The organism is Micromonospora sp. WMMD964 (assembly GCF_029581455.1).
Taxonomy (GTDB): Bacteria; Actinomycetota; Actinomycetes; order Mycobacteriales; family Micromonosporaceae; genus Micromonospora.
The window spans coordinates 3,997,619-4,111,732 of the sequence record NZ_CP120860.1 but is presented as its reverse complement, the minus strand read 5'-3'; the positions used below and the strand labels follow the sequence as shown (position 1 = coordinate 4,111,732).

Genomic DNA, 114,114 nt, shown 5'->3' with positions numbered 1-114,114 from the left:
GTCGCGCTCACTCTGGCTGGACAGCATCAGCCCGAACAGCGTCCGGCTGTGCCGCCCGACGACCAGCACCGGCCGGTCCTTGCCCTGCCGGGGGTCGTCCTCGTACGGCACCCACGTCCAGACGATCTCGCCCGGGTCGGCCTGACCGTCGCGCTCCGGGGCGTAGGTCAGCTCCCGGCGCTGCAACGCGCTCACCTGACGGCGGCGGGCCACCTGGGCGGGGGCGGGCCCGCTGCGTCGGGGCGACGGGATCACCGCGCCGACCCGGGAGATGCGAGCCGCGACATTCCTCAACAGACCAGCCACGGCGGGCAGCCTACCCCCCGCCCGAGTGGGCGATGCGACAGACTGGCGCGATGAACGAGGTGCCCCACGACCTGCCGATCCTGGAACGACGCGCGGTGCGGGTGGTGGTCACCGACAGCATCGACCGGGTGCTGCTGTTCCACACCCGCGACCCCGATCATCCCCGGCTGGGCACCTGGTGGGAGCTGCCGGGCGGCGGCATGGACCCCGGGGAGACCTATCGCGACACCGCGGTGCGGGAGCTACGCGAGGAGACCGGGATCGTGGTCGCCGTCGACCAGGTCGGCCCGCCGACCTGGCGTCGGCGGGCGAGCTTCCTGCACCGGCAGGTGCGGCACGTGCAGGACGAGGTGGTCGTCGTCGTACGGCTGGCCGGTCCCGGTCCCGACGTGGACGAGGCGTACCGGCTCGACTACGAGCTGGAGGACTACTTCGACTTCCGCTGGTGGCCGCTGGACGAGGTGGCGGCCAGCACGCAACGGTTCTACCCCGGGCAACTGCCCCGGCTGATCACCTCCTTCCTCGCCGGTGCGGAGATCGACGAGCCGTTCGAGCTGTGGTCGTGAGCCGGGCCGCAGGGCACAGTGGGGGCATGACGACCGATCTGCACGGGCCGCTGTCCGCGTACGCCGCACGGCTGCACGCCTCGGCCGGCGACCGGCACCACGTCGCCTCCCCGCTCGGCGCGTGGCTGCTGCTCGCGGTCTGCGCCACGACGGCAGCCGACGGCGACCCGGCCGCCGAGGACCTGGCCCGTGCCCTGGGCACCGACCTGGCCGAGGCCGCCGAGGCCGCCCGCGCGCTGCTGGACGCGCCGCACCCGCTGGTCAGGTCCGCCACCGCGCTCTGGCAGAGGTCGGCGCGGGGCCACGTCGGGTCGACCGGGTGGCGGGCCGCGCTGCCCAGGAGCACCGAAGTCGGCGTACTGCCCGACCAGGCCGGGCTGGACGCCTGGGCACGCGAGCACACCGACGGTCTGATCGATACGTTTCCGTTGAAGGTCACCCCGGACGTGGTCTTCGCCCTCGCCAGCGCCCTGGCCACCCGGGTGTCCTGGGCGACCCCGTTCGACGTCGCCGACGCCCGCACGCTCGGCGGCCCGTGGGCGCGTCGGCTACGGCAGGCGCTGCGCAGCCCGAGCCACGGCCACCGGTGCGCCATCGTGTCGACCACGCGGGTCGGTGACGTCATCGTGCACGCCGCCCCGGCCCAGGCGACCGACGGCGCGGGGCTGGTGGTCCTCTCGGTGGCGGCCGCGGCGGACGTGCCGCCGGCCGAGGTGCTGGCCGTCGCGTACGACCTCGGTGCCGGCGCGGCTGACGGCGCGCGACCGGCCGGCGCCCGCTCGCTGTTCGACCTGCCGCTCGGCGACACTCCGCTCTGGACGGTGAGCGAGGAACGGGTGCGGACCCGGGCCCGCGACGGCCGCGAGGAGCGGCACCACGCCGTGCTGCCCTGCTGGTCGGCCCGCAGCGACCACGACCTGGCCGCCCCGACGCTCGGCTTCCCGGCCGCGACCGCGACGGTGGCGAAGGCGCTGGCCACACCCGTGTTCGGTTTCGAGGCGCGGCAGTCGGCGGTGGCCCGCTTCGACCGGTACGGCTTCGAGGCGGCGGCGGTGACCGGTGTGTTCGGCCTGGTCAGCCTGCCACCCGAGGGCGTCGCCCGCACCGCCGAGCTGCGCTTCGGTCACCCGTACGCGGTGGTGGCCGTCGCCACCGACACCCCGGCCGGCGGTGGCACCGGGCCGTGGCACGGGCTGCCGGTCTTCTCCGCCTGGATCAGCGAGCCGGACGACCTGGTCGAGGCCGACGCCGTCCAGCGGTGATCAGAGCCGCGGCCCGAGGAACAGGCCGCCACTCGCGTCGATGACCTGGCCGGTGATCCAACGCGCGGCGTCGGAGGCGAGGAACGCGACCACCTCGGCGACGTCGTCGGGTTCCCCCAACCGGTTGAGGGCGGTCGTCGCGGCGATGAGGTCGACCAGGCCCGGCGCCTCGAAGGCCGGTCCGTTGGTGGCCGTGCGGGTGGCACCGGGGGCGACCGCGTTGACGGTGATCCCCCGGACCCCGACCTGGTTGGCCAGGGTCATGCTCATCGTCTCGATCGCGCCCTTGGTCATGGCGAAGGAGGTCTGCGTGGCGTTGGCCATCCGGGTCGCCACCGACGAGATCGTGATGATGCGGCCACCGTCGCGCAGCAGTGACAGGGCGCGCTGGCTGATGAAGTACGGCGCGCGCACGTTCACCGCGAAGAGGTGGTCGAACTGCGCCCGCGTCGTGACGCCGAGCGGCCCGGCCGGCGCGGTGGCCGCGTTGTTGACGAGGATGTCGAGTGGACGCCCGGCCAGGGCGGTCTCCACTCCCGCGAAGAGGGTCTCGACGTCGTCGTCCACGCCCAGCTCCGCGCGTACGGCGAGCGCGGTTCCACCGGCGCGCTGAATCTCGTCGACCGTCGTCGTCGCGCCCTCCTCGTCGGTGCCGAAGTGGACGATGACCATCGCGCCGTTCGCCGCCAGGCGGATCGCGATCGCCCGCCCGATACCGCGCGACGCCCCGGTGACCAGAGCCGTCGTGCCGATCAGTTCACCCATGCCGACCACCTCACGCATCAGTTAGTCGCTACCAATCTGGTAGTGACTACCACTGAGGTAGTGTCTATCACATGCCCGACCAGCAGTCGACCCTGCGCGCTCAGCGCCGAGCCGAGACGCAACGCGCGATCCAGGCGCACGCCGTGCGGCTGTTCACCGAGCGCGGGTACGACGCCACCACCGTCAACGACGTCGCCGAGGCCGCGGGCGTCTCCCCCATGACCGTCTATCGGCACTTCCCCACCAAGGAAGACCTGGTCCTGATCGACCAGCACGGCCGACTCGTCGCCGACCGGATCGCCGCGTCACCCGCCACCCAGCCCCTGGTCCGCCGCATCGGCGGAGCGCTGATCGAATCGACCACGGCCCTGACCGGCGGCCGCGGTGGGAGCGACCTGTCGGTGAACGGGCGGTTCCTGCTCGCCCGACTCCGGCTCATGATCTCGACGCCGGCCCTGCGGGCCAAGCACCTGGACAACACCTACGCGCTCCAGCAGGCCATCGTCACCGCGCTCGGGGACGACGCCACCGACCCCGACGCCGCGTTCCACGCCCACGCGGCGGCGAGCGCCTGCCTGGCCGCCATGCACACGGCACTGGTGCGGTGGGCCGAGGACGACGGACGAAGCGAGCTGCCCGCCCTGGTCGCGAAAGCCCTCACCGCCGCCTTCGGCGACGACGCCCGGCCGGACCCTCGTTGACGCGCAGTGCTCACCCGCTCCTGTGGACGGAGGCTTCGCCGTCCTGCACCGCCGTACGTACCTCGTCGTTCGCCGACGTCGCGTCGGAGCCGATCGCACGGAGCAGGTCACTGGCGGCGGTACGCAGTTGGGTCACCACCGCGTCGCCGAACTCGTCGACGCCCTGGCCGCGGGCACGACCCGCCTGGTAGACGGCGTCGCGCACCGCCTGGCGGGTCCGCTCCGTCGGCCGCCCGGCGCGGTGCTCCCGGCGCAGCAACTCGACCGCGTCGGCGAGCCGCCCGACGCTGGTGGACAGGGCGGGGGGAATCCGCTCGCGGTACTGCAGAGCCATCGCCGACCGACGGGCGACGCCCCGGCTGTGTTCGATGACGCGTTCCACCTGCCGGCTCGCCCGCGCGAACCGTTCCACGTCCTGCCGCCGCAGCCACCGGGCGGGGGCGAGGCTGACCACCTCCTCGGCGCCGCTGAGCGCCTGGTGCATCCGATCCAGGGCGGGACCCATGTCGCGCAGGAGGTCCAGGGCGCGGACCGCCCGCTGCTGATCCCCGGTGGTCAGTGCACCGGCCACCTCCCGCAGTTGGCCGGCGAGCCGCTGGTAGATCGGCGCGGCGTCCCGGTCGAGGATCCGCATCGGGTTCAACGGCACCAGCAACGCGACAACCACGAGGCCCACCGCGCCGCCGACCAGCGCCTCGACGATCCGCGGCCATTCCAGGTCGTTCTGGGCCGGGGTGAGGGTCGCGAGCAGCACCGCCGTACCGCCGGCCTGGCCGACGGCCGCCCCGCTGCGCCCGAAGAGCACGAGCGTCGCGAGCACGGCACATCCGACGACGAATCCGGTCTGCCAGAACCCGGTGCCCAGGACGCTCAACAGGAGGTCGGTGGTGGCGATGCCGAGGCCGACGCCGAGCAGCAGTTCGATCGTGCGGTGCGCGCGTTGGCCGAGCGCGGCGACGATCGTGCCCACCGCGGCGGAGGGCGCGAAGACCGGCGCCGGGTTGTCCAGCAGGTCGTGCCCGATCGCCCAGGCCAGTGCCGCGGCGAGCCCGGCCTGCACCGAGATGACCAGGGCGGCCTCCAACTGGCTGAGCCGTACTCGGCCCGCCCGGCCACCGCGACTGCGGATCTGCGCGACAGCCGCCTTGACGCGTTCCACCGAGCACTCGTACCACGCCCCGGCTCCCGATCAGTCCGGGTTCACGTTGATCGCCGGCAGGGCCCACGCGAGTGGATCACACGGGACCTGGCCGGGGGCCACCGTCGTCGCGCGGCAGTCGCGCCACCATCTCGCGGAACTCCCGTACGGTCATCGCCTCCCGCAGGGTCGCGAAGACCGCTCCGGTTCCGGCCCGGGCGGCGGCCGGGTCCACCCCGGCACGCTGCTCCACCCGACGGAGGAACTCCGCCGGGCCGGCGTCCGACGACGGTGCGGCCCCGGCGCCGCCGTCGACCGGGGCCGGGCCGGTCAGATATCCGCCGACGTTGTTCGGGAGGTGGCCCACGAGGTCGTCGGGCGCGCCGCCGGTCACCCGTTCGGCCATCGTCTGGAGGACGGCGCGGGCGAGCGCGGCGGCCTGCTCGGTCGGCAGGCCGGACCGCCGGGACACCGCGTCGATGAAGTACGGAAAGCCGTCGCCGTCGGTCACGTCCGGGCGGTTACCCCCGGCCGGCGTCGACAAACTGCGCCCTCAGCGCAGCAGGTCCTCGGCCAGCAGGTGGTCGAAGATGATGTGGTCGACGGCGGAGGTGCGGTGCCGGTCGGCGTACCCGAGCCAGGCCATCTCGGCGATCTCGCTGGCCGGCTGCAACCGCCCCCGATATCCGGCCCGGTAGCAGGTCATCCGTACGGTGACGCCGGCCGCGTGGCCGTGCGCCGCAGCGGTGAAGACGCCCAGGTGTACGGCGGAGGGGACGTCGATCTCGACGCTCAACTCCTCACCGATCTCCCGACGCAGGGTCTCCAGGTCGGTCTCGCCCGGCTCGCGCTTGCCGCCCGGCAAGTACCACGCCTCCTTGCCCATCGAACGGGTGCTCAGCACCCGTCCGTCCTCGATGAGGATCCAGGCCACCTTGTCGATCTCGCCCACGATGTTCCTTCCGGCCGGCGGACCGGGCACGCTACCACCGGCAGCGGGAGCGGATTCATTCCGCCAGGAGGTCGAGCAGTAGCGCGGCGGTCCAGCTGAACGCCGGTGAACCCAACCCGACGCCGGTGTCCGGATGGAAGTACTCGTGGCAGCCCGCCCCGGCGACCAGACCGATCATCGAGTGGCCCAGCCCGGCGGCCAGCTCCGGATGCCCGTGCGTGAGCAGCCCGCGCCGGACCAGCCAACCGATGTTCAGCCAGCTCGGCCCCCGCCAGTAGCGCAGCGGCTCGAAGTCGGGCGCGGTGCGGTCGTAGGTGGGCAACGGCCGCTCCATGTGCCGGGCCACCCCGAAGCGCGCCGACCGGGCCTCGACCACCAGCGCGTCGACCTGTCGGGTCGGCAGGTCCGGCAGGACCAGCGGGGTCAGCCCGAGCACGCTGCGCGCGCTGATCAGCCGGTCGGTGCGCAGGTCGCGGGGCTGGAACGTACCGGTGAGCGGGTCGTAGAGCCGGCGTACCAATGCTTCGGTGATCCGGGCCGCGCGGGCGCGGTGCGGCCCGGGGTCGTGGCCGAGGAGCGCGGCGATGTCGGCGAGCGCGTGCTCGGCGGACCCGAAGGCCGCGTTGAACAGCGGACACTCGACCAGGAACGGGTGGTCGTCGGCGAGATCCCGGTCGGCGTAGCCGTGCTCGCGGTAGGCGGCCACGATCGCCAGGTAGCGCGCGTAGTCCAGGTCCGTGGGGCGGTGCGCGGCGTCGGCGTGCGCGGTGTCGTGCCGACGGTACGCGCGCATCACCGCCGCCTCGGCGTCGACCGCTGCCATCGGCGCGTCCCAGGCGGGGCTGTTGTCCAGCCCGGACTCCCACGGGTGCACGACGCAGACCAGCCCGTCACCGGCGACGTCACGCCGGTCGGCCAGGTAGCGCTGCTGGGCGACCAGGGCGGGATAGAGCCGCCCCAGCGCGGCCGGCGCGTCGGGTGCGGGGGCCCGCTGGTACGCCAGCAACGCGGCGAGCGCGTGCACCGGCGGCTGGACCAGGCCGGACGTGTCCACGGCGGGGGTGCCCTGGGCGTCGGCGCTGCGCCACATCTCCGGCCCCGGGAAGTACGCGCCGACCCGCAGCGCCGGGTTGAACACGATGTGCGGCACCCGTCCGTCGGCCCACTGGGCCCGGAACAGGCTCGCCAACTCCTGCCAGGCCCGTTCGGGGCGGACCTGGGCGAGCCCGATCGCGATGAACGCGGAGTCCCAGCTCCACTGGTGTGGGTAGAGCGTGCGCGACGGCACGGTGTGGTCGTGTTCCCAGTTGGCGTCGAGCGTGTCGACCGCCAGCCGACGCAGCGCGGCCGGCTCGGCCGGGCCGCCGGTGCGGGTGCGGGCGGCGTGTGTCGCCCCGGCGTCGGCGGTCACGCGGCGGCCCGCCGGGGCAGCGGGTGTCGCAGCACCGTCGCGGCCTCCTGCAGGGCCCGGACCGGGTCGCCGCGCAGCCGGCACTCCAGGGCGAGCCAACCCCGGTAGTCCAGTTCCAGCAGGGTACGCACCAGCGCCGGCCAGTCCAGGTGCCCCGCGCCCGGCTGGTAGCGGTTGGAGTCGCTGACCTGCACGTGCCCGAGGTAGGGCGCGGCGGCGCGAAGCGCGCGGTGCACGTCGTCCTCCTCGATGTTCATGTGGAAGGTGTCGGCGACCACCCGGACGGAGGGCAGTGCGAGTGCGGCGCACAGCGCCACCGCCTCGTCGAGGCGGTTGACCATGTGGTCCTCGTACCGGTTGAGGGGTTCCAGGAAGAGGGTGACCCCCTCGGCCTGGGCGTGCTCGCCCAGCTCGCCGAGGGCGTCGAGGAGGACCTGCCGGTCGTCGGCGGGCGGGCGGGGCGGCTCGAACGGTGGCAGCCGTCGGGAGAACATCCCCCAGGATGCCGGGGTCATCACCCCGACGCCGCCCAGCTCGGCGATCACCGAGAGCTGGGAACGTAGGTTGCGGACGGCGTCGGCGGACCGGTCACTGTCGAAGTCACCGATGAAGTGGTCCATCTCGACGCAGACGGTGGGCATCACCACCCCGGCGGCGCGGGCCCGACGCAGCTCCGGCAGCCGGCGGGCGAACGCGAGGTCGCCGCGTCCGCGTAGTTCGATGCCCTGGTAGCCGAGGGCGGTCGCGAGGGCGTACTTCTGGATCAGGTCGGTGCCTGGCAGGAGTTGTTCCTGGCAGGCCAGCGCGATGGTGGTCATCTAGAACCTCAGCACCACTTGGAGGACGTCACCGGCGCCGCGGTCGAGCAGCGCGAGGGCGTCGGCGACGGCGCTGGCGTCGACGATGTGGCTGACCAGCGGCAACGGATCGACGCTGCGGTCGGCCACCAGGTCCATGAAGGTCTGCGCGACCCGGTCGCCGGTCCACCGCCCGGCCATGCTCGGCGCGGGGGTGGGCCCGGAGACCTGGGCGGCGACCAACTGGATGCGGTTGTGGTGGAACTCCTCGCCGAGGCCGAGCGTGTCGGCCGGGCCCTGGTAGAAGCCGGCGGCGACGACCCGGCCGGCGTGTGCGGTGGAGCGGATCGCCTCGTGCAACGCCGGGTACGCGCCGGACAGCTCCAGGCACACGTCCGCGCCCCGGCTGTCGGTGGCCCGGCGCAGCGCGGCGGCGGCGGACTCGCCCCCGGCGTCCACAGTGTGGCGGGCGCCGTATCGGACGGCGTGGTCCAGCCGGGCGGGCACCGGGTCGACGGCCACCACCCGGGCGCCGGAGAGCACCGCGAGTCGGGTGGCGAGCAGCCCGATGACGCCCTGCCCGAAGACACCCACCCAGTCGCCGAGGTGCAGGTCGCCGGCGAGCACGGCGGTCAGGGCGATGGCGCCGGGTCGGGCGAAGACCGCGGCGAGTGGGTCCAGCCCGGCGGGGAGCGGACGGACCGCCTCGGCGGCGAGCACGGCCTCGGCCCGGTGCCCCCAGATGCCCCAGACCAGTTGCCCCGGGTGCCGGTCGGTGACCTCCGCCGCCACCTCGACGATCTCGCCGACCTCCTCGTAGCCGAAGCCGATCAGCGGGTAGGGCACCGGTGTCTGTCGGGGGACGAACATCCGGGCGGTGTCGTCCCAGTCCTTGCTGAGCCGGGGGTTGCTGCCCCGGTAGAGGGTCAGCTCGGTGCCGGCGGAGATGCCCGAGTAGCAGGTGCGGACGCGAACCTGGCCGGGGCCGAGCGGATCCGGGGAGCAGGGCTCGAGGCTGATCCGTCGAGGCCCGGCGAGAGAGACAACCCAATTGACCATGAGTCACATCCCGGTAGCACTGGGCTCCAGGATAGCAAAAAATCGCCATATGTCTTGCCATTGATCAATCGAAGGCGTTGAATCCGTCATGTACCCTTCGAGAGGAGTGCCACCGATGTCAGCACCTCCGAGGCGGATACTCGCCACCACCCTGATCCTGGCACTGACCACGTCCACCCTGCTGGCCTGTGGCGACGACGAGTCCGGCAGCAACAGCAAGAAGATCACCGTCTGGAGCCTGGAGGACGTCGCCGACCGGGTGACCGCCACCAAGGCGATCATCGCCGACTTCACCGCGAAGACCGGGATCCAGGTCGACCTCGTGACCGTCAACGAGGACCAGTTCCCCTCCCTGATCGCCGCCAACGCCGCCGCCGGCGACCTGCCCGACGTGGTCGGTTCGGTCTCCCTCGCCGGCATCCGTACGCTCGCCGGCAACGAACTGCTGCACGCCTCAGCGAACGCGGAGGTCGTCGACGGGCTGGGCCGGCAGACCTTCTCACCGCGCGCCCTGGAGCTCACCTCCGACGACGGCAGACAGCTCTCCGTGCCCAGTGACGGGTGGGGTCAACTGCTCGTCTACCGCAAGGACCTGTTCGCCGCCGCCAACCTGCCCGCCCCCGACACGTACGAGCGGATCACCGCCGCCGCGGCGGCGCTGAACACCGGCGGCGTCGCCGGGATCACCGCGGCGACCGCCCCCAGCGACGTGTTCACCCAGCAGACCTTCGAGCACCTGGCGCTGGCCAACGGCTGCCAGCTCACCGACGACTCGGGCGAGATCACCCTGGATTCACCCCAGTGCGTCGAGGCGTTCCGCTTCTACGGCGACCTGATCCGCACCAGTTCGGTGAAGGGCGCGCAGGACGTGGACACCACCCGGGCCACCTACTTCGCCGGCAAGGCGGCCATGGTGATCTGGTCGCCGTTCATCCTCGACGAGTTGGCCGGGTTGCGTAACGACGCCAAGCCGACCTGCCCGCAGTGCCAGGCCGACCCGGGTTTCCTCGCGAAGAACAGCGGGTTCGTCACCGCGATCAAGGGCCCGAACGGCACCGAGCCGGCCCAGTACGGCGAGATCAGCTCCTGGGCCGTGCTGGACGGCGCGGTGACCGACCCGGCGAAGTCCTTCGTGGAGTACATGCTCGGCGACGGATACCCGCGCTGGTTCGGCATGTCCCCCGAGGGCCGCTTCCCGGTCCGCAAGGGCACCCCGGCCGAGCCGGAGGCGTTCCTGACCGCCTGGAACACCAGCCAGGCCGGGGTGGACGCGAAGAAGCCCCTCGCCGACGTGTACGGCGACGAGGTGTTGGCCACGCTGCGCCGCAGCCCGGACACCTTCGGGCGGTGGGGGCTCACCCAGGGGCAGGGCAAGCTGGTCGGCGCCATGCTCGGCGAGCTGCCGGTGCCCAAGGTGCTGGGCGACCTCGTCTCCGGCAAGTCCGACGCGGCGGCGGCCGCGAACCGCGCCGAGAAGGACGTGGACGCGATCAAGGCGGGCGTCAATTGACCACCACCGCGCCCGGCCCCGGCCGCTCCCCCACCCGGGAACGGCCGGGGCGGGCCCGCCGCCGACCGTTGACCCTGCGCCGCCGCGAATCCCGGGCCGGGCTCGGGCTGGTCGCGCCGACAGTGCTCGTCACGATCGCCGTGATCGGCATCCCGATCGTGTGGACCGTGGTGCTCGCCTTCCAACGGGTCCGGCTCGCCACGCTGCGCAAGACCGGCCTGTTCGGCGAGTTCACCATGGACAACATCGACCGGGTTCTGCACACCCCCGGCTTCGCCGACACGCTCTGGACCACGGTGGTCTACAGCATCGGCGGCACCGTCGGGTCGATTGCGCTCGGCCTGGTCGCGGCGCTCGTGGTCCGTCGGCCGTTCCGGGGCCGCACCCTGGTCCGGGCGTCCATGCTGCTGCCGTACGTGGCCCCGGTGGTCGCGGTGACCTTCGTCTGGCAGGTGATGCTCGACCCACAGCTCGGCATCGTCAATGCCTGGGGCCAAAGGCTGCTCGGCTGGGACGCTCCGGTGCCGTTCCTGTCCCAGGAGTCGACGGCGTTGACCACGGTGATCGTGTTCGAGGCGTGGCGGTACTTCCCGTTCGCCTTCCTGTTCCTGTTGGCCCGACTCCAGGCGGTGCCCGGTGAGTTGGAGGAGGCCGCCCGCGTCGACGGGGCCACCCCCAGCCAACGGTTCCGGCACATCCTGCTGCCTCAACTGCTGCCGGTGATCGCCCTGCTCGGCGTGCTGCGCTTCATCATGACGTTCAACAAGTTCGACGACGTCTACCTGCTCACCGGCGGAGCAGCGGGCACCGAGGTGGTCAGCGTGCGGGTGTACGAGTTCCTCACCGCCCGTACCGACATCGGCGCGGCGGCCGCGCAGGCGGTCGTGCTGGCCGTGGTGCTCGTCGTGTTCGTGCTGATCTATCTGCGCTTCTTCGGACGGAGGGTGAGCTGATGGACCGGGACGTGGTCGAGACGATGAGCCTGCGCTGGCTGCGCCGTCTGGTGATCGCCGCGTTCCTGGTGGTCACCGTCTTCCCCTTCTACTACATGCTGGTGCTCTCGGTGCGCCCCATCGAGCGTCTACTGCTCGACCCGGGCGCGCTGGTGGTCGGCTTCGGTGAGCTGACCGTGGCCACGTACGCCGAGGTCCTCAAGGCCACCGACGACGGCGGCCAGGGATTCCTGACCTTCATCCGCAACAGCGGCCTCGTCGCGGTCGCGGCGACGGTGCTCACCCTGCTGGTAGCGATCCCCGGCGCGTACGCGGTGGCCCGGCTGCGGTTCTTCGGCCGGCGGCAGGTCGACTTCTTGTTCCTCGCGGTCTACCTGTTCCCGTCGATCGTCATCGCGATCCCCCTGTTCGTGGTCTTCACCTGGGGTGGGCTGCGCGGTTCGCTGTTCGGCCTGGTGCTGGTCTACATCTCGCAGACGTTGCCGGTGTCGGTCTACATGTTGAAGAACTACTTCGAGACGATCCCGGTCAGCCTGGAGGAGTCCGCCGCCATCGACGGCGCGGGTCGGCTGGGCATCATCCGGCGGGTCAGCCTGCCGCTCGCCCTGCCGTCGATCATGGCGGTCGCCCTCTACGACTTCATGATCGCCTGGAACGAGTTCCTCTTCGCCCTGCTGTTCCTGGTCGACAAGCCCGGCCGGTGGACGGTGTCGCTCGGGTTGTCGCAGCTCGCCGACGGGGTGGAGGTGCCCAAGACGGTGCTGATGGCCGGCTCGGTCGTCCTCACAGTGCCCATCGTGATCCTCTTCTTCGCCAGCGAGCGACTGCTCACCGAGGGGCTGACCAGCGGCGCGGAGAAGGGATGATCGTCTCCCTCGGGTCGAGCGTCACTCCCCCACCGGCCCGGTTACGGTGGCCGTATGGCCAACCCGACCCGCTGGGCGACCGACACCGGCCCCGAGCACTCGCAGTGGTATATCGACCGGTTCCGCAAGCTGGCCGCCGAGGGAGCGGACCTGGCCGGCGAGGCCCGCCTGGTGGACACCCTGGTCGCACCCGGCTCACGGATCCTCGACGCCGGCAGCGGCACCGGCCGGGTCGGTGCCGCGCTGGCACAGCGTGGGCACACCGTGGTCGGGGTGGACGCCGACCCCGCGCTGGTGGCGGCGGCCCGCGTCGACTATCCGGGCCCGACGTGGCTGGTCGCCGACCTCGCCGAACTGGACCTGCCCGCGCGGGGTGAGGCGGAGCCGTTCGACGCGGCGGTGCTGGCCGGCAACGTCCTCGCCTTCGTCGCCGTCGGCACCGAGCCGGAGGTGCTGCGTCGGGTCGCCGCCCACCTGCGGCCGGACGGGGTGCTGACCGTCGGCTTCGGCACCGAACGCGGCTACCCGCTCACCGCGTTCGACGCCGACGCGGTGGCCGCCGGGCTGCGGGTGGAGCATCGCTTCGCCACCTGGGACCTGCGCCCGTGGCGCGACGACGCCCCCTTCGCGGTCACCATCCTGCGCCGTCCGGCCGACTGAACACCGTCACCGCACGTTGCTTCCCGCTGATCAAGAGGTTTGCGTCAGGCTCGCGCCACACTTTGACGCAAACCTCTTGATCACCGCCGCCGTGGCGTGCCGCCGGCGGGCTTCGGGGGGTCAGTCTCCGGCGGCTACGGTGCGGGCGGCGGCCGGGTCGAGGGTCGCGCCGGCCGGCACCAGGCTGACCAGACCGGCCGGCAACCGCAACGGGCGTACACCCCCGTAGCCGAGCATCGGCAGCACCTCACGGTCGGACAGCACGTACCGTCGGCCCAGGTCGGTGACCACGGAGACCGCGCCGCCGGTCGCGCCGGGCGCCGCGGTGGCCTCGACCACCGCGCCGCGGCCCGGCTCGACCAGCACGTGGTCGGCCAGCACCGCGCCACCGGTCGGCGCGGTCCGTGGAGCAGCCGTCAGGTCCCGCAGCGGTACGCCCCAGCGCACCTCACCCACCCCGCCGTCGTCGGCGACGCGGGTGCAGAGCGCCCCGTCGCCGCCGGCCGCCAGTCGAGGTGGGGTCGGCGGTGGCGCGTTCTGGCCGGTCGGGGCGAGGTCGGGCACCGTGGGCAGCGTGGCGAACTGCCCCAACGTCAGCGGCACCGGAGCGCCCTGCCCGGTGCGGGCCAGCAGCAACCCGGCCTGCAACTCGGTGATGCCGGCCAACCCGGCGTCGAGGGCCACCGCGTACTGCCGGCCGCCGCCGGAGTTGCTCACCAGGTAGACCGTCCCGATGGCGGTGCCCGGAACCCGGGCGGCGGGTCGGCCCAGGCCGGGCAGGTCGAGCGGGGCCAGGTCGCTGCCGGCCGGCAGCGAGTTGAGCAGGGCGGGGGCCACCGGCACGGCCTGCGCCCGGGTGGTGGCGAGTGCCGCCAGGACCCGGCTGGGATCGCGGATCGGGTATCGCCGTTGGTGCCAGACCAGGTGCAGCCCGCCGTCGGGGTGACGCAGCAGCAGCGCCTCGTCGCCCAACTGTCGACCGCCGTCGGGCTCGGCGCCGATCAGCAGCGCGGAGCGGGGTGCCTCGCCGGTCGGGACGGTCGAGCAGACCGTCCACGCCGTGGCGACCAACCGCCCGGGGGCGGGCAGCGAGTCGGGCGCGTCGGCGATGCCCAGGGGCAGACCACGCGGCACGCCGTCGATCGTGCGGCGCGAGACGAGGACGGTCTTCGACCGGTCCGCGCCGACGATGAGCAGCGCGGAGGCGTAGTTGAGCACCGGGTGCAGCTTCTGCTCGCGGTAGACGAACCGGGCGCCGGACTCCTTCTCGACGATCACCGCGCCCGGGTCGCGCCAGCCCTTGCCGCCGCCGGCGAACAGGCCGTAGAGCGCGAAACCACCCAGCAGGATCGCCGCGACCAGGACGCTGGCCAGACCGGCGCCGGCCAGCCGTCGAAACGGTGACTGCGCGGGGTCGGTCTCCCGCATGACCAGGGCGGCGACCGCCCGTTGGACGCTGAACTGGTAGGAGTGCAGCTGGTCCTGCCGCGACGGCATGAGGTCCCTTCCGGTGGATCGGCCGGGCACAGGATATGCGCTGCGTCGATGTCTCGCGGACCCTGCGTGGCCGCGCGGTGCCGGGCAACCGGTACCATCCGTGGACGAATCCGGCGGCGAGAGGGCACCCGTGGGCGCGCGTTTCGAGGAGTTGGCCTGGCGGGAGACCCCGATCGGCGCGATCAGCCTGCGCCGACGCCGGGACCCGGCACTTCAGGTCGAGGTGTACGAGGTCAAGCTCGACGACGAATACCTGATGTCCAGCCTCTTCCCGGTCGCGGAGATCGAGCTGGCCCGCTTGGGTCTCGCCGAGGTGACCGGTGAGTCGGTCGACGTGGTGGTCGGCGGTCTCGGTCTGGGATACACCGCCTGCGCGGCGCTGGGTGATCCCCGGGTGCGGTCGCTGCTGGTGGTGGAGGCTATCGAGGACGTGATCGACTGGCACCGGCGAGGGCTGCTGCCGTTCGCGGCGGGGCTCGCCGAGGACCCGCGGACCCGGTTCGTCCAGGCCGACTTCTTCGCGGCCGTCGCCGGTGACGTCGGCTTCGACGCCGAGGTGCCCGGGCGGCGGTTCGACGCGGTGCTGCTCGACGTCGACCACTCCCCACGCAACGTCCTGCACCCCAGCCACGCCGCGTTCTACCCGCCGGCCGGCCTGCGCCGCCTGGCCGCCCTGCTGCGCCCGGAGGGGGTCTTCGCGCTCTGGTCGGACGACCCGCCGGACGCGGAGTTCACCGACGCGCTCACCGAGGTGTTCGCGAGCGTACGGGCGCACGTCGTGCCGTTCGCCAACCCGCTGACCGGTGGGGAGTCGGCCAACACCGTCTACGTGGCGCGCACCCGCCCCTGACCTCGGGCGAGCGGACGCCGGAACCCGAGTCGATCAATCGGCATGGTGTCGGCCGGACGGGGAACGTCGGGGCGGGCCGGCCGGAACGGGCGCGGCCGGTTACGGGAGGTCGAGATGCGTGCGCTGCTCTGGGTCATCGGCGTGGTTGCCGGTGTGCTGATCCTGCTCGGGTTGATCCTCGAGGCGGTCCGCTGGCTGATCATCATCGGTGTGATCGCACTGGTGATCGTGATCGTCTGGGGCGTCGTCAAGGGGCGGCAGGCGGTGCAGCACCAGGGCCGACGACGCTGACCGGTCAGAACCAGTCCGGGCGCATGTCGAGGGTGGTCCGGTCCCGGCTGTCCAGCAGGTCGAACTGCGGCCCGGTGCGGGGCAGCTCGACAGCGTAGAAGTAGCGGGCGGCCTGTCGCTTCCCGGCGTGGAACGCGTCACCGGCCCCCTCCGGCGGCAGGGCCAACACCTGCTCCAGCCACATCCACGCGATCACGACATGCCCGACGGCCTCCAGGTAGGCGCTGGCGTTGGCCAGCGCGAGCACCGGGTCACCGTCGGCCCACAGCCGACCGGTGACCGAGGTGACGCGGTCCACCGTCTCGGCCAGCCGGTCCGCCAGACCGGCCGCCTCGCCACCGGCCTTCCGCGCCTGCTCGATGGTGTCCTCGATCGTCGCGGTCAACAGAGCGAGACCGGCGCCGCCCTGCATGGTCATCTTGCGCCCCAGCAGATCCAGCGCCTGGATGCCGTGCGTGCCCTCGTGGATCGGGTTGAGCCGGTTGTCCCGGTAGTGCTGCTCCACGTCGTGATCGCGGGTGTAGCCGGCACCGCCGAGCACCTGGATGGCCAGGTCGTTGGCGGTCAGGCACCACTGCGACGGCCAGCTCTTGGTGATCGGGGTGAGCACGTCCAGCAGCAGGTGGGCACGCTCGCGGTCCGCCTCGGCGGGTGCGGTCCCCTGCTCGTCGAGCAACCGCGCGCAGTAGAGCACCAACGCCAGCGCCCCCTCGACGTAGCTCTTCTGCGCCAGCAGCATGCGGCGTACGTCGGGGTGGTCGATGATCGGCACCTGCGGCGTGGCCGGGTCCTTCGCACCGACCGGTCGGCCCTGCGGCCGCTCCCGGGCGTACGCCAGGCTCTTGAGATAGCCGGTGTAACCGAGCGCGGTGGCACCCGCCCCGACCCCGATCCGGGCCTCGTTCATCATGTGGAACATCTGCGCCAGACCCTGGTGCGGCGCCCCGACCAGCTGGCCGACCGCACCGGCCCGGCCGCCCGGGGTGTGCCCGCCGTCGCCGAAGCTGAGCAGGGTGTTCGTGGTGCCCCGGAAACCCATCTTGTGGTTGAGCCCGGCCAACACCACGTCGTTGCGTTCCCCGAGCGACCCGTCCGGACCGACCAGCACCTTGGGCACGATGAACAGCGAGATGCCCTTCACCCCGGGCGGCGCGCCGGGGATCCGCGCCAGGACCAGGTGCACGATGTTCTCCGCCAGCTCGTGATCGCCGCCGGAGATCCACATCTTGGTGCCGAAGAGCCGGTACGAGCCGTCGGCCTGCGGTTCGGCGCGGGTGGTGATGTCGGCCAGCGAGCTGCCGGCGTGCGGCTCGGACAGGCACATGGTGCCGAAGAACCGGCCGTCCAGCATCGGCCGGACATAGGTGTCCACCTGCTCGGCGCTTCCGTGGGCCAGCAACAGGTTGGCGTTGCCCAGGGTCAGGAACGGGTACGCCGAGGTGGCCACGTTGGCCGCCTGGAACCAGGCGAAGCAGGCCGCCGTCACCGCGTGCGGTAGTTGCAGGCCGCCGACCGAGGCGTCCAGGCCGGCGCTGAGCAGGCCCGTCTCGGCGAAACTGTCCAGCGCGGCGCGAACCTGCGGGATCAGCCGCACCCGCTGCCCGTCGAAGGTGGGCTCGGCCAGGTCGGCGGCCCGGTTGTGCGGGGCGAACTGTTCGGTGGCCACCCGTTCGGCGAGGTCCAGCGCGTCGTCGAACGTCTCCCGGGAGTGCTCCGCGTAGCGGGGGCGCTCGACGAGCTGGGACACCCGCAGCCAGTCGTACAGCAGGAAGTCGAGATCACGGCGGGAAAGCAGGGTGGACGGCACGGAACTCCTCAACGGGCGCGGGGTGGGACTGTCCAGGACGACGGCCCAGGGTCGCCAGGGCCCATCCTGACGGATCGTCGGAGCGCGCACCACCGGGGCGGGCGGCATCCGCTGAGCCGGCGGTTTCGCCCGGCATGCTCCGGGGATACCGCGGTGGGTGGCCGGGTCGGTCGGCTCCCGGCTGGAGCCGACGACGCCGCGGGGGCGGGTGAGGAGCGGGTCGATGTCCACGCTGCCCACTCGGCCGGACCCCCGGTTGACACCGGTCCTCAGTGAGAGCCGGGTGTGCACCGGGGTGACGTCCCTGCGAGGGCGGGTCTTCCTGAGCTACCCGTCGGCGGACGGGCCGGGCGCCCAGGTGGTGGAGGCACTCCCGGACGGCCGCCGCGCCCCGTACCCGGACGCGGCGTGGAACCAGGCGAACGCCTCACCGGACGGCGCGTTCGTGCACGTCAACGGCTTGCGCGCGGGCCCGGACGGCCGGCTGTGGATCATCGACTCGGGCTCGCCGCAACTCGGCGGGCAGCAGGTGCCGGGAGGCGCCCGGCTGATCGCCGTCGACGCGCACGACGACCGGGTGGAACGGGTCTACCACCTCGGCGAGGCGCTGCACCCCACCAGCTACGTCGACGACGTCCGCTTCAACGGGTCGCTCGCGTACCTCACCGACGCGGGGATGCCCGGCCTCGTCGTGCTCGACCTCGAATCGGGTCGGCTTCGACGCGTGCTCGACGGTCATCCGAGCACCGTCGGCGGTCCGTTGGTCGCCGACGGGCGGGTGCTGCGCGACCCGCACGGCACCGAGGTGCGTCTGCACGTCGACCAACTGGAGGTGTCGCCCGACGGACGCTGGCTCTACTACCAGCCGGCCTCCGGTGGGATGTCCCGCGTCGACACCAGGTGGATCGACGACCCGGCGGTGTCGGCCGACGAGGTGGCCCGGCGGGTCGAACGGTGGTGCGACACCCCCAGCACCGGCGGCACGGCGATCGACGCCACCGGCACCATCTACCTCAGCGACGTGGAGCGCAGGCGCATTCTCACCGTCGCGCCGGACGGCAGCGTGCGTACCCTCGTCGCCGACCCCCGGCTGGTCTGGGTGGACGCGATGTGGCTCGACGCCGAGGCCCGGCTCTGGATGCCGGCGGCCCAGTTGCACCTGACCGCCGGGTTCAACGGCGGGCGTGGTGCGGTCGACTACCCGGTGCACATCTACCGGATGTCGGTGCCGGCCGGGCCGTCCAGACTGGACCACTCCTGAGCTGACGGACGTCGATATGCTGCCTCGCATGCATCGAAGTCGCGTCTACGCCCTGCTGATCGACGCCCCCGCGGCGCAGGCCACCCGGGCTGCGGAGTTCTGGTCCGCCGCGCTCGGCGTCAGCACCCGATCCCATCCGACGGAGCCGCAGTTCGTCGGACTGCACGAGGCGCTACCGGGGCTGGTCACCGCGGTCCAGGCGGTCGACGACGAGCCCCGCTTCCACCTCGACATCGAGACCGACGACGTGCCGGCCGAGACCGCGCGGTTGGTCGGTCTGGGTGCCGTCGAGGTGTCGCAGTGGCTCGAGTGTCGGATCCTGCGGGCGCCCGGCGGTCACCTGCTCTGCGTGTTGCCGGTGGAGAGCCCGCCGGAGCTCTTCGCCGCCGAGGCCCGCACCTGGTCCTGACGCGGGGGCGTCTTCACCGACGGCCGTCGGGCGCAGGCGAGCAGCCGGTCGGACAGCAGGTCGGGCCAGCAGGGCTGTCGGAGGGTGCGGCTAGGGTCCCGCTCATGGCTGAATTCGTGTTGGTGGCGGGGGCGTGGCTGGGGGCGTCGGCATGGGGCGACGTGGTGTCACCGCTGCGGGCGGCCGGCCACGGCGCCCACGCGTTGACCCTCTCGGGGCTCGGTGACAAGCGGGGAGTGCCGGCTGGGCAGCAGACCCACGTGCAGGACATCGTCGACGAGATCGAGCGTCGCGACCTGCGCGACGTGGTGTTGGTCGGGCACAGCTACTCCGGCATCCCGGTGGGTCAGGCCGCCGAGCGCATCGGCGACCGGTTGACCAGGGTGGTCTTCGTGGACGCGGAGGTGCCGGTCGACGGCGGGTCGTTCGCGTCCGGTTGGTGGCAGGGCCGGGAGGCGTTCGAAGCGCAGCTCACCGAGAACGGGGGTTACTGGCCGCCGATCGGCGCGGCCGACCTCGACGGTCAGGACCTCACCGACGAGCAGGTCGCCCGGTTGATCGAGGGCTCCGTGCCGCACCCGGGGGCCACGCTGACCGAGCCGGCCGTGCTGACCCGCCCGCTGGGTGAGCTTCCGGCGACGTACGTCAAGTGCCTGCTCGACGGGCCCGAGCCCAACGACACAGTGGCCGAGCTGCTGGCCGGCGACCATTGGCGACTGGTCACCATGGCCACCGGCCACTGGCCGATGTTCTCCCAGCCCACCGAGCTGGCCCGGGTCCTGGCGGCGCAAGCAGACTGACCGCGCCGGTGACGTGCGTGTCGGCGCGGCGCATACAGGCCGCCGACGGCTCGGTGCCGCCGCCCATGGTGTCCAGCGCCGACGAGGTCACGCGGTCTGGTCGTCCAGGGTTCTGATGTGGCGTACCGGCGACGCGGCCAGCCAGAGCACGGCGAGCACGCCACCCAGCCCGGCGATGGCCAGGGTGGGTCGCAGCCCGATGGTGGTGCCGAGCGCGCCACCGACCAACGCGCCGATCGGTCGGATGCCGTAGTTGACGGCGCTGTACGCCCCGGCCCGGCGTCCTCGCGCGTCGTCGGGTGTCACGGCGGTGAGCAGGGCGTTCAGGTTGACGTCCATCAGCATCACTCCGATGCTGGAGACCAGCTCGATGGCCGCCAGCATGGCCACCTTCGTCCAGGTGGGGCCCGTCAGCAGTGCGGTCAGTGCCAGCGGTGCGGGAAAGAGCACCGCGCCGATCATGGCGGTACGCCCCAACCCGATGGAGCGGGAGATCCGTGGGGCGAGCCCCGCGCCGGCGAGGCCGCCGAGCGCGCCGAACCCGAGGGCGACGCCGATCGCGCCGGCCGACAGGTCGAGGTCCCGGCTGGCGTAGAGCACCAGCAGCGCGCCGGCGATGAAGGTGAAGAAGTTGACGGTAGTGGTGCACCCGAGGGCCGCCCGCAACACCGGGTGCCGCAGCACCAGCACGAGCCCTTCGCGGACCAGACCGAGAGTGGAGGTCCGGCGCGGCGGCACAGGTGACTCCGTCACCGGGATGCGGCGGAGCAGCAGCGCCGAGCCGAGGAACGACACCGCGTCGACGAGGATCGCGACCGGTGCGCTGAGCGCCTGGACCAGCCCACCGCCGACGGCGGGACCGGCGATGAAGGACAGCGATCGGCTCATGCTCAGCTTGCTGTTCGCGTCCACGTACGCCGATCGCGGCACCAGGGCGACGAAGAAGGCCTGACGCGCCATGGCGAACAGCACCGCTCCGAGGCCGGTGAGCAGTGCCACCAGGTAGAGCTGGGCGAGGGTGATCGCGTCGAACAGGTACGCCACGGGCAGGCTGAGCAGCACCGCCGCGCGGACCAGGTCCGCGATGATCAGGAGTCGCCGTTTGTGGGTGCGCTGGTCCACCCACGCGCCGAGGAACAGGCCGAGCAGGTTGGGCAGCCAGATCAGGGCGGTGAGGACGCTGACCTGCACGGGTGTCGCGGTGAGCAGGGAGACGGCGATCAGTGGCAGTGCCAGTTCGCTGACCCGGTCGCCGAACTGGGAGATCGTCTCGCCGGCCCAGAAGGTGCGGAACCGCCGGTCGCGGTGCAGGGCCGGCGGGGGTACGGCGCCGGTGGCGCTCGCGGTGCCGCTGGCGGTCATGATGTGCCCGCGCCGTCGTCGCCGGGCTCGGCCGAGGAGTCGTCGCCGGACTCGGGCAGGAGGTAGCGCAGCATCCGGACGATTCGCGCGCCGTCCGGGGCCGCCTCCTCCTTGCGCCGCACGTAGGGGGCGATCAACTCTTCGATCGACTCCTCCAGCTGCCGCAGCTCGTCGGCGGTGACCACGAAGCGGGTGTCGGCGACGCCGGCCAGCCCGCGCCACTCGGCGTCGAGCTGGGGTTCGTCGTGCAGCAACCACTGTTGGGGCACCTCGGCCCGCCGGGCGAACATCTCGCCGCGCAGTTGCCGGCCGGCGGCCTGCCCCTCGGCGTCGTCGGGCAGGGTGAAGCGGAAACCCCGCGCCGCCGCCTGCCACCAGCGTTCCCGTTTGCTGGTGGCACCGTCCCAGTCGGTGACGAGCCCGAACGTCGCGAGGTGCCGCAGGTGCCAGCTGACCACCGACGGCGTGGCGCCGACGTGCGGCGAGAGCCCGGTCGCGGTGGCCGGGCCCTCCCGCTGGAGGTGTTCGAGGATGGCCAGCCGGACGGGGTGCGCCAACGCCCGCAGCGCCTGCGGCTCGTTGATCTCGAAGTCCCCGTACGGATTCTTGAGAGACATGTTTCGAGAGTAGTCTCTCAGGTTTTTGTTCGGCAACCCCTCCCGCGTTCGGCAGTGAGGACGATCAGGCGATGCCCAACCGGGCCAACGGCTCGACCAGTTCCCGCTCCTCGTAGCTGAGGTGCGACAACAGGGCGTCGGTCAGCAGGTCCACCGCAGCCCGCAGGTCGGCGAGCCCGTCCGGAGACCCGACGTACGCGACCAGGGCCCGGTCGACACCCTCCAACACGTCGTGGATGACGTGATGCTCCTGCTCCAGCCGGTCCACGACCGGGCCGAGCCGCGGATCACGCGCCCGCAGCCGGGGGAAGAGGGACTGGTCCTCGATCGTGTGATGGGTCGTGACGATGCGGCAGTACGACTCGCAGTAGACGCCGAGCGTCCACCGGTTCTGCCGCATGGTCATCGTGTTGATGTGCGATCGGGCCGCACCGGCGTCGATCTCACCGGCCGCGACCTGGTCGATCAGGTCGTGGATCTGGGTCAGCTCGGCACGTAGCCCGTCGTGGATCTGCACCAGATGCGCACCGGTGGCCTGCTCCTGCGGCGTGTAGGTGCGATCCGGGTCGGGCATCGGCCCGGTCGGTCGGGTCGACTCGTCCCAGACCTGCTGGTCGCTGCGCCGCACGCCGTCGTCGGGCGTCGGCACCACGGCGAACGCGCCACCGGTCACCGTCGCGCGGCTCGGCCGTACCGCCGGGGCGGCGACCGACTCCGGCACCGCACGCCCCACGCGCTCCGCCACGATCCGTTCGCGCTCTCCCGCTCCCTGGGTGCCTTCGGCCACGGCACTGTCACGCTCGGCCGCACCCGGGTCGCGACCGGCGGTGGCACCGGCGCGTTCGGCGGCGACCGACTCGCGGACGGCGGGGGCGACCTCGGCCGCGAAGCGACGCAGGTCGTCGGGGTCGTCACCGGCGAGGATGAAGGTGCTCACGCCCTCGCCCAGGGCCAACTCGGTCAGCTCCCGCACCCACTGTTCGGCGGGTCCGTTCAGCGGCCCACTGCCGACGGCCGAGAACCGGCCGGCGATGTTGAGCAGCCGGCGTACGTCCCGGGGCGACCGGCCGGCCTCCTGCGCGGCGTCATCGATCATCGCGTTGCCCTTGGCGAGGTCGCCGGGCTGCAGGTAGCCCAACGTGGGCAGCCAACCGTCGGCCCGGCGACCGGTGAGCTGGAGCATCCGGGGCTTGTACGCGCCCAGCCAGATCGGTACGGCGTGCGCCGGTGCGGGACCGCGCTTCGCGCCCACCACCCGGTGGAACTCGCCGTCGACACGAACCCCGCCGCGCGTCTGGGTGTCCCACACCTGCCGGATGATCTCGATGGCCTCCTCCAGCGCGCGTACGCCCTGGCCGGGGGTCAGCCGTCGGCCACCCATCGCCTCGATGGCGTCCCAGAAGGCTCCCGCGCCGAGACCGAGGTTGATCCGGCCGTCGCTGAGCAGGTCCAGGCTGGCCACGCTGCGGGCGAGCACCGCCGGTGGGCGCAGCGGCAGGTTCGTCACGTTCGCCGCCAGGTGCACCCGGTCGGTGCGGGCCGCCACGTAGCTCAGCAACGTCCAGGTGTCGAGGAACGCCGGCTGGTACGGGTGGTCCTGGAAGGTGACCAGGTCCAGGCCGACCTGCTCGGTCAGGACGGCGAGGCCGACCGTGCGGTCCGGGTCGCCGGCGTCGGGGGTGACGAAGGATCCGAAGACCAGGTCGTGGCCGTAGTCGCTCATCTGCGAGCCTCCCGTTTCACACGACGCGTCGGGCGATGCGCCATGAGCTAAACCTTATGCCAGCCAGAACATCTTCTGCCAACAAGGTCTGTGGGACTGCGCTACTGTCGAGACATGACGGGTGCCACCCTCCGGCCGGATCGGCCCGATCCCCTCGACGACGACCTGGGCTGGATGCTCGGGATCGTCTTCCGTGGCTATGTCCGGGCGGCCGACCACGCGCTCACCGACTTCCCCGGCGGTCCCCGGGGCTACCAGGTGCTCACCGCCGCGATCAACGGTCCGGCTCGCAACCAGGGGGCGATCGCCGAGGAGCTCGGCCTCGACCGCACCGTGCTGACGTACCTCATCGACGACCTGGAACGGCCCGGCTTCGTGGCGCGTCGGGCGGACCCGGCGGACCGGCGCAACCGGTTGATCGACGTCACCGACGCCGGCCGCACGGCCTGGGAGGAGCGGCGCGCCGCGCTCCGGCGGGTCGAGTCGCATCTGCTGGGTGCGCTCGCGCCGGCCGACGCGGCGACGCTTCGGGCGCTGCTCCAACGGGTCGCCTGCTCGGCCCAGGCGGCGGATCCGCTGCGTGACCTGTGCGAGGTGGCGGCGCAGGTGCAGCCGACGACGGACCGACCCGACGCCGCGTCCGCCCGGGTGCGGAGGACCCCGACCCCCCGAGCCCGACGCCGCGCCTGACACCCGTCGCCGCGCCTGACGCCCGCCGGACACGGGTGGGCGCCGCTCGACAGTCGTCCGTCGAGCGGCCCCCGCGCCACCGCTACCGCGCTGGTCAGCGCACGTGCACGAACACCGGGTTGGAGTAGAACCACAGGTCGTCCCACGGGCTCTCCAGCCCGTCGGCGAGCGGCTCGGCCTCGTCGGTGCTGGTGCCGCGAACCCGCGCGTAGGTGTCGGCCTCGACGTTGCGCAGCGTGTGCCGGATGACGTAGCTGTCGCCGTGCCGACGCCAGTCCCGCGGGCCGAACCGGGCCGCGACCTTGGTGGTGGGGTTGGTGTCGGCGTCCAGGCTGGCGCTCGGACCGGTGATCTGGCCGACGATCAGGTCGACCCGGCGGACCTCCGGACGGTCTCCGTTCGCGTTCACGCCGCCCAGCGGGCGGAACGTGATCTCGATCTCCACGTCGGTACGGCTCCGACGGCTGACCGTGATGGTCTGACCCACCTCGGCGGTCTTGCCCTGGGACGTGGCGGTGACGTCGAGGCTGCGGATCAGGTCGCCGGTGGTGACCCAGATCCGGCCGTTGCGCAGACCGTCCATGATGTCGCCGTAGTCCTGGCGGGCGTGCACGTACGTCTTGCTGTACTCACCCGGCCAGAAGTCGGAGCCACCGCGGGTCCAGTGCACGTGCGAGTCCGAGGTCGCGGTGATCCACCACCGCCGACCCTCACCGAGCAGCGAATCCCACAGCCCACCGACCCGGGCGGTCATCTGGTCGAAGCCGCCGTAGGTCGGGTGGTTGCCGTACCCGCCGCGCTTGCCGCCGTTGAGCGGGCCGGCCTGGTGGCCGGGTGCGCCCTCGAAGCCGATGTAGACGTCCGGCGCGGCGTTGTTGCCGTTGCGGAACTCGCGCGGGGTGTCCTGGCCGTAGACGCCGAGGCCCGGCGCTGAACGGGACGCGTGGTGGGCGATCACCAGTGGCTTGTGCGGCATGCCCCGGGCGACCTTGAGGAACTCGACCATCTTCGCCTCGGTGTCCCGGGCCGGGTCGGTGGGGAACGCGTCGTACTTGGCGAACCGGCTCTCCAACTCGAAGAGCTGCTTGGCCTCGTCGTCGTGGCGCGGGATCATCAGCGTGTGGTGGTCCAGCGACGGCGCGTCGAACTCCATCCCCCAGAACTGGAGCACCTCGGGCACCAGTTTGCGCGACCGCAGCAGGTCCGGGTACGCCTGCTCGATGTTCACCTTCGAGTGGGTCGGCCCACCGTGGTCGGTGCACATCGCCCAGGTCAGACCGAAGTGCTTCGCCATGATGGCGTTGGTGACGATCGGGTAGACCGCGTCCGCGCCCTTGTGGAAGACGATCGGTGACTTCGTGGTGTCGAACTCGCCGCTGTACTCGGAGTGGATGTGGTGGTCGCCGGCGCGCCACGCCCGGTTCCTGGAGGTGCCCCGGTCGCTCTTGTCGTCGTCACCCGGCTTGCGGTCCTCGTCGGCCCACGCCGCGCCGGCGCCGACCAGGGGGCTGGCCGCGGCCAGCGTCGCGCCGACACCCGCGTACTTGACCAGCTTGCGCCGTGACAGCTGCGCCCGCTCGGTCTCTTCGGCTTGCTTGTCTCTCACGTGAGAGCCTCTCCTCGATCAAGCGAATGCTCTTTCGATCAAGGAGCCTTGAAGAGCGTGGTGAACAGCCCTCGTACGGCGGGCGTGTCCACGATGAACACCCTGCCCAGTATGGGTGGCACCGGTTAGATCCGGGCGCGGGGCAGCCAGCCCAGGAAGCGGAGCCGGACCCGGGGCAGCGGCAGCGTGGGCAGGTCCTGGGCGGCGGCGACGAGGCAGGAGCCGAGGTAGACCGCGAGGGCGGCGCGCGCTCCGCCGAACTCGGCGAGCAGTTGGCTCTGCTTCGTCGCGCAGGGCCACTCCCGACCACATCCGGTGCAGGTCCAGCTCGGCGGGTTGGGCAGGTGCTCGGGCAGTTTCGCCCGGCGGTACCGACCGACGACGCTGTTGTCCGCACGCACATCGCGTCGTCGCGGCGCGGGGCCCTCGTTGCGGTGGGTCGGACGGGCAGCGGGCAGGTAGCGCCCGACGGTGCCGAGCAGCACTCCGACGCGGATGAGCGCGTCCGGGCCGACGTGCTGGGCCAGCAACGCGGTCATCAGGTGGTGCCCCAGCAGGTCGAAGGCGTCGCGGTGCAGACGCAGTTCACGGCAGAGATCGACGAAGTCCGGAGTGGTCAGCGGCACCCGGTCGTCGAGCGCGCGGTGCAACACCTCGCGCAGGGCGCCGCCGAGTCGATGCACCGCGTCGCCCTCGCCCAACCCCAGGCTGTCCTCGTCCGCCACCCGGGCCAGCGCCTCCGCCACCGCCAATCGAACGATGCGTTCCGGTTCGGTACTGTCCAACGCTCATCCCTCCCGTGGGCCGGTCCATCGGGCGGTGGCCATTCGTCAGGCGACCGCCCGCGGTGATCGTGAATAACATTTCGTTGTCCGACGTACGGGTGGCTAGGACGGCAGGCGTAGAACGTGCCGACGCGTTAGTCGGAAAGCGAAGTCGACCCGCCGACAGACGGCAGCGATTCGCGGGACGGCGCAGCCGTGGTTGTCGTATGGTGACATTCCCATCGACAGATATTGCGCCTTGAATCGCCCCGAACATCAGGGCCGTTCCCGACGCCCCCGACCGGTCGCCGCCGTCCCGCTCGCGACGTTCCACTCCACCGCACCGCCGGCCACGACGTGCCGGGCCACCGCCGAACACCCCGGCACGTCCCGATCCGCCGCCGCACCGTTTCTCGCACCGGCGGAACCCGCACCGGACGGAGGCAGCAGCGGATGACGTCAACACCAGTGCAGACACACCAGTTCGACAGCCACGACCCGGTGGCCATCCACGAGTTCCTGTCCACCACGTACGACCCGAAACTGCGAATCCAGAGCAGGAACGGCTACCGGCTCAGGCACCACCGCGTCGACGCCGGCCCGTTCGCCATCGCGACCACCCGGCAGACCGGGCACCTCGACATCGACGCCAGCAGACTCCACGGTCTGGTCGTCGGGCGCAGCCGAACCGCCCGTGTCGATCGCGCCTGCGACGGCTCGCCCGACCGGTTCGGGCCGGGCGACGTCTTCCTCGTCACCAGGCCGGAGGAGCCGTGCCGCGTCCGGTGGCATCCCGGCGAGGTGGAGCTCTGCGTGCTGGACCTGTCGGTGCTGGCGCAGGTCGCCACCACCGCGCCGACCCGGCGGCCCGGTCCGATCCGGTTCACCGACCTGGGTCCCGCCGGCGCGGCCCTCGCCCGCCAGTGGCGCGACACGACCAGCTTCGTCAGTGACGTGGTGCTGAACAGCCCGACCGCCGGAACCCAACCGCTGGTGATCGGCAACGCCGCGCGGATGCTCGCCGCGGCGGCGCTCACCGTCTTTCCCAACACCGCTGTCACCGAACCGACCACCGGCGACCGCCACGACGCCAGCAGCCTCACTCTGCGGCGGGCCATCACGTTCCTCGAGGAGCACGCCGACCAGGACATCAGCGCCGCCGACATCGCCGCCGCGGCCCGGGTCTCGGTGCGGGCGGTGCAGCTCGCCTTCCGCCGCCACCTCGGCACCACCCCGACGGCGTACCTGCGTCGAATCCGCCTCGACCGCGCGCACCACGACCTGGTGCGGGCCGACCCGCACCGGGAGACCGTGTCGGCCATCGCCAGCCGGTGGGGGTTCGCCAGCCACAGCAGGTTCACGGCCCGCTACCACGCGAGCTACGGCGTACCGCCACGCGAGACGCTGCACGCCTGACGCCTGAGGCTTGTGAGCCCGCCAGGATCCGACGACAATCGTCGATGTGACGATCCCGCTGCGGGTGGCGGTACCGCTGGTGACGCTGGCTACCCTCGCCGCCTGCGGCACCTCGTCGAGCCCGACCGTCGACCCACCGGCGGCACCGTCCAGCGCTACCCCGTCCGCGGCCGTCGGCTCCCCCGCCGCCTACGACAAGGCGCTGCACGACGAGTTGGTCGCGATGCTGGAACGTGACCAGGCCGACCGCGGTGGCACGCCGCAGACCGAGTCCGACCAGGCCCGCACCGTACGGTTGAAGGACATCATCCGTACCCACGGCTGGCCGACGATCGCGTTGGTCGGCGAGGACGGCGCCGACGCGGCGTGGGCCATCGCCCAACACTCCGACCTGGACCCGGCCTTCCAACAGGAGGCGCTGGGCCTGCTGCGCGCGGCCGTGGCCATCGGCCAGGCGTCGCCGGGCAACCTGGCCTACCTCGAGGACCGGGTCGCGGTGGGCAAGGGCGAGCCCCAGCTGTACGGCACACAGGTCCGCTGCGGTCCGGACGGCCCCTCCCCGACGACTCCGATCACCGACGAACCGGGTGTCGAGCGGCGTCGCGCCGAGGCCGGTCTACCCACCCTGGCCGGCTACCTGGCCGAGATGACCACGATCTGCGCGCAGGACGGCTAGCCCCGGTCGCGCTCGTGGGTGTCGCGGGCCGACTCCACCTCGGGCACCGAGGCCTCCAACAGGTCGGCGAGGCCGCGTAGCTGTTCGGCGACCCGGGAGCCGAGGGGCGTCAGCGAGTATTCGACGCGGGGCGGGATCGCGGTGAGCACCTCGCGGGTGAGCATCCCGTCCCGTTCGAGGGTCTGCAGTGTCTGGGAGAGCATCCGCTCGCTGACCCCGTCGATCCGGCGACGGAGGGCGTTGAACCGGTAGCGGCCCTCGCCGAGCGCCAACAGCGCCAGCGAGGCCCACTTCGAGGTGACGTCCTCGAAGGCCGCCCGGGAGGTGCACCCTCGGGCGAAGACATCGCTGACGAATTCCTGGGTAGGCCCCGCCGGGTCCTGGGCGGGCGTGTCGCTCACCTCACCAGCCTACCCCATGGTTACTTAACTAAAGTGCTGTAGATTCGTAAGTGCCTGCAGATCTGACACCACCCATCGGAGGTCCCCATGCCCACCTACGCCGTGACCGGCGCGACCGGTCGACTGGGCCGCCTGGTGATCGGGCAGTTGCTCGACACCGGTGTGCCGGCCACCGAGATCGCCGCCGTCGTCCGCAGCCCGGAGAAGGCCGCCGACCTGGCCGCACGCGGGGTCGAGATCCGCCAGGCCGACTACGACGACCCGTCGACACTGCCCGGCGCCGTGGCCGGCGTACGCCGTCTGCTGCTCATCTCCGGCGACACTCCCGGTCAGCGCGTCCCGCAGCACACCGCGGTCATCGACGCCGCCAAGCTCGCCGGGGTCGAGCGGCTGGTCTACACCAGCATCCTGAAGGCGGACACCACCACGAACCCGCTCGCGCCGGAGCACAAGGCCACCGAGGAGGTCCTCGCCGCCTCCGGCCTGACCCACACCGTGCTGCGGAACGGCTGGTACACCGAGAACTACACCGACCAGCTCCCGCAGTACCTCGAATCCGGCACCATCCTCGGCGCCACCGGCGGCAGCAAGGTCTCCGCCGCCACCCGGGCCGACTACGCGGCGGCCGCGGTGGCGGCGCTGACCCGCGAGGAGGTCGGCAACGCCGTCTACGAGCTGGGCGGCGACCCGTTCACCTTCGACGAGCTGGCCGAGGCGGTCACCGAGGTGACCGGCACCACCGTCGTCCACCGGGATCTGTCCACCGCCGAGCTGGCCTCGGCCCTGGAGAACGTCGGGCTCGACGCGGGGACGGCCGGCTTCGTCGCCGCCCTCGACCACTCGATCGCCATCGGCGAGCTGGTGACCGACAGCGACGACCTCAGCCGGCTGATCGGGCGACCGAGCACCCCGCTGCGCGACGCCATCCGGGCCGCGCAGGGCTGACCCGGCCGTCATTCACGCTAATTCCGGGCGGGTGAGAGGCAGACGCCCGGCCGCCCGCCCGGGCCTACTCGCCCTGGTCCTGCTCCTCGATGAGCAGACCGGTCAGCAGGCCGCGCAGGGTTCGCTCGACGAGGTCCGCGCGGGGCGCCGGCCCGGAGGGCCGGCCGAACGCCGCGACCAGATGCGGGTACGCCGCGAGGTCGACCCCGGCGAGGTCGAACGCCCCTGCCGCGGCGTCGCGACGGGCGAAAAGACCCATCACGCCGGTCATCATCGCGATGGCCTCGAACTTCGCCGCGACGGGGCAGCGTACGGGCTCCAGGACGCGGATGCAGTTGTCGAACCAGGCCAGGCTCTCCGGGCCGACGCCGGACGGCCGGTGGATCACGTCGAGCAGCCACGGATGCGCGCCGAACAGGGCCAGCTGCCGACGCCCCAACAGCACCATCGTGTCCAACCATCCGCCGTCCGCCTGCGGGTACGGCCGTAACTCCCCCACCGCCCGGTCGGTCATCAGGTCCAGCAGGTCGTCCCGGGACGACAGGTACCGGTAGAGGGATCCGGCCCCCGTGCCGAGCGCGCCGGCCACGGCGCGCATCGACACCGCGGCCAGCCCTTCGGCGTCGGCCAGGGCGACGGCGGCCGCGACGATCGCGTCCCGGCTGTGCGCCGGAGCGGGACCACGGCTGCCCCGTTCGGGCCTGTTCCAGATCGACTGCCGGTCGGCGCCGGTACTCGCGGGTGCGTCGCTCACCGATCTACTGTAAACTGCAAACGTCGTTCGCAGTTGTTGTCGGCGTCGAAGGGGACCAATCATGGAACAGGTCAGAGCACGGGACGGCGCGGCGATCGTCCTGCACTCCACGGGGGCGGGGCCGGGAATCGTCCTGGTGCACGGCGGTGGCACGACGATCGACGTCTACCGGCGGCTGGCCCGGGCGCTCGCCGACCGGTTCACCGTGCACCTCTACAACCGACGGGGGCGGGCCGACGCGCCACCGAGGCCCGCGCCCTACACCGCGGACCAGGAGATCGGCGACCTCGCCGCCGTGCTGGAGCACACCGGCGCGGCCAACGTCATCGGCCACAGCAGTGGAGGTTTCCTGGCGCTCGAAGCCGCACTCCGACTACCGATCGACCGGCTCGCCCTCTACGACGCCGCGATCTCGATCGACGGCAGCTTCCCGTCGGCGTGGCTGCCGTCCGCGCGGGCGGCGGCGGAGGCCGGTGACACCGCTCGGGCTCTCGCCATCACGACCGCCGGGATCAACTCGCACATGGCGGCGGGGAAGCTCCCGCTCGGCGTCCGGATCGCGATCATCCGCGCCTTCCTGCGTACGCCGATCGGTCGGACCATGGGCGAGCTGCTGCCGACCACGTTGGAGGAGACGGCCCTGATCCTGGCGCACGACGGCCCGGCCACCCGCTGGGCCGGGGTGAAGGCCGAGGTGCTGCTGGCCTGCGGTGCCGACGGTCCGCCCTACTACGTGCAGCAGAACGCCGCGCTGGCCCGCGCGCTGCCGCGCGCCCGGACGCTGACGATCGCGCGCAGCGGCCACGACGCCATCAACCGGGCGCATCCGCGGATCGTCGACCCCCTCGCCGCGTTCTTCACAGCGCCGGTGACGCCGGAGCGGGCGGTTCACTGACGAGCGGCATGTGATCGCGCACCGTCATTGATCTTGGCTAGGCTGGTGGGCATGCCCGCCCACCAGCCGCACCGCCCCGACGACGGCCGGAGGTGGGCACCCACCGCCGCCCCGGCGCGCCCGATCGAGCCGGCCGGCTGGTGAGCGACGCACCGGTGCCCGCCCAGCGAGGTGAGCCTGCCACGTCCCCGCGCCACCGCTCCGGCTGGGCCGCCCGCTGCGCACGGCTCTCCCGGTCGCGCCCCTTCGAGATCGCCATCGTCGTGGTCATCCTCGCCAACGGGATCGTGCTCGGCCTGGAGACGTACGAGGATCTGAGCCCCGCGGGCACGGCACTGCACTGGCTGGAGTTGTTCTTCCGCGCCGTCTTCGTCGTCGAGATCGGTGTCCGGCTCGCGGCGTACGGCAGACGTCCGCAGGACTTCTTCCGGCACGGTTGGAACGTCTTCGACTTCGTGGTGATCGCGGCCATCTTCATACCGGGCCTGCACGGCGACCCGGCGCTGCTGCGGGTCGTGCGGGTCGCCCGCATGGTCCGACTGGTGCGGTTCTCACCGGGCCTGCGGACCATCGTGTCCGCGCTGTGGCGCAGCCTGCCGGGTGTCACCGGCTTCCTCGCCCTGGCGGTGGTGACGCTCTACGTGTACGGCATGGCCGGCTGGTTGATCTTCGGCAACAGGTATCCCGAGGAGTACGGCGACATCGGCCGGTCGCTGCTGACGCTGTTCGTACTGCTGTCGTTGGAGACCCTGCCGGACCTCATCGAGCAGGGCATGGCCATCTCACCGTGGACGCTGCTCTACTACGTCAGCTACGTCGTCATCACCGTCAACCTGCTGCTCAACATCCTCATCGCGGTCATCGTCAACTCGATGGAGGAGGCGCGCCGGTTGGAGATGACCGAACGGTTGGCCCCCGACTACGACGAGGACGGCGACGGCGTGCCGGACGAGGTGGACCGCATCGCGCTGACCCAACGGCTGGACGACCTGCGGGCGGTCATCGCCGAGTTGGAGCGGGAGTTGCGGATCGACCGGGAGGACGGGCACGGCCGACCGCACCGGGACGGCACCCGCACCGGACGGTGATCCGACACTCGCGCTCCGTACTCCACGTCGGATAGTCTCGGCGACGGTCCCACCGCTTCGGCCGAAGGGGCGCCAATGACGTCCACCGTCGACAGTCGTCAATCCACCGCGGATGTCACCGAAACGCTCGGCACCGTCATCGACGAGGTGATCCGGCCGCAGGCGGCGGCGATCGACCGGGAGGGCGTCTTCCCTCGGGAGGGCGTCGACGCCCTCGGCGCAGCGGGCCTGCTCGGTCTGGCCTCCTCTCCCGAGGTCGGCGGCGGCGGCCACGGCATGCGGACGGTCGCCGGGGTCGTCGAGCGGCTGGCCGCCGAGTGTGGCTCCACCGCGATGGTGGTGCTCATGCACTACGCGGCGACCGCCGTGATCGAGGCGCACGGCCCGCGCGACGTCCGCGCGGCCATCGCGACCGGCCGCCACCTCACCACGCTGGCCTTCTCCGAGTACGGGTCGCGCAGCCACTTCTGGTCGCCGACCGGCACCGCGACCCGCACCGACGACGGCAGCGTCCGCCTCGATGCACGTAAGAGCTGGGTCACATCGGCCGGCGAGGCCACCAGCTACGTCTGGTCGAGCCTCCCGCTCTCCGGCGACGCCGGTCCGATGACGCTGTGGCTCGTGCCGGCCGACAGCGCCGGCCTGACCGTGAGCGGCGGCTTCGACGGGCTCGGCCTGCGCGGCAACGGCTCCCGGCCGATGACCGCCGACGGGCTACTGGTCCCGTCGACGGCGATGATGGCGGCCGACGGCGCCGGGCTCGACACCGCCCTCGGCGCGGTCCTGCCCTGGTTCCTGGTGCTCAACGCCGCGTTCTGCCTCGGTCTCGCCGACAGCGCGGTCGCCGAGGCGGGTCGGCACCTCACCGCGACCACGCTCGCGCACACCGGCGCCGCCCTGCGCGACGCGCCGGTCACCCGCCGGGACTTCGCCCGACTGATGATCCGCACCGACGCGTTGCGCGCCTTCCTGGGCGACACCCTCACCGCCCTGGAGACCGGCCGCGCCGACGCGATGCTGCGGGTGCTGCAGGTCAAGGCGCTCGCCGGGGAGACTGTCGCCGAGGTGACCGACGGCGCGATGCAGCTCTGCGGCGGCAGCGCGTTCCGCAATGAGCTGGGCCTCGAACGTCGTTTCCGGGACTCGCGCGCCGCCCGGGTGATGGCGCCCACGACCGACGCGCTGCTCGACTTCGTCGGTCGGGTCGCCACCGGTCTGCCACTGCTCGACGAGGCGAATCGCTGATGCCGGCGCCCAGCGTCCTGATGGGTGCGGTCGCGTACGACCCCAAGGTGGTGACCATCTGGGAGGGCTTCCGCGCCTGGCTGCGCGGACGCGGCCTGGGCTTCGACTTCGTCCTCTACTCGCACTACGAGCGGCAGGTCGAGGATCTCGTCGCCGGGCGGATCGACGCGGCGTGGAACTCTCCCCTGGCCTGGCTGCGCGCCGAGCGACTGGCGCTCGCCAACGGCACGAGGGTGCGCGCGCTGACGATGCGCGACACCGACCAGGACCTCACCTCGGTCGTGGTGGTCCGGGCCGACTCACCCGTGCGCACGGTCGCCGACCTGGCCGGGCTGACGGTCGCGGTCGGAGCGGTGGACAGCCCCCAGGCGACGTTGATCCCGCTGAGCCACCTCGCGGCGGCCGGGGTCGCTGTCGACGTACGCCGCTTCGATGTCGGCGTCGGCCTGCACGGCGACCACGTCGGCGGTGAGCGCGACGCGGCCCGCGCCCTGGTCGGCGGGTCTGTCGACGCCGCCTGCATGATCGACGCGAACCACCTGGCATTCGTCCAGGAGGGCACCCTGCCGCCGGACGGCACCCGGATCGTCGCGCAGACCACACCGTACGACCACTGCAACATGACCGTCCGCGAGCCGGAGTCCCCCGGGGTCCGGCTCTTCGGCACGTTGCTGCTCGGCATGTCGTACGCCGATCCGCAGGTGCGTCCGCTGCTCGACCTGGAGGGGCTGACGGCCTGGAAGGACGGTCGGACCACGGGGTACGACTCCCTGGCCGCCGCTGTCGACGCCGCCGGCTTCTACTCCCCGGACGGGCGGGTGACGGCACCGGACTACCGGCCGTGAACGCGGCACCGGCCGCCGACGCCGAGGTCCACCTCGGCGAGTTGGGTTTCGGCCGGGGGGCGCACCTGCTGGTGCAGCGTGCCCTGGCCCGGTTGCCGCCCGGCGGTCGGCTGGCTGTCCTCGGGGGCGACCCGGCGGTGCCGGTGCACCTGCCCGCCTGGTGCCGTGGCCGGGGCCACCGGGTCGAGTCGCCCGGTCCGGGTGACCGGAGCGGCCTGGTCGCGGTGATCGTGCGAGGCACGGCGGACGACGACCGCTGGTTCGGCGCGGAGCGGGCCGGGCCGGCTCTACCGACGACGCTCAGCAGTCGTCCGCCGGCGCGGTGGGGGCTCGGTGTCCGGGGCGCGCTGCTCGAAGCAGGCGGCCCCGAGGCCCGCTTCGACCTGGACGACCGCGACCTGGTGTGGGCCGACGTCGCCCCGCACCTCTACGCGCAGGCGGCGGCGCGGCAGTGGGACCCGCAGACCGCGGTGCCCTGGGACGACCCGTTCGACCTGCCGTCCGACGTCGAGGCCGCCGTGGTGCAGGTGATGACCTACCTGGTCGAGAACGAGCAGGCCGCGCTCGTCGTGCCGGCCCGGTTCGTCGGGCGGATCCACCCGCATTTCCGCGAGGTGGTGCAGCTCCTCGCCGTGCAGATGGCCGACGAGGCCCGGCACATGGAGGTGTTCGGGCGGCGGGCGCTGCTGCGCGGCGCCGAGCTGGGTACGTCGTCGGCGGGCGGTCGGCAGTCGCTGTTCACCCTCGTCGCGGAGTCCGACTTCGCGTTGGCCTCGTTCCTGCTCTCCGTGCTCGGCGAGGGCAGCTTCGTCGACCTGCTCTCGTTCCTGCACCGGTTCGCACCGGATGAGGTGACCCGCCGGATCTGCTGGCTCGCCATGCAGGACGAGCGTCGACACGTGGTGTTCGGCATGGCCCACCTGGAGCATCAGGCACGGCTCGACCCGCTGCTGCGCGACCGGCTGCGGGCGGCCATCCACCGTCGCCACGACGCGCTCGCCGACACCGCCGGCCTCAACGCGGACGTCTTCGACGCGCTCGTGGTGCTCGCCGCGGGCGGTTGGCATCCCGACGACGTGTCCGCCGGCTTCGACCGCGTGCAGGCCCTGCAACGGGCGATGGACCAGGGCCGCCAGCGCCGACTGGTACGCCTGGGTTTCCGGCCCGACGAGGCTGCCGCGCTGTCGGCCCTGCACACCCGCAACTTCATGTAGGCGCGGCCCCCGCGCACGCCACGTCGTACCCGGGGGCCGAGGTCCCGCACGTCACTGGCCGAGCAGGGTCCGGATCTGCTGCGCGTAGCCGGCCACGGTGAACTCCGGGCCGACCGAGTCCACCAGGATCAGGTCGTTGATGGTGTGTGCGGTGCGCAGCGACAGGATCTCCTGGTACTCGGGCGAGTTGTACCAGGCCTTCGCGGTCTCCGCGTCCGGGAACTCGATCAGGACGACCGATCCGGGCCAGGCGCCCTCGATGACCTGCACCGCGGCGTCGACGGCGAGCCACCTGGCGCCGTACGCCTCGGTGGTGGCCTGGACCAGCTCCAGGTACCGCAGGGACTCCTCGGTGGGCACGCCGCCGGGGATACGCAGGTGGTTGATCAGGTATGTGCTCATGTCCGACTCCTCAGTGTGGGTGATGGGCCTGCCCGTCGTGGGCGTACGACCGGTCGTCTTATAACTGGTAAAAGCTGCGACTCAGGGGCCACACCCCTCGTCACGGCCGGCGATCGACAGGGATCAGATGAGAACCCGCGTCGTGGTGATCGTGAAGAACTCCCGCAGGGCATCCGGGTTGCCGGAAGCCTTCGCCCGCGCTGCCGCCCCCTCGTAGCCGGAGACCACGAAGCCGGCGAGGTCGCGGGCAGGTTCGTCGCCGTGCAGCTCGTCGGCGGCGCGCGCCTGCTCGATCGCCACGGTCAGCGCGGCGACCCACCGGCCGAAGCCGGCGTCCACGGCGGCGCGTAGGACGTCACTGTGCGCGGGGATCTCGCTGGCGAAGTTGCCGAGCAGGCATCCCCGGTCCCCCATGGTGTCGCCGAGGCCGGTGATGTAGCGGAGGTGATCGACGATCCGCTCGCGCGGCGTGCCGCCCTGCTTCTCGTCGAGCATCTCCAACCCCATCGCCGCGGAGTATCTCGCCACCGAGTCGAGGGCGAGATCCTCCTTGCTGGCGAAGTGGTTGTAGAAGGTGCCCTTGGGCGCTCCGGCGGCGGCGACGATGTCCTGAACGCTCGTGCCGTTGTAGCCGCGCAGGTGGAACAGGTCCAACGCGGCGTCGGACAGCCGTTGCCGCGTCCCGGCGGAGGCGGACGACTTCGGTCGTGGCATCTCGGGCTCCTTCCGATCGGCGGTTCCGGCTCGCTGACACCACGAACGATATGACCGGTCGTCTCGGAATGCAAACACTGTGACCACGGTCATTCGGCAGTACCGTGGAGCGACCATGGACCGGAACACCGACGCGATCCGCGAGGAACTGCAGCGGCTGCGCCAGCAGACCGAGGCGCAGGTCACCGCCCTCGACGGCGACCTGCGCAACCTCTTCGAAGCGTCCCGGGCGTCGAACGCCGACGACGAGCACGACCCCGAAGGCGCCACGATCGCCTTCGAACGCGCACAGCTCAGCGCGGTCCTGGACGCGGCCCGCCGACGCCTCGCCGAGTTGGACGTCGCACTGCACCGGGTCGACGACGGCAGCTACGGCGTGTGCGAACGGTGCCGTCGTCCCATTCCCGCCGAGCGGCTGGCCGCCCGCCCGTCGGCGCGTACCTGCGTCGCCTGCGCCGACCGACGCTGACGGGGAGTGGGACCGTCAGGTGATGACGGCGCTGCGCCGCTCCAGCAGGACCACGTCACGCCAGCGTCCGTAGTGACGACCAACCCGCTCGCGTACGCCGACCACCCGGAACCCGGCCCGCTGGTGGAGCGCCAGACTGGCGGCGTTCTCCGGGAAGATCCCGGACTGGATCGTCCAGATGCCGGCCGCCTCGGTGGAGCTGATCAGCGCATCCAGCAGCAGTCGACCGGCACCACGGCCCTGGGCGGCCGGGTCCACGTAGACGGAGTGTTCGACCACACCGGCGTACACCGCCCGGGTGGAGGTCGGCGAGGCGGCGACCCAGCCGAGGACCGCGCCGAGGCGGTCGACGGCCACGAACCGGTGCGCGGTCAGACGCGCGACGTCGAACGCCACCCAGGTCGGCGCGGTGACCTCGAAGCTGGCGTTGCCGGCGTCGAGGCCGGCCTGGTAGATCGCCAGGACCCGACCGGCGTCGCCGTCGGTCATCGGCCGGATCGTGACGTCGACCATCAGCGGGTTTCCCTCCCGGCGTAGACGGCGCGGTCGCCGAGCTCCTCCTCGATGCGGATGAGCTGGTTGTACTTGGCCGTACGATCCGAGCGCGACAGCGACCCGGTCTTGATCTGGCCGCAGCCTACGCCCACGGCCAGGTCGGCGATCGTGGTGTCCTCGGTCTCGCCGGAGCGGTGTGACATCACCACCCGGTACCCCGCCTTGTGGGCGGCGTCGACGGTCGCGAGAGCCTCGGTGAGCGTGCCGATCTGGTTGACCTTGACCAGGATGGCGTTGGCGTAACCGCCCTCGATCCCGTCGCGCAGCCGGTCGACGTCCGTGCAGAAGACGTCGTCGCCGACCAACTGCACCCGCTCCCCCGCCAGTGCCGTCAGCCGCTGCCAGCCGGCGATGTCGTCCTCGGCCATCGGGTCCTCGATCGAGGTGATCGGGTACCGGGTGGCCAGGTCCACCAGCAGGTCGATGTGCTCGTCCACGGTACGGCGACGTCCCTCGCCGACGTAGTCGTAGACGCCGTCGCGGTGGAACTCCGAGCTGGCCGGGTCGAGGCAGATCGCCACCTCGGTCCCGGGCTGGTAGCCGGCGTCCTCGACGGCGCGCACCACGAAGCGCAGCGCCTCGTCGGCGGTGGAGAAGTGCGGCGCGAACCCGCCCTCGTCGCCCACGTTGGTCTGGTGACCGGCAGCGGCCAGGGACGCCTTCAGGGTGTGGAAGACCTCCGAGCCGACCCGGACCGCCTCGGCGAAGGTCCGTGCCCCGACCGGGGCGATCATGAACTCCTGGAAGTCGAGCGGGTTGTCGGCGTGCGCGCCGCCGTTGATGATGTTCATCATCGGCACCGGCAGCAGGCGGGCGCCGACGCCGCCGACGTAGCGGTAGAGCGGCTGCCGGTGAGCCGCCGCCGCTGCCTTCGCCGTCGCCAGGGACACCGCGAGGATCGCGTTGGCGCCCAGTCGACTCTTGTCCTTCGAACCGTCGAGTTCGATCATCGTCTCGTCGACCAGCGCCTGATCCTCGGCGTCGAGCCCGAGCACCGCGTCGGCGATCTCGCCGTTGACGGCGGCGACCGCCGTCGTGACGCCCCTGCCGTGGAAGCGGGCGGGATCCCCGTCGCGCAGCTCGACCGCCTCGTTCGCCCCGGTGGACGCGCCGGACGGTACGGCCGCCCGGCCGATCGAGCCGTCGCGGAGTTCCACGTCGGCCTCCACCGTCGGGTTGCCCCGGCTGTCGAGAATCTGCCGAGCACGCACCCGATTGATTGCCGTCATCACACACTCCCTGGTCACACTGCCTTTTCACCGCCAGACTGGCAGGAAACGACGGTCCTGGCACCGCGACGATGGACACGTTGACCCGTACCCCAGGGTCCGGGTTTAGGGTCGCGGGATGCGGGTTGGTGAGCTGGCACGACGGACCGGGACGACGGTCCGGGCACTGCGGTACTACGAGTCGGCCGGGCTGGTCGTGCCGAGGCGGCTCGGCAACGGCTACCGCGAGTACGACCCGATCGCGGTGCGGCTGGTGGCGCAGATCCGCGAGCTGATGGCACTCGGCCTCACCGTCGAGGAGACCCGCCCGTTCGTCGAGTCGATCGCCGGTGGCGCCGACGACACCGACGTGTGTGCGGCGGCGGTGGCGACCTACCGCAGCACCATCACCAACCTCCAGGAACGGATCGGCAGGCTGACCGCCCAGCGGGACGCGCTGGACGCGCGCCTGGACGCCGCCGCGACCCAGGTCGTACCCGGCGGTGACGAGGCCGGGGGCGACCCCGCCGCGCTGGTCGGCACCAGCCTGCCGTCCCTGTCCTTCTACGGCACCGACGGCCGCCCGGTCGACCTCGGCGCTCTCGGCGGCGGACGCACCGTCGTCTTCGTCTACCCACTGACCGGGCGGCCGGGCGTCGACCTGCCCAACGGGCTGTTGGAGGTCCACGGCGCCCGGGGCAGCACCGAGCAGGCCGCGTGGTTCCGCGACCACCACGCGGAACTCCGCGCGGCCGGCGCCGCCCGGGTGTACGGCCTGTCCGCGCAGTCGACCGGGTACCAGCGGGAACTGGCGTACCGGTTGCGGCTGCCCTACCCACTGATCCCGGACCCGAGGCTGACCCTGGCCACCGCGCTGCGGCTGCCGACCCGCACCGCTGGTGACATGACGCTCTACGAGCGGCTGACCCTGGTCGTCGCCGACGGCGTGGTGGAACACGTCTTCCACCCGATCCCGGACCCGGCGTCGCACCCCCTGCACGTGATGCGATGGCTCACCAAGCGACGCCGGGCCCCCGGACCGGTCGCCGCCTAGAAGTCGTCGTCGAAGGCGACGGTGCCGGTCACCCCGACCTGGTACGCGGACACCCGCCGCTCGAAGAAGTTGGACAGCTCCTGCACGTCCTGCAACTCCATGAAGGCGAACGGGTTGCCCGACCCGTAGTGCGGGGCGATGCCGAGCTGGGCGAGGCGACGGTCGGCGACGTGCTGGAGGTACTCCCGCATGTCGGCCAGGGTCAGGCCGGGCACACCCTGGCCCAACAGGTCCTCGGCGAACTGCACCTCGCACTCGACGGCCTCGGTGAGCATCTGCCGCACATGGTCGGCGAGGTCGTCGTCGAACAGGTCCGGCTCCTCGGCGCGGACGGTGTCCACGACGTCGAACGCGAACGCCATGTGCATGGACTCGTCGCGGAACACCCAGTTGGTGCCGGAGGCGAGCCCGTGCAGCAGGCCACGGGAGCGCAGGAAGTAGACGTACGCGAACGCCCCGTAGAAGAACAGCCCCTCGATGCAGGCGGCGAAGCAGATCAGGTTGAGCAGGAACGCCCGCCGGTCCTCGCGCGAGCGCAGCTCCCGCAGGTCGCCCAGGGAGTCGATCCAGCGGAAGCAGAACTCGGCCTTGCGGCGGATCGAGGGGATGTTCTCGATCGCGGCGAACGCCTCGAACCGCTCGGTCTCGTCGGGCACGTACGTGTCGAGCAGATTGAGATAGAACTGGACGTGCACAGCCTCCTCGAACAGTTGCCGGGACAGGTAGAGGCGACCCTCGGGGCTGTTGACGTGCTGGTACAGGTTGAGCACCAGGTTGTTCGCGACGATCGTGTCCCCGGTGGCGAAGAACGCCACCAGGCGGCTGACCAGGTGCCGCTCGGCCGGCGACAGCTTGTCCAGGTCGGTGAGGTCGGCGTGCAGATCGACCTCCTCGACCGTCCAGGTGTTGCGGATGGCGTCGCGGAACCGGTCGAAGAAGTGCGGGTAGCGCATCGGGCGGAGGGTGAGGTCCATCCCGGGGTCGAGCAGCATGTGCGTGGTCCTCGTCTCGGCGGTGGTGGCGGTGGTGTCGGCGACGGTCACTGGCAGGCCTCGCACGACTCGGGGTTCTCCAGCGAGCAGGCCAGCGCCTCCGCGTCGAGCGCGACGGGCGCGACAGCGACGGGCGCGACGGCGCTGACGGTGGCCTGCTGGATCCGCGTCGCGGGGCGCGAGCGCAGGTAGTAGGTGGTCTTCAGCCCGGCCTTCCAGGCGTACAGGTACATCGAGGAGAGCTTGCCGATGGTCGGCGCGGCCAGGAACAGGTTCAGCGACTGCGACTGGTCGATGAACGGGGCACGGGCGGCGGCCAGGTCGATCAGCGCCCGCTGCGGCAGCTCCCACGCGGTGCGGAACAACTCCCGGACACCGACCGGCAGCTCGGCGATGTCCTGCACCGACCCCTCGGCCCGCTTGATCGCCGACCGGATCCGGTCGGTCCACAGACCACGGGCCTTCAGCTCGCGGACCAGAGCGGTGTTGACCTGGAGGAACTCCCCGGACAGCGTCTCGCGCTTGAACAGGTTGGACACCTGCGGCTCGATGCACTCGTAGCACCCGGCGATCGAGGCGATGGTCGCGGTCGGGGCGACGGCCACCAGCAGCGAGTTACGCAGCCCGTGCGCCGCGACCTGCTCCCGCAGCGCGTCCCACCGGGCGGTCTGCGTACCCTCGACGCCCCACAGGTCCGGTTGCAGGTCGCCCCGCGCGGCCCGGGTCTGCGGGTACGCCGGGTGCGCACCGACCCGGCGGGCCAGGTCGGCGGAGGTCTCCAGCGCGGTCAGGTACAACTCCTCGCTGACCCGGGTGGACAGCTCCCGCGCGGCCGGCGAGTCGAACGGCAGCCGCAGCGCGAAGAAGACGTCCTGCAGGCCCATCAGCCCGAGCCCGACGGGCCGCCAGCGGGGGTTGCTCGCCGCCGCCTGCGCGGTCGGGTAGTAGTTGATGTCGATGACCCGGTCGAGGAAGGTCACCGCGGTACGGACCGTGGCGCGCAGCCGCTCCCAGTCGATGCCACCGTCGACGAGGTGGGCGGCGAGGTTCACCGAGCCGAGGTTGCACACGGCGGTCTCGGCGTCGCTGGACACCTCGACGATCTCGGTGCAGAGGTTGGACAGGTGCACCACGTTGCCCGGTTCGGCGGTCTGGTTGCACAGCCGGTTCGACGCGTCCTTGAAGGTCATCCACCCGTTGCCGGTCTGGGCCAGGGTCCGCATCATCTTCCCGTACAGCTCCCGCGCCGGGACCTGCCGGACGTAGCGGCCCTGCGCCTCGGCCTCGCGGTACGCGGCGTCGAACCGCTCCCCCCACAGGTCGGGCAGTTCAGGCACCTCGTGCGGGTCGAACAGCGACCACATCTCGTCGGCCTCGACCCGGCGCATGAACTCGTCGGGCACCCAGTTGGCCAGGTTCAGATTGTGGGTGCGGCGGGCGTCCTCGCCGGTGTTGTCCCGCAGGTGCAGGAACTCCTCGACGTCCGGGTGCCACGGCTCCAGGTAGACGCACGCCGCGCCCTTGCGCCGGCCGCCCTGGTTGACCGCCGCGACGCTCGCGTCCAGCGTGCGCAGCCACGGCACGATCCCGTTGGACTGCCCGTTGGTGCCCCGGATCAGGGCGCCCCGGGACCGGACCCGGGAGTACGCGATGCCGATGCCACCGGCGAACTTGGACAGGTTGGCGACCTGGGCGTAGCGCGCGTAGATCGAGTCCAACTCGTCCAGCGGTGAGTCGACCAGGTAGCAGGAGGACATCTGGGTGTGCCGGGTGCCGGAGTTGAACAGGGTCGGCGAGCTGGGCAGGTAGGCCAGGCTGGACATCAGCCGGTAGAAGCCGACCGCCTCGTCCGGCGTACGGGACAGGCCACAGGCCACCCGCAGCAGCCAGTACTGGGGGGTCTCCAGCACCAGCCGGCTGGTGGGGTGGCGCAGCAGGTACCTGTCGTACACCGTGCGCAGCCCGAAGTACTCGAACCGCCGGTCGCCGTCCGCGTCGACGGCCTCGTCGAGCACCGCGGCGTGGGCGGCGACGAACGCGGCGGTGTCGTCTCCGATCAGGCCCTCGGTGTGGCCGGTCCGGATCGCCGCGCTGAACGAGGCGATGCCCTGCCGACGCACCTCCTTGTCGACGTAGCCGGCCAGCAACCGGGCGGCGAGGCGCGAGTACTGCGGTTCCTCACCGATCATCTCGGCCGCGGTCTGGATGGACAGCCGGTCCAGCTCGGCTGTCGTCGCGCCGTCGTACAGGCCGCTGATCGTGCGGGTGGCGACGCGCATCGGGTCGACGTCGGTCAGGTCGTCGGCCCACCGCTCGACCGCCCGGACGATCTTGTTCACGTCCACGGGTTCGGTGCCGCCGTCGCGCTTGCGGACCTGCATCGGCGTCCGCCGCTGGGCCGCGTCGGCACTGGCCGGGACTGCCTCGGTGACTGTCACCACTCGCTCCTCGGAGTTCGAGACCTGGGGGCCCGAACGCGGGGAGACAGACACCGACGGACGCCACGCCGGCGGCGGGGGTCAGGTGGCGTCAGCCGTCCCACGCGGCCTCGGACCGCCGCACACCCGGGTCCGGGTACGCGGCGCGCTGGCAGGTCTTCGGACTCGTGGGCACGACCGGGCTCGCCGGTCTCCTACCGGCCGTCGCTTCCCAGACCGTGTGGCCCAGTGCTGATGACGGCTGTCGTTCCCACTCACCGCTGCGGGACAGTCCCGGATTTCCACCGGGTTCCCTCTTGCCTCGATCGCTCCGGATGAGCGGCCGAACCAGCTGCGCTCGACACCATATATAGGGACCCAGCGGTTGTCACACCCCACATGTCGGTGTCGGCGTGTCGGCGACGGAGGCGGTGACGACCGTCACCCGAGCGCGGCCCGGCCGCCCGGTCCCAGACGGGCCCGAATGCCGACGACCCCGCAGTACGACGACGGCGGTCCACAAAGATGCGATGTATGCAGGATCCAGATGTAAGGAACCTTGCTCATAATCCACCGTCGATACGCTCAACGGAGGCGAACATCTAATCTTCAAGAACACCGCTCGACCGCCGATTCTCGCCCTCGATCCGACTGACGGGCGGCCGCTCGCGACCCGACACGCATCACCGGCCGGCGGTCCACATCGAACAACGCAAGCCCTTGAGCTGCGCCGAAGTCCTCGACCACAGGGGTCGAACGCGGACACTCGGCCCGCCGTGCGGGCTTCGGCGCCATCCTGGCGGTCGTCCGGGATCCGAACGCGGCACCCGCGAACGGCCGATTACCCGTCGGTCATCACCGACCAGAGACATTGGATGTCTGCACCGACCGGGTGATCGCCGTCGTTGACGCGCCTGATCCAGCCTCCGTATACTCCGAATGATCATCTGATCTTTTGCCTAATCGGGCGAGGAGCGCATGCCGCAGATCACTGCCGTCACCGTCGAGGACGTCCGCTTCCCCACCTCCCTGACCGCTGACGGGTCAGACGCCATGAACAAGGACGGCGACTACTCGGCGGCCTACGTCGTCCTGCACACCGACGGCACCGACAGCGTGGGCGCGCCGCTCGCGGGCCACGGCTTGACCTTCACCATCGGTCGGGGCAACGACATCGTCGCCGCCGCGGCGGTCCACCAGGCACAGCTCCTCGTCGGCCTGGACGTGGCGACGATGGCGGCCGACATGGGGGCGGTCTACCGCCTCCTCACGTCCGACTCGCAGATGCGGTGGCTCGGTCCCGAGAAGGGCGTCGTCCACCTGTCGCTCGCGGCCGTGCTGAACGCCTCGTGGGACCTTGTCGCCCGGCTCGCCGGCAAGCCGCTGTGGCGGCTCCTGGTGGACATGTCCCCCGAACAACTCGTCGACATCGCGGACCTGCGCTACCTGTCCGACGCGCTGACCCGGGACGAGGCACTGGCCATCCTGCGGGCCAAGGAGAGCACCAAGGCCGACCGCCTCGCCCAGCTGGACCGGACCGGCTACCCCGCCTACACCACCTCGGCCGGGTGGCTCGGCTACGGCGACGACAAGCTGCGCCGGCTGTGTCAGGAAGCGGTCGACAGCGGCTACGGCTACGTCAAGCTCAAGGTGGGCGCCAACCTCGACGACGACATCCGCCGGTGCGCGATCGCCCGGGAGATCCTCGGCCCGGACCGCAACCTGATGATCGACGCCAACCAGGTGTGGGACGTCGGTCAGGCCATCGAGTGGGTCACCGCCCTCGCCCGGTTCAAGCCGCTGTGGATCGAGGAACCGACCAGCCCGGACGACATCCTGGGCCACGCGGCCGTCCGCCGGGCCGTCGCCCCGATCGGCGTCGCCACCGGCGAGCACTGTCACAACCGGGTGATGTTCAAGCAGCTCTTCCAGGCCGGGGCCATCGACTTCTGCCAGTTGGACACCGGCCGGCTGGCCAGCATCAACGAGATCGTCGCCGTGCTGCTCCTCGCCGCGAAGTTCGACGTACCGGTCTGCCCACACGCCGGGGGCGTCGGGCTGTGCGAGATGGTCCAACACGTGTCGGTGCTCGACTACGTCGCGGTCTCGGGAGATCTCACCAACCGGGTCACCGAGTTCGTCGACCACCTGCACGAGCACTTCACCGACCCGTGCGTCATCAGCGACACCGGCTCGGGCAGCGGCTACGTCCTGCCCGACCAGCCCGGCTACTCCACCCGAATGCGCCCCGAATCGATCGCGCTCTACCGCTTTCCCGACGGCCACTACTGGGCGGCGGCGGACCCGACTACCGTGTCATCTCCGGAGCCGTACGTGATCGCGGGTGGGACGGCCACATCCGCCGGCCGCTAGGGGGGTCATGTCTCGCACTGACGAAGTGGTGAACGGCATCAAGCGGATGATCCTGGACGGCAAGTTCAAGCCCGGGGACCGTCTGCCGATCGAGAAGGACCTCGCGGAGTCGCTCGGCGTCTCGCGCGGCTCCCTGCGCGAGGGGATGTCGGCGCTGTCGATCCTCGGCATCGTCAACATCCGTCAGGGTGACGGCACCTACGTCACCAACCTCGACGCACCGCAACTGCTGGCCCCGATGGGATTCGTGGTCGACTTCCAGGGTCAGGGCGACCCACGGCACATCCACACCGTCCGGCGGCTGCTGGAGTGTGAGGCGGCCCGGTTGGCCGCGACCAGGATCACCGACGAGGCCCTCGCCCAGGCGGGGGAACTCCTCGACGAGGCGGCCCGGATGGTCGGCCAGTCACCGCAGGACCACGAACGCATCCTCGAGATCGACATCGCCTTCCACCGGATCATCGCCGTGCACGCCGAGAATCCGGTGCTCGTCGGCCTGATCGAGGCGTTCGCCGGTCGCACCATCCGCGGGCGGCTCTGGCGGAGCCTGCACGAGGAGGGCGCGGACCGGCGTACCCACGACGAACACGTGGCGATCCTGAAGGCCCTGGTGGCGCGTGACCCGGAGCGGGCCCGCACCCGGATGGCGAACCACCTGATCGGTGTGGAGGAGTCGTTGCAGGGGCTGCCCGACGACGGTGAGGCGACCACGACCGAGACGCCGCGATCCTGACCGCTGACCCTCAGGGCTGCACGTCGAGCAGCCCCACCTCGTACAGTGCCGCCCAGAGCTGGTCCGGGACGTCGGTGTCGAAGCGACGCAGGGTCTCGGTCGCCTGGACCGCGTCACGCACGCCGACCACGGTCGAGACGACGGCCGGGTGCCGACGGACGAACGCCAACGCCGCCTCGGGCAGCGTGACGCCGTACGTCTGGCAGACCCGCGCTATCCGCCGGGCCTGACCGATCACCTCGACCGGCGCCTGCCGGTAGTCGTAGGCGGCGTCGCTCGGTGGCAGGTCCCGGGCCAGCAGCCCGGAGTTGTAGACCCCGGCGATCACCACGCCGACGCGGCGGGCCTGCGCGGCGGGCAACAGGTCGGTCAACGCGCCCTGCTCCAGCAGTGTGTACCGGCCGGCGCACATCACCACGTCCACGTCGGTCTCCGTGACGAAGCGGGCCAGCATGGCCGACTGGTTCATGCCCGCGCCGATCGCGCCGATCACGCCCTGCTCGCGCAACTCCACCAACGCCGGCACCGCCTCGTACGCGGCCTGCTCCCAATGGTCGTCCGGGTCGTGCAGGTACACCACGTCGATCCGGTCCAGGCCGGTGCGTCGAAGGCTCGCCTCCACCGAGCGGTGTACGCCGTCGCGGCTGAAGTCCCAGACCCGTCGGTGGTCGGCGGGCACGTCGAACCCCTCCGGATCACGCCGGTGCGCGGTCTCCGGCGACGGCACGAGCAGCCGACCGACCTTCGTGGACACCACGTACTCGGCACGGGGGCGGGAGCGGAGGGCGGCTCCCAGACGCCGTTCGGACAGGCCGAGCCCGTAGTGCGGCGCGGTGTCGAAGTATCGGACGCCCCCGGCCCACGCCGTGTCGACGGCGGCGGCGAAATCCTCGTCCGACGTCCTCCGGAAGAGGTTGCCGCCCTGCGAGGCGCCGAAGCCCAGTGGACTGAGCCGCAGCGGCGGGCGGGCGGCGGCCACTGTCGTCATCCGAGCGAGGGGACCGGTCATCGGCCGTGCCCGCCGTCGCCGTCGGCCGGGACGCCCGCCGTCACCGCTCGTCCCGATCCGCGCTGGTGCTGCCGGTCATCGCCGCGACCAGGTCGTCGGTGGTGACCTCGTCCGCGCGGAGCTGGGCCGCGCGGCGGCCGAGGCGCAGCACCTCGACCCGGTCGGCGATGTCGAGCACCTGCGGCATGTTGTGGCTCACCAGCACCACCGACATGCCGGCGTCACGGGCGCGTCGGACGACGTCGAGAACGCGCCCGGTCTGGACCACACCGAGTGCCGCGGTGGGTTCGTCGAGGATGACCACGTTCGTCGCCCAGATGATGGCCCGGGCCACCGCGACGCACTGCCGTTGCCCGCCGGACAACATGGCGATCGGGGTGGTGACCCGTGGGATCCGCACACCGAGTTCGTCCAGTGCCGCGGCGGCGCCCTGCCGCATGGCGCGCTTGTCCAGCAGGCCCAGCCGACCGAGCGGTCCGGAGCGCAGGATCTCCCTCCCGAGATACAGGTTGGCGGCCACGCTGAGGTCGTCGGCGACGGCGAGATCCTGGTAGACGGTCTCCACCCCCGCGCGGCGGGCGTCGACCGGGGTCGAGAACTGCACCGGGCGACCGCTCACCCGGATCTCGCCCTCGTCCGGAGGATGCACACCGGAGAGCGTCTTGATCAGAGTGCTCTTCCCGGCGCCGTTGTCGCCGATCAGCGCGACCACCTCACCTCGGTGGACGGTGAAGTCCGCACCCCGCAACGCCTCGACGTGTCCGAACCGCTTGACGATGCCACGCGCTTCCAGGACCGGCGGTTCCCCGGCGGGTGACAGTTCGTCGGTGTCGGCGGTTGCCGTCGGAGTCGTTCCCATCACTGCACCGGCGGGTTGGCGCAGCTGGGCTCGAGCACCGCCTTGATCTCCGCCGAGTCGATGTTCTCCTTGGTGACGAACGTGACGCCGGTGTCGGCCGACGCGAGTGGCGCCTTGTCCCGCAGGTGCTTGACCATCTTGTCGACGCCGAAGTAGCCCATCTTGAACGGGTTCTGCACGACCAGCGCGGAGATCTGACCGCTGCGCAGCCCGGCCACCTCGTCCGGGGCGGCGTCCCACCCGATGATGACCACCTTGCCCGACTTACCCGCCGCCTGGATGGCCTGGGCGGCACCGAGCACGCTCGGCTCGTTGGCCGCGAAGATGCCCTTGAGGTTGGGGTTGGCGGTGAGGATGTTCTCGGTGACCCGCCGCGCCTCGTTGACGTCGCTCTTGCTCGGCTGTTGGCCGACCAGCTTCAGGTTGGGGAACTGGGCGAGGCCGGCCTTGAAGCCCTCGACCCGCTCGGTGTTGGTCTGCGATCCGGGCTGGAACTCGACCAGGGCCACGTCGTGGTTGCCGGGGCCCAGCTCCTTGGCGAGCAGCTTCGCCGCCTCGGTCGCCGACGCGCGGTTGTCGGTGGCGAAGAGCGGCACGCTCGACGGTTGCGGGCTGGTGCCGGAGTCGATCATCGCGACCGGGATCTTGGCGGCCAGCGCCTGGTCGGTGGCCGGCGCCAGGGCGCTGGAGTCGGTCGCCGCGTAGACGATGCCGTCGACCTTCTTGGTGACGAAGTTCTGGATCAGGTTGACCTGGCCCTCGACGTCGGTCTCGGTGGTCACCCCGTCCCACTGGACGGTGACGTCCCCGGCGCGCTGCGCGGCGCACTCCGCGCCTGCCTTCACCGTGTTCCAGTAGTCGGCGCCGACGGCCTTCGGTACGACGGCGAGCTTCAACGGCCCGCTCGCGTCCTTGGTCGCGCCGTCTCCGCCGTCCCGGACCTCGACGCCGCCGCAGGCGCTGAGCAGAGCGGTGGCCGCGACCGCGGCCACGACGGCCTGTGCACGAAGGAGACGCGTGCGCGCCGGTCGACTGGTGGTGGTGTGTGCCATGGTGGGTGTCCTTCCTCGTTCGGACTCGTGGAATGGCATGTCAACCCCGCGATTCCAGCCGCCGGCGGCGGTACTGGTCGAAGTAGACGGCGGCCCAGATGATCAGGCCGACGATCACCTGCTGGTAGTGGATGCTGATGTCGAGCAGGACGGCCCCGTTACGCACCAGGGCGATGAGGAAGGCACCGATGATCGTCCCGACGATGCGGCCCTGGCCCCCGAACAGGCTGGCTCCGCCGATGACCGCGGCGGCGATGACGTCGAGTTCCAGCGAGATCCCGTAGTTCGGCTGGCCGGAGTTGACCCGGGAGGCGGCGATCATGCCGCCGAGCCCGACCAGCACACCCGCCAACACGTACACCCCGGTCAGGTGACGGCCGACCCGGATGCCGGAGCGACGCGCGGCCTCCAGGTTGGAGCCCATCGCGTAGGTGTACTGGCCGAAGCGGGTCTGGGAGAGCAGGAAGGCGACCCCGACGGCGACCAGGACGGTGATCACGACGGCGAACGGGATGCCGATGATCTCCCCGTTGCCCAGCAGTTGGAACGACCGGGGCAGGCCGTAGACGCCGACCGCGCCGGTGATGATGAAGACCAGACCACGCCCGACGGACATCGTCCCCAGCGTCGCGATGAACGGCGGAATCCGGGCTGCCGTCACCAGCAGGCCGTTCAACAGCCCGGCCAGCGCGCCGACGCCGATCGCCACCGCCGTCGCGGCCCACAGGGAGAAGCCGAGGTCGCGGACGACCATCGCGCCCAGCACTCCGGCCAGCGCGGCCACCGATCCGACGGACAGGTCGATGCCCTTGGTGATGATGACCATCGTCTGCGCCGTGGCGATGATGGCGATGACCGCCGTCTGCGCCCCGATGTTGAAGAGGTTGTCCGCCGTCAGGAAGTAGGGACTCGCGAAGGTCAACGCGACGAACAGGACGACCAACGCGGTGGCGGCGGTGAATTCCGAGACGGCGTGGGAGATCCGCTCCCGGAGCCAGTCCCCGAACTCGCCGCGCTGCGTGCCGGCGGATGCCTCGACGGTACTCATCGTCGGACCTGACCTCCCCAAGCGTGGGGCCGGCACTCGACGGAGGACCCGCCGTCGTGCCGAGCACCTATGAGCGGCCGAGCCTCCCCGCGGAGGGGAGGGCTTGGCGTGGACCTGCCGCACCGTGACGATAGATCAGATGTTTCCCTTGATCAGCCGTTACCATGCCATGCACTCACGCGCGTTGCCAAGGTCTTACAACCATGTTTTGACATCGTTACCCGAGACGTCAGGTTCATACGTCTGATCAACTCGCCACAACTGCGGCCGCGCGGCACGCGACTGTCGACCAGTGACGGTCCACAGAGGACCGGCACGTCCGCCCCGCCGACCATGCGCACCCCGCACCCTTCGGGCGACCCTCCGGCTCGATCCGGCAGATCATCGCCAGCATGTTATCGATAACATGCTATGCCCGGTGGCGTTCGCGGGCACCTCTTTCTCCGTCGACCAGCCGGCCGGTCAACCCATCGCCCCCGGCCGGGTCACGACGCCGCGAGCCGGTACTCCCGGCACGCCGTCCCTCGCCAGATCGCCGCGCGCTCGTCGTCGGTCAGTGAAGCCAGCAGGTCACCGAGGACCCTGACCCAGCGGGTGTACGAGGTGACGAGCAGGCACACCGGCCAGTCCGAGCCGAACATCAGCCGGCTCGGGCCGAACACGTCGAGCGCGTGCTCGACGGCCGGCCGCAGGTCCGCCGGCGTCCAGGAGCCGCCACTCACCTCGGTCACCAGGCCGGAGAGCTTCGCCGTCGTGTTCGGCTCGGCGGCGAGCGCCCGCAGGTCCCGGGGCCATTCACCGAGCCCTCCGCTGCCGAGCGCCGGCTTGCCGAGGTGGTCCAGGACGAACCGGACCTGCGGCAGGTCGCGGACGAGTCGGGTGGCCGCCGGCAACTGATGCCGGCGGACGAGCAGGTCGAAGGCGAGACCGGCGGCACCGACCGCGGCGATGCCCCGCCGGACGTCGGGGCGGTCGAGATATGCCGGGTCCGGCTCGGACTGGACCAGATGACGGATCCCGACGAGCCGCTCCCCGCCCCGTGCCGCCCGGAGCCGCTCCAAGCGCTCGGCGACATCACCTCCGGTGAGGTCGACCCACCCGACCACCCCGGCGATGAGCGGGTCGTCGGCCGCGATCCCCAGCAACTCGGGCGTCTCCGACCGGGCGGCGACGGACTGCACGACGACGGTCTGCGTGACTCCGGCGGCCCGGGTGGCCGGGCCGAGATCGACCGGGGTGAAGTCGTCGTAGATGGTCGCCATGGTGTGCGGGTCGATCCAGGGTTGCGGATGCCGGGCCCGCACCCAGAGGTGATGGTGCGCGTCGACGATCCCCGACCGCCGCACGGCCGCAGCGGTCGTCACCGGCCCCGCCCCGGCGCGCTCACGTCCACCCCACACCCCGCTCGGCACCTGGTCGAACGTCCGGTTCGACCCGGTGCCACAGAGCCGTTCCGGCAGGGTGACCATGTTAGCGGTAACAGGCTGGCAGTCGGCGGCAGAACGCGCCCATCAGCGGGAACTCCGTCGGCACGCTCCCGACTGGAGCGAGAACGGTCGTGGTTCCGCTCCGCCCGACGTTCACGCCACTCATCGGCTCGTCCGGCGGTGGGCGCGGCGGTGCCGGGGCCGGGTTGACCGCCTGAGGCGGCACGGATACCGTCGACCCACTATCTGCGGCGACGCGAGGGAAGCCGGTGTGATTCCGGCGCGGTCGCGCCACTGTAAGCGGTTCCCCCACCTCACGTGAGGGCCGCGAGCCAGGACGCTCGGTCGTCCGCAGCCTTGCGATGGGGACGCGTCATCCCCGGGGAGGTTCGTGATCACATGTCCAGTTCCACGTCCAGCCAGCCGTTGGTGAATCCCGCCGGCACCACGCGTCTGCTGTGGACGGTGATGGCGACCGTCGTCGCTCTCGCCCTGCTGGCCTACCTCGTCGCCTTCGACCAGGGTGCGGTGTCGCGCAGTGGCATGTACCTGCACGAGCTGATGCACGACGGCCGGCACCTGCTGGGTGTTCCGTGCCACTGACGGCCACCGCCGCCCCCTCGTTCGTCACCGTCCTCGTCCGTGGTCTGCTCGCCGGCCTGCTCGCCGGCCTGCTCGCCGGGGCGTTCGCCTATGTCGTCGGTGAGCCGCACGTCGAGGCGGCCATCGCGATCGAGGAGGCGGCGTCGGCGCATGCCGAGCCGGCCGCCGGTGCGCACGATCACGAGGATGCCCTGGTCGGCCGCAATGGTCAGCGCGGCGGCCTGTTCCTGGCCACCGGCCTGTTCGGTGCCGCGATGGGTGGCCTGCTGGCCACGGCGTACGTCCTGCTGGCGCGCCGTCGGCGGATCCACGACGACGGACGGTCGGGTTTGCTGCTGGCCGGCGCGGCGCTGCTCGGCGCGGTGCTCGTGCCGTTCCTCAAGTACCCGGCGAACCCGCCGGCGGTCGGCGACCCGGCCACCATCAACCAACGCACCGTGACCTACCTGCTGATGGTGGTGCTCGGTCTGGTCGCCGTGTGGGCGGGCTCGCTGGGCTACCGATCGGTGGGGGCCCAGGCACCGCTGTGGCAGCGCGCCGCTGCGGGCGTCGGCGGATTCCTGCTGGTCAGCGTGGTGTCCTACGTGGTGCTTCCGTCGTTCCAGGAGGTCCCCGCCGACTTCCCCGCGACGCTGCTGTGGGACTTCCGGCTGGCCTCGCTCGGCACCCAGGTGGTGCTCTGGACCGGGATCGGCCTGCTGTTCGCGGCCCTGATGCACCACGACCGGCGTCGCCGGATCGCCGCAACACCCTCCAGCGCGTGACGGCGACCAGCCTCCGGCTGGTCGCCCACGCGCACACCACCGCCCTTCGCCGGGCCCGCTTCGGCGGATCGGGCGACGGCCTGGACGAGGGCGGTCTGCGTGCCGCCCTCGCCCAGGCGCAGGCTCGACGGTCGTTCCCGGGCGTTGGCGACGCCTGCGTGTCCAGTCCCGCGGTGGCGGCTACCGACACCGCCGACGCATTCGGTCTGCTGCCCACCATCGAGGCGGCGTTGGCGGACTGCGACTACGGCGACTGGACCGGACGGTCGGTCGAGGAGATCGCCGTCGAGCAGCCGCAGGCGCTGCACGAGTGGATGTCCGAACCGGAGTCCGCACCGCACGGCGGCGAGTCCGTCGCTGCGGTGCGGGACCGGGTCGGTCGCTGGTTGGACGGGCAACGCGGCGCCGACCGGCGGATCACCGCGATCGCGCACCCGCTGGTGATCCGGGTCGCGGTCGTGCACGCCCTGGACCTGCCGTTGACGACGTACCGGCAGGTGGACGTGGAGCCGTTGGCGATCGTCCGGCTCACCGGCCGTGGGGCACGGTGGCACCTCCGACTGGGCGCGCCCCGGGTGGCCTGAGTCATCGCCGCACGCTTCCCGGCCGGCTGTGTCACAGGCCGCGATGGTGCCTGGGCTGGGGGACCTACCCGTCGCTCGACTCGTCGACAAATATCTGTTCGATCGGCAAACCGAAGAGCCTGGCCAGACGGAACGCGACGGGCAGGCTCGGGTCGAACCTCCCGGTCTCGATCGCGTTGATCGACTGCCGTGAGACGCCCACGCGCTGAGCCAGGTCAGCTTGCGTCCACGCCTGTTCGGCTCGGAGGGCTGCGATGCGGTTCTTCACCGGTACCTGATCCAGCCGACGACGAACGTGACGACGTAGACGACCGCCAAGAGCAGAGGAAAGAGTGCGATGTTGAGGTCGTAGGTGATGAGGCTGGCGGCGTCCGCTACGACATAGGCGAAACCGACGACCCAGCCCACCCCGAGGGTGACCGCCAGCGCATCCTGCACGACCTTGCGCCAGAAATCATCAAGCGCTCGGAGAAAGCCCGCGAAAGCGACGATCCAGGCGGCACCGACAAGAACATTGACTCCGATGAGAATCCAGCTCGCCAGGGGCGACCACTGCGCCTCCCGCAGCAACTCGGAGCCGAATCTGGCCGCGGCAAGGGTGACCACCCAGGCCAGCGTCCACAGCGCCAGCCGAGCGGCAGCCCGGTTGGAATCCCGATATTTCGTGTTCACGTCGCAGGCTTCCACGGGCCCTCTCCCTGCACTGTCAAGTCAAGCATGCTTGACCTTAGTCGTCGGAGTCAAGCATGCTTGACTCCGACGGCGTTCCCACGGTTCACGGAGGCAGCGATGGCCCGCTACAAGGCGCAGAACAGGATCGTCAAGGCTGCGCTCACCGCCAAGGATGAAGACAGGATCGCTGAGGAGATGATTCAGCCCGTCCTGGACGAGGGCACGGAGAACGGTTGGACTCTTCACTCGTTCCAGGCGACGCCCGCAGGACTCGTGTTCATCTGGGAGCTGCCCGACTGACGCGGACCGTCCCAGCGAACCCCTGAGGTCGGACGAGCGTGGGGCGGACCGTGAGCACGGCCCGCCCCACGCGTCGACTCCGTTCTAGCCGGTGACGGTGAACGGTCGGGACACCTTCGTCGCCGACGTCTCGCCGGTCAGCGTGACGCTTGTCCCCCCGGGCTTCGCCGCCCCCGGAACGCTCACCGTCGCGCCCGAGATGACACCGTCACCGTTCGCGCGCAGGGTGCTGACCGCGACACCCTCGCCGAAGGCGACCCTGACCACCTCGTTCGGCACGAACCCGGAACCGTCGACGGTGATCGCCGTTCCGCGCGGGCCCGAGGCCGTCAACAGCGCCACCCGCGGCTGGTAGGTCCGCGCCGGTGCCGGTTCGGTCACCTGGACGGTGGCCACGGCCGGCGTACCGGAGGACGCACCGGTCGCGGTGACCGCGTACCGGCCGGGCTGCGCGTCGTCGGACGTCGGAACCGAGACCCGTACCGTCCCCTTCGCGGAGGCCGCGACCTTCGTGGTCCGGGACGGGTCGGTGCCGACGCTGACCGTCACCTGCTCGCCCGCGGCGAACCCGCTGCCGTCGACGGTGATCGCACCACCGGTGGTGACGCTGCCCGAGGCGGAGAGCGCGATCGCCGGCTGCGATCCGCCCCTCGCCACGGTCACGGTGAACGACTCGGTGCGGCTGGACTGCGTGTCCCACGCGGTGACGTGCGCCGTGTAGGTGCCGTCCCGGGTGTAGGTGTGCTGCCCGCTCATGGCGCCGGACGCGTCGATGGTGACGTCGTCCGGAGCCGTGCCGTCACCCCACTGGACGCGGGCACGGTAGCCCGTCGTACCGGGAACGCCGCCGGTCACCGCACCGAGGTCGGCCGTGAGGGCCTTCCCGGCGGTGGCCGTCTGGTCCTCCGGGGCGTCGGTGCTCAGCGCGGGAGCCGGCGTGCCGTCGTTCGCGACGGCGAACACGTGGATCCGGCCCGCCGAGCGGGGGTCGCCGGTCTGCGTCGGCAGGGTCACCGACACCAGCGTCTTGCCCGTCGGGATCTGGTACGGCGCGGTGGCGAACAGGAACGGCTGGGCGCCGTCCCGGCTGGTGCCGTGCAGCCGGTACGCCGTCTTGGCGACGACGATGTTGCCGTAGGACGGGGTGCCGTTGGCGTTGCCGCCCAGCGTCCAGTCGCTGAACTGGATCGGGATGCCGGCGGTGCTGCCGTCGCTGAACGTCGCGGTGCCGGTGGTGCTCTGGTTGCCCTGCGTACCGGCGCCGATGAACGAGATGTTCCGGGCGTCGGCGGGCAGGTCGAGGACGACGGTCGCGCCGTTGCCGGTGGCGTTGTCGGGCTGTCCGGGCGGGATCACCGGCAGGGTGAACTGCAGTGCGGTGCCGGGAACCTGCTGCCGCTGGCCCTGGACCGCGCCGCCCGCCGTCAGGGCCGCTCGCGAGTACGCCCACGACTTGGCGTCGCAGTCCGCCGCGAGCGCGCCTTCGTCACCGATGCACACGGTGTCGAAGGCGGCGGTGAGGCCGGACTTCGGGGCGTACGCCACCTCGACGCCGACCGTCGCGGAGCTCTGGCTCTCGCCGTCGGTCACCGTGACGTTGGCCTGGTGGTAGCCCGGCGTGGCGTAGGTGTGCGATCCACCGACGCGGTAGACGGCCCGCGAGCTGAGCGTCAGGGTGCCCTCGGTGACCGGAGTGCCGTCACCCCAGTCGATCGTGGCCCGGTAGCCGTCGGCGCTGCCGCCGGTGACGGACGCCAGCGGCACCGAGACGGGTACGCCGGACGTCGCGTGCACGGTGCCCTCGGCGGTCACCGTGATGTCGCCGCCGCCGATCGTCAGGTCCCCACCGGCGAGTAGCTCGATCTCGGCGAGGTTGGTCTGCGCCGCGCCGACGGTCTTCGTCACGGCCAGTCGGAACTGCGCGAACCGGCCCGGCTTGTCGATCGAGTACGGACGGGTCTGGTTGCGCCAGCGGAACACCTGGTCGCTGCGGGAGTCCACGGTGGTCCAGGTGAGGCCGTCGTTGGAGCCCTGCAACCGCCAGTCCGCCGGGTCGCCCGCCGCCGCCCCGGAGGTCACTGTGTAGTACGTCGGCTTCTGCTTCCCACCACGGTCGGCCCAGGTGATCTGCGGGGTCGCCGAGGCGAAGGTCAGCTGCGTGGTCGACGAGTCGTCGAACAGCTTCGACGCGTCCTGACCGCCGGTCGCGGTCGCGGTGCCGAGACCGGGGCCGGTGGTGTCCTGCAACGGCTTCGGCGCGTCCTCACCCTTGGTCAGCGACGGCGGCGCGTCCTTCTTGCCGCTGCCCCACGACGACGGGTCGGGGCCCATCTGGAAGTCGATGGTGCCGCCCTTGGCGAGCGCGGCGACGTCCACCGACAGGCCGTGCTGCTTCTTGCCGTTGACCTTGACGTCCTGCACGTAGATGTTGCGCGTGCTGTTGGCCGGCGCGTTGACGACGATGTCGCCGGTGGGCCGACGCACCGTCATCCTGGTGAACTGCGGCGAGCCGATGGTCCACTCGGCCGATCCGGCCTGCAGCGGGTAGATGCCCATCGAGCTGAGGATGTACCACGACGACATCTCGCCGTTGTCCTCGTCGCCCAGGTAGCCCTGGCCGATCTCGCTGCCGACGTAGAGGCGGCGCAGGATCTCGCGTACCGCCGCCTGCGTCTTGGCCGGCGCACCGGCGAAGTTGTACATGTACGGGATGTGGTGCGACGGCTGGTTGCTCATGCCGAGCTGACCCATCCGCACCGCACGCGCCTCGACCATCTCGTGGATGATGCCGCCGTACCCACCGGGGCGGTCGGCGTTCTCCGGGGTGGAGAAGAACGTGTCGAGCTTGTCCCGCAGCGCCTGCTGCCCGCCGAACAGGTTGGAGAGGCCCTGACCGTCCTGCTGGGCGGTGAAGGCGAAGTTCCACCCGTTGGTCTCGGTGTAGACGCCACCCCAGTCCAGCGGGTCACCGGCGAGGAAGTTACCGGCGGCGTCGCGGCCCTGGAAGAGCTTCGTCTTCGGGTCGAACAGGTGGACGTAGTTGCGGGCACGCTCCAGGAAGTACCGCGACTCCTCCTTGAGCCGGGCGCGCTCGGACTTCGGCGTGGCCGGGTCCTTGGCGAGCGCCGCGGCCATGTTGCCGATGCCGTAGTCGTTGATGAAGCCCTCCAAGGCCCACGACACCGACTCGCCCGTGGAGGTGGGCGTGTAGCCGAGGAACAGGGAGGTCTCGATGCCCTTGCGGCCGACCGCGCTGCGCCCGGACGCGACGGTCGCGTCCTTGACCGCCGCGTCGTACGCCGCGAGCGGGTCGGGCAGCTTGACCCCGGTGAGGTACGCCTGGGCCAGGGCCACGTTGGCGCTCGTGCCGGTCATCAGGTCGGCGTAGCCGGGAGACGACCAGCGGGCGATCCAGCCACCGTCACGGTAGTGCTGGACGAACCCGTCGGAGATCTTCGCGGCGACGTCCGGGTACAGCAGCGCGTAGGCGGGCCACACGGTGCGGTAGGTGTCCCAGAAGCCGTTGTTGACGTAGATCTGCCCGTCGACGATCTTCGCGCCGGTCTGGGTGGGCGTCGACGCGCCGGTGGGCGCGGAGACGGGGCTCGCGTACTGCCAGCGCGGCGCGGCGGCGGTGCCGGTGTTCTCCGACTGCGAGTTCGGGTAGAGGTTCAGCCGGTACAGGTTGGAGTACATCGTGACCAGCTGCGGTTCGGTGGCCCCGCGCACCTCGACCCGGCCGAGCCGGTCCTTCCAGGCTGCCGTCGCGGCGGCGTGGACCTGGTCGAAGCTCCTACCGGTGACCTCCAGGTCGAGGTTGCGGCGGGCCTGCTCGACGGAGAGGAACGACGTCGCGAGGCGCATCGTCACCTCCCGGGTGGTGGAGACGTCGAAGGTGGCCGAGGTCGCGCTCGATGCCGTCGGCGCCCGGTCGAAGGATCCCGCCACGAACATGCGGCTACGGCCGGCGGACAGCCCGCTTCCGTTGTCCACCCAGCCGGTGAGGGTGCCGTCCGTGCCGATGGTGAACGTGCCGTTGTAGAAGACGAGGCTGCCGGTCGCCTGCCCGGTCGGGAAGGTGAACCGCATGATCCCGGCGTGGTCGGTCGGCGACATCTCCGCGACGAGGCCGTTCTGCAGCGTGACCCGGTAGAGGTCCGGCCGGGCGATCTCGTCGTCGTGGTCGAAGGCGAGCGCGCGGCCGGCCGGTTGACCGGTCAGGGAGCCGCCGCCGACGACCGGCATCACCGACATCTGGTTGCGGTCACCCATCCACGGGCTCGGCTCGTGGGAGATCGCGAGGCCCTGCAACATGGGCAGGTTGGCCTCGTTGTTGACCCGGTGGTACTCGTACTCCCACGAGTTGGAGGTGGCGTCGGTGACCGGGGTGAAGAAGTTGAACCCGTTCGGCACGGCGGTGATCGGCAGGTTGTTGCCGCGGGAGAAGCCGCTCGTCGAGTTGGTGCCGCGTCGGGTGTCGACGTAGTTCGTCAGCTTCGAGCCGTCGATCGACGGCGGCGTGGCCGTCAGCTCGATGTCGTCGAGCCAGCCCTGGAACTGGGTGTCACCGGTGGCCTGCGGGTTGTCGTACGCGAGCAGGATCCGGTCGATCGTCTTGCCGCGAGCGACGGTGCCGAGGTCGGCCTGCACCAGGTTCCACTGGTCGGCGAAGAGCACCTTCGAGGCGCCCTGACCGGCCGGGGTGAGCGGGTATCCGTGCTGGTCGACGGGTGAGCGACCACTCAGGTAGCTGCCGTCGGTGAAGTGCAGGTCGACGGCGGCGTAGGTGGACGGGTACCGGGCGTTCCCGGCGGTGAACTCGGGGAAGATCTTGTAGGACAGTCGGGTCTTCGGCCCCACCGGGACGTTGACGTCGAACAGCTTGTTGGTGGCGTACGAGCGGCCGTCGCCCTGGGCGCCGCCGGAGTAGCGCAGCGCGGCGAGGCCGGTGAACCCGGCGTCCGGCTTCGTGGTGTAGCCGCCGTTCGGGCCGGCGGTGGCCTCGCTGACCATCGGGGTGGCCGGTGGATGGACGTCCGAGCCGTCGCTGACGTTCCAGTCGGCGAGTTGCAGCAGGTCGTCGCCGGAGTTCGCGGTGACGTTCAGCCGGTAGTACGCGTAGGCGGTCGTGTTGGTGACGCTGTAGCGGTTGGTGGCGAACCGGCCGTCGAACTTCTCACCGGAGCGCTTGTCCAGGTCGGTCCACGACGTGCCGTCGGTCGACCCCTGCACGACGAAGTCCTTGGGGTCGCGGCTCGGCGCGTCGTTGGCCGAGGTCAGCGAGTAGCGCTTGACCGTCACCGGCTCGGCGAACCGGTAGGTCACCCAGCCGGTCGTCTGGAACACGAGCCACTTGGTCGAGGAGTCGTCGTCGGCGAGGTTCGCGGCGATCTCGCGGGGTTGGTACTCGTCGCTCGCGGTCACCGCGCTGACCTGACCGAGCAGGCTGCCGGGCAGCGTGGTGACGGTGCCGCTCAGGTTCGCCTGGATCGGCTTGCCGTTCGGGCCGACCTCCACCGTGCTGGTGGCGGGCTGCGGATCGGCGGTCTCGAACGAGGAGCTGAAGTCGCCCGGCGTGGCCGCGGGAGCGGCGTTGGCCAGGGGTGCGGCCACGAGCAGCCCGAGCGGCAGCAGGACGGCTGTCGTCGCGGCGACCAGGCGGGGAGACAGGGGACGTGCAGGGGGGCGATGTGACATGAGGGACGGTGCCTTTCGACTCGAACCGGTCGAGTACGTCGAAGGTCGGGGCGGTGTGGAGCGTGCGGTGGCCAGGCCCTGACATCGTTGTCATTCCGGTCGGCGAGCAACGACGGTCGGAGCGGTGAACTGTTCGCTGATAGTTCCGGTCGCACCACGGCCCTGTCAACGGGTTGCCCCCGGCGACGCGTGCCGGGCCTCGACGCCGTGGGTGATTCCGCTGTGGCATCCAGATGCCACAGCGGAATCAGGCGGTGGACGCCGAGGCCCGGCCGGATCAGCAGTAGAGGTTGGCTCCGGCCGACACACCGAGGATGCCGACGAACTGCTGGTACCTGGTGACGCGGCTCTGCACCTGGGCGGGGTTACCGCCGTTGCACTCGATCGAGCCGTTGATGCTGCGGATGGTCTGGCCGAACCCGGCCCCGGTGACCATCGCGTTGTGGGCGGTCATGGTGCCCGGCCCGTTCTGGGTCATCCAGTACCAGATGCCGGTCTTCCAGGCCACCGCGGCATCGTTCTGCACCAGCCAGGGGTTGGTCAGCAGGGGCAGGTTGAGCGCGATACCGGCGGCGTTGTAGTTGAAGTTCCAGCTGAGCTGGATCGGCCCGCGTCCGTAGTAGGCCGCCTGCCCGGCCGGGCAGCCGTACGACTGGTTGGGGTCGCAGTAGTGCGGGTAGTTCGCCGTGTTCTGCTCGACGATGTGCACGAGCCCACCGGTCTCGTGGTAGACGTTCGCCAGGAACGCGGCGGCCTCCTGACGTTGCACGGTGGCGCTGCCGCTCTTCGCGAACGCCGGGTAGGCGCTGAGCGCGGCGACCAGCCCGGAGTAGGTGTAGAAGGAGTTGCGACCCGGGAACATCTGGTTGAACTGCGCCTCGGTGACCACGAAGCCTCCCGGATTGGTGGGCGGCGGGGTGGTCGGCGGCTGACTGCCACAGGTGTACGGCTCCCAGTACCAGGTGCTGACGACCGGGTCGTAACCGGGATTGTCGTGCTCGGCGACGTAGTAGAGACCGTTGGTGTACCGCACGATCGCCCCGGCGGCGTACCAGGTGCCGGCGACCCAGTTCGGGTGGTTGCAGGTGCCTCCGGTGGGTGGCGTGGTGCCTCCCCCGCACGCTCCGAGATCCTCCCAGACGCCCGTCGTCCCGGGCGGCGCCTCGTTCTGGGTCCACCACTTGGCTCGGTAGTTGCGACCGTTGTGGGAGACCTGGGCGTCTCCCCAGTAGACGGCGGATGCCTGCCACGCTGCCGAGCAGGCCGCCGCCGACGCGGCGGTCGGCGGGATGACCGCGACCAACGCGCCGGCGACGACCAGTGCCGCCAGCGCGACGAGCGCGCGCAGTCTCGTCATGGGATCACTCCTTCCTGGTGTTCCATCGGCCGGAATCCAGCCGGGTATCGATGGGAGTGACTGTAACATCTTCTGTTTACACTCTTTACTGTTTCCGCGAAGGTCGCCCCGAGCCGCCCGTCGAGGGCCGCACCACATCGACACCGGTATTTCCGGCCTCTTTCCGGATCATCTGACGACGAATCAACCGGCGAGCGCGGGCGGGCTGTCGACACGCAGGCATGCCCGTCGGTCAGACATGCAGCGCAACGACCTTGTCGATGCCGCACGATCCTCGCTGATGCGTTCCGGAGCCGTTCCGGAAGTTGTTGACGCGTTGGAATTCTCGCTGTAATACTCCGATCCATCGAGGTCGATGCGAACCACGTCGGTCGGCATGACCTCCCCACTCATCCACACCCGTCCGGACCGTGCTGCCCACGCACCGGGGCGCGGCCGGGCCTGCGCGAAGGGGCACCAGATGAGCAGGCTCTTCCCCCGCACGGCCCTGTGGTCGAGGCGGTTGCGCGCGGCGCTCGCCGTCCTCGCCACCGCCGTCGCGATGTGCGGCGTCGTCCTCGCGGCCACCTCGACGCCGTCGAGCGCCGCCACCTGCAACGGGTACGTCGGCCTCACCTTCGACGACGGCCCCACCGGCAGCACCGGCGCACTGCTGAACGTGCTGCGCAGCAACGGCGTACGGGCCACCATGTTCAACGTCGGGCAGAACGTCCAGAACAACCGCTCGGCCGCTCAGGCACAGGTCGCGGCCGGGATGTGGGTCGCCAACCACAGCTGGAACCACGCGCACATGACCTCGATGAGCCAGTCACAGATGCAGTCGGACCTGTCCCAGACCAGCTCGGCGATCCAGTCGGCGACCGGCAGCCGGCCGGTGTTGTTCCGGCCTCCGTACGGGGAGACCAACTCGACGCTCCAGTCCGTCGCGTCCTCGCTCGGCATGCGGCAGGTGTTGTGGGACGTGGACTCGCAGGACTGGAACGGGGCCGGCGTCAGCCAGATCGTCGCCAACGCGAGCCGACTGCAGGCCGGTCAGGTCATCCTCATGCACGACGGGATCCAGAACACCCGCGACGCGATCCCGCAGATCGTGGCCAACCTGACCAGCCGCAACCTGTGCCCCGGCATGATCTCACCGTCCACCGGGCGGGCCGTCGCGCCGGACGGCACGACCCCGCCGCCCGACGGCGGCACCCCACCCCCCACCGGCGGTAGCTGCACCGCGACGGCGACGACCACGAACGTCTGGGGCGACCGGTACAACACGTCGGTGACGGTCAGCGGCGCCAACACGTGGACGGTGGTGGTGGCACTGACCTCACCGCAGCGGGTCTCCACCATCTGGAACGGCACCGCCACCTGGGACAGCAGCGGAACCGTCATGACCATGCGGTCCAACGGCAGCGGCAACACGTTCGGCTTCACCACGATGACCAACGGCAACAGCAGCGCCCGCCCGCAGATCCGCTCCTGCACCTCCGGCTGACACCGCCGGGCGAGACGTGCGCGGCGGGTGCGCCCGGCACCCGCCGCGCACCGCGCACTCCATGACGCCGAGCGGATGCCGTTAACCTGCACCTCATGCGACACACCCTCACGCCGGGGGACGACACCCTGCACGGCCACTTCTCCCCCGACTTCCCGCCCGTGCTCACCATCGACCCGGGCGACACCGTCACCTACCGCACCCTGGACTGCTGGTGGTCGGCCGGCCCGTACCCCGGCGGACCGAACCGGGAGCGCCCCCGGGTCGCGCAGCATCGCCCCGACCACGGACACGCGTTGATCGGTCCGGTCGCCGTCCGCGGTGCGCGCGCCGGTCAAACCCTCGCGGTACGCATCGACGCGGTCGTCCCGGCCGCCTGGGGGACCACCGTCGCCGGCGGTTGGCCGAGCGACTTCAACAAGCACTACGGCGTCGAGGAACAGCCGGTGGTGCACGCCTGGACGCTGGACCCGGTGACGATGACGGGCCGCAACCAGCACGGCCACACGGTCGCCCTGCGGCCCTTCATGGGGGTCCTCGGCATGCCACCGGCCGAGCCGGGACGTCACTCGACCATCCCACCGCGCCCCTGCGGCGGAAACCTGGACTGCAGGGACCTCACCGCGGGCAGCACCCTGTTCCTGCCGATCCCGGTGGACGGCGCGCTGTTCTCGGTCGGCGACGGGCACGCCGCACAGGGCGACGGTGAGGTCGGCGGCACCGCGATCGAGTGCCCGATGGACGAGGTGACGTTGACGCTCGACGTCCGGGACGACTTTCCGCTCACCGGCCCGGTGGCACGCACCCCGGACGCGTGGCTGACCCTGGGCGTCGGCGCGTCCCTCGACGACGCCACGTTCACCGCACTGGACTCGATGCTGACCCTGATGCAACGTCTGCACGGGCTCAGCCGCGCGGACGCGGTGGCGCTGGCCAGCATCGCGGTCGACGTCCGGGTGACCCAGATCGTGAACCAGACCGTCGGCGCGCATGCCGTGCTGCGCGACGACGCGCTGGGCCGACCGGGGCGGTGACCACGCGTCGGCGCCGACCACGGTGGGCCGGTTCTGTCGGGGGCGGTCGCTAGCGTGTGGTCACTGTCGCCGCGCCGGCCACGTCGGGCCGGTAGCTGACCCCTCGGAGGCCCCCCATGTCCCAGGAGACGACCTACCTCGAACTGTCCGAAGTGGACGGTGCACACAAGTTCTACGAGGTCATCGTCGACAACGCCACGCTGACCGTGCGCTACGGCCGGATCGGCGACCAGGGGCAGGTCAAGGCGAGCGCCTACCCGGACAACGCCCGCGCCCGAGCGGCCGCGGCGAAGAAGATCGGCGAGAAGATCCGCAAGGGGTACGCGCCGGCCGTGCCGGGCGTCCGACAGAAGCGCTCCGTCTCCCGGCGGCAGATCGTCAGCACCCGCTCGACCGCACACACCGCGCCGGTGCTCTGGCGCTACGACTCCGGCGCCCCCGCCTTCGGCATCTTCGTCGACGGCGAGCACTGCATGGTCGGCAACGAGCACGGCGTCATCACCACTCTCGACCACGACGCCCGGGTGCGCAGTCAGGTGCGTCTGCCCGACGGGGTGAAGTGCATCGTCGCCGACGACGCGTGGGTCTACGCCGGCTGCGACGACGGCAACGTCTACGACCTGTCCGGCAAGGTGCCCCGGGTGGCGTACGCGATCGCTCCCGAGATCGACATCTACTGGCTGGACATCCACGACGGCGTCCTGGGTGTCTCCGACGCCGACGGCGGAATCACCGCCGTCGACCACGAGGACGAGTTCCTGTGGCGCAGGCCCGGTCGGGGGCGCTCGGCCTGGATGGTACGGTGCGACCGCGACGCGATCTACCACGGTCATTCGCAGGGGGTGACCGGCTACGAGTGGCGCACCGGCAGCGAGTTGTGGCACACCAGGACCGGCGCGGTGCTCTTCGGCTGGCAGGAGCACGGCAGTGTGTTCGCCGGGACGGGCAGCCGCGAGGTGGTGCGCCTGTCCAAGACCGGTCGGCACGAGCGCAGCTACCGCTGCGACGCCCCGGTCTTCTCCTGTGCGACAGCCGAGGGCGGCCGGTACGTCTTCGCCGGCGACAGCCAGTCCTCGATCTACTGCTTCGACGCGGACGGCACCCGGTTGTGGAAGCTCGGCACCGGCTGCGGCTCGGCGTACTCGATGCAGTACCACGACGACCGCCTCTACGTCGTCACCACCGGCGGCCACCTGGCCTGCATCGACGCGAGCGAGCCGGCGATCCGCGCCGCGCAGGCCGGTGACGTGCCCGAGGTACGCGACATCAAGGCACCCCGCCAAGCCCCGCGACCGGTGCAGCCGACAGTCGTGGAGGTGACCAGTGAGCTCGGCGGTGGCGTGGTGGTGCAGTGCCTGGACGACCGGGGGCGGTTGCGGGTCCAGGTGCTCTCTGACGGCTATCGACGCGACTGGTCCGTGCAGTTCCCCAAGGGCATCCGCGAGCCGGGTGCCCGCTACCTGGTGACCGAGGTCCGCGAGTCCAGCCGTGGCGGGTTCTACCGGGCGTTCGGCGACATCCGCCGGCTGGGCTGACGCATGGTCGCGGGTGCCGTCCCGGCCGGGGGCGGCACCGCCCTCGGGCGGGCGGTGACGCGTCCGCCACGCTGGGCGGCTGGCCCGTCCGCGCCCGGCCGGGCTCGGTAGCCTGGGGCCATGATCTTCATTACCGCCAAGTTCCGCATCCTGCCGGAGCACGCCGACCAGTGGCCGCAGATCGCCGCCGAGTTCACCGAGGCGACCCGGGCCGAGCCGGGTTGCCTGTGGTTCGACTGGTCGCGCAGCGTGGACGACCCGACCGAGTACGTGCTGGTCGAGGCGTTCCGCGACGGCGATGCCGGCGGGGCGCACGTGCAGTCCGCGCACTTCCGCAAGGCCCAGGAGACCCTGCCGCCGCACCTGGCGGAGACCCCGCGCATCGTGAACGCCACTGTGCCGCAGGACGACTGGTCGCTGCTCGGCGAGATGGCCGTCCCCGAGGGCCGCTGACCGTACCCCCGCCGTCGGGTCGTCGGCGGGTCCGTCACCGACCCGCCGACAGCAGCGCCGAACCGCCGACCCGTCGTCAGCAAAGCCGGCGGGCGGTGAACCGGGCCGGCGGGTCGGCGATCACGTTCTGCGCGGCGACGAGCTGGATCTCCCGGGTGCCGGCCGCCAATGTCGCTTCGAGCACGGCGAAGACGGACGCGATGGTGCGTTCCAACGCGATCGCGGGTGAGCCCGTCGTGCAGAGGTGTGCGAGGTACAACGCGGCGGTGACGTCGCCTCCGCCGTTCGGGTTGATCGGCAGCAGCGGTGTGGTCACCGCCCAGGCGCCCTCGTCCGAGACGGCCACCACCTCCAGCGAGCCCGGCGGCAGGTCGCCGTGCAGCACGCTGGTCACCAGGACGTGCCTCGGGCCGGTCGCGCGTACGACGTCGACGGCGTCGAGCACCTCCGCCAACGAGGTCGTCGTACGCCCGGCGAGGAAGTCGAGCTCGAAGTGGTTCGGCGTGATGATGTCGGCCCGCGGCACGACGGTGTCACGCAGGTACTCCGGAATGCCCGGGCGGACGAACATCCCGCGGCCGGTGTCGCCCATGACCGGGTCGCAGCAGTACACCGCCGCCGGGTTGAGGGCCTTGACCTTCTCGACCGCGTCCAGGATCACCGCCCCCATGGCCGGGTCGCCCTGGTAACCGGACAACACCGCGTCGGCGTCGCCGAGGGCGCCACGGTCGGCGATGCCCGCGATCACCTCGGCGACGTCGGCCGCCGCCAGCATCGGCCCGCGCCACGCGCCGTACCCGGTGTGGTTGGAGAAGTGCACGGTCAGGACCGGCCAGACCTCGTGCCCGAGCCGTTGCAGGGGAAACGCCGCCGCCGAGTTGCCCACGTGCCCGTAGGCGACCGACGACTGGATGGACAGGATCTTCACCGGCTCATCATGGCCGTCGTGGCGGGAGCCGCACGCGCGGCCCGCCGAATCTGTCGGCTGGCCCACTCGCCGCCCACCCGTCGGTGACGGCACGAGCGGGCGGCCCGGACACCGTCGTCCGGGCCGCCCGAGCGGTCGTACGGTCAGCCGCCGAGGCTCGCCGCGGCCGAGGCGATCGACGAGGCGAAGTAGCTCACCTGGGTGTAGACACCCGGGTAGTTGGGCCGGGCGCACCCGTTGCCCCAGCTGACGATGCCGACCTGGATCCAGGCGTTGTTGGCGTCGCGGCGGAACATCGGCCCACCCGAGTCACCCTGGCAGGTGTCCGTGCCGCCGCTGGCGTAGCCGGCGCAGATCTCCTGGGCGGGGATGAGGTCGCCACCGTAGTTGGCGTTGCAGACGGAGTCACTCACGAACGGAACGGTCGCCTTGAGCAGGTACCGCTGCTGGGCGCCACCCTCGCGGGCGGCGCCCCACCCGGCGACGGTGAAGGTGCCGCTGTCGTAGGCGGTCGTGGTGGTGATCGGCAGCGTGCTCAGTCCGCTGACCGGGCTGGCCAGTCGGATCAGCGCCCAGTCCCGGCCGGCCCCGTTGTAGCCGGGGGCCCGGTAGACGTAGTTCGACCGGACGGTGATCCGGCTGGACGACTGGAGGTCCACCGCACCGAGCGTCGCGGTGATGGTGGTGTTGGTGCCGGTCGCGCCCACGCAGTGGGCGGCGGTGAGCACCAGCCGGGGGCTGTACAGCGCCCCGCCGCACCCCATCGAGAGTCGCACCATGAACGGGAACTCGCCCTGAGCGGCGCGGGTGCCCCCGACGACGTTCGGCGTCATGGGGTTGTCGGCCGCGGCGGCCGGCGCGGTGAGGGTGAGGCTGGCCGCGGTCACCGCGGCCAACGCGGTGGCCAACAGGCCAGTGAGGGTACGCCAGCGAACCATGCATTCCTCCGCATCAGGATGGCACGCCTCGTGAGCGCACCGGCATTCGAGATAGCGGTCATCATATTGAGATCTTTGGATCTGGCGGGTCATCCTCTCTGGGTCGTACCACCGGCGCTATGGATCTCGGCAGGCCCGTAGGACAGCTCGCGGACGAACGCTCGTCAACCGCCCGGAGTACCGGTGCTCTCGCGTCGGATCAGCCGAAACGGCGTCTGCACGGTCAGCGGCGCCGCCACCGCCGCACCCTCGATGCGGGCGACGAGGCGGCGCACCGCGAGACGGCCGATCTCCCTCTTGTCCGGCGCGATGGTGGTGAGGGTCGGCGTGGCGAAACGCCCCTCCTCGATGTCGTCGATCCCGACCACCGCGACGTCCTCCGGCACCCGCAGACCGGCCTCGGCCAACGTCCGCAGCGCGCCGATGGCGACGAGGTCGTTGTAACCGAACACCGCGTCGGGTGGGTCACCGAGGGCGAGCAGGTCACGCATCGCGCGCTTGCCGTCGAGTCGGCCGAACGCGTCGGTGCGGGCGACCAACCGGGGGCGGTACGGCAGACCGGCGGCGGTCAGCGCCTCCCGGTAGCCGCGTACCCGCAGGTGCGCTGACTGCCGGTCACCGCCGGCCGGGGCGCCGATGAACGCTATCCGTCGGCGGCCGATCGCCACGAGGTGCTGAATGGCAGCGTGACTGGCGGCGACGTTGTCGATGGCGATGTGGTCGTACGGCACGTCGGAGACACCCTCACCGATCAACACGAGCGGGGTGTCCACGGTGCGGGCCAGCACCTCCTCCCGGCCGATCCGCACCGGACTGAGGATCAGGCCGTCGATGATGTGCCGCCGGGTCCCGTCGAGGAGCGCCAACTCGGCCCCCCGGTCGGCGGCGGTGTTCTCCATGACGAGCGTGTAGCCGAGCCCGGCGGCCTCGGCGATGGCGATCTCGGCGAGCTCGGCGAAGTAGGGGTTGTTCAGCTCCGGGATGGCCAGGGCGATCAGCCCGGTACGCCCCCGTCGGAGGTGCCGGGCGCCCAGGTTGGGGCTGTACCCGAGTTCGTCGATCGCCTGCTGCACCCGTTGCCGGGTCCGCTCCCCCACCGGCCGATACCCGTTGACCACGTTCGAGACGGTCGCCAACGACACGCCGGCGTGTCGGGCGATGTCCTTGAGACTGACACCCATCCACCGACCCTTCGCGCAGCGGAACGTCGAGCCTGCGGACATCGACAAACAATGATTGACGGGAGGCCGGCTCGCCTCTATAACGTTATAGAGGCGATGACGGAAGTCAATATGCCAACCACCCTGGCGCGCGGAGAGCCCACCGACGTCCGTCTGTCGTCGACCACCACCCGATGCCCACCGCCCACGCGCTTCGGGCTTGGCTGCACCGCCCGTGGCGCACTCGCCCCCCGGAGACGGCATGACACGTCAGGTTCCCATCCGCCCCGCCCTGCCGCTGCTGCTCATCCTCGCCCTGGTCGTCGGCGTTCTCGCCGCGCCGGCCCGGCCGGCGCACTCCGCGCCGGCCAAGACGCCACCACTGACCACTCCCTGGACCAACCAGGCCCTGGTCGGCACGCCCCTGCCCGAGTACCCGCGACCGCAGATGACGCGACCGGACTGGCTCAACCTCAACGGCGAGTGGCAGCTACGCCAGTCGGCCACCGACGACGCCCCGCAGTTCGGCACCGACCTGCCCGAGCGGGTCAACGTGCCCTTCCCGGTGGAAAGCGCCCTGTCCGGCATCCGGCGGGCCGCCAACGACAATCGCAACTACCTGTTCTACCGACGCACCGTCACCGTCCCGGCGAACTGGTCGGGTCGCCGCACCCTGCTGCACTTCGGCGCCGTCGACTGGCAGAGCACCGTCTGGGTCAACGGCACCCGGGTCGGCGCGCACACCGGCGGCTACGACGCCTTCACCTTCGACGTGACCCCTCAGCTCACCACCGGCACGAACGAGATCGTCGTCAAGGTCTGGGATCCCACCGACACCCGCCAGAACGGCAGCCTGCCCGCCATCGGCAAGCAGACCAAGACACCCAGCGGGATCTTCTACACCCCCAGTTCGGGCATCTGGCAGACGGTGTGGCTGGAGCCGGTGCCCGCCGCCTCCATCAGCAGCGTGGACGTCTACCCGAACCTGAGCAACAACACAGTGCGGGTCCGGGTGTTCACCCGGGGCGACGTGAGCGGCCACAGCGTGCTCGCCGAGGCGCTGAACGGCGGCACGGTCGTCGGCACGGCCACCGGCGGGTTCACCGACTTCAGCGTGCCGGTGCCCAACGCCCGCCGCTGGTCACCCGACGACCCGTTCCTCTACAACCTGCGGATCAGCCTGCGCAACGCCGCGAACGCCACGGTGGACCGGACCACGCACTACTTCGGCATGCGGGAGATCACCACCGGTCTGGTGAACGGGGTCCTGCGCCCCAAGCTCAACGGCCAGTTCGTGTTCCAGGTCGGCACCCTCGACCAGGGCTTCTGGCCGGACGGCCTCTACACCGCGCCGACCGACGCCGCCCTCGCCTTCGACCTGCAGAAGCACAAGGACCTCGGCTTCAACATGGTGCGCAAGCACATCAAGGTCGAACCGCAGCGCTGGTTCTACCACGCTGACCGGCTCGGCCTGCTGGTCTGGCAGGACATCCCATCGCTGACCGCGCAGGACGTCGACCCCACGGACGCCCAGCAGGCCCAGTTCGAGGCGGAGGCACGCGAGATCGTCGACGAGCACCGCAGCTCGCCCGCCGTGGTCGCCTACACGCCGTACAACGAGGGGTGGGGTGAGCGGTCCCTCGCCGACACCCGACGGGTCGCGCAGAACATCAAGAACCAGGACCCGACACGCCTGGTCAACCCGCACAGCGGCCACAACTGCTGCCAGTCCCTCGGCAACCCCGGCAACGGCGACATCGACGACTGGCACGTCTACCTCGGCCCCGACTCCCCCGTCCCGTCGAGCAGCCGCATCGCCGTACTCGGTGAGTTCGGTGGGCTGGGCCTGCACACCCCGGGTCACGAGTACAGCCCGAGCGGCAGCTTCTTCGCCTACGAGTGGCAGACCAGCTCGACCGCCCTCACCGACCGGTACGTGGGGCTGGTGCAGGGCAGCCAGAACCTGATGCTCGGCAAGGGGCTCAGCGCCTCGGTGTACACCGAGATCACCGACCTGGAGGGCGAGCTGAACGGCTTCCTCACCTACGACCGGCAGGTGGTCAAGATGGATCAGGCGCGGGTGCGCGCCGCCAACACCGCCCTGATCAACGCCTCGAAGACCATCGGCAGCTCGGCCCCCGTCGCCCTGCCGGTGAACACCAGACGGTCGTTGCAGGTCACCACGCCCGGCTACACCAACCGGTACCTGCGGCACCGCGACAGCCTCGCGTACACGGAGGTCGTCGACGCCGCGAGCTCCAGCCTGCTCAAGGCCGACGCCACGTACACCGTCCGGACCGGCCTGGCCGACGCCGGCTGCTACTCGTTCGAGTCGGTCAACTTCCCCGGCGAGTTCCTCCGCCACCAGAACTCCCGGGTCCGCAACTCGCCTGACGACGGCTCGGCGCTGATGCGTGCCGACGCCACCTGGTGTGCGCGGGTCGGACTGACCGGCTCGGGTGTGTCGCTGGAGTCGTACAACTTCCGGGGTAGGTACCTGCGTCACTACAACGCGGAGATCTGGCTCAGCAACGGCGCGGGCGGCGACGCGTACAACTCACCGGCCTCGTGGACCGCCGACAGCACCTGGAACGTCACCACCCCCTGGACGCCCTGACCCGCCCATCCGGGCTCGTCAGACCAGGACGTGACGCGGGGGTCTCCGGCCGGTCCGGAGGCCCCCGCGGCCCGGGGTCGGCACGCGGCCCTCACTGTCGGGACCGCGACGGCAGGCCGACGTCACCCGGCGGCAGGAAGATCGTTCTCCCGGTCATGAGGGGAAGCGGCGCGTCGAATACACCGTCCGTCATGGCCGGTTGCCCGCCCAGCCACCCCTGATCGTCGTGGCCCGTCCGGCTGGGTCGGCTGACGACATGGACCACCTCGCAAGTTGCATCCAGCCACGTCCACCCGTCGATTGCACCCCGCATTATGTCGCGCAATAAATAGACGTTGACCAATCTTGACTTGTGCAGCCGCTCAGCGCACCGTAAAGAGCCATAGGCAGATGCGCGCCATTATCGGCCCGACTGAACGTGGATCGTCGAATGGGGACGCTGCCGGTTTCGCGCCGCGTGCATCAGGAGGCGTTCCATGCGGTTGAATCCGTTCGCCGGAATCTATCTCACCGATCCGGCAAGCATCTGGCGGCGCATTCTCGATGATCCCGACGGGGTGCACTACGCCGAGGATCTGGGCCTGTGGTTGATCAGCAGGCACGCCGACGTCCGGCGGGCCCTCGCCGACGTCACGACCTTCGCCAACGCTCTCACCCTCGCCCCGGTCTACGAGGTGTGCCCGGAGGCGATGAGCGTGCTCGTCCAGATCGACGCGCCACCCACGACGGCCGCCGCGGACCCGCCGGCGCACCCCCGCACCCGGCGGGCGCTCCGGGCGACCTTCGCGAACACCGCCGAGCGGGTCGAGGCCGACTACGGTGCCATCGTTCGACGCCGGGTGGACCGGCTGGTGTCCCGGCTCGCCACCCGTCAGGGCGACCAGGTCGACCTGATCCAGGAGTTCGCCACCGAGCTGCCCCTCCTGGTGGTCCTGGACATCCTCGGGGTGCCCGACGCCGACATCGGGCGGATCAGGAGTTGGGCCGACGGCCAGATCGCCCTGGTGTGGGGGCAGCCCGACCCGGCCGAGCAGGTACGCCTGGCGCGGGACCTGCTGGAGTTCTGGCACTACTGCCAGGACCTCGTCCAGCGACGCGTGGCCGCCGGACACGAGGGCGACGACTTCATCAGCCGCGCCCTCGCGTACCGGGACGACGACGACGCGGTCCTGACGGTGCCGGAGGTGGCGAGCCTGGCCTTCAACCTTCTGGTCGCCGGCCACGAGACCACCGCCGGGCTCCTCGCGCACGCCCTCGACCAGGCGCTGTCCACCCCGCAGCGCTGGTCGGCGTTGACCTCGGACCCGAGGGGCGTCCCCGCGTTCGTGAACGAGACGCTCCGCTTCGCGCCCGCCATCGACGGCTGGCTCCGGGTGACCACCCGGGACGTCACAGTGGGGGCGGTGACGATTCCGGCGGGGGCGCGCTGCCTGCTGTTGATCGGAGCGGCGAACCGCGACCCCGCGGTGTTCGCCCACCCGGACCGGTTTCAGCCGGCGCGCGCCGACCTGGGGAATCACCTGTCCTTCGGCCACGGACCCCATTTCTGCATCGGAGCGGCATTGGCGAGACTGGAGGCCGAGATCGCCGTCAGCCGCCTCGCGGACGCCATTCCCGGCCTACGCCTGACGAGCGAGCAGCAACGCTCGTACAAGCCGAATGTCGCATTTCGAGCGCACCGCACGCTGCTCGCGACAATCGACGTCCGGCCGCCCGCCGACATCCCGGCGAAACGCGACGGGAGGGCGGCCGAAGCGCACGCCGCGTGACATGGGCGAGCCGCCTGGCGGGTGGGGCGGGGTCGCGTTGCCCGGCGCGCGCCGCAGGCCCGGCACGTACCCTTCCCACTGCGTTCGAGGATCGATGTCGGCGAACGTCTTCACACCCATCGCATCCTGGGTTAAGAATTGCCCTCTATGAATGTTCAGCTCATCCGCCAATCCCGATCTGGCGTCCGCTGCTGATTCCCGTAGCCACGAAGGTGAGCGCATGGAGCACACGTCCCCGTCGAGCTCTGCTCACTCCGCGGCCAGTCAGCGGTTCCGATGGGAACTGCGCGACTGCCGGGTCCGGCGGGGTCTGACCCAGCGGGCCCTGGCGGATCTGGTGCGGTTCAGCCGGGAGACTGTCGCGGCGGTCGAGTCGGGTCGCCGGTTCGGCAGTCAGGAGTTCGCGCTGCGGTGCGACGAGGTGCTCGGCACCGGCGGCCGACTCGCGGCGCTCTGGCCGCAGGTGGCGGCCGAGCAGTTGGCGGCCGACGGTCGTCGGGGGCCCCGCGACCCGCAACCGTCTCGACAGCAGCCGCCGGTGCCGCGTCAGCGTGATCGGCGCGACGCGCGTGACCCGGGCGCCGTGGTGGACGCGATCGACGAGCTGCGTGAGCTGATCGGCCAGGTGCTCAGCGCCCCGGCCGAGCCCGGTGAGTCGAGCGACGCGCAGCGACGGCAGACACCGGAGGCCGCGAAGCTGACCTCCGAGCCCCACGACCAGCGCTGACCCCACGGATCCAGCTTCGTCTCGCGGCGTCACCGGTTGCTGACGTTGGGTACAGATGCTGGTACGGGCAGTTTGTACCACGGCCAGGTCTGGTCTACGAGCGCGGCTTCCGGCCGAATGGGACTTGCATTCGGCAATGTGCGGATAGACCGTCATCGACGAGTCGTGGGAGTCAATCTTGGCGTCGAGCACCCGGTCCCACGCGGCCAGACCCTACCCGACCCGTCGACGCGGTTGGAAGATCGCCGGCCGAATGCGCCTGATCGTCGCGGCACCACTCGTCGCCGTCATCGGCTTCGCCGGGCTCGCACTGACCGAAAGCGCCCGCCAGACGGCCCGTGCCAGCGACCTCCGGATCCTGGCCCAGGTCGGCGCCGAAGCCGGTGACCTCGCCTACCGCCTGCAACGCGAGCGGATCGCCGCCGCCGACCTGCTCACCTACGGCGCGCCGGAGCAGCAGGACACCTTCGCCGCGGAGATGACGGCCACCGACGACGCGGTGAGCCGCTACCGCGCGCAGCGACAGCGGCTGACCGCCGACGCCGACGCCAACCGGGACCTCCTGCGCCGCATCGACGCGGCCCTGGACGGGCTCGCCCCGCTGCGCACCCAGGTACGCACGGCGACGCACGCGTCGGTGTCGGCGATGACCTTCAGTTACCGCATCGCGATCGCCGATCTGATCAACTTCCGGGAGGCCGTCTCGCACGGCGTGGTCGACGCCCGACTCGCCGACGGGATCCGCGCCTCGGCGGCGCTGTCGAAGACGGCCGAGGCGATCGGTCAGCAGCAGGTCGCCGTGCTGCGGGCGGTGGCCGGTGGCGAGCTGACCCCCGCCATGCAGCAGGACATCACCGCCGCCCGCACCAGCTACACCGAGTCGAGCCTGTCGTTCCTGGCCCTGGCTCCCCCCGACTGGAACAGCTGGTGGGAGCAGGCCGGCACCGGCAAGGAGGCGCTCACCCTGCAACGGATGCAGGACGAGGTGTCCCGGGCCCAGCCCGGATCCCGGTTGCAGCTGGAGACCGCCGCCTGGGTGTCCACCACGCAGACCCGCGCCGCCCGACTGGCCGACCTGCGGGCACGGGTCGACGCCGCGGTCCGCGACGACGTGCGGGCCGCGCACGCCGACCAGCGCCGTCGAGCCGTCGCCGAAGCCGTCGGCGTCCTCCTGGCGCTGGTCCTCACCGCCCTGGTGACCTGGCTCGTCGCCCGGCAGATCACCCGACGCCTGCGTCGCCTGCGGGACGCGGCCAACGCGGTGGCCTTCGAGCAGCTCCCCGCGGTGGTGGCCCAGCTCCAGCAACCGGGCAGCGCCGCCGTCGACCCGGACAAGCTGGCCCGCCAACAGTCCACCACCGCCCTCGAACCGTCCAGCGACGACGAGATCGGCGAACTGGGCCAGGCGTTCAGCGCGGTCCACCAGGCCGCCGTCCGCACCGCCGCCGAGCAGGCCGTCATGCGCGCCAACACCGCCGACATCTTCATCCACCTGAGCCGCCGCGAACAACGGCTCGTCGACGCCGTCCTGGCCCAGGTCGACCTGGTCGAACGGGACGAGACCGACCCCGACCGGCTCCACCAGCTGTACACGCTGGACAACCTGGCGACCCGGATGGGACGGATCAACGCGAGCCTGCTGGTGCTCGGCGGCGTCGGCGTCGGTCGCGTACGCCAGCGCGACGTCCCCCTGCAACAGGTGCTCCAGGCCGCGCTGTCGCAGATCGAGCACTACGCGAGGATCCGGCTCGGCATGATCGACGGTGACGTCGCCGTGGCCGCCAAGACCGTCGACGAGGTCGTGCACCTGCTCGCCGAACTCATGGACAACGCGACGACGTACTCGCCGCCGGGCAGTGAGACCTGGGTGAGCGGCCGGAGCCTGGGCGACCGCGTCATCGTCCAGATCAGCGACGAGGGCGTCGGCCTGTCACCCCAGCGGATGCAGCAGCTCAACGAGCTGTTGGCCCGCCCACCGGCCATCGACGTGGCCGCCGTACGGGCGATGGGGCTGGTCGTCGTGGGTCAGCTGGCCCAGCGGCTGGGCGCCACCGTCCAACTGCGACGCGGCCCCCGACGCGGCACCCTCGCCGAGGCGACCCTGCCCGCGGCGATCATCAGGTCACTGCCGCCGGAGGAGTACCTGCTCGCACCCGGGCGGCTCTCCCGGCGGGCGGCGCGCACCGCCGGCGCCCCGCCGCCGTACCAGCAGCGCCCGGAGCCCACCGCCGGACACCCACCGGCCGAGCGGACCCTGCCGGCGGCGCCGGTGTTCCGACCGGCTGCCCCACCCCCGGACCGGGGTGACGCGCCCACCGAGGAACTCCTCATCTTCGACCAGGTCAACCACTGGTTCCAGAGCGACGTCGTCGACGGCCACGAGACCCGGCAGTGGTCCAGCCCCGCCGACGACGCCTGGCGCACCGCCGCCCAGGCGCACTCCCCCGACGTCACCACGACCACCACGTCAGGTCTGCCCAAACGGCAGCCACAACGGCATCTCGTACCCGGCGGCGTGACGGTGCCCCAGCAGCAACAGAGATCCGAGTACCGCGACCCGGCCCAGGTGGCCACGGCGATGGCCGCGTACGCGCGGGGTGTGGCGAACCGACGGCGCACCCCGATCAACCTCGGCAACAAATGACGCGACAGGAGAGCACGTGAGCGACCAACAGGATCTCGGCTGGCTGCTGGACAACTTCGCCGCACGGGCCAGCGAGGTCAGCCACGCGATCGCCATCTCCAGTGACGGCCTGATGGTGGCCGCCACCCGCGACCTGCCGCCGGACCGGGCCGACCAGTTGGCCGCGACGGGCAGCGGGCTCGTCAGCCTGCTGCGCGGGGCGGCGGCCTTCTTCGACGCGGGCGCGGTGATCTCCAACGTCACGCAGCTCGAGGGCGGATTCATGTTCTCGATGGCGTTCAACGACGGTGCCTCCCTGCTGGTGCTCGCCGCACCCGAGTGCGACGTCGGCAAGGTCTCCTACGAGATGACCGAGCTGGCCAACCGCATCGGCGACGCCCTCACCCCCGCGGCCCGGGCGGCGCTCGCCCGCAGCCGCTGACAACCCGGCGCCCCCACGCCGGAGACCCCTCCCTTCCTCTGGAGAAAGACATGCCAATCACCACCCCTCGGCGCAGCCGTGCCCTCACCGCCGCACTGCTCGCGGTCGTCCTGACCACCGGCGCGGCCTGCGGTGACGACGCACCGGGCACGAGTGCCGGCGGCTCGATAAAGATCGGCCTGCTCGCGTCCCTGTCCGGGACGTACCAGGCCGTCGGTACGGAGATCCGCGACGGTTTCCAGCTCTACCTCGAAACCCACGACGGCAAGCTCGGCGGCCGACAGGTCGACCTGGTCGTCGCGGACGAGGGCAACGGCGCCCAGACCGCCGTCCCGGCGGCCACCAAGCTCCTCAAGCAGGACCGGGTGTCCGTGCTCACCGGCATCGTCGGCGGCGGCTCGGTCGCCGGAGTCGTCCCACTGCTCGAGGAGACCAAGGTGCCTCTCGTCGGCTCCAACGGGCGACCGGAACTCAAGGACGTCTCCCGCGTCTGGCACACCTCGTACCTGTCCGACGAGCCCGGGGCGGCGATCGCCCAGCACGTCCGGGACAACGTCAAGGGCTCGGTGTACGCGATCGGCCCGGACTACCAGGGCGGTTGGGACGAGCTGCGTGGGTTCACCGACGCGTTCGGGAAGATCGGCGGCAAGCTCGCCAACGCCGACGGCAAGACGACGTTCACCCCGTTCCCGGCCACCACCAACTTCACCCCGTACTTCGCCCGCATCAAGGCGTCCGGGGCGTCGGCCGTCTTCACGTTCTACGCCGGCAGCGCCGCCGTCGACTTCGTCAAGCAGTACGCGCAGTCCGAGATCAAGGACATCCCGCTGTACGCCGCCGGATTCCTCACCGAGGGCGGTGTGCTCAACGCGCAGGGCGACGCGGCCCGCGGCATCTACTCGGTGCTCAACTACTCGCCCGACCTCGACAACGCCGAGAACCGCGCCTTCGTGGCGGCGTGGAAGGCCAAGCACGACGGTTCACCGACGACCTACGCCCTCGCCTCGTACGACGCGGCTGCGGTGCTGGACCGGGCGATCGGCGCCGCCGGGGACGACCCGACCCCGGAGGCGATCAACGCGGCCATCGGCGAACTCGGCCAGATCGCCAGCCCGCGCGGCACCTGGCAGTTCTCCACCAGCACCCACTCGCCGGTGCAGAAGTGGTACCTGCGGCAGGTCCGCCAGGACGGGCGGGCACTGTCCAACACCGTCGTGGGTGACCTCGCGACCGTCGGCCGGTGATGGCGGTGGCGGCCGGCACGAACCGGATCGACCCGTACCTGATCCCGGCGCTGGACGGAGTCGCCTACGGGCTGCTCGTGTTCGTCGCCGCGTCCGGCCTGGTCTTCTGCTTCGGCGTCGCCAACATCCTCAACCTGGCGCACGGCATGCTCTACGCGATCGGCGGTTACACCGCCGCGGCGCTGCTCGACGGCGGCTGGGCGAGTCTGGCGTTGGCACTGGGGGTCGGCGTGCTGGCCGCCGCCGCGGCGGGGTTGCTCCTCGCCGGCCTGCTCACACCGGTCGCCACCGGTAACCACCTGGGTCAGGCGCTGCTGACGTTCGGCGTGGCGTTGGCCGGCGGCAGCCTGCTCGTCGCCGGTTTCGGTCCCGACGACCCACAGGTCCAGGTGCCGGCCGCCCTGGAGGGCTCGGTGGTGGTCGCCGGTCACCGCTATGCCGCGTACCGGCTGGTCTTCATCGTCGTCGCGGCGGTGATCGCCGTCGCGCTCTACCTGATGGTGCGGCGGACCAGGGCCGGGATGCTGGTCCGCGCGGCCGTCGACGACGCGGAGATGGTCGCCTGCCTGGGGGTGAGCCCGGCGCGGATCCGCGCCGGTGTCCTCGCCGCCGCGGGCGCGCTGGCCGGTGCGGCCGGGGTCCTGGGCGCGCCCATCATCGGTCCCGGCACGGACACCGCCGACACCGTGCTGCTGTTGTCCCTGGTCGTCGTCGTCCTCGGTGGTCTCGGGTCGATGGGGGGCACGCTGCTGGCCGCGCTCGCGATCGGCGAGATCCAGACCCTGGGGGTGGCGCTGCTGCCGTCCGCCGCGCCGTTCCTGCTGTTCGCCGCCATGGCCGCGGTGCTGGCCGTGCGGGCGCGTGGCCTGGCCGGCAGGTGGAGGACGACGTGAGGGACGAGGTGATCCGGCGGGCCCGAGGCGCCATCGCGGCACTCGTCCTGGCCGGTCTGGTCGTGGCGCCGTGGGTGGTCGACGACTACACCACGGCGATCCTGGCCCGGACGCTGGCGCTGGCCCTGGTGGGGGTGAGCGTCGCCCTGCTCACCGGTGTCGCGGGCCTGCCGACCCTCGGCCAGACCGCGCCGTACGCGGCCGGCGCCTACGCGTGCGCCGTGGTCGGCAGCCACGTCTCCGACGTCGGCGTCGTGCAGCTCGCCGTCGCGGCGGGCGCCGGGGCGGTGCTGGCCGCGCTCACCGTTCCGCTCGTCGTGCACGCCCGGGGGGTGGTCGTCCTGATGATCACCCTGGCGATCGGTGAACTCGCCGTCGTCGTGCTCGGTCGGTGGCGGTCGGTGACCGGTGGCACGGACGGGTTGGCGGGCATCGCCGCGGTCCGCCCGTTCTGGGGGCTCCCGCTGCTCGCCGACGACCAGGCCCGCTACCTGTACGCCCTGGTCGTCACGGCCACGCTGGTCGGCGTGGTGCTGGTGCTGCTACGTACCCGGGCCGGGCTGGTGCTGCGGGCGGGCCGCGACGACGAGGCGCGGCTGCGGGCCAGCGGGCACCGGGTGCCGCTGCACCTGTCCGCCGCGCACGTCGCCGCCGGAGCGATCGCCGGTGCCGCCGGCTCCCTCCTGGTCGTCGCACAGCAGTACATCTCCCCCGCCGACTTCGGGTTCGACACGTCCGCGCTGCTGCTGCTCGGTGTCGTCATCGGTGGCACCGCCTCGGTGGGCGGGGCCCTGGTCGGCGCGGCGCTGGTCATCGCGGCCCGGGACTGGCTGTTCGGGCTGCTGCCCGGCCACGCGCCGCTGGTGCTGGGCCTGCTGTTCGTGGCGACCGTCTACCTGCTGCCCACCGGCGCCCACCGGGCCCGGCTCCGGTTGCGCCCGCCGGAGGCCCCGTCGCACCGGCCCGCCGCCCAGCAGGCCGCCGTCCCGGAGCTGTACCGATGACCGGCCTACTCGACGCGCGGGGTGTCACCGTGCGGTACGGCTCGCTCGCCGCGCTCGACGGCGTCGACCTGTGTGTCCACGACGGCCAGCGGCACGCGTTGATCGGCCCGAACGGGGCCGGCAAGACGACCCTGCTCAACGTGATCGGCGGGTCCACGAGACCGCAGCGCGGCACGGTGAGCTTCGACGGACGCGACGTCGGTCGACTCGGGCCGGCGGCCCGCGCCCGACGGGGCATCAATCGCATCCACCAACGTCCCGCTGTCTTCCCGACGCTCACCGCCACGGAGAACGTCGTGGTCGCGGCGCTGCCACGGGTCGTCCCACGGCGCAGACGGTGGCCGGGCGGACGTCGCCGCGTCGCGCAGCACCGGGCGGGCACGCTGCTGGACCAGATGGGCCTCGCCGACGTCGCGGCGGTGCCCGCCGGGCACCTCGCACACGGGCAACGACGCCAGTTGGAGATCGCGATGGCCCTTGCCGGTCGCCCCCGCCTGCTGCTCCTCGACGAACCGGCGGCCGGGCTGTCCGCCATCGAGGTCGGCCGGCTGACCGAGGTGCTGCGGGCGCTGCCCAGAGCGGTCGCCGTGCTCCTGGTCGAGCATCGACTGGACCTGGTGTACGCCCTCTCCGACACGGTCACCGTGCTGCGCGACGGTCGGACCCTGGCCGCGGGCACCCCGGACGAGATCCGTACCTCGCCGCTGGTGCGGCAGGCCTACGCCGACGGGGTGGCCTGATGTTGTCAGTGGACCGCCTGTGCGCCGGCTACGCCGGAGGGACCGTGCTGCACGAGGTCAGCCTGCGGGTGCGCCCCGGCAGCATCCAGGCCGTGGTGGGTCGCAACGGGGCGGGCAAGAGCACACTGGTCCACACGATCGCCGGCCTGGTGCGCGCCTCCAGTGGTCGCATCGAGGTCGGCGGGGTGCACGTCGCAGGCCGGCAACCGCACCGCATCGCCCAGTCCGGCGTCGGTCTCGTCCCGCAGGGCCGACGGGTCTTCTCCCGACTGACGGTGGCCGAGCACCTGCACCTGGCGGCCGCGCCGTGGCGGGCTCCCAGCTCCGGCGGCGAGGGTTGGACGGTGGCCCGGACCCTCGACCTGCTGCCGAGGTTGGCGGCGCGGCTGCGACACCGCGGCTGCGAACTGTCCGGCGGTGAGCAACAGATGCTCGCGATCGCCCGGGCGCTTCTCGGCCAACCACGGGTACTCCTGCTCGACGAACCGTGTGAGGGTCTGTCGCCCGAGCTGGCGGCGCGGGTCCGTGAACTCGTCAACGGCCTCGCCGCCGACGGCTTGACCGTGCTGCTGGTGGAACAGCAGCTGCACCATGCGATCGAGATCGCGGACCGGATCGCGGTGCTGGAGTACGGCCGGGTGGTCTACGACCGACCGACCGCCGAGGCCCGCGTCGACCCGGCCCCGCTGGCGGCGATGGTGAGCGTCGCCGCCGCCCCGATGCCGCCGCCACCGAACCGATCGGCCCCTCGGCTCTGGGCCGACACCCCCACGTCACCCGACCCCTCGGAGAGGTAGACACCGATGGCAACCGCAACGAGCGACGGCACGTACACGTTCGACAACGGCCAACCGGACGCCGTTCCCCAGATGCACGCGCTGGAGTCCTTCCTGGACCCGATCACGACACGCCGTCTGGCCCGACCGGTGCTACGGCCGGGCGCGACCTGCTGGGAGGTCGGCGCGGGCGGCGGCTCGATGGCCCGGCGGATCGCCCGCGCGATCGGCGACGACGGTTCCGTGCTCGCCACCGACATCGATCCCACCCATCTGGTGGCCGAGGGCAACCTGCACGTACGCCGACACGACGTCCGGACCGATCCGCCACCCGGGGACGCGTTCGACCTGATCCACGCCCGGCTGGTGCTGCTGCACCTCCCCGAGCGACGGCGGGTCCTGCGTACGCTCACCGGCGCCCTGGCCCCCGGCGGGTGGCTGGTGGTCGAGGAGTTCGACTGCACCCAGCCGCTGCGCGTGCTGACCGCGCCGTCCGACGACGCCGCGAAGCTCTTCGCGCAGGTGATGGACGCCATGATGGGCGTCCTGGAGGACCACGGCGCCGACCTGGGCTGGGCACAGGACGTGCACACCGAGATGGCCCTGGACGGTCTCACCGACCTGGACACGATCACCCACTCGCAGAGCTGGGCCGGCGGCTCGACCGGCACGTCGCTCTACGAGACGAACTCCCGGCAGTTGGAGCCGGACCTGCTCGCCGCCGGGTTGTCGCCGACGCAACTGAACGCGTTCCGGCGGTTGGTCCGTGATCCCGGGTTCGCCGTCATGTCGTACCACTTCGTCTCCACGCGGGGCCGCCTGCCGGTCTGACCGGCAGGTGGACCACCGCGCGGAGAGCGCGGTCACGCCGTCCGTAGCTTGCCGCCGCAGCACGCCCCCCGCCGGCCGGACAGCTCTACGGAGGCGTCGACCGCACCGGCCGGGCTCCTTCCGAGGAGCCCGGCCGGTCCGTGCGTGGGGCAGGCAGACCTCCGGTGGTTACTTCGGGACGCTGAAGCGCAGGTGGGTGACGTGTGGTGACTCGATCACCGCGGTCCGTCGGAGTTCGATGTGGTCGGTGCCGAGGTGGTCGAACGGGCGGGTGCCGGTGCCGAGGAACACCGGGACGAGTTGGATGCGGATCTCGTCCACCAGCCCGGCCTTGACGAACTGTCGCGCGGTGGTGGGCCCGCCCATGATGAGGACGTTGCGGTCGCCCGCTGCCTGACGTGCCTGGCGCAGCGCGCTGTGCAGGCCGTCGGCGACGAACGTGAAGACGTCGCTCTTCATCGTCAGCGGCTCGCGCGACTCATGGGTCACCACGAAGCAGGGCACCGGGAAGGGGGTGTCCTCCCACAGGTCCACGCCGACGTCGAACGTCCGTTTGCCGAGCACCACGGCGCCCGTCGTCGCGTGGATCTCTCGCGCCTGGGCGGCGTCGACGCCCGTCGGGGTGACCCCGTCGGCCGCCACGGCGCGGTCGTCGTCGGCGCGGAACAGCCACTCGTGCAACCGCTCGCCGCCCACGCCCATCGGCTGTTCTTCGGAGACGTCGGGTCCGGCGGCGAAGCCGTCCAGCGACACGCTCATGCTCACCACGACGCGGCCCATCGCGTCCTCCTCATCGTTGGTCTCGCCGTCATGATGCCCTCGACATCGGTGAAGTGGGGGTATCCGGGCGGCTCGGACACCCCCACGTCGGGGAATGCGAGCGGATCAAGCCGGGGACTGGCCGCCGGGACCGGAAGCGGCGAGCCGGCCACCGTGTCAGCTCGTGTCGGTCGCGTGTCGGGGCCGTGTCAGCGGGCCCGCGCATGCTGTACGCATGACAGCTGACCTGGTGATCGAGGCCGAGGGCCTCGTCAAGACCTTCGGGAAGACGAGGGCGCTGCAAGGCGTCGACCTCGCGGTTCCCCGGGGAACGGTGCTCGGGGTGCTCGGCCCCAACGGCGCCGGCAAGACCACCGCCGTACGCATCCTCTCCACCCTGCTGACCCCGGACGGCGGAACCGCCCGGATCAGCGGTTTCGACGTGGTACGGGACGCCGAGCGCGTTCGGCAGACCATCGGCCTGACCGGCCAGTACGCCTCGGTCGACGAGGACCTGACCGGACGGCAGAACCTGGAACTGTTCGGCACCCTGCTGGAGCTGGGGCGTTCCGGTGCCCGGCGGCGGGCCGCGGAGTTGCTCGACTGGTTCGACCTGACCGACGCCGCGAACCGGCCGGCCAAGACCTACTCCGGCGGCATGCGGCGTCGGCTGGACCTGGCCGCCAGCCTCGTCGGCTCCCCCGACGTGATCTTCCTGGACGAGCCGACGACCGGGCTCGACCCGGCCAAGCGCGAGGACATGTGGGACGTGGTCCGTTCGCTGGTCGCCAACGGCTCGACGGTGCTGCTCACCACGCAGTACCTGGAGGAGGCCGACGCGCTCGCCGACGCGATCACGGTGATCGACCACGGCCGGGTGATCGCGCACGACACACCCGACGGGCTCAAGCGGGTGGTCGGTGGGCAGACCCTCGAGGTCCGACCGTCCGACCCGGCGCACCTGCCCCGGACCGCGGAGATCCTGACCCAGGTCGGCTCCGGCGCGCCGGCCGACGAGATCCGCAAGGGCGTCCTCGCGGTGCCGGTCACCGACGACACGGCCCTGACCGAGAGCGTCGCGCGCTTCGCCACGGCCGGCATCGCGGTCACCGAATTGTCCCTGCACCTGCCGAGCCTCGACGAGGTGTTCTTCACCCTCACCGGGCGCACGGCGTCCGACGACGACACCACCCGCCCCACGGAGGTCGCGGCATGAGCACTCTGACCGACGTCTCACCGACGACGAACCGCGGGCTGTCGACGACCCCCGCGAACCCGCGACCGTTCCGGCTGGTCCGGCACTCGTTGGCACTCGCCAAACGCAGCCTCATCAAGACCTGGCGTACGCCCGAGGCGCTCATCGACGTCACGTTGCAGCCGGTGCTGTTCCTCGTCATCTTCGTGTACGTCTTCGGCGGCGCGGTCGCCGGATCGACCCACGACTACCTGCAGTTCCTGCTGCCCGGCATCCTGGCGCAGACCATCGCCACGGGTGCCATCGCGATCGGCGTCAACCTCAACACCGACATCTCCAAGGGCATCTTCGACAGGTTCCGGTCCCTGCCGATCCCCCGCTCCGCACCACTCGTCGGCGCGGTCCTCGGCGACGTCGTCCGGTACGTGATCGTCACGGTGTCGACCCTCGCGATCGGCTACGTGATGGGTTTCCGGATCGAGACCGACCTGTTCCGGGCCGTCGCCGGGTGCCTGCTCGCGGTGCTGTTCGCGCTCTGCCTGAGCTGGCTGCCGGTGCTCGTGTCGATGAAGGTGCGTACCGCGGGTGCGGTGCAGGGCGTCATGTTCGCGCTGATCATGCCGCTGAGCTTCGCGTCCAACGTGTTCGTCGGCGCCGACACCCTGCCCGGCTGGATGCAGGCGTTCGTGGACGTCAACCCGATGACCCACCTGGTGGCGTCGGTCCGCGGCCTGTTCCTCGGCACCCCGCTCGGCTCGCACGTGTGGTGGACACTCGCCTGGTGCGCCGGTTTCGTGGTGCTGTTCATGCCGTTGGCGCTGCGCGCGTACCGGAAGAAGATCTAACCCGCGAGCAGGTCACCCATCAGCTCCCGGATCCGGGCGGCGGCTGCGGCGACCGGCCGCCCGCGCCACGCGACCAGCAACGACTCGCGCCGCTCCTCGTCAGCGAGGGCGGCGTCGAGTCGTTCGGCGGTCCCGGGTGGGAAGAACATCCCGACGTGGGTGCCGACCCGCGTCCCGAGCGTGAACAACTCCCGCGCGGTCTCGTCGTCACCGCGGTACGCGGCGAGTTCGGCGCCGCCCTGAGCCCAGGCACCGATGATCGGCAGGTCCTTCGAGGCGAGCGCGTCGTCCCGGGCGAGGGCCAGCAGCGTGACCGCGTGCGCGTCCGGGTTCTCCCCCGGCACCGGCCGCACCTGCGCCACCCGCAGGTCGAGGACGGCCACGGCGATGCGCAGCATGGCCTGCGCTTGCGGCTGCGGGTTCGTCCAGCCGCGCAGGATCCGGGTCACCCGAGCGCCGTACCCGCGGGCCTCGTCGTACTGCTGCCGCTGCCAGGCCAGGTGGGCCAACCCGAGGCAGGCGACCGCGGCGTCCACCGCCTCGCCGTCCCCCGGGGCGGCCGTCTCCGCCAGTCGTCGTTCGGCCTCCCCGTCACCGGTCAGGGCGAGCTGCACGTCCAGCCGTACCCGAATCGAGCGGGCGTCCTGGGTGGCACCGATCATCTCCATGTGGCGGACGCTGCGCGCCAGCCACTCGGCCGACCCGGTGTCCCCGCTGGGATTGAGGAACTGCCCGACGGCACCCGCCGCCATCGCCATGCCCCAGTGGTCACCGGCCGCCTCGAAACGGTGGTACGCCTGCTCGGCGTCGAGGACCGACGCGTCGGGCATGCCGCCGTTCTCCCGGGCCGCGGCGCGGGCGAACAGGCCGAGTGCCTGCACGTGCGGGTCGGGGTGCGCGACCAGCTCGTCAGCGGCCTTCATGCTGCGATCCACGTCGGAGGCGTCGAACTCGGGCAGCGCCGACGCGAGCGCCGTCAACCGGGACGACACCTCGTCGGGTCGCTCGGCGAGCAGCGTCCGCAGTGCCCGCCGGGCGAGCACCGCGAGCCGGAGTTCACCGCTGATGCCGGAGTTCACCCCGGTCAACAGGCACAGCCAGGCGAGCCGGTCAGCGTCGGGTAGTGGTCGCCCGACACCACGGCCGTGCAGGATCGCCGAGCGGCGTCGTCGGACCGGGTCGGCGACACCCAGTATCCCGCGCGCCCATCCGAGGACCTCCAGGTGCAGGCCGCGCACCGTCCAGAGGTGGAACAACGCCGTCGCGACGTCGACGGTGGCCGGTTCGTCGTCCTGGGCGAGCGCCCAACGCAGGGCCGCGAGCAGGTTGTCCTGCTCGGCGGCGCAGCGGTGCAGCGCCTCGACCTGGCCGGGGCCGACGAAGCGGCCGGCGAGCGCGACGGCCCGCTCCCGGGCCCAGCCGACCAGCCCGGCCATGGCCGCCTCGCGGGCACCGACCGCGTCGAGACGGGCTTCGCCGTACTCACGGACCGTTTCGAGCATTCGGTAGCGCGGCGGGCCGTCCCCCTCGACCAGGGTCAGCAGGGACTGCTCGACGAGTGTCGCCAGGCCGCGACGGACGTCCGGGGTCTGCGCGACGGCGGCGGCGAGGTCGGCGGTGAAGGGCGCGGGAATGACCGCGACCCGTTGCAGCAGGTCGCGGTCGTCCTCGGCGAGCAGCTCCCGGCTCCAGTCGACGAGCGCCCACAGGCTGGCGTGCCGCTCCGGCAGGCCGCGCAGGGCGTCGTCGAGCAGCGCGAACCGGTCGGTCAGCCCGGCGAGCACGTCGTCGATCGGCATGTGTCGCAGTCGCGCCGCGGCCAACTCGAGGGCCAGGGGCAGGTTGTCGAGCCGGTGGCAGAGGGCCAGCGCCCGCGTGGTGTCCCAGGTGGGCACCGCGCCACCGGCCCGGGCCCGCGACTCGAGGACGGCGAGCGCGTCGGCGTCGGGCAGCGCCGTCAGCCGGTGCACCAGTTCGCCGGCCAGACCCAGCGGGGCCCGGCTGGTGGCGAGCACCGCTACCTCCGCCGACGCCACCGCGACCAGGTCCGCCACGACGGTGGCCACCGCGTCGAGGACGTGCTCGCAGTTGTCCAGCACGACCAGCCCGTCGAGGTCGGGTGCCACCGCGCGAAGGCGTTCCTCGGGGCTGAGCACGCGCCGTTCCAGGCCGAGATTGCCGCCGGTGGACGAGGTGTCCGCGCCTCCGAGGGCTGCGAGCACAGTGGGCAGTACCTCGTCGGGAGAGCGCAGGCCGGCGAGTTCGATGACGCGTACCGACTGCCCGGCCGCCGCCGTGCGCCGCGCCACCTCGGCGGCGAGGCGGGTCTTGCCCGCGCCGCCGGACGCCACGATCGTCACCACCGCCGCGTCGGTGAGTGCCGCCACCACGGCCTCGACGTCTCGTTCCCGGCCGACGAGGGCGGTCATCGGCCGACGCCAGGCGGTGGGCAGGGCGATCCGCGTCGGTTGCCGGGGGGCCTCCGCGACGACCGGGGTGGTCAGTTCGCCACGCAACAGCGCCAGGTGAACCTGTGTGATCACCGGCGACGGGTCGGTGCCGTACCGGTCGGCCAGCTCCACCCGGAGGCGCTCGACCACCTCCAGCGCCTCCGCCTCCCGTCCCTGCGCGGCGAGGACCCGGACGAGCAGGGCGGCCGAGGGCTCGTCCGGCGGTGTACGGGCGACGAGCCGGCTCAGGTCGGCCTCGTCGAACGGGCCGGCGCCGGCGAGTGCCGCCTGCGCGCGCAGCGCGGCTACGTCGGCGAACAGGCGGGTGTCCTCGGCACTGACCAGCTCGGGCACCTCGGGGAAGAGGGCCCGCGCCTGGTCGGCGAGGCGCCGGGCGGCCGGCGGATCGCCGCCGTCGAAGACGGTTCGCGCCCGGTCGACGAGCGCCCGTGCCTCGACCGCGTCGACGGTGACCTCCTCGGCGGGCAGTCGGTATCCGCCCGGGACCGCGACCACGGGCAGCCCGAGGCGGCGCACCCGGGACACGAGTGCCTGCACGGCACCCGTCGCGTCGTCGGGTGGGGAGCCGTCCCAGACGGCGTCCACGAGCAGGCTGGTGGAGACCGCCCGTCCCCGGGCGTCGACGAGCGCGCGAACCACCGCCGCGAGACGGTCACCTCGAACGGGCTGGCCGTCGACAGCGAACGGACCGAGGGTGGTGATCTGCACGGACCCAGCATCCCCCACGTACGCGAGCCCGCGACGACCGCCGGTCCATCCGCTTTCACCTGGCCCGCTGGCCGACTTGACACACCGGCATTTCGTTAGGTTAGCCTAACCTCATGCAGAACGAGTTGGCGTCGGCCAACGGGGGGCGCAGCCTGTCCGGCGTCGACCTCCGTCTGGGCTACCACGGTGTGCCGGTAGTGCACGGCGCCATGATCAACCTTCGCGCGGGTGCCGTGACGGCCCTCGTCGGACCCAACGGCAGCGGCAAGTCCACCCTGCTGCGGGCCCTGGCCCGCCTGCACCCGATCGACTCCGGCCTGGTCCACCTCGCCGACGGCGTCGCCGCCGCGAGCCTGCCGTCCCGGGAGTTCGCCCGCCGGGTCACCCTGCTCGCCCAGAGCCGTCCGGTGCCCAGTGGTGTCACCGTCCACGACGTCGTGGGCTACGGCCGGCACCCCTACCGGGGGCGCTGGCGTACCGAGGATCCGGACGGCCCCGCCGCCATCGCCCGCGCCATGGACGTCACCGGCGTCGCCGCGATGGCCGACCGACCCGTCGACGAACTCTCCGGCGGCGAGTTGCAGCGGGTGTGGCTGGCCACCTGTCTGGCCCAGGACACTCCGGTGCTGCTACTCGACGAGCCGACCACCTTCCTCGACCTGCGCTACCAGGTGGAGATCCTGGACCTGGTCCGTGACCTCGCCGACGACCACGGTGTCGCCGTCGGGGTCGTCCTGCACGACCTCAACCAGGCCGCCGCCGTGGCGGACGAGGTGGTCCTGCTGCACCAGGGCCGCATCCGCGCCACCGGCACCCCGGCCACCGTTCTCACCGAGGACGCCCTCACCGAGACCTACGGCATCCGCATCGAGGTGACCACCGATCCGATCAGCGGACTGGTCACCACCCGCCCCGTCGGGCGGCACGCGGTCCGCGCCCTGGTCTGAAACACCCCTCATCCCCAGCAGAGAAAGACCGTCATGACCCGTACCCGTTTCACCGCCCTCATCGCCGTCGTGGCCGCGCTGACGCTCGGCGCCTGCGGCACCACCGAGAAGGCCGCCACCCCCGATTCCTCCGCCTCGGCGGCCGGCGGGCCGGTCACCCTCACCGACAGCCGGGGCAAGGAGATCACCCTCAAGGCCCCGGCGACCAAGGTCGTCGGTCTCGAGTGGGGTGAGGTCGAGATGCTGGTCAGCCTCGGCGTCATGCCGGTCGGCGTGGCCGACCCCAAGGGGTACGGCACCTGGGTCACCTCCGCGAAGCTCGACCCGAGCGTCAAGGACGTCGGCGCTCGCGGCGAGCCCAGCGTCGACTCCATCGTCGCCCTCCAGCCCGACCTCGTCGTGATGGAGGACGACCGGGGCGGAACCATCGTCAGTCAGCTCGAGAAGTTCGTCCCCGTCGTGGTCGCCAAGGGCAGTGACGCCACCGACAACCTCGGCCGGATGCGCGCGGACCTCACCATGATCGCGAAGGCCGTCGGCAAGACCACGCAGGCGGAGAAGCTGCTCGCCGACTTCGACACGGCCATCGCCGACGGCAAGAAGAAGATCGCCGACGCCGGGGCGGCCGGACGCCCGTTCGCCATCGCCGACGGCTGGAAGGAAGGCAGCACCGTCAGCATCCGGATGTTCGGCACTGGCGCGCTCGTCTCCCAGATCGGCATCCAACTCGGCCTCACCAACGCCTGGACCGGCAAGACCGATGAGGTGTGGGGCCTGGGCCAGACCGACGTCGAGGGCATGACCGTCCTCAAGGACCCGAACGTGCACCTCTTCTACAACGCCTCCGACGGCGACGACGTGTTCGCCGACGGTCTCGCCGGCAACGCCATCTGGAAGTCGCTGCCGTTCGTGCAGAAGGGCAACCTGCACAAGATGCCCAACGGCATCTGGACCTTCGGCGGTCCGCTCTCCGGCAAGCAGTACATCGACGAACTCGTCAAGACGTACGCGGTGTGAGCGTGCTGAACGCACCCCCACGTCCGGAGCCGGCCACCCGGCCGGCTCCGGGCGGGCGCCTGGCCGTGCCCCGCGTCGCCGGGGTCTTCGTCGCGGCGCTCCTGCTGCTGCTCCTGGTCGGCGCGGTGCACCTCACCCAGGGCACCTCGACCGTCGGGGCGCTCGACCTGCTCCGGCTCGCGACCGGCGGCGACGACGATGCGGCCCGCGTTCTGATCGCCTCCCGGCTGCCTCGGCTGCTCGCCGGGCTGGCCATCGGCGTGGCGCTCGGGTTCGCCGGCGCGGCGTTGCAGTCGATCGCCCGCAACCCGCTCGCCTCCCCCGACACCCTCGCGGTCAACGCCGGCGCCCACCTGGCGATCGTCTCCGTAGCCGCGTTCGGCGTCTCGCTGCCCGCGCTGCCCGCCGGTGGCCTCGCCTTCGGCGGAGGGTTGGCCGCCGCCGGCCTGGTGATGGCGATGTCCTCCGGTGGGCAGGCCGGCACCACCCGGCTGATCCTCGCCGGATCGGCGACCGCGCTAGCGCTCGGGTCGGTGACCACGCTGTTGCTGCTCCTCTTCGAGCAGGCCACCATCGGTCTGTTCGCCTGGGGCAACGGCTCCCTGGTGCAGAGCGACCTGAACGCACTGACCCAGCTGGCCCCGGTGATCGTCGGCGCCGTCGTGGTGCTGGTGCTGCTCGGGCACCGCCTCGACATCCTCGCCCTCGGCGACGACACCGCCACCGTGCTCGGCCTGGACGTGCGGCGTACCCGGCTCGTCGTTCTGGTGCTGGCCGTGCTGCTGTCCGCGGCGGCCGTCACCCTCACCGGCCCGGTCGGCTTCGTCGGCCTGTGCGCCCCGGTGATCGTCCGGCTGCTCGCCCCCGTCGTGCCGGGGGTGCACCGGCACCGCGTCCTGCTGCCGTTGTCCGGCATCGCCGGGGTCATCATCGTGCTCGGCTCCGACGTGCTGCTCCGCGCCGCGATGGGCGGGCAGGCCGGCGTGGACATTCCCACCGGCGTGGTCACCACCCTGTTCGGCGCGGCGATCCTCATCTGGCTGGCCCGCCGCCACCGCGACGCGGGCCCCACCCGCCGCCCTCCCGGCGGGCACGCGGCCGTCCGCTCCACCGCCTTCCACCGCGGGGTCGTCACCGTCGCCGCCGTGGTCACCGTCGCCGCCGTCACGGTCGGCATGCTCATCGGCGACACGTGGGTGCTGCTCGGCGACGTGCTCAACTGGATCAACGGCAGCACCGGGCCCGCGTACACCTTCGTGCTGGACCAGCGCTGGCCGCGCGTCGCGGCGGCGGTCCTGGCCGGCGCGGCGCTCGCGGTCGCCGGCACCACAGTGCAGGCCGTCTGCCGCAACCCGCTGGCCGAGCCGGGCATCCTCGGCATCACCGCCGGGGCCGGGCTCGGCGCGGTCTCCCTGCTCACCTTCGTGCCCATGGCCGGGGTGTGGGCCGTCTCCGGCGTCGCCGGGCTCGGCGCGATGGCGGCGTTCGCCCTGGTCTACGGCCTGGCCTGGCGCGGCGGGCTGAGCTCCGACCGGCTGGTGCTGATCGGCTTCGGCGCCTGGCAGGGCGGCATGGCAGTGATCACCTTCCTCGTCGTCGCCTTCGACCCGTGGAACACCGGGAAGGCGTTGACCTGGCTCTCCGGCTCCACCTACGGCCGGATGCCGACCCAGGTGCTGCCGGTGCTGATCGCCCTGCTGGTGCTCACCCCGGCCGTGGTCGCCGCTCGTCGGGAACTCGACCTGATGGCGTTGGACGACGACACCCCCCGGGTGCTGGGCGTCCCGCTGGAACGCACCCGGCTGCTCGCGCTCGGCGCGGCGGCGCTGCTCACCTCCACCGCGGTCTCGGCCGTCGGGGTCATCGGCTTCGTCGGCCTGGTCGCCCCGCACGCCGCGCGGGCGCTGGTCGGCGGGCGGCACTCCCGGGTGCTCCCGGTGGCCGCGCTGCTCGGCGCGGCGCTGGTCAGCATCGCCGACACCCTCGGCCGGACGATCATCGCTCCGGCCCAGGTCCCCGCCGGCCTGGTCACCGCGATGATCGGCACCCCGTATTTCGTCTGGCTGCTGTGGCGCTCGCGCGCCGTGACGAACAACCCCCGCTAGCCGCCGAGCCGAGAGAGGCACCATGACCGAGACCCTGCCCATCGCCCCGTGGCGCGTGTTCACCGTCACCGTCGCGGCGGTACGCCGGCTCAGCCCGTCCTTCGTCCGGGTGACCTTCACCGGCGTCGACCTCGACCGCGTCGCCGACAACGGGTACGACCAGCGGATCAAGCTGGTGCTGCCGGTGCCCGGCCGACCCGGGGTGAACCTCACCGGTGGTGCGGACTGGTACGCGGCCTGGCGGGCCCTGCCGGAACACCAGCGCAACCCGATTCGCACCTACACCGTGCGGGCGGTCCGGCCCCACCTGGCCGAGGTCGACGTCGACCTGGTACTGCACGGCGACGGCGGCCCGGCGACGCGTTGGGCTCGGCGGGTGAGCGCGGGCGACGAGGTCGCCCTCGTCGGTCCGGACGCGGGCTACGACGGCGACCACGGCGGGATCGAGTTCCGGCCGTCGACCGGGAGCTGCCTGCTGTTGGCCGGGGACGAGACCGCCGTGCCGGCGATCGCGGGCATCTGCGAGCGGCTCCCCCTCGACGCCCGGGGCATCGTCCTGCTGGAGGTGCCCGTCGACGACGACGTGTTGCCGTTGGTCACTCCCCCGGGTGTCGAGGTCCGTTGGCTGCCCCGGGGGCTCGACGGACATGGCAGCCGGCTGGTGCCCGCGGTCGCCGCCGCGGCGGAGGAGCTGCTGGCCGCCGACGCGTCGGACCACGCTCAGCCCGTCCCGGACGTCGACGTGGACACCGAGATCCTGTGGGAGGTCCCCGAGGAGGTGGCTGCGGCACCGCTGTACGCGTGGCTGGCCGGGGAGGCCGGTGTGATCCGCACCCTGCGGCGGCACCTGGTCGCCGAGCGTGGGATGGACCGACGGGCGGTGGCCTTCATGGGTTACTGGCGTCTCGGGCACGCCGACCCGGTCTGATCGCCGTGAGCCGCGTCGCCGCCCGGGACGGCCGCATCGCCGCCCGGGACGGCCGCATCGCCGCCCGGGACGGCCGCATCGCCGGCCGGGACGGCCGCGAGGTGCGTCGGACGCCGCGCGGTGCGTACAGTTTCGGGTCGGACTTGGGGCGAGCCGGGGTGATCCGGCACGGGATACGGACGAGACGACGACGCATGACGGTGGACGACATTACCGAAAACGGGCAGAAGGGCATCCACCGCGAACGCGGCATTGACCGCGAGCGGCTGGAGACCTGCCTCAGCGTCTTCGAGGCGTTGGAGGCGCTGCCCTCGGACCACCCGGACGTGGTGCGGGTGCAGCGGGCCACCGCCCGGCTCTACAAGGTGGTCAAGCAGCGGCGACGGGAGGAGCGGCGACGGGAGGAGCGGCGAGACGCCGTCCTCGCCGCCGACCGGGCCGTGACCGAGGCCACCGCCACCGGCGCACCGGGGCGGATCGACGACGAGACCCAGGGCATCCCGCTGGCGTCGTCGGTCGCGGGTGAGACGGCGGGTTTCCTGCACAACCCGCGCGGCTGCTACGTCTGCAAGCAGCGGTACCGCCAGGTGGACGCCTTCTACCACCAGCTCTGCCCGTCCTGCGCGACGCTCAACCGGGAGCGCCGCGACGCCCGTACCGACCTGACCGGTCGGCGGGCGCTGCTCACCGGCGGCCGGGCCAAGATCGGCATGTACATCGCGTTGCGGCTGCTGCGCGACGGCGCGCACACGACGGTGACCACGCGGTTCCCGCACGACGCGGTACGCCGGTTCGCCGCGATGCCGGACAGCGCCGACTGGCTGCACCGCCTGCGCATCGTCGGGATCGACCTGCGTGACCCGGCCCAGGTGATCGCCCTGGCCGACTCGGTGAGCAGCCAGGGCCCCCTGGACATCCTGATCAACAACGCGGCGCAGACCGTCCGCCGCTCCCCCGGGGCGTACGCGCAGCTCGTCGCCGCGGAGGCCGCGCCCCTGCCGGACGGTCCGCTACCGGAGTTGATCACGTTCGCCAAGCCGGGTGGACAGGGCGCCCCGGCGGGTGCCCTCACCGCCGGGCTCACCCCGCACGCGCTCACCGCGCTGGCGCTCACCAGCGGCTCCGCCTCGCCGGAGCGGATCGCGGCGTCCACCGCCATCGACGCCGGGGGCCTGGTGCCGGACCTCGACTCGGTCAACAGTTGGGTCCAGCGGGTGCAGGAGGTCGACCCGGTCGAGCTGCTCGAGGTGCAGCTGTGCAACGTGACCGCGCCGTTCGTGCTGGTCAGCAGGCTGCGCCCGGCGATGGCCGCCGCGCCGGCCCGCCGCAAGTACGTGGTGAACGTGTCGGCGATGGAGGGCCAGTTCGGCCGTGGCTACAAGGGGCCGGGGCACCCGCACACCAATATGGCCAAGGCCGCGTTGAACATGCTGACCCGCACCAGCGCACAGGAGATGCTGACCGACGGCATCCTGATGACCAGCGTCGACACCGGCTGGATCACCGACGAACGGCCGCACCCGACCAAGATGCGCCTGGCCGACGAGGGCTTCCACGCCCCGCTGGACCTGGTCGACGGCGCCGCCCGGGTGTACGACCCGATCGTCCGCGGCGAGCAGGGCGAGGACCTGTACGGCTGTTTCCTGAAGGACTACGCGCCCTGCGCCTGGTGACCGCCGCGACAAGGTGATCGCCCGCAGCAGAGCGAGTGATCGCCCGCAACGACGAGGAGAAGAACATGTCAGACGACCGTGAGGCGTGGCCGACACTGGACGAGCTGCTGCGCGAGGAGAGCGAGCTGGAACTCGCGGGCCTGTCCGAGACCGACGCGTACGAGCTGGGGATGCTCGCCGTCACGGCAGCGAGTGAGCAGCGGCTGCCGGTGTCGATCGGGGTGTGGCGGGCGGGACGCCAGCTCTTCCACTGTGGCCTGCCGGGCTCGACGGCGGACAACGACGCGTGGCTGCGCCGCAAGGGACGCGTGGTGATGCGCTTCGAGCACTCGTCGCTGTACATGGCCCGGCTGTGCCAGGACAAGCAGGTGACGCTGGCCGAGCGGTACGGCCTGCCCGCCGAGCGGTACGCGGCGGCCGGGGGCGCGGTGCCGCTGCGCGTGCGGGGCACCGGAGTGGTGGGCTGGGTCGGGGTCTCCGGGCTGCCGCAGCTCGACGACCACCGCTTCGTCGTCGACGTCCTGCGCAAGCTGCCCCGCTGAGAACGGGCGGACCCGGCGGCCTCGACACGAGGCCGCCGGGTCGAGCCTCAACGCGCCCGCCGGTTGGCGCGTAGCGCGCCGAGGAGCACGGCGGGCCGGGCCAGCGAGCGCGGGTGCTCGCGCATGGAGACGACCTCGTTGAACCGGCGGGCGGTCGCCACGTCGGTGACGGTCGCCTCGATGATCTGCCGGCTCGCCCAACTGGAGATCCGGTAGCCGCGCGGGTAGGGCCCGTCGACGTGGGGCAACGCCAGGTCGGCGGAGGTCGAGATCGACCACGCGGCGTCGACGACGATCTGCTGCAACGCGAGGAAGTGCCGCGCGGGCACCCGGAGGTCCGGGTCGGACCGCAGGTACGTCGACAGGCAGGCCGCGTGCAGGGCCGCGGACGTCATCCCCTGCCCGTACACCGGGTTGAACGACGCGACGGCGTCGCCGACGCTGACCAGACCGGCCGGGAACCGCTTCAGCGCGTGGAAGTCCCGGCGGCGGCTGTCGGCATGGTGGTAGGTCTGGACGTCGCCCAGCATCTCCTGGTCGGCCACCTCGCCGAACTCCGGCGGGAACTGCTCCCGCAGGCGACGGACGAAGTCCTCCGGGGTGCGCCCCGGACGGTCGTCGCCGTAACCGGCCATCATGGCCATCCACCGGCCGTCCTCGATGGCGAAGAACGCGGCCCCGGCCACGTCCAACCCCATCTTCGGGGTGTGCAGCGCCAGGACGACGGTCGTGGCCGGGGTGACCTCCGGGCGGCGGAACAGGGCCGTCGCGTAGTTCAGGTGCACGGTCATCCGCCGGGTCACCGGCCGCTCCCAGCCGGCCTGCTCCAGCCAGTCCGAGAGTCTGCTCGACCGACCCATGGCGTCCACTACGAGGTCACCGGTCTCCACGCCGGTCACCCCGGCGACCTCGCAACGGACCCCGGTGACCGCATCGCCGTCGAACACGAGACCGGTGGCGCGTGCGGTGACCGTCTTGACGTTGGGCAGCCGGAGCACCTGTTGGCGGATCAGCCCTTCCAGGAGCGGGCGGCTGCCGGCCAGGCTGTCGGCGTCGTCCGGGACGACGACCTTCGGGCGGCCGTCGAGGTAGTTTCGCCGCGCCTCGGGCGGCGCCTCGATCGCCCCGCGCGCCAGCGCCGCGTCGCGGAATCCGGGGAACAGGCGCTCCAACTGGAGGAAGCCGCCGGGCAGCAGCGCGTGCAACTGCGTCCCCTGGGGTACGCCGGGACGCGCGCCGGCCACCTGCGGGTCGTCCCGGTCGATGATGACGACGCTGTCGGCGTGCTCGGACAGCACCCGGGCGGCCAGCAGGCCGGCGACGCTGCCGCCGACCACGACGGCCCGACCCATCGTCGGGGAGATCTGGTCAGGGGGTCGAGCCGCGTTCAGCTCCGCGAAGACCCGGGATGGGGAGAGGGACATCGTGCTCTCCAAGGGATACGAGGTGTGGTGCCCTCCGTGCCGCCGGCATTCGGATGGGCGGGCGGACCGGTGGACGGTCGTCCGGCGTGACGCCCGCCGATCGTCGCACAACCACCTGAAGGGCAACCGTCTGTGTCCGCCAGATGACCACGTGTCGGACGACGGGATGAAGACGACAGACGTTCCGGCGGCCGATCGGCGTGCGGCGATGCCGACTGTCGCCAACCACCTCGGGGGCGTGGCCGGTCACGCCGGCGTCTTCGCCACCACCACCGACCTGGCCGGGGTCGTCCTCGACCAGAGCTGGTTCATGTGGACCGCCGGGCCGCACCCTGACACGATACTTGCGCTAACAGTGCAGATACTTCGTCGCTCAGGGTGGAGGACCAATGCACGTGTCTCGCCGGAGACTGCTCTCCGTACTGGCCGGGGGTGCCCTCGCCGTCGGCCTGCTCGTCGCACCCGCGCCACCGGCCGCCGACGCCGCGGCCACACCGACCTACCGCCCCGTGATCTTCGTACACGGCAGCGCCGGATCGGCGACGCAGTTCCAGTCCCAGGCCAAGCGCCTCGCCGGCAACGGCTACCCGATCGACGTCATCGAGGCCCACGAGTACGACTCCCCGAACATCGCCACGATCCTGCCTGAGGTGTACGCGGGGCTCGACGCGCGGATCACCCGCCTACTGGCGACGACCGGCGCGGACCGGGTCGACCTGCTCGCGCACTCCCTGGGCACCTTCGTCACCCAGGGCTACCTGAACAGCTCACCGGCACGTGCCGCCCGCGTCGCCCACTACGTCAACCTGGACGGTCGCACCGCCGCCTCCCTGCCGGGCGGTGTGCCCACCCTCGCCATCTGGGGTGAGGGCGACCCGGCCCGCGCCGTCGTCGGCGCGACGAACGTGCACCTGCCCGACCAGTCCCACACGCAGACCGTGTCGTCGCCGGAGTCGTTCGGCGAGATCTTCCGGTTCCTCCAGGGTCGGGCGCCGCACACGACACACATCACACCCCAGTTCTTCGGTACCGCCCGGGTCTCCGGTCGCGCGGTGCTCTTTCCCAGCAACGTCGGCGTCACCGACGCGACTGTCGAGGTCTACCCGGTCAGTTCCCTGACCGGCGGTCGGTTGACCCAGCGGCCCACGTACCGGTTGGCACTGAGTGGCGACGGTTCGTTCGGCCCCGTCGCGGTGCTCGCCACCGCGCGGTACGAGTTTGCGATCGTGCGCGCGGGCGCGCCGACGCACCACTTCTACTTCCAGCCGTTCCTGCGCTCGGATTCGTTCGTACGCCTCGCGACGAGCGTGCCGGGCGGAGGGCTCGGCGCGTTGGTGGACACCAGCGACCGGCACACGGCGCTGACGATCCAACGCCAGAAGGAATGGTGGGGCGACCAGGGCGATGCCGGTGACCGCCTCCGGATCAACGGCACTGACGTCCTGACCGCGGCGAACGCGCCACGGGCCAAGCGGACGATCGCGATCTTCGCGTTCGACGACGGCAGCGACGGCGTGAGCGACCTGACCGCTCCCCTGCCGGAGTTCTTCAGCCAGACCTTCATCACCGGCATGGACCTGTTCATCCCGGCGGCACCGGCGCACCTCGGCCTCGTCCGGATCACCGTGGGTCAACGCGGCGGCGGGTACGACGTGATCAACGTGCCGAACTGGAGGTCGAGCGCGCACCGCGTGTCGGTCAGCGTCGACGACTTCTGACCCCGGACCGACGTGCGCCCCGGCCGCTGTCGACCCCGGCACCTCAACCCGGTCGGCAGCGGCCCGGCCACCACAACCCGCGAGGGTGGGCCCGGCCGCCTCAACCCGGTCGGCAGCGGCCCGGCCGCCTCAGCCCGCGACGGTGGCCGGGGTCCGCTCCCGTTCGCGCCGCCCGACCGCGAAGCTGACCACTCCCAGGGCGAGCCCGACGACCGCCAGGACGACGCCCACCCAGGCCGGTGCGAGGTAACCGAGGCCGGCGGCGATGGCGACGCTGCCCAGGGCCGCGCCGAGGCTGTTCGCGATGTTCATCGCCGACTGGTTGAGCGCCGCACCCATCAGCTGCGCTCCCGGCGCGACGGTGATGAGCCGGGCCTGGAGGACCGGCCCGAGGTAGAGGCTCGTCGCGCCGACCAGGAACGCGCCGACGAACAGGCCGACCGGGCTCGACGCGACGAGGCCGAACGTCGCGATGCTCACGATCATCGCGACGAAGCCGATGACCATGCTGCGCTGGAGGTCACGGTCCGCCAACCAGCCACCCAGGGCGTTGCCGACGGTCATGCCGAGACCCACCGCCACCAGCGCCCAGGGCACCGTCGCGGCCGAGAGACCGGCGACGTCGGTGGTGACCGGTGCGATGTAGGTGTCCACCGCGAAGAAGCCGGCGAACCCGATCGCGCCGGTCGCGGCGACCAGCCAGACCTGCGACGTCCGCAGCGCCCGCAACTCGGCGGCGGGCGACCCGTCGACCGCCGCGGCGACCTCCGGGACGACCGCCAGGACCGCCAGCAGGGTGAGCACGAAGACACCGGCGATGACCAGGTACGCGAGGCGCCAGCCGGCCGCCTGCCCGAGCCGCGTGATGAGGGGTACGCCGACCACGTTGCTCACGGTCAGGCCGCTGAGCACGATGGCGAAGCCGCGGGCCTCGTTGCCGGGGCCCATCAGGGTCGCCGCGAGCAGGCCGGCCGCGCCGAAGTACGCGCCGTGCGGCAACGCGGCCGCGAACCGGGCCACCAGCACCAGGTCGAAGGTGGGGGCGATCGCGGACGCGACGGTGCCGACGGTGAAGAGCACGAGTAGTCCGAGCACGAGCTTCTTGCGCGGGAGGCGGGCGCTCAGCGCGGCGATCAGTGGCGCTCCCACGACCACGCCGAGCGCGTACGCGGTGATCATCCAGCCGGCGCTGGCGACGGCGTCCGACGACGAGCGGGCGTACTCCTGCGGGAGGAGGCCGCGCGCGATGTCGGGCAGCAGGCCCATCGCCACGAACTCGGTCAGGCCGATCGCCACGCCGCCCAGTGCCAGGGCGACCAGCGCCGCCACCCGTCGTCCCCTGCTCATCCCGATCACCGAGAAAATTTAGCAACAGCGTTGCGTAATAGAGTGTCGAGATGACTCGTATCACTGCCGACGTCACGTTCCTGCGCGGCTACAACCAGGCGCGGGTCATGGCGCTGGGGCGTGCCGCGCGCACGTTCGAGCGGTCGACCGTGGTGGAGGCGACTGGGCTGACACCGCAGGCGGTCTCCAAGGTCATCGCCCGGCTGACCGGCGACGGCCTGATCCGTCCCACCGGTGTGCGTCGCACGGGCATCGGCAAACCCGCCGTCGTCTACGAACTCGTCCCGGACAGCCGGTACGCCATCGGCGCCCACGTGGCCCGGCGCACACTGCGGCTGGTCCTGGTCGACCTGGCCGGCGTCGTACGCCACTCGGCGGTCAGCCCGCTGCCCGGCGACTTCACCCCCGAGCAGCTTCTCGACGTGCTGGCCACCGGTATCGCTGCGATGACCGGCAGCGGCGACGTGCGGGCCCGGCTCACCGGCGTGGGCATCGGCATGATCGGCCCGCTGGACCACGCCAACGGCCTCGTCCGGGGCGCCCACGGGCTGCGGCACTGGCACGACGTACCGCTGCGCGAGCTCGCCGAGAAGCACCTCGACCTGCCCGTCCACCTGGACAAGGACGTCACCGCGGGGATCACGGCCGAGGCCTGGCGGCACGGCGCGACGTTCGGTGACGCGGCCCTCATCATGATCGAGTCGGGTATCGGTGGCGGTTTCTGGTTGGGCGGCACCGCCCACCGGGGCGCGCACACCAACGCGGGGGAATTCGGCCACACTGTGGTCGACCTGGACGGACCCCGCTGTGTCTGCGGACGACACGGGTGCCTGGAGATCGTGCACCATCACGCCGCCGAGTCCGGAGACATCGCCCGGGCCGCCCGCGTCGTGGCGGTGGGTGTGGTGAACCTGCTCCAGACCCTCGACCTCGCCCACGTGGTGCTGGCCGGCGCGGACCTCCTGCGGCATCCGCAGACCTATCTCACGGCGGTGGCCGAGGCCGTGCGGGCCGACGCGCGACGCGCGACGTGGCTCACCACCACGGTGACCGTGTCCAGCCTCGGTGCGGACGCCATCGCCGCTGGTGCTGCCATGCAGGTGCTCGACCAGCACTTCGGGGTGCCGGAGCTGGCCCCGATCTGAGCGCCGCCACCGCGGTCCCCTTGATCGTCGGTGGGCGGCTCGACACGCCGAACGCCGCGCCGCCACCGATCACCGCGCGCCCTGCCGGTGACGCCGGCCACACGACTTGCATCTCACGTCAATGTCAGGTTCTAGCGTGGCTCCCGTAGCGCTCGCCCTCGACCTGCCAGGAGGCAGTCATGCGGATCTCCGATTCGATCGCGCTGGTCACCGGCGCCAACCGTGGCATCGGCCGGCACTTCACCAGACAGTTGCTGGAGCGTGGCGCGGCCAAGGTGTACGCCACGGCCCGCAACCCGGAGCAGATCGACATCCCGGGTGTGGAGAAGCTCCGGTTGGACATCACCGACCCGCGATCCGTCGAGGAGGCGGCGGCCGTCGCGTCCGACGTCACCCTACTGGTCAACAATGCCGGGATCTCCACCTTCACCAACCTGGTCAGCGGGGACCTGGGCAAGATCCGGTCCGAGATGGACACGCACTACTACGGCACGCTGAACATGGTGCGGGCGTTCGCACCGGTGCTCGGCACGAACGGCGGTGGAGCGATCCTCAACGTCCTGTCGGCGCTGTCGTGGTTCTCCCACGACGGGGCCAACGCCTACGCTGCCGCGAAGGCGGCCGAGTGGAGCCTGACCAACGGGATCCGACTGGAACTCGCCAAGCAGGGAACCCTCGTGACCGGCCTGCACCTGGGCAGCGCCGACACCGACATGTCGGCCAGCTATGACGGCGACAAGATGGACCCCGCCGACGTCGTACGCGTCGCACTGGACGGCGTCGAGGCCGGCCTGATCGAGGTCCTCGCCGACGAGTGGAGCAGGCACGTCAAGGCGTCCCTGGCCAACGACCCGAGCGTCTTCTACGGCCTGGCCGGGCACTGACGGCGCGGGCGTGGGCGCGGCGTCGACACACCGCGTCCACGCCGGGTCCTCACTGGCAGACGCGCCACTCGTCGTCCTCCTTGACCAGCGCCAACCCCTGGGTGAACTGCGCGCCGGTGGTCTGCTGGACCGCCGTGACGGTGACGGTCGCGGTGACGCGCCCGTTGTGGTTGTTCACGTTCACGCCGACGATCTCGTAGCTGCTGATCTTCAACTGGGCGGACTGGACCCGGGTGAAGTCCTCCACCGTCATGGTGTCGCGTACCGCGTCGCACAGCCGCCCGTACGCGCCCGGGTAGTCACCGGCCTGCACGTCGTCGAGGAAGCCGGTCGCCGCCACCCGGGCCGGCTCGACGGCAGCCTTGACGCTGCGGTAGAACCAGAAACCGCCGCAGGCACCCACCGCGCAACACACCACCAGCACCACGGCGACGACGATCAGGACGGTACGAGTGGTCCGGTTGGGCTTCGACTGAGGAACCATCATGGGCTCGTACGTCATGGCCCGAAGGGTAGGAACGCCGAGCAAGCGCCGTACGGCGCTGGGGCCTCTCGATTCAGCCGACGGAGGCGGCGGGCCCCGGCGTCGGTGAACCGCCCGCCACCGCACCGGGGCGCGGCGTCGCGGTCGGGGCCGGCCGAAGGCCATCGGGTACGGGCAGTGCGCTGCCCTTGACGAACTGCTCCCAACTGGTGTTCCAGGCCGTCCAACCGTTGCCCGACTCCAGCCGGACCTCGGTGCCGGTGACGGTGACCAGGTCACCGACCTGGGTGACGCCCATCAACCAGTCGGCGTCGGCGGGTGAGACGTTCGTGCAGCCGTGCGACACGTTGCGGTGTCCCTGATCCGACACCGACCAGGGCGCGCCGTGGATGAACTCACCGCCCCAGGTGAGGCGTTGCGCGTCCGCGACGTTCACCACGTAGCCGCCGTTCGGCTCGCCACGGGTGTCGAAGGTGGTGCGCTGGTGTTTCTCCATGATGACCATCCTGCCGCTGGACGTCGGAGTGCTCGCCTTGCCCAGACTGACCGGGATCCTGCGGATCACCGTGCCGTCGCGCAGCACGCGCATCTGCTTGGTGGCGTTGTCGATCTCCAGTGCCACCTGACGCCCGATCCGGAACGTCGCGGTGCGGTCGGTGTCACCGACCCGGTTCCCGCCGATCGGCAGACCTTCCAGAGCGGCCCGGACGCCGACCGTCGTCCCCGGCCGCCAGAAGTCGGGAGCGCGGTAGTAGACCTGACTGCCGTCGTCCACCCAGGACCAGGTCCCCGGCTGCGGTGGGTCGGTGGTGACGAACAGCCGGCGCTGCACCTCGGCGCGGGCCCGCTCGGCGATCGGCGGATCGAATCCGACGGTCACCGGCATCGCCGTGCCGTACGTCCGGCCGTCGGCGACGTACAACGTGCTGGTCACCTGTGGTTTCGTCGACGCCGCCGTGGTGGTGAAGGTCGCGGTACGGGTGGTGGTCCGGCCGGAGTCGCCGACGGCGGTCGCCTCGACGGTGTAGGTGCTCCGCGGTCGCAACGGAACGGTGGGCACCCAGGTTGAGCCGTCCTCCCGTCGTTCGGCCCTGACCAGCATGCCCCGGTCGTCGGCGATGCGTACGACGACGATCTTTCCGCCGGTGGCCAAGGCCGTGACCTCGGCGCTGACCGGCACGTCGCGCGACCGGTCGGCGGGCGTGACCGTCACCTTCGGCTCCGGCGCCGGCACCTCGCGCTCGACGGACCGCACGGTGGCCTTCCGCTCGGTGGTGCATCCGCCGACGGCCAGAGGCGTGGCCACGACGGACACCACCACCAGCGCCATCCGTCGTCTCAACCCCATCGAACGCCCCCGGCTCTCGTTTCCGTGGCCGCAATTCTTCCGCGCCGGGAGCACGTACCGCGCCGTTTCCGGCAATCATGAAGGAAAGTCGGAAACGTGCCGACCGCGCTCAGTGGGCGGCGGGCTGAATTCGGCCGGCGGAGGACGTCGCCCACGCCACGGCCAGGGAGGCGGCGGCAACCGCGTCGGCGACGAAGCACCACGCGACGGACGCCCAGAGGTGAGGCTGAGCCGGGAACAGATAGTACTGAGCGCTCACCCAGTAGGCGAAGAGCCCGATGGCAGCGGTCGTCGCCACCAACGGCCACAACACGTCTGGTTTTCCCACGAGCCCGCAGAGGACCACGACGGCGACGACCAGGGTCATGGCCAAGTAGGGCAGGTAAACGGCGATGCTGGCGGCGCCCCGGCCACCGGCCTCCAGGTCCCCCCACACCTGCGCGTCAGCGGACGAGAACAAACCGTAGCCCAGCACCGCCCAGGCTCCGGCCACCGCGCAGGCGGCCAACGCCCGGCACACCTGCCGGGAAACGACAGCCCCACGTGACGACGACATGCGGGCAGACTATTCGCCGAAGCCCCGCGGCGCCGCCCCGCGCCCCTGAGTGTGGAGTGAACACCCAACGCTCGATTACAGTTTTTCGAAGAGAATCAGGGAAATGAGATCGATACGACAGCGCGACCGCTCCGGAAAGCGGATCAAGCAATCGCAGAGCGATATTTAAGGCAGACTTAATCGTCTCAGTCGCATTCGATCAGGGGGTCGACTCGTACTCTTCCTTCTCGGAAGAAAGGTGACCCCTCTTGTTCAATGTGCGATCCACTCCCAGGCTTCGCCGTTCCGTGACCGCCCTGCTGGTGGTGGGCGTCGCGTTCGCCGGTGGCTGCAAGGAGGTGCCGGGCACGCCCGGCGCGTCCAGCCCGTCCAACGACACCGGCATCGGCTCGTCCGGCCCGCAGACGCCCACGTCCGCCGCCCCCGGCGACGCGTCGGCCACGCCGGGCGCGCCGAGCGGCTCGGCGGCCCCGTCCGCCCCCGGCAAGCCGGCGAACCCGTCGACCAGCGCCGCCCCGCCCACCGCCTCCGGTGGTTGGATCACCATCGACCCGGCCGGGCAGGCAGCCGCGACGAAGGCGTTCTTCGCGCGTAAGCCGAGACCGGTGACCGGCAACCCGGTCAAGGTGCCCGAGTTCAACGTCGGCTGCACAGTCAGCCACCACAACAGCGACGACCCGATCGTGCTGCCCAAGCTGGTCGGCGGTTCCCACAACCACACGTTCTGGGGAAACCGGTCGACCGACGCCAACTCGACGGCCGAGTCGCTCCGGGCGTCGAAGGCGACCACCTGCAACTCGCCGGACGACCAGTCCGCCTACTGGGTGCCGACGATGTACCAGAACGGCAAGGTCGTCGACCCGACGGAGGTGACCGTCTACTACGGATCCCGCCTCAAGGACCCGAGCAAGACCCAGCCCTTCCCGTTCGGCCTGCGGATGATCACCGGTAACGCCAAGAACCAGGTCGACACCCCGGACAAGCAGGGCAATCACTTCTGGTGCGCCGGCATCGGCGGCGAGGTCGGCCGCAGCGCGGACAAGACCTTCCCGGTCTGCGCCAAGACCGCGCACATCGTCCGCCAGATCACCTTCCCGGACTGCTGGGACGGCAAGCACCTGGACAGCCCGGACCACAAGGCGCACATGGCCAACGGCGACCACACCGGGGCCTGCCCCAAGAGCCACCCGGTGCCGGTCCCCTCGGTGTCCTTCGTGATCTCGTACCCGCTGAGCGCGAACACCGACGGCATCACCCTCGCGTCCGGCACCTCGTTCTCCATGCACGCGGACTTCTTCAACGCGTGGAAGGACGAGGCGCTCGCCGCCCGGGTGCGCAACTGCCTCGACCAGGGCGTGAAGTGCAACTCGGCGGGCAACTTCTAGGCACGGCAGCGCCACCCGAAGCACCGCGTCGCTGACGGCGGCGGCACAGCTCCCCCATGCGGGGCGGACCGCCTGCCGCCGTCAGCAGACGCGACCTTCATCGGCGGCCGTCACGACGCAGGAGGCCGCAGGCACACGAGGCATTCGACGATCCGCGTTGTTCGATAGCATCAACGAACAACGGGCTACCGCTTCGATCGGTTGCCCGACCGACGCGGGGGCGCCATGGCCGAGGACATTTCACCGGCCGCTGCGCTCGGGCGCCTGCGAGGGCGGTCCGGCCAGGTGGTTGGCACGGCATTTCTCGTCACAGCTGATCTCGTCATCACCTGCGCCCATGTCGTCAGCGCGGCGCTGGGAAGTGACTACCACGATGCCGTGGCGCCGACGGAGCCGGTCACCATCGAGTTCCCGCTGGTCGGTGGTGACGCGCCGGGGATCGCGTTTCAGGGTTCCGTGGTGGGCTGGTGGCCCGCCCGGCTCGACGGCAGTGGTGACACCGCGGTGCTACGACTGGACCGACCGCCGCCGGTGGGCACCCACCCCGCCCGTCTCACCCTGACCGAGCCCGCCTGGGGAGACAAGGTCCGGGTTTTCGGCTTCCCCGCCGACCTGGCCGACGAGTACGGCGTATGGGTCGAGGCCGAACTCCGTGCCCGGCAGGGGGCCGGTTGGCTGCAGGTCGAGTCGCCGCCATACCAGCGAGGGATCGGCCAGGGGTTCAGCGGGTCTCCGGTATGGAGCCCGGCGGCTGGGATCATCGGCATGGTGGTGGCGGCCGAACGCGGCAACACCACGGCGTACCTGATTCCGGTCCGGACCCTGGTCGAGTCCCACCCCGACATCGCCGCGCCGGACCCGACCGAGACCTCCCCCTACCGTGGGCTGGAACCGTTCCTCGAAGAGCATTCGGCGTATTTCCGCGGCCGCGAGGCGCTGACCAAGCAGCTGATCACACAGGTCGAGCGGCATCCCCTGGTGACCCTCGTCGGGCCGTCCGGCAGTGGGAAGTCCTCGCTGGTGTACGCCGGGCTGACGCCACCCCTGCGCAGGCTCGGCATGCTGGTCACCACCTTCCGCCCGCTGCCCGGTGCCCGATCCACCTCGCTGCTCGCCAACGCGGTCATCGGCGTCCTCGACCCGACACTGCCGGGGGTGGGTCAGCACGATGAGGCCGAAGCATTGGCGGACATGCTCGACACCACACCGGCCCGGACGCTGTCCTGGCTCGCCGACCAGTTGGTCGAAAAAGCCGGCGACGGCGGCCTGCTGCTGTTCTGCGACCAGTTCGAGGAGTTGGCAGCCGAGGACGCCCAGCGGCTGTGGCGGCTGCTGCACGACCTGCTCCGCGTCGCTCCACATCGCGCCGACGGCACTCCGAGGCTGCACGCCGCACTGACGATGCGGTCCGGTGCACTGGACCTGCTGGTGACCGAGGACACCGCGGAGGCCGCCACAGTGGGGATGGTGTTCGTCCCCCCGATGACCCGCGACCAGTTGCACGAGGTCGTCACGGCTGCCGACGTCGACTTCGAGCCCGGGTTGGTGAGCCGGATCATCGACGACACCGGCACCGAGCCCGGGCAACTGCCGCTGGTCGAGTTCACACTGGCGCAGCTCTGGAAACGGCGGAGCGCCAGAACGTTGACCCATCGCTCGTACGAGGAGTTGGGCGGGGTGTCCGGCGCCCTGGCCAGGTACGCCGACGACGTCTACGACGCACTGCCGGAGTCGGATCGCCTGGCCGCCCGGCGGCTCTTCACCCAGTTGGCCCGGCCCGAGGGCGGTGGCGACTTTCTGCGTCGACCGGTCCGGCTCGCCGATCTGAACGACGACCTCCGACCGGTCCTGGGGCGGCTCGCGGCCAGCCGACTGGTTGTCGTCAGCAGAGCCGCCGACGGTGCCGAGATCGCCGACCTCGCCCATCAAGCGCTGCTCCGGCAGTGGCAGAGGCTGCGGGAATGGCTGATCCACGAGCGCGACTTCCGCGGCTGGCAGGAGGGGCTGCGAATCAGCGTCGCCGCCTGGGAGGCCGCCGACCGGGACGCCGGTGGCCTGCTGCGCGGGGTCGCCCTCGCCACCGCTAACAGGTGGGTGCGGGAGCACCCCGAGGACATCGGGCCCGCCGAGCGCGCCTACATCAAGTCCAGCAGCGCCGGAGAGCGGCGCAGGACCTGGGTGCTGCGGTCGGTGGCCGCTGTGATCTCGGTCTTGGCCCTGGTCGCCAGCGGCCTTGCGGTGGTCGCCGCCCGGCAGACGGACCGGGCTGACGCTCGCCTCCGTACCGCAGCGTCACGAGCGCTCGCCGACGAGGCGAATCGGCAACGCGGTACCGACCCCCGTGCCTCCCTGCAACTGGCACAGGCGGCCTGGCATCACGATCGGACAGCCGAGGCGTCGGGCGCGACGTTCACCTGGTACGCGGCCCTACAGTTCGTCGAGCAGATCTACCAGGACGCGTGGAAGGGCGACCTGGACGAGATCCTCGCCAGCCCCGACGGGTCGACGGTGGTCTTCGTCAACAAGTCAGGGCTGCCTGCGGTGTGGACCGGCATGAACGGCGAGAACCCCCAGCAGTGGCGACTGCCGACCGTCGGCGGCGACTGGGTGGGCGGCACCTTCGCGCTCAGCCCTTCCGGACGTCACCTCGGCTACAGCAGCAACCTCGGCCGCGTCGCGCTCTGGGACATCGCGCAGCGCAGCGGGCCGATCGAGCTGGCCGGGCAGACGACGCGCGACGACCTGAGCGTCAACGAGCAGACCAGTTCGGTGTCGTTCTCCCCCGACGGCAGCCGGTTCATGGTGTGGTCGCAGCGAGAGCGGTCGGCGACCTCGCAGACCCTGGTGTGGACGGTCGAGGGCGGCCAGCCGGTCAAGGTCACGACACCAGACCTTCCCGCCGGCTCGCTCACCTCGGTGTCGTTCGGTCCTCGAGCCGACACCCTGCTGTTCGTCGGGTACGGGGTCGCACGCCTGCACCAGCTCGACACCGGGCGACTCCTGAAAACCCTGCCCGTGCCGGAGTCGGTGGACCCGCAGCCCGTCGGCAACGGCGCACTCCTCGCCCAGTGCGATCCGGACCGGGACTGGGTGCAGGTCACCGATGTGGCGACCGGCGAAGCCCTGCGGACGGTCCCGATGCCGTCATGTGCGACGCCTATTCTGAGGCTTGACGGTCCGCCGTACCTGGTCTCCGCCAACTCGTTCGGAGTCTCCGACTCGAACTCCGAGATCAACGTCACCGACTTGCGGACAGGCCAGACCTATCGGTTCACCACACCACCCATCGACTTCGACCCGCTGAGACAGTCCCACCGCATCGCGCTGTTCGGCCGGCCGGATGGCCGTGTCGCCGCCCTCGTCGGGGACCGGAACCAGGGTTACCGGCTGGCGGCGACCGCCCCGCAGCCGCCGGCACCCGAACAGCCGAAGCAGGGGCCTGCGCGGCCGTTCGGGTCGCTCAGCCTCGGTAGCCCGGACGACCGCTGGGAGGTGGCGATCAACGGCGAGACCGGCCGCATCGATCTGGTGGACGTTGAAACGCGACTGCCAATCGCCAGCGCCACCGGCACGCCGACGACCGATGCCGCGAAGGTGACCTTCAAGGGATTCTGGTGCGGCTTCACGAGCGACGGCACCCGCTTCCTGATGGTTCAGGGAGATGAGTTGGTCGTCTACTCGCTTCCCGAGCTGACTGTCGAGCGTCGGATGCGACTACCCGTACAGCCCGAGATCGGGACGCCGCCTAACGAGCCCGGCATGTCCGCCTGGGCGAGTTCGGTGGCGGCGGACGGCGGCGGCCGGGTGATCGTGTTGCACGCGGGCCTGCTGACCCGCTGGGACACCGCTACCGGAGCCATGACCGACGGCCCCATACCGCTGAGAGCCGACCTTTCAGGTCAGCAGCGTTCGGCCCTGCTGGCGGTCATGGCACCCCTGCCGAGGCCGGGTCATCCCGGCGAGGTCGCTGTCGTCGAGCCCAATGGTGAGGTGGAGATCTGGAACATCGACCGGCGGCGGGCGATCGCGACCTTCCCGGTCGGCGCGGCGAGAGGTCCGGGCACGCCGGTCTTTGACGTGACCGGGTCTCGCCTCGCCGTCCGATCGAGCAACGAGCAGGTCAAGGTCATCGACCTGAATGGGAGTCGGGCCGAGAGCAGCATCCCCGCCGGCCTGATCGACGCGGTACTCGGCTTCACCCCCGACGGCAGGCTGCTGACCGTGTCCTCGTCGCTCAAGCCGGTTGCTCAGTTCTGGGATGACCGGAGTGGAAAGCTGTTGGCGACCCTGAACCTGGCGGCCAGCCCGACCCGCTGGACCCTGGCCGGTGATCTCCTGTCGCTGTCTGACGCCGAACACACCCGTTCGTTGCGGCTGAGGCCCGAGGTGTGGATGGAGCATCTCTGTTCCCTCAACGAGCGCCCTTACGACGGAACCGAGCAGGCCGTGATCGAACGGCACTCAGGTGCGACCGAGCGCCCGTGCGGCTGAGTCGTACCCTGCGCCCAGGGCTTACCGACCCCAGAGGAGTTGCGGGATGACACACGTCGTGGCGATGCCGGTCGACGGAGGCGAGACGGTTCTGATCGAGGTCTCCGACGAACGGACCGGTATCGAGCGGGTCGGTCGGCCCGGCGACGTCGTGCGCAGCGCCGGAGAGACACTCCAGCAGGCGCTCGCGCGGGTCCGCCCGGCAGCCGAGGCGGTTCTGGACAGCGTCCGGGGTATGGCGAAGACCCCGGACCGGGTCACCGTCGAGTTCGGTATCAAGCTGACGGCGGAGGCCGGTGTGGTGGTCGCCCGCACGGCTACCGAGGCCAACTTCGCCGTCACCGTCGAGTGGTCGATGCCCGCGGCGACTCAGCGCACCGAGTGAGCGTGCTGGGCCCGACGCCGGAGACATCGCGGCAGTCGGGCCAGAAGCCGTCGGACCAGCTCAGCCTCGTCGAGTCACCGACCTACTTCCGCAGCAGGTTGAGGAAGTCGGCGGCTGCCGGAAACGCCCGGTCCTCGGCGAACTCGCCGATGTAGACGACGGCCTCCTCGTCCTGGCCGTAGGAGTAGCCGTCCAGGGCAGGCCCGACCGCGAGGATGGTGCCGCCCGCCGCCAGGCGGCGTACCGCCAGGAGTACCGGCCGATGGCGAGGTGCCTGCCCTCGGTCCGGATGTCGCACTCCGGTGGGCCGAGCCGTTCGGCGAACCGGTCGATCCCCGCGTCGAGGTACGCCTCGAACTCCACGCGCCCGGCACCTCGCTCGCTCGTCCAGCCGGGTTGCGAACCCCAGAAGTCGTCCGGCCACAGTTCTCCGCCCACGACGTAGTAGTGGACGAAGGGCAGGTACAGGCCGTAGTCGGTGTACACGGCGTGGCCAGCCGGGGTGACGAAGCGCGCCTCGTCGGTGGGCACCCCGGCCGTGGACCAGCCGAGGCTCCGCATCGCCGGGCCGGTGACGGCCCGCTCGTGCCAGGGCAGGTCGGCCAACCCGACGAGCTGATCGGCCAACTCCGCGCCGATCGGGCAGCTGGCGACGAACTCCTCGATGTCCGTCTCGTCCGCGCCGCGCTCCGGCTGATGATCTTCCGAGATGGTCGGGGATTCTTCCGACGCAGGCACCGCCGCGCAAGCACGGGCCGCTCCGACACGGGCCCGGCCAGGGCGTCGCTGGACTAGGGCTTGGCTCGGGCGGGCTGGCACGGTTGCTGCACTACTGGATTCGGCAGCTCAGCATCCCTGGACCATCCGAGGAATCGGCGGTGCAGTACACCGGCCGGTGTCCAGTGCATGTCCTCCGTCGCCTGCACGAGGTAGGACCCGAGGTAGAGGGCCAGCGACACGGGAGCATCCGCGTACTCCGCGCGCAACTCGCGCTTGCGGGTCTTGCAGGGCCAGGGCAGGCCGCAGCCACCGCAGCTCCACATCGGCATGACCGGGCCGTGGACGCTCACCGCGCACCCGCCAAGAGGCCAGCGGTGATCGTCGGCGTCTGCCGACCGATCGCCCATTCGACCTGCCAGCAGGGGTACGACCTGAGCCGCGCCCACCACGTCTGGCAACGGCTACACCTGCCGTCCAATCCTCCGGGGTGCACTGCAATGACCGCCTTCTGCTGCCCGCTGCTCATTGCTCACCTTCCTGCGGCCAATGGCCACGGCTGATCGGAATCCGGTGCCGGGCACGGCATGGCAGGTCTGCTCCGCAGCGGCAGACATGTCGCCAGAGCCGCCACGACCACACCGGCCGATGTCTTCGGGCGAGTGTCAGCGCGGCGGCCGAGAGGTATTCGTCATACGACACGCGCCGCACAAGAGCTCTCCCTCGTTCGAGCACGAGGACGGCCTCCTGCCCTCGAAGCTGAGGGACGCGGCGACCAGGCGATACCCGCACCACCCGCCGCATCCCGTGAGCACGAAGCTACGGTGAGTCGCGGAGCGGAATGGGTATGGTTTCTACCCCTGGATCACGACAGAAGCCCGACCTTTATCGCTAGGTCACGGGCGTCGTCACGAGTGGAACGCGGACCGTCGAGCAGGTCCACGGTCATCTGGCGGGCGTAACCGTTGAAGCGGATCGTCTCCGGTGCCGACTCGTACGCCTGCCGGAGGGTCATAACGGCCGCTTCCTTGTCGTCCTTGCCGTAGTGCGCCCGCGCGACCTCGATCAGATGGCGTGCCCGGCGCGGCCTCGATGGAATCGCTGCGGAGTCATGGCGGCGCGCCTGGCGCACCGCCTCACCGGACTTCTGCAACTCCACCGCCACGGTCACCGCATGAGCACCCATGACGACGTGCGAGAACGACGTCTGTGGCTGATAGAAGCCCGTTGGCAGGCGCTGCGCCACCCGATCCGCGCGATCCCAGTACCGCCAGGCCCTACCTTCCTCACCAGCACGGGCGGCGGTGTACGCGGCCTCGAAGTTGAGTGCACCCCAGAGCGCCAACAGGTTCATTCTCCCGTCGGCCGCACGCGATTCCAGCGCTGACAGGAGGTCCACTGTCACCGCCATCGCGGTGTCCCAGTCACCGGCATCCCGATGCACCTGGC

103 protein-coding genes and 2 riboswitches (2 of these 105 only partly in view) are annotated in these 114,114 nt (G+C 71.4%); of the genes, 58 read left to right on the top strand and 45 right to left on the bottom strand.

Annotated elements, in window-relative coordinates:
* Window positions 1-306, bottom strand: the 5' portion of a protein-coding gene (locus tag O7616_RS18785; RefSeq protein WP_088989909.1) for a type II toxin-antitoxin system PemK/MazF family toxin. Its footprint begins 186 nt before the window's first position; the window shows 306 of its 492 coding nt (coding positions 1-306); its start codon is at window positions 304-306; its stop codon lies off the left edge, out of view.
* A gap of 50 nt (window positions 307-356) precedes the next feature.
* Here O7616_RS18785 and O7616_RS18780 point away from each other — a divergent pair, with 50 nt between their 5' ends.
* Together O7616_RS18780 and O7616_RS18775 are read left to right on the top strand one after the other, a co-directional pair.
* Window positions 357-872: an NUDIX domain-containing protein gene (locus O7616_RS18780; RefSeq protein ID WP_282303202.1), complete on the top strand. Its 516-nt coding sequence runs from the start codon at window positions 357-359 to the stop codon at window positions 870-872.
* Window positions 873-898: 26 nt separating this feature from the next.
* Complete coding sequence (locus tag O7616_RS18775) at window positions 899-2,134, top strand: hypothetical protein (protein ID WP_282303201.1); 1,236 nt, start codon at window positions 899-901, stop codon at window positions 2,132-2,134.
* Here the strand turns inward: O7616_RS18775 and O7616_RS18770 are convergent, their stop codons facing one another.
* Window positions 2,135-2,899, bottom strand: a complete 765-nt coding sequence (locus O7616_RS18770) for an SDR family oxidoreductase (protein WP_282303200.1) — start codon at window positions 2,897-2,899, stop codon at window positions 2,135-2,137. It lies immediately after the preceding gene.
* A gap of 71 nt (window positions 2,900-2,970) precedes the next feature.
* On the opposite strand from O7616_RS18770, the gene O7616_RS18765 reads away from it, so the two are divergent.
* Window positions 2,971-3,600 carry a helix-turn-helix domain-containing protein gene (locus O7616_RS18765; RefSeq protein ID WP_282303199.1) on the top strand — a complete coding sequence of 210 codons (630 nt, stop codon included), beginning with the start codon at window positions 2,971-2,973 and terminating at the stop codon, window positions 3,598-3,600.
* Window positions 3,601-3,610: 10 nt separating this feature from the next.
* Here O7616_RS18765 and O7616_RS18760 read toward each other — a convergent pair whose 3' ends face one another.
* From O7616_RS18760 to O7616_RS18735, 6 genes are all read right to left on the bottom strand, one after another.
* Window positions 3,611-4,759: an FUSC family protein gene (locus O7616_RS18760; protein WP_282303198.1), complete on the bottom strand. Its 1,149-nt coding sequence runs from the start codon at window positions 4,757-4,759 to the stop codon at window positions 3,611-3,613.
* Window positions 4,760-4,835: 76 nt separating this feature from the next.
* Complete coding sequence (locus tag O7616_RS18755; RefSeq protein ID WP_282303197.1) at window positions 4,836-5,249, bottom strand: DUF2267 domain-containing protein; 414 nt, start codon at window positions 5,247-5,249, stop codon at window positions 4,836-4,838.
* A 42-nt stretch (window positions 5,250-5,291) separates the two neighbouring features.
* Window positions 5,292-5,690 carry an NUDIX domain-containing protein gene (locus O7616_RS18750; protein WP_282303196.1) on the bottom strand — a complete coding sequence of 133 codons (399 nt, stop codon included), beginning with the start codon at window positions 5,688-5,690 and terminating at the stop codon, window positions 5,292-5,294.
* 55 nt (window positions 5,691-5,745) lie between these two features.
* Window positions 5,746-7,032 (bottom strand): hypothetical protein, encoded by a 1,287-nt coding sequence (locus tag O7616_RS18745; protein WP_282307667.1) that lies wholly within the window; start codon window positions 7,030-7,032, stop codon window positions 5,746-5,748.
* 65 nt (window positions 7,033-7,097) lie between these two features.
* Window positions 7,098-7,919, bottom strand: coding sequence for a sugar phosphate isomerase/epimerase family protein (locus O7616_RS18740; RefSeq protein ID WP_282303195.1), 822 nt, complete (start codon window positions 7,917-7,919; stop codon window positions 7,098-7,100).
* A complete protein-coding gene (locus tag O7616_RS18735) occupies window positions 7,920-8,957 on the bottom strand; it encodes a zinc-binding dehydrogenase (protein ID WP_282303194.1) in 1,038 nt (345 codons plus the stop codon). It lies immediately after the preceding gene.
* Window positions 8,958-9,072: 115 nt separating this feature from the next.
* Between O7616_RS18735 and O7616_RS18730 the strand changes: the two genes are divergently transcribed.
* Genes O7616_RS18730 through O7616_RS18715 form a run of 4 tightly spaced genes read left to right on the top strand, consistent with a single transcriptional unit; the run spans window position 9,073 to window position 12,946 of the window.
* Window positions 9,073-10,467: an extracellular solute-binding protein gene (locus O7616_RS18730; RefSeq protein WP_282303193.1), complete on the top strand. Its 1,395-nt coding sequence runs from the start codon at window positions 9,073-9,075 to the stop codon at window positions 10,465-10,467.
* Entirely contained in the window at window positions 10,464-11,420 is a 957-nt protein-coding gene (locus O7616_RS18725; RefSeq protein WP_282303192.1) for a sugar ABC transporter permease, read from the top strand. Before O7616_RS18730 ends, O7616_RS18725 begins: the two co-directional genes overlap by 4 nt.
* Entirely contained in the window at window positions 11,420-12,286 is an 867-nt protein-coding gene (locus O7616_RS18720; protein WP_282303191.1) for a carbohydrate ABC transporter permease, read from the top strand. The genes O7616_RS18725 and O7616_RS18720 overlap by 1 nt, the downstream gene beginning before the upstream one ends.
* A gap of 54 nt (window positions 12,287-12,340) precedes the next feature.
* Window positions 12,341-12,946: a class I SAM-dependent methyltransferase gene (locus O7616_RS18715; protein WP_282303190.1), complete on the top strand. Its 606-nt coding sequence runs from the start codon at window positions 12,341-12,343 to the stop codon at window positions 12,944-12,946.
* 120 nt (window positions 12,947-13,066) lie between these two features.
* Here O7616_RS18715 and eccB read toward each other — a convergent pair whose 3' ends face one another.
* Window positions 13,067-14,443, bottom strand: a complete 1,377-nt coding sequence (gene eccB / locus O7616_RS18710; RefSeq protein ID WP_282303189.1) for a type VII secretion protein EccB — start codon at window positions 14,441-14,443, stop codon at window positions 13,067-13,069.
* Window positions 14,444-14,573: 130 nt separating this feature from the next.
* Between eccB and O7616_RS18705 the strand changes: the two genes are divergently transcribed.
* Window positions 14,574-15,293, top strand: coding sequence for a spermidine synthase (locus tag O7616_RS18705; RefSeq protein WP_282303188.1), 720 nt, complete (start codon window positions 14,574-14,576; stop codon window positions 15,291-15,293).
* A gap of 114 nt (window positions 15,294-15,407) precedes the next feature.
* Window positions 15,408-15,584, top strand: a complete 177-nt coding sequence (locus O7616_RS18700; protein WP_167393668.1) for a hypothetical protein — start codon at window positions 15,408-15,410, stop codon at window positions 15,582-15,584.
* Between the two features lie 4 nt (window positions 15,585-15,588).
* Here O7616_RS18700 and O7616_RS18695 read toward each other — a convergent pair whose 3' ends face one another.
* Window positions 15,589-17,391, bottom strand: a complete 1,803-nt coding sequence (locus tag O7616_RS18695) for an acyl-CoA dehydrogenase (protein WP_282303187.1) — start codon at window positions 17,389-17,391, stop codon at window positions 15,589-15,591.
* A gap of 223 nt (window positions 17,392-17,614) precedes the next feature.
* Between O7616_RS18695 and O7616_RS18690 the strand changes: the two genes are divergently transcribed.
* From O7616_RS18690 to O7616_RS18680, 3 genes are all read left to right on the top strand, one after another.
* The gene (locus O7616_RS18690; RefSeq protein WP_282303186.1) at window positions 17,615-18,652 is read left to right on the top strand and encodes an L-dopachrome tautomerase-related protein; all 1,038 of its coding nucleotides are present in this window, start codon (window positions 17,615-17,617) and stop codon (window positions 18,650-18,652) included.
* A 28-nt stretch (window positions 18,653-18,680) separates the two neighbouring features.
* A complete protein-coding gene (locus tag O7616_RS18685; protein WP_282260067.1) occupies window positions 18,681-19,061 on the top strand; it encodes a VOC family protein in 381 nt (126 codons plus the stop codon).
* A gap of 104 nt (window positions 19,062-19,165) precedes the next feature.
* Window positions 19,166-19,861: an alpha/beta hydrolase gene (locus tag O7616_RS18680; RefSeq protein ID WP_282303185.1), complete on the top strand. Its 696-nt coding sequence runs from the start codon at window positions 19,166-19,168 to the stop codon at window positions 19,859-19,861.
* Window positions 19,862-19,948: 87 nt separating this feature from the next.
* Here O7616_RS18680 and O7616_RS18675 read toward each other — a convergent pair whose 3' ends face one another.
* From O7616_RS18675 to O7616_RS18665, 3 genes are all read right to left on the bottom strand, one after another.
* Complete coding sequence (locus O7616_RS18675) at window positions 19,949-21,223, bottom strand: MFS transporter (protein WP_282303184.1); 1,275 nt, start codon at window positions 21,221-21,223, stop codon at window positions 19,949-19,951.
* Complete coding sequence (locus tag O7616_RS18670; protein WP_282303183.1) at window positions 21,220-21,840, bottom strand: helix-turn-helix domain-containing protein; 621 nt, start codon at window positions 21,838-21,840, stop codon at window positions 21,220-21,222. The genes O7616_RS18675 and O7616_RS18670 overlap by 4 nt, the downstream gene beginning before the upstream one ends.
* A 64-nt stretch (window positions 21,841-21,904) precedes the next feature.
* Window positions 21,905-23,563 (bottom strand): LLM class flavin-dependent oxidoreductase, encoded by a 1,659-nt coding sequence (locus tag O7616_RS18665; RefSeq protein WP_282303182.1) that lies wholly within the window; start codon window positions 23,561-23,563, stop codon window positions 21,905-21,907.
* A 114-nt stretch (window positions 23,564-23,677) separates the two neighbouring features.
* Between O7616_RS18665 and O7616_RS18660 the strand changes: the two genes are divergently transcribed.
* On the top strand, window positions 23,678-24,253 hold the full coding sequence (locus tag O7616_RS18660) for a MarR family winged helix-turn-helix transcriptional regulator (RefSeq protein ID WP_282303181.1): 576 nt from the start codon (window positions 23,678-23,680) through the stop codon (window positions 24,251-24,253).
* A gap of 94 nt (window positions 24,254-24,347) precedes the next feature.
* Here the strand turns inward: O7616_RS18660 and O7616_RS18655 are convergent, their stop codons facing one another.
* Complete coding sequence (locus O7616_RS18655; RefSeq protein ID WP_282303180.1) at window positions 24,348-25,859, bottom strand: phosphoesterase; 1,512 nt, start codon at window positions 25,857-25,859, stop codon at window positions 24,348-24,350.
* 125 nt (window positions 25,860-25,984) lie between these two features.
* Window positions 25,985-26,644, bottom strand: a complete 660-nt coding sequence (locus O7616_RS18650) for a hypothetical protein (RefSeq protein ID WP_282303179.1) — start codon at window positions 26,642-26,644, stop codon at window positions 25,985-25,987.
* Window positions 26,645-27,076: 432 nt separating this feature from the next.
* Between O7616_RS18650 and O7616_RS18645 the strand changes: the two genes are divergently transcribed.
* Window positions 27,077-28,039 carry an AraC family transcriptional regulator gene (locus tag O7616_RS18645; protein ID WP_282303178.1) on the top strand — a complete coding sequence of 321 codons (963 nt, stop codon included), beginning with the start codon at window positions 27,077-27,079 and terminating at the stop codon, window positions 28,037-28,039.
* Between the two features lie 46 nt (window positions 28,040-28,085).
* On the top strand, window positions 28,086-28,715 hold the full coding sequence (locus tag O7616_RS18640; RefSeq protein ID WP_282303177.1) for a DUF6624 domain-containing protein: 630 nt from the start codon (window positions 28,086-28,088) through the stop codon (window positions 28,713-28,715).
* Here the strand turns inward: O7616_RS18640 and O7616_RS18635 are convergent.
* A complete protein-coding gene (locus O7616_RS18635) occupies window positions 28,712-29,116 on the bottom strand; it encodes a helix-turn-helix domain-containing protein (protein WP_282303176.1) in 405 nt (134 codons plus the stop codon). The genes O7616_RS18640 and O7616_RS18635 overlap by 4 nt on opposite strands.
* Before the next feature lie 87 nt (window positions 29,117-29,203).
* Here O7616_RS18635 and O7616_RS18630 point away from each other — a divergent pair, with 87 nt between their 5' ends.
* Entirely contained in the window at window positions 29,204-30,061 is an 858-nt protein-coding gene (locus O7616_RS18630; protein WP_282303175.1) for an SDR family oxidoreductase, read from the top strand.
* A 64-nt stretch (window positions 30,062-30,125) separates the two neighbouring features.
* Here the strand turns inward: O7616_RS18630 and O7616_RS18625 are convergent, their stop codons facing one another.
* Complete coding sequence (locus O7616_RS18625) at window positions 30,126-30,815, bottom strand: helix-turn-helix domain-containing protein (RefSeq protein ID WP_282303174.1); 690 nt, start codon at window positions 30,813-30,815, stop codon at window positions 30,126-30,128.
* A 61-nt stretch (window positions 30,816-30,876) separates the two neighbouring features.
* On the opposite strand from O7616_RS18625, the gene O7616_RS18620 reads away from it, so the two are divergent.
* From O7616_RS18620 to O7616_RS18600, 5 genes are all read left to right on the top strand, one after another.
* A complete protein-coding gene (locus O7616_RS18620) occupies window positions 30,877-31,710 on the top strand; it encodes an alpha/beta fold hydrolase (RefSeq protein ID WP_282303173.1) in 834 nt (277 codons plus the stop codon).
* Window positions 31,711-31,850: 140 nt separating this feature from the next.
* Complete coding sequence (locus O7616_RS18615) at window positions 31,851-32,798, top strand: ion transporter (protein WP_282303172.1); 948 nt, start codon at window positions 31,851-31,853, stop codon at window positions 32,796-32,798.
* A gap of 75 nt (window positions 32,799-32,873) precedes the next feature.
* Window positions 32,874-34,043 carry an acyl-CoA dehydrogenase family protein gene (locus O7616_RS18610; RefSeq protein ID WP_282303171.1) on the top strand — a complete coding sequence of 390 codons (1,170 nt, stop codon included), beginning with the start codon at window positions 32,874-32,876 and terminating at the stop codon, window positions 34,041-34,043.
* On the top strand, window positions 34,043-34,888 hold the full coding sequence (locus O7616_RS18605; RefSeq protein ID WP_282303170.1) for a PhnD/SsuA/transferrin family substrate-binding protein: 846 nt from the start codon (window positions 34,043-34,045) through the stop codon (window positions 34,886-34,888). The genes O7616_RS18610 and O7616_RS18605 overlap by 1 nt, the downstream gene beginning before the upstream one ends.
* On the top strand, window positions 34,885-36,102 hold the full coding sequence (locus O7616_RS18600; protein WP_282303169.1) for a ferritin-like domain-containing protein: 1,218 nt from the start codon (window positions 34,885-34,887) through the stop codon (window positions 36,100-36,102). The genes O7616_RS18605 and O7616_RS18600 overlap by 4 nt, the downstream gene beginning before the upstream one ends.
* Window positions 36,103-36,153: 51 nt before the next feature.
* On the opposite strand, the gene O7616_RS18595 is transcribed toward O7616_RS18600, so the two are convergent.
* Window positions 36,154-36,504, bottom strand: a complete 351-nt coding sequence (locus O7616_RS18595; RefSeq protein WP_282303168.1) for a DUF1330 domain-containing protein — start codon at window positions 36,502-36,504, stop codon at window positions 36,154-36,156.
* A 123-nt stretch (window positions 36,505-36,627) separates the two neighbouring features.
* Window positions 36,628-37,218 (bottom strand): TetR/AcrR family transcriptional regulator, encoded by a 591-nt coding sequence (locus O7616_RS18590; RefSeq protein WP_282303167.1) that lies wholly within the window; start codon window positions 37,216-37,218, stop codon window positions 36,628-36,630.
* A gap of 115 nt (window positions 37,219-37,333) precedes the next feature.
* On the opposite strand from O7616_RS18590, the gene O7616_RS18585 reads away from it, so the two are divergent.
* On the top strand, window positions 37,334-37,687 hold the full coding sequence (locus O7616_RS18585; RefSeq protein ID WP_282303166.1) for a TraR/DksA C4-type zinc finger protein: 354 nt from the start codon (window positions 37,334-37,336) through the stop codon (window positions 37,685-37,687).
* Window positions 37,688-37,702: 15 nt separating this feature from the next.
* On the opposite strand, the gene O7616_RS18580 is transcribed toward O7616_RS18585, so the two are convergent.
* Entirely contained in the window at window positions 37,703-38,200 is a 498-nt protein-coding gene (locus O7616_RS18580) for a GNAT family N-acetyltransferase (protein WP_282303165.1), read from the bottom strand.
* Window positions 38,200-39,471 (bottom strand): phosphopyruvate hydratase, encoded by a 1,272-nt coding sequence (eno, locus tag O7616_RS18575; protein WP_282303164.1) that lies wholly within the window; start codon window positions 39,469-39,471, stop codon window positions 38,200-38,202. The genes O7616_RS18580 and eno overlap by 1 nt, the downstream gene beginning before the upstream one ends.
* A gap of 118 nt (window positions 39,472-39,589) precedes the next feature.
* Between eno and O7616_RS18570 the strand changes: the two genes are divergently transcribed.
* Window positions 39,590-40,504, top strand: a complete 915-nt coding sequence (locus tag O7616_RS18570; RefSeq protein WP_282303163.1) for a MerR family transcriptional regulator — start codon at window positions 39,590-39,592, stop codon at window positions 40,502-40,504.
* Here the strand turns inward: O7616_RS18570 and O7616_RS18565 are convergent.
* The gene (locus O7616_RS18565; RefSeq protein WP_282307666.1) at window positions 40,501-41,496 is read right to left on the bottom strand and encodes a ribonucleotide-diphosphate reductase subunit beta; all 996 of its coding nucleotides are present in this window, start codon (window positions 41,494-41,496) and stop codon (window positions 40,501-40,503) included. The two genes, O7616_RS18570 and O7616_RS18565, sit on opposite strands and share 4 nt — an antisense overlap.
* 47 nt (window positions 41,497-41,543) lie before the next feature.
* Window positions 41,544-43,877 (bottom strand): ribonucleoside-diphosphate reductase subunit alpha, encoded by a 2,334-nt coding sequence (locus O7616_RS18560; RefSeq protein WP_282307665.1) that lies wholly within the window; start codon window positions 43,875-43,877, stop codon window positions 41,544-41,546.
* A 189-nt stretch (window positions 43,878-44,066) separates the two neighbouring features.
* Window positions 44,067-44,281, bottom strand: a riboswitch (cobalamin riboswitch).
* Window positions 44,282-44,891: 610 nt separating this feature from the next.
* Here O7616_RS18560 and O7616_RS18555 point away from each other — a divergent pair.
* Window positions 44,892-46,286 (top strand): enolase C-terminal domain-like protein, encoded by a 1,395-nt coding sequence (locus tag O7616_RS18555; RefSeq protein WP_282303162.1) that lies wholly within the window; start codon window positions 44,892-44,894, stop codon window positions 46,284-46,286.
* 7 nt (window positions 46,287-46,293) lie between these two features.
* Window positions 46,294-47,019, top strand: coding sequence for a FadR/GntR family transcriptional regulator (locus O7616_RS18550; RefSeq protein WP_282260095.1), 726 nt, complete (start codon window positions 46,294-46,296; stop codon window positions 47,017-47,019).
* Between the two features lie 10 nt (window positions 47,020-47,029).
* Here the strand turns inward: O7616_RS18550 and O7616_RS18545 are convergent, their stop codons facing one another.
* From O7616_RS18545 to O7616_RS18525, 5 genes are all read right to left on the bottom strand, one after another.
* Window positions 47,030-48,007: an aldo/keto reductase gene (locus O7616_RS18545; protein ID WP_282303161.1), complete on the bottom strand. Its 978-nt coding sequence runs from the start codon at window positions 48,005-48,007 to the stop codon at window positions 47,030-47,032.
* A gap of 61 nt (window positions 48,008-48,068) precedes the next feature.
* A complete protein-coding gene (locus O7616_RS18540) occupies window positions 48,069-48,887 on the bottom strand; it encodes an ATP-binding cassette domain-containing protein (RefSeq protein ID WP_282260097.1) in 819 nt (272 codons plus the stop codon).
* On the bottom strand, window positions 48,887-49,939 hold the full coding sequence (locus O7616_RS18535; protein ID WP_282303160.1) for an ABC transporter substrate-binding protein: 1,053 nt from the start codon (window positions 49,937-49,939) through the stop codon (window positions 48,887-48,889). Before O7616_RS18535 ends, O7616_RS18540 begins: the two co-directional genes overlap by 1 nt.
* Window positions 49,940-49,979: 40 nt before the next feature.
* Window positions 49,980-50,987 (bottom strand): ABC transporter permease, encoded by a 1,008-nt coding sequence (locus O7616_RS18530; protein ID WP_282260099.1) that lies wholly within the window; start codon window positions 50,985-50,987, stop codon window positions 49,980-49,982.
* Window positions 50,988-51,472: 485 nt separating this feature from the next.
* Window positions 51,473-52,456 (bottom strand): amidohydrolase family protein, encoded by a 984-nt coding sequence (locus O7616_RS18525; RefSeq protein ID WP_282303159.1) that lies wholly within the window; start codon window positions 52,454-52,456, stop codon window positions 51,473-51,475.
* Between the two features lie 219 nt (window positions 52,457-52,675).
* A riboswitch (cobalamin riboswitch) is annotated at window positions 52,676-52,755 on the top strand.
* Between the two features lie 58 nt (window positions 52,756-52,813).
* Between O7616_RS18525 and O7616_RS18520 the strand changes: the two genes are divergently transcribed.
* From O7616_RS18520 to O7616_RS18510, 3 genes are read left to right on the top strand one after another with little or no spacing between them, the layout of a single operon-like run.
* Window positions 52,814-53,017, top strand: a complete 204-nt coding sequence (locus tag O7616_RS18520) for a CbtB-domain containing protein (protein WP_282303158.1) — start codon at window positions 52,814-52,816, stop codon at window positions 53,015-53,017.
* Complete coding sequence (locus O7616_RS18515; protein ID WP_282303157.1) at window positions 53,008-53,781, top strand: CbtA family protein; 774 nt, start codon at window positions 53,008-53,010, stop codon at window positions 53,779-53,781. The genes O7616_RS18520 and O7616_RS18515 overlap by 10 nt, the downstream gene beginning before the upstream one ends.
* Window positions 53,778-54,365, top strand: a complete 588-nt coding sequence (locus O7616_RS18510; RefSeq protein WP_282303156.1) for a histidine phosphatase family protein — start codon at window positions 53,778-53,780, stop codon at window positions 54,363-54,365. Before O7616_RS18515 ends, O7616_RS18510 begins: the two co-directional genes overlap by 4 nt.
* A gap of 64 nt (window positions 54,366-54,429) precedes the next feature.
* Here O7616_RS18510 and O7616_RS18505 read toward each other — a convergent pair whose 3' ends face one another.
* Together O7616_RS18505 and O7616_RS18500 are read right to left on the bottom strand one after the other, a co-directional pair.
* Window positions 54,430-54,633 carry a helix-turn-helix transcriptional regulator gene (locus O7616_RS18505; protein ID WP_282303155.1) on the bottom strand — a complete coding sequence of 68 codons (204 nt, stop codon included), beginning with the start codon at window positions 54,631-54,633 and terminating at the stop codon, window positions 54,430-54,432.
* Complete coding sequence (locus O7616_RS18500) at window positions 54,630-55,052, bottom strand: hypothetical protein (RefSeq protein WP_282303154.1); 423 nt, start codon at window positions 55,050-55,052, stop codon at window positions 54,630-54,632. Before O7616_RS18500 ends, O7616_RS18505 begins: the two co-directional genes overlap by 4 nt.
* A 102-nt stretch (window positions 55,053-55,154) precedes the next feature.
* On the opposite strand from O7616_RS18500, the gene O7616_RS18495 reads away from it, so the two are divergent.
* Window positions 55,155-55,337 (top strand): hypothetical protein, encoded by a 183-nt coding sequence (locus O7616_RS18495; RefSeq protein ID WP_282303153.1) that lies wholly within the window; start codon window positions 55,155-55,157, stop codon window positions 55,335-55,337.
* A gap of 84 nt (window positions 55,338-55,421) precedes the next feature.
* Here O7616_RS18495 and O7616_RS18490 read toward each other — a convergent pair whose 3' ends face one another.
* Both O7616_RS18490 and O7616_RS18485 read right to left on the bottom strand, forming a co-directional pair.
* Entirely contained in the window at window positions 55,422-61,034 is a 5,613-nt protein-coding gene (locus O7616_RS18490) for a GH92 family glycosyl hydrolase (RefSeq protein ID WP_282303152.1), read from the bottom strand.
* A 277-nt stretch (window positions 61,035-61,311) separates the two neighbouring features.
* On the bottom strand, window positions 61,312-62,391 hold the full coding sequence (locus O7616_RS18485) for a glycoside hydrolase family 19 protein (RefSeq protein WP_282303151.1): 1,080 nt from the start codon (window positions 62,389-62,391) through the stop codon (window positions 61,312-61,314).
* A gap of 460 nt (window positions 62,392-62,851) precedes the next feature.
* On the opposite strand from O7616_RS18485, the gene O7616_RS18480 reads away from it, so the two are divergent.
* The 4 genes from O7616_RS18480 (at window position 62,852) to O7616_RS18465 (ending at window position 66,899) form a co-directional block, all read left to right on the top strand.
* Window positions 62,852-63,877 (top strand): polysaccharide deacetylase family protein, encoded by a 1,026-nt coding sequence (locus O7616_RS18480; RefSeq protein WP_282303150.1) that lies wholly within the window; start codon window positions 62,852-62,854, stop codon window positions 63,875-63,877.
* A 95-nt stretch (window positions 63,878-63,972) separates the two neighbouring features.
* A complete protein-coding gene (locus O7616_RS18475) occupies window positions 63,973-64,911 on the top strand; it encodes an acetamidase/formamidase family protein (RefSeq protein ID WP_282303149.1) in 939 nt (312 codons plus the stop codon).
* A 116-nt stretch (window positions 64,912-65,027) separates the two neighbouring features.
* The gene (locus O7616_RS18470) at window positions 65,028-66,446 is read left to right on the top strand and encodes a PQQ-binding-like beta-propeller repeat protein (RefSeq protein WP_282303148.1); all 1,419 of its coding nucleotides are present in this window, start codon (window positions 65,028-65,030) and stop codon (window positions 66,444-66,446) included.
* Window positions 66,447-66,566: 120 nt separating this feature from the next.
* Window positions 66,567-66,899, top strand: coding sequence for a putative quinol monooxygenase (locus O7616_RS18465; RefSeq protein ID WP_282260112.1), 333 nt, complete (start codon window positions 66,567-66,569; stop codon window positions 66,897-66,899).
* A gap of 76 nt (window positions 66,900-66,975) precedes the next feature.
* Here O7616_RS18465 and pdxY read toward each other — a convergent pair whose 3' ends face one another.
* The 3 genes from pdxY to O7616_RS18450 form a co-directional block, all read right to left on the bottom strand.
* A complete protein-coding gene (gene pdxY / locus O7616_RS18460) occupies window positions 66,976-67,827 on the bottom strand; it encodes a pyridoxal kinase PdxY (protein WP_282303147.1) in 852 nt (283 codons plus the stop codon).
* Between the two features lie 143 nt (window positions 67,828-67,970).
* Window positions 67,971-68,765: a serine protease gene (locus tag O7616_RS18455; protein WP_282303146.1), complete on the bottom strand. Its 795-nt coding sequence runs from the start codon at window positions 68,763-68,765 to the stop codon at window positions 67,971-67,973.
* 164 nt (window positions 68,766-68,929) lie between these two features.
* Window positions 68,930-69,946 carry a LacI family DNA-binding transcriptional regulator gene (locus O7616_RS18450; protein WP_282303145.1) on the bottom strand — a complete coding sequence of 339 codons (1,017 nt, stop codon included), beginning with the start codon at window positions 69,944-69,946 and terminating at the stop codon, window positions 68,930-68,932.
* Between the two features lie 241 nt (window positions 69,947-70,187).
* Between O7616_RS18450 and O7616_RS18445 the strand changes: the two genes are divergently transcribed.
* The 11 genes from O7616_RS18445 to O7616_RS18395 all read left to right on the top strand — a co-directional run bounded on the left by O7616_RS18445 (window position 70,188) and on the right by O7616_RS18395 (window position 83,591).
* Entirely contained in the window at window positions 70,188-72,542 is a 2,355-nt protein-coding gene (locus O7616_RS18445) for an AbfB domain-containing protein (protein WP_282303144.1), read from the top strand.
* 476 nt (window positions 72,543-73,018) lie between these two features.
* Window positions 73,019-74,311: a cytochrome P450 gene (locus O7616_RS18440; protein WP_282303143.1), complete on the top strand. Its 1,293-nt coding sequence runs from the start codon at window positions 73,019-73,021 to the stop codon at window positions 74,309-74,311.
* A gap of 220 nt (window positions 74,312-74,531) precedes the next feature.
* Complete coding sequence (locus O7616_RS18435; RefSeq protein WP_282303142.1) at window positions 74,532-75,038, top strand: helix-turn-helix transcriptional regulator; 507 nt, start codon at window positions 74,532-74,534, stop codon at window positions 75,036-75,038.
* Between the two features lie 253 nt (window positions 75,039-75,291).
* Complete coding sequence (locus O7616_RS18430; protein WP_282303141.1) at window positions 75,292-77,682, top strand: nitrate- and nitrite sensing domain-containing protein; 2,391 nt, start codon at window positions 75,292-75,294, stop codon at window positions 77,680-77,682.
* A 16-nt stretch (window positions 77,683-77,698) separates the two neighbouring features.
* Window positions 77,699-78,103 carry a roadblock/LC7 domain-containing protein gene (locus O7616_RS18425; RefSeq protein ID WP_088989969.1) on the top strand — a complete coding sequence of 135 codons (405 nt, stop codon included), beginning with the start codon at window positions 77,699-77,701 and terminating at the stop codon, window positions 78,101-78,103.
* A gap of 50 nt (window positions 78,104-78,153) precedes the next feature.
* A complete protein-coding gene (locus O7616_RS18420; protein ID WP_282303140.1) occupies window positions 78,154-79,347 on the top strand; it encodes an ABC transporter substrate-binding protein in 1,194 nt (397 codons plus the stop codon).
* The gene (locus O7616_RS18415; protein ID WP_282307663.1) at window positions 79,347-80,240 is read left to right on the top strand and encodes a branched-chain amino acid ABC transporter permease; all 894 of its coding nucleotides are present in this window, start codon (window positions 79,347-79,349) and stop codon (window positions 80,238-80,240) included. The genes O7616_RS18420 and O7616_RS18415 overlap by 1 nt, the downstream gene beginning before the upstream one ends.
* Entirely contained in the window at window positions 80,237-81,244 is a 1,008-nt protein-coding gene (locus tag O7616_RS18410; protein ID WP_282303139.1) for a branched-chain amino acid ABC transporter permease, read from the top strand. The genes O7616_RS18415 and O7616_RS18410 overlap by 4 nt, the downstream gene beginning before the upstream one ends.
* Complete coding sequence (locus O7616_RS18405) at window positions 81,241-81,984, top strand: ABC transporter ATP-binding protein (RefSeq protein ID WP_282303138.1); 744 nt, start codon at window positions 81,241-81,243, stop codon at window positions 81,982-81,984. Before O7616_RS18410 ends, O7616_RS18405 begins: the two co-directional genes overlap by 4 nt.
* A complete protein-coding gene (locus tag O7616_RS18400; RefSeq protein ID WP_282303137.1) occupies window positions 81,984-82,781 on the top strand; it encodes an ABC transporter ATP-binding protein in 798 nt (265 codons plus the stop codon). Before O7616_RS18405 ends, O7616_RS18400 begins: the two co-directional genes overlap by 1 nt.
* Window positions 82,782-82,787: 6 nt before the next feature.
* Entirely contained in the window at window positions 82,788-83,591 is an 804-nt protein-coding gene (locus tag O7616_RS18395; protein WP_282303136.1) for a class I SAM-dependent methyltransferase, read from the top strand.
* A 168-nt stretch (window positions 83,592-83,759) separates the two neighbouring features.
* Here the strand turns inward: O7616_RS18395 and O7616_RS18390 are convergent, their stop codons facing one another.
* Window positions 83,760-84,371 carry a dihydrofolate reductase family protein gene (locus tag O7616_RS18390; RefSeq protein WP_282303135.1) on the bottom strand — a complete coding sequence of 204 codons (612 nt, stop codon included), beginning with the start codon at window positions 84,369-84,371 and terminating at the stop codon, window positions 83,760-83,762.
* A 214-nt stretch (window positions 84,372-84,585) separates the two neighbouring features.
* Here O7616_RS18390 and O7616_RS18385 point away from each other — a divergent pair, with 214 nt between their 5' ends.
* A complete protein-coding gene (locus O7616_RS18385) occupies window positions 84,586-85,566 on the top strand; it encodes an ATP-binding cassette domain-containing protein (protein WP_282303134.1) in 981 nt (326 codons plus the stop codon).
* Entirely contained in the window at window positions 85,563-86,390 is an 828-nt protein-coding gene (locus tag O7616_RS18380; RefSeq protein ID WP_282303133.1) for an ABC transporter permease, read from the top strand. Before O7616_RS18385 ends, O7616_RS18380 begins: the two co-directional genes overlap by 4 nt.
* On the opposite strand, the gene O7616_RS18375 is transcribed toward O7616_RS18380, so the two are convergent.
* A complete protein-coding gene (locus O7616_RS18375; protein ID WP_282303132.1) occupies window positions 86,387-89,569 on the bottom strand; it encodes a BTAD domain-containing putative transcriptional regulator in 3,183 nt (1,060 codons plus the stop codon). The genes O7616_RS18380 and O7616_RS18375 overlap by 4 nt on opposite strands.
* Window positions 89,570-89,682: 113 nt before the next feature.
* Between O7616_RS18375 and O7616_RS18370 the strand changes: the two genes are divergently transcribed.
* From O7616_RS18370 to O7616_RS18345, 6 genes are all read left to right on the top strand, one after another.
* A complete protein-coding gene (locus tag O7616_RS18370) occupies window positions 89,683-90,516 on the top strand; it encodes an ABC transporter ATP-binding protein (protein WP_282303131.1) in 834 nt (277 codons plus the stop codon).
* 33 nt (window positions 90,517-90,549) lie between these two features.
* Window positions 90,550-91,533, top strand: a complete 984-nt coding sequence (locus O7616_RS18365; protein ID WP_282303130.1) for an iron-siderophore ABC transporter substrate-binding protein — start codon at window positions 90,550-90,552, stop codon at window positions 91,531-91,533.
* Window positions 91,534-91,538: 5 nt separating this feature from the next.
* Complete coding sequence (locus tag O7616_RS18360; protein WP_348773885.1) at window positions 91,539-93,638, top strand: iron ABC transporter permease; 2,100 nt, start codon at window positions 91,539-91,541, stop codon at window positions 93,636-93,638.
* 22 nt (window positions 93,639-93,660) lie between these two features.
* On the top strand, window positions 93,661-94,566 hold the full coding sequence (locus O7616_RS18355; protein ID WP_282303128.1) for a siderophore-interacting protein: 906 nt from the start codon (window positions 93,661-93,663) through the stop codon (window positions 94,564-94,566).
* A 194-nt stretch (window positions 94,567-94,760) separates the two neighbouring features.
* Window positions 94,761-96,239: an SDR family NAD(P)-dependent oxidoreductase gene (locus tag O7616_RS18350; protein ID WP_282303127.1), complete on the top strand. Its 1,479-nt coding sequence runs from the start codon at window positions 94,761-94,763 to the stop codon at window positions 96,237-96,239.
* A 65-nt stretch (window positions 96,240-96,304) separates the two neighbouring features.
* Window positions 96,305-96,781: a heme-degrading domain-containing protein gene (locus tag O7616_RS18345; protein ID WP_282303126.1), complete on the top strand. Its 477-nt coding sequence runs from the start codon at window positions 96,305-96,307 to the stop codon at window positions 96,779-96,781.
* A gap of 47 nt (window positions 96,782-96,828) precedes the next feature.
* Here O7616_RS18345 and O7616_RS18340 read toward each other — a convergent pair whose 3' ends face one another.
* Window positions 96,829-98,205 carry an FAD-dependent oxidoreductase gene (locus tag O7616_RS18340; RefSeq protein WP_282303125.1) on the bottom strand — a complete coding sequence of 459 codons (1,377 nt, stop codon included), beginning with the start codon at window positions 98,203-98,205 and terminating at the stop codon, window positions 96,829-96,831.
* Between the two features lie 389 nt (window positions 98,206-98,594).
* Here O7616_RS18340 and O7616_RS18335 point away from each other — a divergent pair, with 389 nt between their 5' ends.
* The gene (locus tag O7616_RS18335; protein WP_282303124.1) at window positions 98,595-99,923 is read left to right on the top strand and encodes an alpha/beta hydrolase; all 1,329 of its coding nucleotides are present in this window, start codon (window positions 98,595-98,597) and stop codon (window positions 99,921-99,923) included.
* Between the two features lie 129 nt (window positions 99,924-100,052).
* Here the strand turns inward: O7616_RS18335 and O7616_RS18330 are convergent, their stop codons facing one another.
* Window positions 100,053-101,279 (bottom strand): MFS transporter, encoded by a 1,227-nt coding sequence (locus O7616_RS18330; RefSeq protein WP_282303122.1) that lies wholly within the window; start codon window positions 101,277-101,279, stop codon window positions 100,053-100,055.
* Window positions 101,280-101,320: 41 nt separating this feature from the next.
* Here O7616_RS18330 and O7616_RS18325 point away from each other — a divergent pair, with 41 nt between their 5' ends.
* The gene (locus O7616_RS18325; protein WP_282303121.1) at window positions 101,321-102,415 is read left to right on the top strand and encodes an ROK family protein; all 1,095 of its coding nucleotides are present in this window, start codon (window positions 101,321-101,323) and stop codon (window positions 102,413-102,415) included.
* 179 nt (window positions 102,416-102,594) lie between these two features.
* The gene (locus O7616_RS18320; RefSeq protein ID WP_282303120.1) at window positions 102,595-103,299 is read left to right on the top strand and encodes an SDR family oxidoreductase; all 705 of its coding nucleotides are present in this window, start codon (window positions 102,595-102,597) and stop codon (window positions 103,297-103,299) included.
* 49 nt (window positions 103,300-103,348) lie between these two features.
* Here O7616_RS18320 and O7616_RS18315 read toward each other — a convergent pair whose 3' ends face one another.
* The 3 genes from O7616_RS18315 to O7616_RS18305 form a co-directional block, all read right to left on the bottom strand.
* Window positions 103,349-103,801, bottom strand: a complete 453-nt coding sequence (locus tag O7616_RS18315) for a DUF4878 domain-containing protein (RefSeq protein WP_282303118.1) — start codon at window positions 103,799-103,801, stop codon at window positions 103,349-103,351.
* A gap of 55 nt (window positions 103,802-103,856) precedes the next feature.
* Window positions 103,857-105,131, bottom strand: a complete 1,275-nt coding sequence (locus O7616_RS18310) for an Ig-like domain-containing protein (protein WP_282303117.1) — start codon at window positions 105,129-105,131, stop codon at window positions 103,857-103,859.
* 109 nt (window positions 105,132-105,240) lie between these two features.
* Complete coding sequence (locus O7616_RS18305; RefSeq protein ID WP_282303116.1) at window positions 105,241-105,687, bottom strand: hypothetical protein; 447 nt, start codon at window positions 105,685-105,687, stop codon at window positions 105,241-105,243.
* Between the two features lie 287 nt (window positions 105,688-105,974).
* Between O7616_RS18305 and O7616_RS18300 the strand changes: the two genes are divergently transcribed.
* The 3 genes from O7616_RS18300 to O7616_RS18290 all read left to right on the top strand — a co-directional run bounded on the left by O7616_RS18300 (window position 105,975) and on the right by O7616_RS18290 (window position 111,948).
* Entirely contained in the window at window positions 105,975-107,072 is a 1,098-nt protein-coding gene (locus O7616_RS18300; RefSeq protein WP_282303115.1) for a DUF1996 domain-containing protein, read from the top strand.
* A gap of 225 nt (window positions 107,073-107,297) precedes the next feature.
* On the top strand, window positions 107,298-111,563 hold the full coding sequence (locus O7616_RS18295) for a trypsin-like peptidase domain-containing protein (protein WP_282303114.1): 4,266 nt from the start codon (window positions 107,298-107,300) through the stop codon (window positions 111,561-111,563).
* 46 nt (window positions 111,564-111,609) lie between these two features.
* Window positions 111,610-111,948 carry a CU044_2847 family protein gene (locus tag O7616_RS18290; RefSeq protein ID WP_282303113.1) on the top strand — a complete coding sequence of 113 codons (339 nt, stop codon included), beginning with the start codon at window positions 111,610-111,612 and terminating at the stop codon, window positions 111,946-111,948.
* Window positions 111,949-112,008: 60 nt separating this feature from the next.
* On the opposite strand, the gene O7616_RS18285 is transcribed toward O7616_RS18290, so the two are convergent.
* The 3 genes from O7616_RS18285 to O7616_RS18270 form a co-directional block, all read right to left on the bottom strand.
* Window positions 112,009-112,686 carry a hypothetical protein gene (locus tag O7616_RS18285; protein ID WP_282303112.1) on the bottom strand — a complete coding sequence of 226 codons (678 nt, stop codon included), beginning with the start codon at window positions 112,684-112,686 and terminating at the stop codon, window positions 112,009-112,011.
* Between the two features lie 53 nt (window positions 112,687-112,739).
* Complete coding sequence (locus O7616_RS18280; RefSeq protein ID WP_282303111.1) at window positions 112,740-113,018, bottom strand: hypothetical protein; 279 nt, start codon at window positions 113,016-113,018, stop codon at window positions 112,740-112,742.
* A 512-nt stretch (window positions 113,019-113,530) separates the two neighbouring features.
* Window positions 113,531-114,114 carry the final stretch of a helix-turn-helix transcriptional regulator gene (locus O7616_RS18270; protein WP_282303109.1) on the bottom strand. It continues 628 nt past the right edge of the window, so only the last 584 of its 1,212 coding nucleotides appear in the window; its start codon lies off the right edge, out of view — the gene reads right to left on this strand; its stop codon occupies window positions 113,531-113,533.

Coding starts and splice junctions, on each gene's coding strand:
- O7616_RS18445 (WP_282303144.1), top strand. CDS start 70,188: ATGACACGTCAGGTTCCCATCCGCCCCGCCCTGCCGCTGCTGCTCATC.
- O7616_RS18495 (WP_282303153.1), top strand. CDS start 55,155: ATGGCCCGCTACAAGGCGCAGAACAGGATCGTCAAGGCTGCGCTCACC.
- O7616_RS18780 (WP_282303202.1), top strand. CDS start 357: ATGAACGAGGTGCCCCACGACCTGCCGATCCTGGAACGACGCGCGGTG.
- O7616_RS18735 (WP_282303194.1), bottom strand. CDS start 8,957: ATGGTCAATTGGGTTGTCTCTCTCGCCGGGCCTCGACGGATCAGCCTC.
- O7616_RS18595 (WP_282303168.1), bottom strand. CDS start 36,504: ATGAGCACATACCTGATCAACCACCTGCGTATCCCCGGCGGCGTGCCC.
- O7616_RS18350 (WP_282303127.1), top strand. CDS start 94,761: ATGACGGTGGACGACATTACCGAAAACGGGCAGAAGGGCATCCACCGC.
- O7616_RS18675 (WP_282303184.1), bottom strand. CDS start 21,223: ATGACCGCCAGCGGCACCGCGAGCGCCACCGGCGCCGTACCCCCGCCG.
- O7616_RS18450 (WP_282303145.1), bottom strand. CDS start 69,946: ATGGGTGTCAGTCTCAAGGACATCGCCCGACACGCCGGCGTGTCGTTG.
- O7616_RS18295 (WP_282303114.1), top strand. CDS start 107,298: ATGGCCGAGGACATTTCACCGGCCGCTGCGCTCGGGCGCCTGCGAGGG.
- O7616_RS18555 (WP_282303162.1), top strand. CDS start 44,892: ATGCCGCAGATCACTGCCGTCACCGTCGAGGACGTCCGCTTCCCCACC.
- O7616_RS18340 (WP_282303125.1), bottom strand. CDS start 98,205: ATGTCCCTCTCCCCATCCCGGGTCTTCGCGGAGCTGAACGCGGCTCGA.
- O7616_RS18645 (WP_282303178.1), top strand. CDS start 27,077: ATGACGTCAACACCAGTGCAGACACACCAGTTCGACAGCCACGACCCG.
- O7616_RS18520 (WP_282303158.1), top strand. CDS start 52,814: ATGTCCAGTTCCACGTCCAGCCAGCCGTTGGTGAATCCCGCCGGCACC.
- O7616_RS18765 (WP_282303199.1), top strand. CDS start 2,971: ATGCCCGACCAGCAGTCGACCCTGCGCGCTCAGCGCCGAGCCGAGACG.
- O7616_RS18440 (WP_282303143.1), top strand. CDS start 73,019: ATGCGGTTGAATCCGTTCGCCGGAATCTATCTCACCGATCCGGCAAGC.
- eno (WP_282303164.1), bottom strand. CDS start 39,471: ATGACGGCAATCAATCGGGTGCGTGCTCGGCAGATTCTCGACAGCCGG.
- O7616_RS18380 (WP_282303133.1), top strand. CDS start 85,563: ATGAGCACTCTGACCGACGTCTCACCGACGACGAACCGCGGGCTGTCG.
- O7616_RS18620 (WP_282303173.1), top strand. CDS start 30,877: ATGGAACAGGTCAGAGCACGGGACGGCGCGGCGATCGTCCTGCACTCC.
- O7616_RS18670 (WP_282303183.1), bottom strand. CDS start 21,840: ATGTCTCTCAAGAATCCGTACGGGGACTTCGAGATCAACGAGCCGCAG.
- O7616_RS18740 (WP_282303195.1), bottom strand. CDS start 7,919: ATGACCACCATCGCGCTGGCCTGCCAGGAACAACTCCTGCCAGGCACC.
- O7616_RS18665 (WP_282303182.1), bottom strand. CDS start 23,563: ATGAGCGACTACGGCCACGACCTGGTCTTCGGATCCTTCGTCACCCCC.
- O7616_RS18610 (WP_282303171.1), top strand. CDS start 32,874: ATGACGTCCACCGTCGACAGTCGTCAATCCACCGCGGATGTCACCGAA.
- O7616_RS18525 (WP_282303159.1), bottom strand. CDS start 52,456: ATGGTCACCCTGCCGGAACGGCTCTGTGGCACCGGGTCGAACCGGACG.
- O7616_RS18325 (WP_282303121.1), top strand. CDS start 101,321: ATGACTCGTATCACTGCCGACGTCACGTTCCTGCGCGGCTACAACCAG.
- O7616_RS18385 (WP_282303134.1), top strand. CDS start 84,586: ATGACAGCTGACCTGGTGATCGAGGCCGAGGGCCTCGTCAAGACCTTC.
- O7616_RS18570 (WP_282303163.1), top strand. CDS start 39,590: ATGCGGGTTGGTGAGCTGGCACGACGGACCGGGACGACGGTCCGGGCA.
- O7616_RS18475 (WP_282303149.1), top strand. CDS start 63,973: ATGCGACACACCCTCACGCCGGGGGACGACACCCTGCACGGCCACTTC.
- O7616_RS18775 (WP_282303201.1), top strand. CDS start 899: ATGACGACCGATCTGCACGGGCCGCTGTCCGCGTACGCCGCACGGCTG.
- O7616_RS18395 (WP_282303136.1), top strand. CDS start 82,788: ATGGCAACCGCAACGAGCGACGGCACGTACACGTTCGACAACGGCCAA.
- O7616_RS18335 (WP_282303124.1), top strand. CDS start 98,595: ATGCACGTGTCTCGCCGGAGACTGCTCTCCGTACTGGCCGGGGGTGCC.
- O7616_RS18585 (WP_282303166.1), top strand. CDS start 37,334: ATGGACCGGAACACCGACGCGATCCGCGAGGAACTGCAGCGGCTGCGC.
- O7616_RS18550 (WP_282260095.1), top strand. CDS start 46,294: ATGTCTCGCACTGACGAAGTGGTGAACGGCATCAAGCGGATGATCCTG.
- O7616_RS18590 (WP_282303167.1), bottom strand. CDS start 37,218: ATGCCACGACCGAAGTCGTCCGCCTCCGCCGGGACGCGGCAACGGCTG.
- O7616_RS18305 (WP_282303116.1), bottom strand. CDS start 105,687: ATGTCGTCGTCACGTGGGGCTGTCGTTTCCCGGCAGGTGTGCCGGGCG.
- O7616_RS18530 (WP_282260099.1), bottom strand. CDS start 50,987: ATGAGTACCGTCGAGGCATCCGCCGGCACGCAGCGCGGCGAGTTCGGG.
- O7616_RS18730 (WP_282303193.1), top strand. CDS start 9,073: ATGTCAGCACCTCCGAGGCGGATACTCGCCACCACCCTGATCCTGGCA.
- O7616_RS18470 (WP_282303148.1), top strand. CDS start 65,028: ATGTCCCAGGAGACGACCTACCTCGAACTGTCCGAAGTGGACGGTGCA.
- O7616_RS18535 (WP_282303160.1), bottom strand. CDS start 49,939: ATGGCACACACCACCACCAGTCGACCGGCGCGCACGCGTCTCCTTCGT.
- O7616_RS18420 (WP_282303140.1), top strand. CDS start 78,154: ATGCCAATCACCACCCCTCGGCGCAGCCGTGCCCTCACCGCCGCACTG.
- O7616_RS18435 (WP_282303142.1), top strand. CDS start 74,532: ATGGAGCACACGTCCCCGTCGAGCTCTGCTCACTCCGCGGCCAGTCAG.
- O7616_RS18365 (WP_282303130.1), top strand. CDS start 90,550: ATGACCCGTACCCGTTTCACCGCCCTCATCGCCGTCGTGGCCGCGCTG.
- O7616_RS18405 (WP_282303138.1), top strand. CDS start 81,241: ATGACCGGCCTACTCGACGCGCGGGGTGTCACCGTGCGGTACGGCTCG.
- O7616_RS18315 (WP_282303118.1), bottom strand. CDS start 103,801: ATGACGTACGAGCCCATGATGGTTCCTCAGTCGAAGCCCAACCGGACC.
- O7616_RS18430 (WP_282303141.1), top strand. CDS start 75,292: ATGCGCCTGATCGTCGCGGCACCACTCGTCGCCGTCATCGGCTTCGCC.
- O7616_RS18700 (WP_167393668.1), top strand. CDS start 15,408: ATGCGTGCGCTGCTCTGGGTCATCGGCGTGGTTGCCGGTGTGCTGATC.
- O7616_RS18480 (WP_282303150.1), top strand. CDS start 62,852: ATGAGCAGGCTCTTCCCCCGCACGGCCCTGTGGTCGAGGCGGTTGCGC.
- O7616_RS18770 (WP_282303200.1), bottom strand. CDS start 2,899: ATGGGTGAACTGATCGGCACGACGGCTCTGGTCACCGGGGCGTCGCGC.
- O7616_RS18400 (WP_282303137.1), top strand. CDS start 81,984: ATGTTGTCAGTGGACCGCCTGTGCGCCGGCTACGCCGGAGGGACCGTG.
- O7616_RS18630 (WP_282303175.1), top strand. CDS start 29,204: ATGCCCACCTACGCCGTGACCGGCGCGACCGGTCGACTGGGCCGCCTG.
- O7616_RS18545 (WP_282303161.1), bottom strand. CDS start 48,007: ATGACGACAGTGGCCGCCGCCCGCCCGCCGCTGCGGCTCAGTCCACTG.
- eccB (WP_282303189.1), bottom strand. CDS start 14,443: ATGCCGTCGCGGCAGGACCAGCTGCACTCCTACCAGTTCAGCGTCCAA.
- O7616_RS18355 (WP_282303128.1), top strand. CDS start 93,661: ATGACCGAGACCCTGCCCATCGCCCCGTGGCGCGTGTTCACCGTCACC.
- O7616_RS18580 (WP_282303165.1), bottom strand. CDS start 38,200: ATGGTCGACGTCACGATCCGGCCGATGACCGACGGCGACGCCGGTCGG.
- O7616_RS18345 (WP_282303126.1), top strand. CDS start 96,305: ATGTCAGACGACCGTGAGGCGTGGCCGACACTGGACGAGCTGCTGCGC.
- O7616_RS18490 (WP_282303152.1), bottom strand. CDS start 61,034: ATGTCACATCGCCCCCCTGCACGTCCCCTGTCTCCCCGCCTGGTCGCC.
- O7616_RS18390 (WP_282303135.1), bottom strand. CDS start 84,371: ATGGGCCGCGTCGTGGTGAGCATGAGCGTGTCGCTGGACGGCTTCGCC.
- O7616_RS18485 (WP_282303151.1), bottom strand. CDS start 62,391: ATGACGAGACTGCGCGCGCTCGTCGCGCTGGCGGCACTGGTCGTCGCC.
- O7616_RS18465 (WP_282260112.1), top strand. CDS start 66,567: ATGATCTTCATTACCGCCAAGTTCCGCATCCTGCCGGAGCACGCCGAC.
- O7616_RS18565 (WP_282307666.1), bottom strand. CDS start 41,496: ATGCTGCTCGACCCCGGGATGGACCTCACCCTCCGCCCGATGCGCTAC.
- O7616_RS18540 (WP_282260097.1), bottom strand. CDS start 48,887: ATGGGAACGACTCCGACGGCAACCGCCGACACCGACGAACTGTCACCC.
- O7616_RS18715 (WP_282303190.1), top strand. CDS start 12,341: ATGGCCAACCCGACCCGCTGGGCGACCGACACCGGCCCCGAGCACTCG.
- O7616_RS18455 (WP_282303146.1), bottom strand. CDS start 68,765: ATGGTTCGCTGGCGTACCCTCACTGGCCTGTTGGCCACCGCGTTGGCC.
- O7616_RS18685 (WP_282260067.1), top strand. CDS start 18,681: ATGCATCGAAGTCGCGTCTACGCCCTGCTGATCGACGCCCCCGCGGCG.
- O7616_RS18290 (WP_282303113.1), top strand. CDS start 111,610: ATGACACACGTCGTGGCGATGCCGGTCGACGGAGGCGAGACGGTTCTG.
- O7616_RS18605 (WP_282303170.1), top strand. CDS start 34,043: ATGCCGGCGCCCAGCGTCCTGATGGGTGCGGTCGCGTACGACCCCAAG.
- O7616_RS18720 (WP_282303191.1), top strand. CDS start 11,420: ATGGACCGGGACGTGGTCGAGACGATGAGCCTGCGCTGGCTGCGCCGT.
- O7616_RS18560 (WP_282307665.1), bottom strand. CDS start 43,877: ATGCAGGTCCGCAAGCGCGACGGCGGCACCGAACCCGTGGACGTGAAC.
- O7616_RS18310 (WP_282303117.1), bottom strand. CDS start 105,131: ATGGGGTTGAGACGACGGATGGCGCTGGTGGTGGTGTCCGTCGTGGCC.
- O7616_RS18690 (WP_282303186.1), top strand. CDS start 17,615: ATGTCCACGCTGCCCACTCGGCCGGACCCCCGGTTGACACCGGTCCTC.
- O7616_RS18320 (WP_282303120.1), top strand. CDS start 102,595: ATGCGGATCTCCGATTCGATCGCGCTGGTCACCGGCGCCAACCGTGGC.
- O7616_RS18680 (WP_282303185.1), top strand. CDS start 19,166: ATGGCTGAATTCGTGTTGGTGGCGGGGGCGTGGCTGGGGGCGTCGGCA.
- O7616_RS18370 (WP_282303131.1), top strand. CDS start 89,683: ATGCAGAACGAGTTGGCGTCGGCCAACGGGGGGCGCAGCCTGTCCGGC.
- O7616_RS18415 (WP_282307663.1), top strand. CDS start 79,347: ATGGCGGTGGCGGCCGGCACGAACCGGATCGACCCGTACCTGATCCCG.
- O7616_RS18660 (WP_282303181.1), top strand. CDS start 23,678: ATGACGGGTGCCACCCTCCGGCCGGATCGGCCCGATCCCCTCGACGAC.